Origin of the sequence: Pantoea sp. JGM49 (assembly GCF_018257655.1) — a bacterium.
GTDB lineage: Bacteria > Pseudomonadota > Gammaproteobacteria > Enterobacterales > Enterobacteriaceae > Pantoea > Pantoea communis.
The window spans coordinates 1-115343 of sequence record NZ_JAERJM010000011.1 but is presented as its reverse complement, the minus strand read 5'-3'; the positions used below and the strand labels follow the sequence as shown (position 1 = coordinate 115343).

Genomic DNA, 115343 nt, shown 5'->3' with positions numbered 1-115343 from the left:
CTGCTGCTGGCACCCGCCGGGACGCAAACCGTGGCGATTTTTATCTGGCGTCAGTTCGAGCAAGGTTCCGTGGGGCAAGGGATGGCGATGGCCACCGTGACACTGCTTGCCAGCCTCACCCTGATGCTGGGCGCCACAGCGCTAATGCAACGTCAGGGGAAATAACACACTGACGTTTCGCTTATTCCTAAATAAACAATCACTTACTTTCGTTCAACTACACTCTCCTGAGCCATTGATGACTCAGGAGAGTAAATGAACAACCTGCCCCAGGAAAAAATTGGCCAGAACATGCTGGTCAAAATGGCGATGCTGGTGATTATTCTGGCGGGCATCCGTGCTGCGTCAGAAATTCTGGTGCCCTTCCTGCTCGCCAGCTTTCTGGCGATTGTGCTGAATCCACTGGTCACCCTGCTGATGCGTCGAGGCGTGCCACGTGGTCTGGCCATCACTGCGGTGATCAGCGTGATATTTATCGTCATCCTGTTGTTGGTTGGCGTGATGGCCAGTTCGGCCAGTGACTTCAGCGACACCTATCCGCAAATCCGCAGCATGCTGGAACAAAAGCTCGGCGTGGTGCAGCACTTTGCCGCTCGCTTTCATATCAATGTCTCAACGGAAGCCTTAGCTGCCCGGCTCGACCCGAATGTGATGATGGATCTGGCCACCACGCTGCTGAAACAGTTTTCCGGTGCCATGACCAACGTGCTGCTGCTGATCCTCACCGTGGTGTTTATGCTGTTCGAAGTGCGCCATCTGCCCTACAAAATGCGCAACGCGATGATCAATCCGCAAATCCGCATTGCGGGGTTACACCGCGCATTCAAAGGCGTGACCCACTACCTGGCGCTAAAGACCCTGGTCAGCGTCATCACCGGGCTCGCGGTATGGCTGGTGCTGGAATTGATCGGCGTGAAATTCGCGCTGTTCTGGGGCGTGGTGGCGTTTATCCTCAACTTCGTGCCCAATATCGGCCCCATCATCGCCGGCATCCCGCCGTTTATTCAGGCTCTGGTGTTAAATGGCGTCTACGATGCGCTGTTCGTGGTCGCGCTGTTCAGTGCGATTCATATGGTGTTTGGCAATATGCTGGAGCCAAAGCTGATGGGGCGCGGATTGGGGCTCTCGACGCTGGTGGTGTTTCTGTCGCTGATATTCTGGGGCTGGCTGTTGGGGCCGGTGGGCATGCTGCTGTCAGTACCACTGACCAGCGTCACTAAGATATTGATGGAGACCACGCCGGGTGGCAGCCGACTGGCGATTATGTTAGGCAACGGCCGACCGGGATCGCGTCCACGTTAATAGCCAGGGGTTTGCACCGCTACAGCATGTGCACATCAGCGTCGCGGCGAGAGGCTTCGCGCAGGTTGATGTGCACATAAGTGTAACGGCGCGATTATTGCGCAGGATTGGCGATTATTGAGTAAAGACGCTGTTATCGGTAATCGCCTGCACATCGACTTTGTTCGGCAAAATCTTCAGCTCGCTAAACAGATTTGACACCTTCTGCACTTTCGCCACATCTTCTGCCGTTACACCCCGAACGCCGTGTGAAATGCGCGGCGTAATTTTCTGCGCATCTTCCGGCGAGAGACGTGTTAACTGGGCATAGACTGCGTTGTACTGCTGCGGGTGCTCCAGTGCCCATTCGCGGGCTTTGGCTAAACGATGGGTGAAATCGACAATCGCCGCCCGCTTAGCGGGATCGTCCAGCGAACTCTGCGTGGCAGTGACAAACGACAGTGCCGTGGTTAACCCTTTGCCATCGCGCAGCAGGCGTGCACCGTGCTGTTCAGCAATCCCCAGATAGGGATCAAACGTGGCCCAGGCGGCAATCTGCCCGGAATTAAACGCTGCACTGGCATCGGTTGGCAAAACAAACCGCACCGGCACCGTATCGCGTTTGACCTGCGCTTCTTCCAGCGCTTCATACAACAGATGCTGCGAAATGCTGCCGCGCGCCGATGACACCACCACTTCTTTTCCGGCCAGATCTTTTACGCTGTGGATTGGCGAATCCGCCGGAACGATCAATCCGTTCGAACCGGCATCGCCGACGTTGGTGGCGATGATCTTCAACGGTACGCCACCGGACGCCGCCATCAATACCGGCAAATCTCCGGCGTAGGAGGTATCGACCGCCCCCGCACGCTGTGCTTCAAACAGCGGTGCCGCCCCCTGGAAATTCGCCCAGCGATATTGATAGGGCGCATCTTTCATGACATCGGCGGCCTCAATCAGCGAACGCAAATTGCGCGCCTGATCGCCCAGCACCAGAGTGACTTTGCTCAAATCAGGTGCCGCCTGACTACTAAACGCCGCGCACAGCAACAGCGTCGAAACTACCAGTTTCAGCCATTTCATAAGGGATTCTCAGAGTGCGTTGCGGTTGAGCTGGCGGATGTAGGCATCCCAGTGCAGCTGATATTTGTGGTTACGGATGCTGTTGTCGAAGGCTTGCGCCGCTTTCTCGGATACCTCATCAGGCAGGATGATCAAATCCGCACCGCCCGACTGAGCCGCTAGTTGCGCCTGGCAAGCACGCTCCAGGTAGTAAAGGTTATAGAACGCTTCTTCAATACTGCCGCCGCAGGTCAGCAGGCCGTGATTGCGCAGGATTAGCGCATTAAGATCGCCGAGATCGGCCACAATGCGTTGCTGCTCATCAAGATCCAGCGCAATGCCTTCGTAATCGTGATAGCCAAGACGATGGTGGAAGCGCGTGCTGTGCTGCGAAATCATCAGCAACCCGTTGCGCTGCGCAGAGACACCAATGCCCGCCGCCGTATGCGTATGCAGCACGGCATGCGCATCCGGACGTGCACGGTGAATTGCGCTGTGAATCACAAATCCCGCGTGGTTAATCCCCAGCCCCGTCGGGTCATCAATGATGTTTCCGTCGATATCAATTTTCACCAGCGTCTCCGCCGAGATTTCATCGAAGGTTTGACCGAAAGCGTTAATCAGAAAATGGGGCTGATCGCCCGGCACACGCAGAGAAAAGTGGGTGTAGATATGGTCGGTCCAGCGCAGCCTGGCCGCCAGGTGATAGGCCTGCGCCAGCTTCACACGCGCCTGCCATTCGCCTTCGCTGATGCGTTGGCGCAGGGAAGCCACATCCAGGGTTTCAGTGCTCATTTTCGCTCCTCATTTCAGGTCAATATGCTTTCCCATCATCGTGGCACAGCGCTTTTCCCGCTGGGAAATGCCAATAACGGCAAAACATTGTCAATTAACGCAAAGCGACGCCGATATTTGACCTGAGTCAGCCCAGAGCAAAATCAAAAGGCTAATATGCACGGCCCCTGGAAGTGTTATGCTGCTGACGCCGCAGCTTAGCCCTCATCTGCTGCTTAAAATGACCGAGGAAAGTCAGGTGCCACCGCAAAGAAAAAATCGCGATTTTGGCTGGCTGTTAATTGTCTGTGCCGGGTTATTACCACTGGTACTGGGCATCCTTTGTACGGCCATTGAAGCGCGGCACACGGTGAGCCAGCAGCAGATCTCCACCGCTGACTCCTTACTCACTCAAGCCGAAAAAATGAGTGATAACGCCTGGGATATGATCACCCAGCTGCGTCAGTACCATTATCAGCCTTGTGCGAAGATCGAGGATCAACTGCAGCGCGCTGGCACCCTCAACGCCTATTTCCGTTCCGTCGGTCTGCTGAGTGGCGAGAACATCAGCTGCTCATCAGCGTTTGGTTTGGTGCATGGCACCCTGACCCAGATGATGATGCAACCACCGCCGATCACGGGTAAAGCCTGGTGGAGCCTCTCCATTCGTGGCACTTACGGCGTGCCCAATCGGCCCGCCGTGGTGTTTGTGCGTCAACTGCCAGATAGCACCGGCTTCTGGGCGGTGATTGATGGTCAGTATCTGATGGACTTTATGCACGCGATTGGCGAATCGCGTGGCTATCAGATGAGCATGCGCTTTAGCGGCGGTGCACCCATTACCAGCGGCCCGGCCGATATCGAACCCGAACTGTATCTGAAAAGTGAGCCTTATCAGGCCGAATCCGGCCGCTACCCCATTAGCGTGAATGTCACCGTGCCTGCCTCCGAGTTGCTGAAAGCCTGGCGTCAGGCGCTGTTTATCTTCCTGCCGATGGCGGCGATTTTTTCTATCCTGCTGATGGTATTGACCGCCAACTGGCTGCGCCGCCGCATTTCGTGGGCCGATGAAATCCGCCGCGCGATGCGAAGCCGTCAATTCTCGGTCCATTACCAGCCGGTTTACAGCACGGAAATCGAGCGCTGCAAAGGCGCGGAAGCCCTGTTGCGCTGGCAATTGCCGAATGGTGAGATGATCCGTCCGGATATCTTTATCAGCCACGCCGAATCTGAAGGGATCATTGTGCAGCTGACCCAGCATTTGCTGGATCTGATGGCGGAAGATATTCAGGGCTGGCAGGTTGAGCCCGGTTTCCATATTGGCCTGAACGTGGCGGCAGAACACTTGCAACATGCCGATTTCGTGCAGGACATTCAGCGCTTTGCCCGCCGCATTAAAGACAAGCAGATGGTGGTGACGCTGGAGCTCACTGAGCGCAGCCTGATTGATGACGGCGAACTGGTGGCGCGTAAACTCCGCTACCTGCAGTCACACGGCATGAAAGTGGCGATTGATGACTTTGGTACCGGCCACTGCTCACTCTCTTATCTGCTGACCTTCCCGCTGGATTACCTGAAAATCGATCGCGGCTTTATTAACGCCATTGAAGGTCTGGAGGTAGAAACGCCGGTGCTGGATGCCATCATAAATCTGTGCCACAAACTCAAGCTGGATGTGCTCGGTGAAGGTGTGGAGACCTCGTTGCAGTTCGACTACCTGAAGCAACGTGGCGTTGTCTACATTCAGGGCTACTATTATGCCCGTCCGATGGATAATGACCGGCTTCGCGCCTGGCTCAATGAGCAAGGGCGTCAGCCACTTCTCGTTGAGGAATCCCATGAGCCTGAATTGCGTCATTCTTGATGATTACCAAAACGTTGCCCTGTCGCTGGCCGATTGGGCATCGCTGCAACCAACCGTACACACCACCGCACTGACCCGGCATTTTGACAATGAAGATGAGCGGGTGCGCCATATCGAACACGCCGATATCCTCGTTGTTATGCGCGAGCGCACACCGCTCACGGCCGAACTGATTGGTCGCTTGCCTAACCTGAAACTGGTGGTCACCTCCGGCATGCGTAATGCCTCGATTGATCTGCACGCCTGTGCCGAGCGCTATATCGCCGTGTGCGGCACCGCCAGCAGCAGCGCTGCACCGATGGAGCTCACCTGGGGTTTGCTGATTGGGCTGGCACGCCACATCAGGTTAGAAAATCAGGCAATGCGCAATAACGGGCCGTGGCAGCAAACGCTGGGGCTCGGTTTGCAGGGCAAAACGTTGGGCTTAGTGGGGCTGGGTAAAATCGGTGGCGAGATGGCCAAAGTGGCGCAGGCCTTTGGGATGCGCGTATGCGCATGGAGTCAAAATCTCACCGACTCACGCGCGACCGAATGTGGCGCAGAACGGATGCCTTCGCTGCACGCCTTGATGCAAGCGAGCGATTTTGTGTCGGTGCACCTGGTGCTCAGCGAGCGCTCGCGCCACGTGATTGACCACGCTGCACTGGCGCAGATGAAGCCAGGCGCGCTGTTGATCAACACCTCACGCGCCGCACTTGTCGACCAGCAAGCGATGATTGCCGCGCTGCAATCCGGTCAATTGGCTGGCGCCGGAATCGATGTGTTCGAACAGGAACCGCTATCTGCTGACCACCCGTTGCGCCATCTGCCCAATATGCTGGCCACGCCGCACCTTGGCTATGTCGCCGACAGCAATTACCGCACCTACTTCACGCAGGCAGTGGAAGATATTCAGGGATGGATAAGCGGCGCACCACTGCGATCGCTACTCTGAGCGACGGCGTTTTTCGGCGATACGCAGCGCCACTTCCAGTGTGTCATCCGCCAGCGTGACTGGCGGGCGCTGGCCATTCAGGCGCTGGTTAATACGTTCTAAGGTCGGCGTCAGCTGTCCCACCAACTGCTGATACTCATCAAGCTGGGTAATGGGTTGATTACGCGCGATGCTGGTTTGCGTCAGGCGTTGCAGCTGCCGCAAACTCTCGGCCGCCTGGCTGGTGAGCAATCCCGCCTGCCGCCAGGTTTTCAGGCGTTTCAGCAGTTCATCAGGTTGTTGGGCCAGTAATGCCAATTGGGCATCGGCACGTTCACCGCAGTCGATCCAACCAATCGGTGCCACAGGATCGGTGAACGGTCGCCGTGCATCAGGCGCATAATTGATAAGATTCCTTTCTACACTGTCAATTTGCGACAGCCAGGGATTCTCAAACAATCGGGCGTTTTTTCTCGACATGAACACTCCACCTGAGCCAGGCGGCAGAGTATTACCGAATGATGACAGGCTGGCAAGCAAAGCTTACCGCTTCGATTAATGATAAGAATTTCTTATTTATTTGCGCAACAATCAGGTATAGCAATCAAGCCGCCACTTGTCAGAACAATGGATTAATCAATCAGCGATGCGCAGTTGATATCGCTGATAATCATCAAAATTTTCCCCGCGTTTTTTCAAAAAAAAAATAAATGACACCCTTTGCCACCCTTTTGAAGCATTCCTGGCTGAAACGCACGCATTACGCGGCCTGACGCGCGATAACCAGGATTTTATAAGCTGCGTTTTCCTTGTCATTCAGCCAGAGTTTTAGCCAAAAAATAGCCAGTTGCTGGCTGAAACATGACAAATATCACACAAAATCGGTATACTCTGTCGCGGGACGTAATCATTTCGCCCCTAATTATTACCGTTGCTACGCCGGATAAATCCCTCTTTCACGGCTATGCTTAAATCTTCTCAACGCCGTGGACTGGCCACAAAATGTAGTCTGCAGCGTTGAGGATTTTTCGAATTCCAATACAGGGTTACAACATGAAACTACGTAGGAAGCGTGTAAAACCTATCGGGCTGGATGACGTCACGATTATCGATGACGCCCGTTTACGTAAAGCCATTACCGCTGCGTCTCTGGGCAACGCGATGGAGTGGTTTGATTTCGGTGTTTATGGCTTTGTGGCGTATGCGCTGGGTAAGGTGTTCTTCCCGGATGCATCGCCTAGTGTGCAGATGATTGCTGCACTGGGTACCTTCTCGGTTCCCTTCCTGATTCGTCCATTAGGCGGTCTGTTCTTTGGTATGCTCGGCGACAAATACGGTCGTCAGAAAATCCTCTCTATCACCATTGTCATCATGTCGATCAGTACCTTCTGTATCGGCCTGATCCCCTCTTATGCCACCATCGGCATCTGGGCACCGATTCTGCTGCTGCTGGCGAAAATGGCGCAGGGCTTCTCGGTGGGCGGTGAATATACCGGTGCCTCGATCTTTGTCGCGGAATATTCGCCGGACCGTAAGCGTGGCTTTATGGGCAGCTGGCTCGACTTCGGCTCCATAGCCGGCTTCGTGCTGGGTGCGGGCGTCGTGGTGCTGATTTCCACCGTCATCGGTGAAGCGAAATTCCTGGAGTGGGGCTGGCGTCTGCCGTTCTTCCTCGCGCTACCGTTAGGGATCATCGGTCTGTATCTGCGTCACGCGCTGGAAGAGACACCGGCGTTCCAGCAGCACGTTGATAAGCTGGAACAAGGCGATCGTGAAGGTCTGCGTGACGGCCCGAAAGTATCCTTCAAAGAGATCGCCACCAAGCACTGGAAAAGTCTGCTGGCCTGTATCGGTCTGGTGATTGCCACCAACGTGACCTACTACATGTTGCTGACCTACATGCCGAGCTACCTGTCGCATAACCTGCACTACTCGGAAGATCACGGCGTGCTGATCATTATCGCCATCATGATGGGTATGCTGTTTGTGCAGCCGGTGATGGGCATGCTAAGTGACCGCTTTGGCCGTCGCCCGTTTATCATCATCGGCAGTATCGCGCTGTTCGCCTTCTCGATTCCGGCCTTTATGTTGATTAACAGCGGCGTGCTGGGGCTGATTTTTGCGGGTCTGCTGCTGCTGGCGGTGATCCTTAACGCCTTTACCGGCGTGATGGCTTCGTCGCTGCCGGCGATGTTCCCAACGCACATTCGTTACAGTGCGCTGGCCAGTGCCTTCAATATCTCGGTACTGATTGCCGGTTTAACCCCGACCTTCGCCGCGTGGTTGGTTGAAACAACCAACAATCTGTATATGCCGGCTTATTATCTGATGGTGGTCGCGGTGATTGGTTTGATCACGGGTATCTATATGAAAGAGACCGCCAACAAGCCGCTGCGCGGTGCCACACCGGCGGCGTCGGATATTGAAGAAGCGCGTGAAATCCTGCAGGAGCATCACGACAACATTGAGCAGAAAATCGAAGATATTGATGAAGAGATCGCTAAGCTCGAGGCGAAACGTAAAAACCTGGTGCAGCAGCACCCGGACATCAACGAGTAATCTTCCCCACTCCCGCCGCCCGGCGGGAGTTTTCGTTTCCGCACACAATCCTTCATCCCCGCTGGCGAAAAGGGGTAAACTGTTGTCACTTTTTTCACCAGCAAAAGTTGTACGAACATGTCTGAATTCAATCTTCTCCAACGTCCAAGAAGACTGCGCAAAAGCGCATCAATGCGTGAAATGTTCCAGGAATCCCACCTTCGTCTGAGCGATCTGGCCCTGCCAATCTTCGTTGAAGAAGGCGTGGACGATTACGTGCCGATTAACGCCATGCCGGGTGTGATGCGTATTCCTGAGAAACGTCTCGCCTATGAGATTGAGCGTATCGCCAAAGCCGGTATTCGCTCTGTGATGACCTTCGGTATCTCGCATCACACGGACGCAACCGGCAGCGATGCATGGAATGAGAATGGCCTGGTGGCGCGTATGTCGCGTATCTGCAAAGACACCGTGCCAGAAATGATCGTGATGTCCGATACCTGCTTCTGTGAATACACCAGCCACGGCCACTGTGGCGTGCTGTGCGATCACGGCGTGGATAACGACCAGACATTGATTAACCTCGGCAAACAAGCCGTGGTCGCCGCGCAAGCCGGTGCGGATTTTATCGCCCCTTCAGCGGCAATGGATGGCCAGGTGAAAGCCATTCGTCAGGCGCTGGATGCCGCAGGCTTCACCGATACGGCCATCATGTCTTACTCCACCAAGTTCGCTTCTTCATTCTACGGTCCGTTCCGGGAAGCAGCAGGAACGGCATTAAAAGGCGATCGTAAAACTTATCAGATGAATCCGATGAACCGCCGTGAAGCGATTCGCGAGTCCCTGATTGATGAAGCCGAAGGGGCTGATTCACTGATGGTAAAACCGGCGGGTGCTTACCTCGATATTCTGCGTGATATCCGCGAACGCACTACTCTGCCGCTGGCTGCGTACCAGGTGAGTGGTGAATACGCGATGATCAAATTCGCCGCGCAGGCGGGTGCCATCGACGAACGTAATGTGGTTCTGGAAAGCCTTGGTGCGATTAAACGTGCCGGTGCTGACCTGATTTTCAGCTATTTTGCCCTTGATCTTGCCGAGCAAAAAGTGCTCTGAAAATCGTTACGCTTAGCAATGGATATCGCAACCGTTGCTAAGCGCTTTATGCCGTTATGGCAGCAAAGCACCAGTCAAGTTGTACCCGAATAATTTAAAAGAAAGAGTAACGCGATGAAAGCACCTGCACTGCCTGCGGACGAGTCACGTCGTCTGGCCCAGTTACGTGCGCTCAACATTCTGCACACGCCTGCAGAAGAGCGTTTTGATCGTTTAACCCGCCTTGCTCGTCGTTTGTTCGGCGTGCCGGTTGCGCTGGTTAGCCTGCTGGAGGAGGACCACCAGTGGTTCAAATCTATCGCTGGCCAAAGCGCGGCGACCGCACCCCGTAATACGTCGTTCTGTGGCCACGCGGTCCTGCAAGACGATGTGATGGTGGTCGAAAACGCCCTTGAAGATGAGCGTTTCCACGATAATCCGTTAGTGAAAACCTCAGAGAATCCCGTGCGCTTTTACGCGGGTTGTCCGCTGCGTACGCCAGCGGGTGCCAAAGTGGGCACGCTCTGTATCGTCGACCACCATGCGCGCGAATTTAATGCGGATGACATGAATACGCTGCGCGATTTGGCCGCGATGGCCGAAGCAGAGTTGGTGGCGTTCCAGACAGCGACCTCGGATGAACTGACACAAATCACCAACCGTCGCGGATTTATGACGCTGGGACAGCTCGCGCTGAATGAGTGCGAAGTCAGGCAACTCCCGGCCAGTTTGACCTTCCTCGACCTCGACCGTTTCAAAGCTATCAATGATACGCTCGGCCACCGCGAGGGGGATCGTGCATTGATGGATTTTGCGGATGCGATGAAAGTGAGTTTCCGCCACGCTGATATCTTTGCCCGCCTGGGCGGTGATGAGTTTGTGGTGCTGTTTAACGGCTTGCAGCAGGCCGATGCCGAGGGCGTTTTGGCGCGCTTTGATCGTTTCCTGCAAAAGCAAACTCAGGATCTCGACCGCCGCTACGCACTGCACTTCTCATCAGGCATTGTGGAGTTTGATCCCGACCATCCGCTGTCGCTGGAACAGCTGCTGGAAGGCAGCGATGCGCGTATGTACGAAGCCAAAAACGGCAAAAAAAAGCAGGCACAGTAATGCCAGGGCGTGCATAAGCACGCCCATTTGCCACCGCATCTTACAATGGACGCGCCAGATCGCTAATCAGCGTCTGATTAAACTTCTGCGGCTCTTCCATCTGCGGCGCATGTCCCATACCTGGGAACTCAATTAAATGTGCCTCCGGAATTATCTTTGTCACCTGTTTGCCCAACACATTGTAATGACCTAACTGCGCTTTGATCGCAGCGGGAGCAATATCGCTGCCAATCGCGGTGGTATCGGCGGTTCCGATCATCAGCGTTGTCGGCACTTTCAGGTCTTTGAATTCGTAATAGACCGGCTGGGTGAAAATCATGTCGTAAATGAGCGCAGAGTTCCACGCCACCTTCTTGTGGCCTGGCCCGCTGTTGAGACCTGCCAGCATATCCACCCACTTGTCGTACTCCGGCTTCCACTGACCGCTGTAGTAAGTCGTCTGCTCATACTTTTTAATACCCGCCGCACTGAGCTTCAGTTCGCGCTGATACCACTGATCCACCGAGCGCCACGGTGCGCCTTTGGCTTTCCAATCCTCCAGTCCAATCGGGTTCACCAGCACCAGCTTCTGTGTCTGCTGTGGATACATCAGCGCATAGCGCGTCGCCAGCATGCCACCGGTTGAATGCCCGATAATCACCGCCTTAGCAACGCCAAGATGCGCTAACAGTTGATGGGTATTCAGCGCCAGTTGCTGGAAGCTGTATTGGTAATTGGCGGGTTTCGTCGAGCTGCAAAAGCCAATCTGGTCCGGCGCAATCACCCGATATCCCTGCTGGCTAAGCGCTTTGATGGTGTCTTCCCAGGTTGCACCACAAAAATTCTTACCGTGCAGTAATACCACCGTTTGACCATTAGCCTGCTGCGCGGGTTTGACATCCATGTACCCCATGCTCAGCGGTTGCTGCTGTGAGGAGAAATTAAAGTGTTCAAGTGGGTAGGGATACTGAAAACCTTCCAACTGCTCGCCATACACATTGGCCGCTAACGCGGAGGTGGTGGGTAGCGCAGCCATCGCCGTCAAAATCACGGCAAGTGACTGTTTCAGCGGGAAACGAAAAGCCATGCGCACTGCTCCTGAGCTATGAAAAAACCATCAGTCTGGCACGTTAATCGCCAGTGCGTATTGATGAGGTGTGCCAGCGCCACGTTTTCTCATACTGTTAAGCTCGGCAAAGTGATGGAAAATTTGAGTTAAAAATAACGGGCGTGATTACGCTAAATATTCAACATCGATTCAACAAAAGCGGCCTTAATTTCACTAAAAGCAAGACCAGCCTTGATGACAAATAATAAAAAAGCCAATTCCTTATAAAACTTTACGTTAATCGGATGAATGGAAAGATTAATTATTTTACACTGTGTCCAGTTAATGGAGGATCAAAAAGATGCCGCAAAAATACAACGAAGGGGTTATTGATTCGGTGACCAAATGGATTATGGGCAATCTGGATCAGCGCTTAAGCATTGATGATATCGCCGTGAAATCGGGTTATTCTAAATGGTATTTGCAGAAATTATTTGCCCGCTATCATAATGAAACGCTGGCACGGTATATCCGTAAAAAGAAACTGGCATGCTGTGTCAGCGAGCTGAAATACAGCAACGCACCGATCATCAGTCTGGCCGTAAAATACCATTTTGAAAGCCAGCAATCGTTCACTCGCTCCTTTAAGCAAGTGATGGGTTGCACCCCACTCTACTGCCGTAAGCGTCAGCTGGGGAGCGAAGCCGAGCAGCAATTGAAAGAGAGCACTGATCCATGCGTGATTTGCCGTAAGCATGGATTTAACAGCAGTGAGAAAATGGAAGAAGTGAGAACGCCAGCGCTGCGCTCAGGTCAATTTCCCTCACGTATTGATTGTGTGATGCGTTAATAATTCGCGTCACTATTTTTCTTTGCAGGATTTGCATAACAACGGATGGTTCGCCATCCGTTGTTAAGAATAGCCCTCATTGGCCACGCTGAAATATTCTTCTCATCAGATAGCCTGTCAAAATGATCCGGGAATAATTTTACCCGTCCTATTTTCAATGCATTCTTATCAATAGGTTGATTTACAAACCATTAATTCACACCCGACCACGAAATGTTTTCCGGTATTGTAACGGAGACGTATTCAAATTCTTTTTAAAATGTCGCCTTAACATTAATGGCGAAGAGAATCCGGCTTTTTCTGCGATCAGCTCAATCGGCTGGTCGGTTTTTTCCAAAAATCGCTGCGCCAATGCCAGACGCTGATTCACTAACCAATCACTGAAACAGCTGCCGGTGGTTTGGTTAAAACGGCGCGTAAAACTGCGACGACTCATCAACGCTCTCTCCGCCAACTGATCCAGCGTGAGGGCCTGCTGCAAATTTTCGGTGGCCCAACTGAGCGCCGACATAAATCGATCGTTGCCCGCCGAGTGATAGACCGGCTGCTCAATATATTGTGCCTGGCCGCCCTGCCGATGCGGCGGTACCACCAGCATGCGCGCCACACTGTTGGCCACATCCACTCCACACTGTTCACGCACCAGATGCAGGCAGCAATCGATACTCGCTGCAGTGCCCGCCGAGGTCACAATCTGCCCTTCGTCGATATACAACACGTCACGGTCAATCGTCACATCGGGGTAAAGCCGTTCAAAATCACTCATCCAACGCCAGTGTGTCGTGGCGCGCTGCTGATGCAGCAAGCCAGCGGCTCCGAGCACAAAGGCGCCAAGACACAAGCCAACAATCTGAGCCCCACGCTGGGCAGCCTGCTGTAACGCCTGCAACAACGCGGGCGGTGGCGCAACGGCAGGATCGCTCCAGCTGGGCACCACCACCATATCCGCTTCGGCCAGCATAGCCAGTTCATGCTCCGCGACAATCGAAAAACCGCTGTTGGTGCGAAGCGGACCGGCGTGGGTGGCACAGATCATTAATTGGTAGCAAGCTCGACCATCTTCGCGTTCCGCCTTCTCAAACACCGCACAGGGAACGGAAAGATGAAACGGGATGATGTCGTCAAACACCACAATACCGACCTTAATGGGCGCATCCAGGTGCGCCATTTTTGGCGCAAAGTGAACGTTATTTGTCATGCGCAGTACTCCTTCACTTTCGGCACAATCGCCATACTGCAGTGCATCGGAAGTCACCCTGACTTCCCAATCAAAGAGATGATTAGTGATGAAAACCCTTTTTGCTTCAGGCACCTTAGCATTAGCGATGGCAATTTCAGGCAGCGCTATTGCCGAAGAACACAAAGCTGAAAATGCACCGACCATTCGTACCATGAGCGGTGCCACCGCCACCCCCCAGCTGACGGCCAATCAAACCGCGGTCATCGTGATTGATATTCAGAACGAATACTTCGCTGGCGGCAAAATGCCCATTCCAGACGGTATGAAAGCACTGCAAAACAGCAAGCGCCTGGTTGAATTTGCACACAAGCATGGCATGCCGGTGTTCTTCGTGCGCCATGAAGGCGCGGCAGATGGCCCGCTGTTCGCCAAAGGCAGCCGCTTCGCTGAATTCCACAAGGATTTGCAGCCGGGCAAAAATGATCGTGTCATTACCAAAGCCACACCGAGTTCTTTCGTGGGAACCGATTTGAAACAACAACTCGACAGTCTGGGCATCAAGCAGTTAATTGTCACCGGTCTAATGACCCATATGTGCGTGTCGTCCACCGCACGTGATGCCGTACCGCTTGGCTACTCGGTCATTATCCCGGAAGATGCCACCGCCACGCGCGATCTGGCGACCTGGGATAACAAGGTAGTCGATCACAAGGTGCTGCAGCAGAGCGCATTGACAGGCGTTGCTGATGTGTTTGCCGAGATCAAAACCACCGACGCGGTATTAGCGCTGCCCGTGCATTAATCACTGCACTGCTTTACCCGGTAATAACTTTTCAGACATCACCTTGCGGCAGGACAGACTCTCCTGCCGCGCCTGCTGTTGCTGCTCCGCTGACAAATCCTGCCACACGCTTTGCAGATGTTCTGCCAGACCTGACTGGAAATGAATTTTCTGCAGCGCATAGTCCGAGTTGCTGCCTTCAATAATCTGTTGCATCGCCAGGGGTGAGTTGTCGCGCCCATCATGGGTCAAGGTGCAGAACATGGCGATGTAATAGCCTTTATCTTCATCGCTATAGTGCGGCATCAGCCACCAGACAGCCGCGCTGATGACGATAAGCACGGGCAGAAGGAATTTAAGTTTGAACATGGAATCATGGGCCTGTTGGAAAAAACGCGGCGATCTTAACAGATTCATCGGTTAACAGCCCTTAAACACCCACGGCAACGGTACGGCAAGTGAATGCGCCTGCGTATTCTCTGAAAGTAACGTTTTCAGAGTTTATTTATTGAGCAGCTCGGCGCTGTTTGTTAATTTTGAGCCACTTTTCGCGCCATTGCGCTTCATCGTGCCCGCTGTCACAGGGCCAGTTTTTCGCCCTAAAGCGGCAGAAGCTGGGATAGCGGCCGACAGGGTTACAGGAATGATCATGTCCAACCATAAACTTAAAATGCATTTGATTTCGCTGGCGTTGCTGGCGGAAAAAAAGCTGACCACACGCAAACGCCTTCCCGCCTATCAAGCCGCAGCCGAACAGGATATTAACCTGCAGGGTCGTGCTAATCCGCCTGCGCCCATTCCGCGTCAGGTTTGGATGTACTGGGAAAGTGAAAAGCTCCCGGCTGAAGTCCAGATTTTTGTCGATAAGATTGCCCGTGAAAACCCTGGCTATGCGTTGACGGTAATTAACAATCTCAATCTGCATGACTATTTACCAGACCTGAAGTTTGTCCACGCGGGGATGCGGGCTTCGCACAAAAGCGATGTGATTCGCCTGGAGCTGCTGCATCGTTATGGCGGAATCTGGATGGATGCCACCATTATCCTCAATCGCAGCCTCGATGAGCTGTTAGCGGTGAATGCGGATGAGCGTTATGACCTGGTGGCTTTTTATCGCGAGGAATCCACCCGCGATCGCGCTTATCCGGTTATGGAATCCTGGTTTCTCGCCGCGCCGAAAAACAATGCCTTTATCGGCCGCTGGCTGCACTGCTTCCGTCCGATTGTGGAGTTAGGCTCTGAAGCCTTCTTCCAGCAATTATTGGCGCTGCCGAACTACGACACAATTCTGCAGGGCATCAAGACGCCGGATTATCTGGTGGTGTATATCGCTCAGCAGCAGGCGCTGCGGGAAGAGAATCACTACAACTTCTACTTACGCAAAGCGGAAGCCGGTGCGTTATTGTATCAAACGCTGAGCGGCTGGCGTCCGGTGAAGCTGAGCCGCATGCTGATGGTGGACGCTTTACCGGAGGTGTTGCCACCGGTGTATAAGCTCACCAGCTTTGACCGCAAATATATCGCAACGCATCTGAAGTATGGCGTGGTCAACAGCGATAGCCTGCTGGGGCAAGTATTGCTGCACGACCAGCCGAAAAACCTGACACCTGCAGTGACGCCGTTACGCAGAGCCAGGCATTAGCGCTGCAACCTCAGCATAAAGCTGAACCTCGTACACTGGCGTCGCCTTTGATGGCGACGTGATAACTCACAGCGCCTGCGCACACGCCCAGGCTGAACTCCACGCCCACTGGAAGTTGTATCCGCCGAGCCAGCCGGTGACATCCACCACTTCACCAATAAAGTACAAACCGGGCACATCGCGCGCTTCCATGGTTTTGGAGGAGAGTTGCGTGGTATCGACGCCGCCCATCGTCACTTCGGCAGTGCGATAACCTTCGGTGCCATTCGGCTGCACGCGCCACTGATGCAACGTGATGACCAACTCGGCCTGCTGCTTGCTATTGAGCTGCTTCAGCGTCACATCCGGGATCTGCTTCAGCTCCTGCAACACTTCCACCAGACGCTTCGGCAGGATTTTCGCCAGGCTGTTTTTCAGGCTGAGATTCGGATGCGCCTCGCGCTGCACGTTGATGAATTCTTCCAGCGAGGTTTCCGGCGACAGGTTAATGGTGACAAACTCACCCGGCTGCCAGTAGCTGGAGATTTGCAATACCGCCGGACCCGACAAACCGCGATGGGTAAACAGCATCGCTTCTTTAAACAGCGTGCCATCCTGCGCGGTGATGGTGGTGGGCAATGACACACCCGATAAGGAATTCAGCTGCTCAAGCAGTGGCTTATGCAGCGTAAACGGCACCAAGGCTGCGCGCGTCGGGAACACTTTCAAACCAAACTGCTCGGCCACTTTATACCCGAATGGTGTCGCGCCCAGACCCGGCATCGATAAGCCACCGCTGGCGATCACCAATTTCTCAGCCTGCACCTCGGAGCCATTCAGTTGCAGCCTGTAGCCATTTTCATCACGCGTCACGCTCAGCACTTCACTGCGCAAGCGCAACGTAACCTGCCCGTCTTCGCACTCTTTTAACAGCAAATCCACGATCTGCTGCGCCGACTCATCGCAGAACAACTGGCCGAGGGTTTTCTCGTGATACGCAATCTTGTGGCGATTCACCAGATCGATGAAGTCCCACTGGGTGTAACGCGCCAATGCCGACTTACTGAAATGCGGGTTGTGCGAGAGATAGGCGGCCGGTTCGGTGTACATATTGGTGAAGTTACAGCGGCCACCACCGGACATCAGGATTTTACGTCCCGCCTTTTTGCCGTTATCCAGCAACAGCACCCGACGACCCAACTGCCCTGCCTGCGCCGCACAGAACATGCCGGCAGCGCCTGCACCTATTACGATAACGTCAAACTTGTCCACAGCGTCTAATCCACATAATTGAAAGGCGGTGATTGTAGAGATCTGCGGCATTTCGCGCCAGCGTCAAAAAAATGCCGTAAATGTGTCATATTGTAACTCGCTTATTTTTCAGTCTTTTTACCTTGTCTGATGGGGTTTGTGGCAATTTTAAGACAAAAAAGGACTATATTTTCCTTTCACATCATGCGGGTTGTCGCCGATAATGCGCCGCGTTCATGTCCTCCAAAAAATGGCGTAACGTTTATGCTACATCTGTTCGCTGGTCTTGACCTCAGTACCGGCCTGTTTTTGGTTATCGCTCTGCTGTTTGTATTGTTCTATGAGGCAATCAACGGTTTCCACGACACTGCTAACGCAGTCGCTACCGTCATCTATACCCGCGCGATGCGGGCGCAATTGGCGGTTGTGATGGCGGGTGTTTTCAACTTCTTAGGCGTTTTGCTGGGCGGCTTGAGCGTGGCTTATGCCATCGTGCATATGCTGCCAACTGATTTACTGCTGAATGTGGGTTCCGCGCACGGCCTGGCCATGGTGTTCTCCATGCTGCTGGCGGCGATTATCTGGAACTTAGGTACCTGGTATCTGGGTTTGCCTGCGTCCAGTTCTCACACCCTGATTGGCGCCATTATCGGTATTGGTCTCACCAATGCGCTGATGACCGGCACCTCGGTGGTTGATGCCCTCAACCTGCCGAAAGTCATTAATATCTTCCTGTCACTGATCCTGTCGCCGATTGTCGGCCTGGTGATTGCGGGCTCGCTGATTTTCATCCTGCGTCGTTACTGGAGCGGAACCCCTAAACGTTCGCGCATCCACATGACACCGGCTGACCGTGAAAAGATCGATGGCAAGAAGAAGCCACCGTTCTGGACGCGTATTGCCTTGATCGTTTCGGCGATTGGCGTGAGCTACTCCCACGGTGCGAACGATGGTCAGAAAGGCATTGGCCTGATTATGTTAGTGCTAATCGGTGTTGCGCCTGCGGGTTTCGTGGTCAACATGAATGCCTCAGGTTATGACATCACCCGTACTCGCGATGCGGTGAATCATCTGGAACAGTATTATCAGCAGCACAGCGATTCACTCACCCATATCGTCCAGATGGCGCCGCCTGCGGTGCCAACGCCGGAAGAGTCTGTGGGCGGGCCGCATGAGTTCCATTGCGACAGCAGTCGTGCGCTGCAGGCTATCAATCGTGCACAAGTGTTGCTGACCAATCTGAACAGCTATGACCAACTGACGGTGGATCAGCGCAGCCAGATGCGTCGCCTGTTGATGTGCGTCTCGGACACGGCCGATAAAGCCGCGAAACTGCCAGAGACCACCCCGGACGATAAGCGCTTCCTTAACAAGTTGAAGGGCGATTTGCTGGGCACCGTCGAGTACGCGCCGATCTGGATCATCATGGCGGTGGCGTTAGCACTGGGCATCGGCACCATGATTGGCTGGCGTCGTGTGGCAACCACCATCGGTGAGAAAATCGGTAAGAAAGGCATGACTTATGCGCAAGGCATGTCAGCGCAGGTCACTGCGGCAGTGTCGATTGGTATCGCGAGCTATACCGGAATGCCGGTTTCGACCACGCATATTCTGTCATCATCCGTTGCCGGTACCATGCTGGTGGATGGCGGTGGATTACAGAGCCGTACGATCAAAAACATCGCCATGGCGTGGGTGTTCACCCTGCCGGTCTGTATTGTGCTGTCAGGCTCGCTCTACTGGATCGCGCTGAAAATTATCTAAGCCTTTAACGGCAAACAAGAGGGCGACTGTTCAACACAGATCGCCCTTTTTTATTGCCGCTATTTAATGCCAGATCGCCAGGCCAACCAGACTCACCACCACCAAAAAACAGAGCCCGCTGGTCAGGACAAACTGCCTGCGTACGCGCTCGCAGCGGCGAATAAATTCGTCGTCGTGATGATCGCGATAGCGTTTATCCCAGATATAACGCACCAGCCGCACCTGCTTGCTCGGCTGACCATGAGACGTGAAGAAACCCGCCCCATCCACATATTGATACAGCAGCGGATCGCAACCGCGCAGCACAGCCAATAGCGAGCGTAAAGAAGAGAAGTAGCGCGCCATATTCACCAGACAAACCACACACAGAGCCCAAAAAAGCGCGATAGTGCTGATCATGTTCCCCTCCCAGCTGGAGCCGCAATGACGTCGAAGGCAGCGGGGAAATGCTGTAGACGCCCCACGGGAAATTAACCAGCCACAGATGAATCGAATTGCATTGTTGTTATGCGAACCCGAGCGCGTTACCCAGACGGCAGTGGCACTCATTTTCAGTGTAGGAGATCTGTTCAATTTTTTTCCAGCGATGATTTTCGTTCACCGCGAGTGAAAATTGCGATAGCGCTTGATCTTCCTCACAAGCGAGCCGTGGATTGCAGCATTTGTTAACAACTCTGGCTATACTCAGGTCATAACAACAGAACGCCTGCAGGGCATAAATTGTGGTTGGTGGCGCTTCATCGCTGTTTCGCGCAAAGGATTTCGCTCGCCGAGCGGCGGGAATTCAGGTAGCCCCAGAATCTTGAGAAGGAGTTTTATCATGGCTTATAAACACATCCTGATTGCAGTAGACCTTTCCCCGGAAAGCCAGTTGCTGGTTGATAAAGCCGTTTCACTGGCCCGCCCTTATGATGCAAAAATCTCGCTGATCCACGTTGATGTGAATTACTCAGACCTTTATACCGGGCTGATTGACGTCAATCTGGGCGACATGCAGAAACGCATTTCTGAGGAGACGCACACCGCGCTGAAAGAACTTTCTACCAACGCCGGTTATCCGATCAGTGAAACCCTGAGCGGCAGCGGCGATCTCGGCCAGGTGCTGGTGGATGCGATTAAGAAATACGATGTGGATTTAGTGGTCTGTGGCCACCATCAGGATTTCTGGAGCAAGCTGATGTCATCAGCGCGCCAGCTGATCAACACCGTGCATATCGATATGCTGATTGTGCCGCTGCGTGACGAAGAAGACGAATAAAAACAGGGCCAGTAATGGCCCTGTTTTTTTGGTAGCGGCGTAATACATCGCGCGTCTTTAAACCCCGCGCGATAAATCACGCCGCAACGCCATTATGCAGAATCATACCAATGGCGGATAAATATCAAAGCGATGGCTTTTGGTGACCACGGCCGATTGGGTTGCAACGCCCGCTAACGGCGGCGCGTAATCCGGGCGTTTCACCACAATGCGCTTCTTCGCCAGACGACGAGCGGGTTCCAGCAGCGCATCGGCATCCTCATCGGGCCCCACCAGCGACTGAAACACCCGCATCTCCTTCTTCACCATCGCGCTCTTTTGACGATGGGGATACATCGGATCGAGATACACCACATCTGGCGCGGGCGTGATATCACTCAACGCCTGCTGACTCACCACATGCAGCAGCGTCAGACGTTCGCGCAGCCAGCCGCCAATCTCCGCATCTTCATAGCCACGACGTAAGCCATCATCGAGCAGAGCCGCAACCACCGGATGGCGTTCCAGCATGCGCACCCGGCAACCCAGCGCCGCCAGCACAAAGGCATCGCGCCCCAATCCTGCCGTTGCGTCGATCACGTCCGGCAAATAGCCACCTTTGATGCCCACCGCTTTCGCCACCGCCTCGCCGCGCCCACCGCCAAACTTGCGGCGATGCGCCATAGCTCCGGTGACAAAATCCACAAAGATGCCACCCAGTTTAGGCTCATCCAGTTTGCGCAGCTCAAGGCGCTCCGGCGTCAGCACCAGGGCCATTACAGCCTGATCGTCATGCTGTAAACCCCAGCGCTGCGCCAGATGTAATAAGGCGCCGTCTCCGGCGCCTGATTCATCGATTAAACCGATTTTCACAAGCAGGCTTATCCCTGAATTCCGTAGTGTTCCAGCATCGCATCCAGCTGTGGTTCACGGCCACGGAAGCGTTTGAACAGCTCCATTGGCTCTTCGGAACCGCCGCGCGTCAGGATGTTGTCGAGGAACGACTGGCCGGTTTCACGGTTGAAGATGCCCTCTTCTTCGAAGCGCGAATAGGCATCCGCCGCCAGCACGTCGGCCCACAGATAGCTGTAGTAACCTGCGGCATAACCGCCGGCGAAGACGTGGCTAAACGCATGCGGGAAGCGGCCCCACTCCGGGCTTGGCACCACGGCAACCTGTTTCTTCACTTCACGCAGGGTTTCGAGGATTTGCGCACCTTTTTCCGGATTGAACTCGGTATGCATACGGAAATCGAACAGGCCGAACTCCAGCTGACGCAGGATAAACAGCGCCGCCTGATAGTTCTTCGCTGCCAGCATCTTATCCAGCAGGTCTTTCGGCAGCGGTTCGCCGGTCTCGTAGTGGCCGGAGATAAACGCCAGCGCGTCCGGCTCCCAGCACCAGTTTTCCATAAACTGGCTTGGCAGCTCGACCGCATCCCACGGCACACCGCTGATACCCGACACGCCCGGCGCTTCGATGCGCGTCAGCATGTGGTGCAGGCCGTGACCAAACTCGTGGAACAAGGTGGTGACTTCATCGTGGGTAAACAGCGCGGGCTTGCCCTGTACCGGACGGTTGAAGTTACAGGTGAGGTACGCCACCGGCTTCTGCAGGCTGCCATCGGCTTTACGCATCTGGCCGACGCAATCGTCCATCCACGCCCCGCCACGCTTGTGTTCACGCGCATACAGGTCAAGATAGAAACTGCCGCGCAGCTCGCCGCTTTCATCAAACAGGTCGAAGAAGCGCACATCTGGATGGTACACATCCACGTCTTTACGCTCTTTGGCGGTGATGCCGTAAATGCGTTTCACCACTTCAAACAGGCCGCTCACCGCACGCTCTTCCGGGAAGTACGGACGCAGTTGCTCATCGCTGATGGTGTAGAGATGCTGTTTCTGCTTCTCGCCGTAATAGGTGAGATCCCACGGATTCATCTCGTCAACGCCATACTCTTTTTTGGCGAAGGCGCGCAGCTGAGCTAACTCTTTCTCACCCTGCGGACGCGCACGTTTGGCGAGGTCGGTCAGGAAGTCGATCACCTGAGCCGGGTTCTCAGCCATCTTGGTCGCCAGTGATTTGTGCGCGAAGGAGTCAAAGCCCAGCAGCTGTGCCAGTTCGTGACGCAATGCCAGCTCTTCGGCCATGATCGGGCCGTTATCCCATTTACCGGCGTTGGGACCCTGCTCAGAAGCACGCGTTGAATAGGCGCGGTACATCTCTTCACGCAGCGCGGCGTTATCGCAATAGGTCATGACTGGCAGATAGCTTGGAATATCCAGCGTCAGCAGCCAGCCTTCTTGTTCTTTAGCTTCGGCCTGCGCTTTGGCCGCAGCCAGCGCGCTTTCTGGCATGCCCGCCAGATCGGCCTCATCGGTGATCAACTTGCTCCAGCCCATGGTGGCGTCGAGCACGTTGTTGCTGTAGGTCGAACCCAGCTCAGACAGGCGCGCGGCAATTTCGCCGTAGCGCTTCTGCTTCTCTTTATCGAGACCGATACCGGAGAGTTCGAAATCACGCAGTGCGTTATCCACCGCTTTCTTCTGTGCGATATCCAGCGCGGCATAGCTGTCGCCCTGTTTCAGATCGCGATAAGCCTGATACAGGCCTTCGTTCTGTCCCACCCAGGTGCTGTATTCTGACAGCAGCGGCAGCGTCTGCTCATAAGCTTCACGCAGTTCCGGGCTGTTCTTCACCGAATTCAGGTGGCTAACCGGCGAGAAAATACGGCTCAGACGGTCATCCACTTCTGCCAGTGGCTGCACTAAATTGTCCCAAGTGTAAGGTGCACCCTGTGCTACAACGCGTTCAACTTCAGCGCGGCAGTTGTTCAGCGCTTCAGTCACAGCGGGAACCACGTGCTCAGGTTTAATCGCGGAAAACGGCGGTAGCGTGTAAGGGGTGAGTAACGGATTGGTCATAAGCGCAGTCCTTTCTTCATGGAGTGGGGGTGGCGCGCAATGGCGCGACGCAATCTTTCTAACATGCGGTCAGTTAACGTGAAAATCAATGCTACTGAGAATGGACCCGTAAAGAAAAAAGCGCGAGCGCCGAAACGTCAGCAATTTTTACGCAGCGCGGCTATAATCGCGCCACACACGATGTTTTTATCTCCTTTGATCCAACCGCGGACCCCTCTTTTTTATGCTGAGTTATCGCCACAGTTTTCATGCCGGCAACCATGCCGACGTGCTCAAACATACCGTTGAAAGCCTGATCCTCACCGCCCTGATGGAGAAGGAAAAACCGTTTCTCTATCTGGATACCCACGCCGGTGCCGGACGTTACCAGCTGAGCGGAGAGCACGCCGAGCGTACCGGTGAATATCTGGAAGGCATTGCGCGCATCTGGCAGCAGCCGGACGCGCCAGAACTGCTGAAGCCTTATCTGACGGCCGTTCGCAACCTCAACCCGCATGGCACCTTGCGCTACTACCCAGGCTCGCCGCTGATCGCCCGCTATCTGCTGCGTGAAGAGGACAAGCTGGAGCTGACCGAACTGCACTCCAGCGACTATCCGCTGCTACGTTCCGAATTCAGCAAAGATGCCCGTGCACGCGTAGCGCGTGGCGACGGCTATCAGCAGTTAAAAGCCAAACTGCCTCCGCTAAGCCGTCGTGGTCTGATTCTGATCGATCCGCCGTACGAAATGAAAAGCGATTATCAGGATGTGGTGAAAAGCATTCAGGAAGGCTACAAACGCTTTGCTACCGGTGTGTATGCGCTGTGGTATCCGGTGGTGCTGCGCCAGCAAATCAAACACATGATTAAAGACCTGGAAGCCAGCAACATCCGCAACATCTTGCAGATCGAACTGGCTGTGCGTCCGGATAGCGATCAACGCGGCATGACTGCCTCCGGCATGATCGTGATTAACCCGCCGTGGAAGCTGAAAGCGCAGATGGAAGAGCTGCTGCCGTGGCTGCATCAGAAGCTGGTGCCGGCGGGTACCGGTCACTACAGCGTGACGCAGATCGTTCCAGAATAACGGGCTTATAGGGTGCGGTTTCTGAGCCGCCCCTTGCCGTTGCCCTTCTAAGGACACTTTTTATGTGGATCATTCTGGCTGGCGCACTCACTGTGCTGTCACCTGCCAAACGCCTTGCCGTACTTCTGCTGTTATTGGCGACGATAATGGGCCTGTTTCAGGATGTGCTGGACTGGCCTGCTCTCGCCATTTTAGGTGCCATCGCTTTGCTGGCGTGGGTGCGGGTGGAAAATCCCACCAACCGTGCCTTGCTGCTGATCAGCGAAGCGCTGCTGGTGCTGATCGCCGGTGGCCTGTTCCTGCATCTGCTGCCTGGCTTTAACAACCCGCGCCAGATCGAGGAGATGCAGGTTGGCCCCAACAGTGTGCCGTTCAGCTTCTACTACAACTTTGATAAAGCGCTGATTCCCTTTGTGCTGCTAGCTGCCTTGCCCACGCTGTTCCGTACGCAGAAGTTTCCTGCGCCGCACAAGGTTCTGTGGCTGCTGTTACTGGCGGCGATCCCGCTGCTGCTGTACGTCGCGGTGCTGCTGGGTGGACTGGCGATTGAGCCACACTGGCCGGACTGGCTCGGCAGCTTTATGCTGGCAAACCTGTTCTTTGTTTCGCTGGCCGAAGAAGCGTTCTTCCGTGGCTATGTGCAACAGCGCCTGCGCCAGAAAATCGGTGGCGTAGCGGCACTGTTGCTCACCGCACTGCTGTTTGGTCTGGCGCACTTCCCTGGCGGCATGATGCTGGTGGTCTTCGCCACTCTGGCCGGGTTAATTTACGGCCTGGCGTGGCACTGGAGCGGGCGTGTGTGGGTCGCCACCGGCGTCCATTTCCTGTTCAACATGATGCACCTGCTGTTCTTTACCTATCCGGCGTTACAGCACTAAATTTCGAACACCGCGAAATCCCGTGCCAGCTCGGTCGCTGCAAACACCGACTGGCACTCCGCCAGCAGTCTCTCTCGATCGCTCGACAAATAACGCGAACTGAAGTGCGTGGCGATCATGCGTTTTGCACCTGCCAGTTTTGCCACTTCGGCGGCCTGAATCGTCGTGGAGTGGCCGCGACCATTGGCTTTTTCGGCCATTGCAGCTTCCAGCGTGGTTTCATGCACCATCACATCCGCATCAGCCGCCAGCGCAAGCGCCACTTCGGTCGGGCCGGTATCACCGAATATCGCCACCACTTTGCCTCTGGTCGCCGGGCCGAGATACGCCGCGCCGTTAATTTCGCGCCCATCCTCCAACCGGATGCGTTTACCTTCTTTCAAATCCTGATACCAGGGCCCGCGCGGTACCCCTTCCGCTTTCAGGCGCGGCGCATCGAGGAAGCCCGGTTTATCATGCTGTTCAATACGATAGCCATAACACTCCACCACATGATTCATCGGATAGGCGATGACGCGGAACTCACCATCATCCAGCACTTCGCCCGCTTCAATTTCTATGATCTCAAGTGGGAAGCCGGTGTAAGAACCACTGAGACTGAGCGCCGTCTCGACAAACTGTTTGATGCCTTTTGGACCGTAAATCGTCATCGGCTCCAGCAGCCCGGCCATCGAACGGCTGGTGAGCAAGCCCGGAAGACCGAAGATGTGGTCACCGTGCAAGTGGGTAATAAAGATTTTTTCCAGCCTGCTCGGCTTGAGTGCGGAGCGCATAAACTGGTGCTGCGTCGCTTCACCGCAGTCGAACAGCCAGGTGTCGCCCCGTTTCGACAGCGTCAGTGCAATCGCCGTGACGTTACGTTGCAGGCTCGGCGCACCCGCGCCGGTGCCGAGAAAAGTCAGATGCATAATGTCTTCCATGTAAGCGGAACCTGGATTTAACCCTATCACAAACATAGGCTGAACCTTTGCGCCTCTTGCGCAAGCAGCGTTACACTCTATGCCAATTTTCTCCCAAAAGATGGACATTCCGCATGACCCGACATTTTGACTACCTCGCCATCGGCGGCGGCAGCGGCGGTATCGCCTCAATTAACCGTGCCGCGATGCATGGCCAGAAATGCGCGCTGATCGAAGCGAAAGAATTGGGCGGCACCTGTGTCAACGTTGGCTGCGTGCCGAAAAAAGTGATGTGGCATGCGGCGCAGATTGCCGAAGCTATTCACCTGTACGGCCCGGACTACGGTTTCGATACCACCGTGAACAATTTTGACTGGTCAGTGCTGGTGAAAAACCGCAGCGCCTATATCGATCGCATCCACACCTCGTATGACAACGTGCTGGGTAAAAACAACGTCGAAGTGATCAAGGGCTTCGCCCGCTTTATCGATGCCAACACCGTGGAAGTGAATGGCGAAACCATCACGGCCGATCACATCCTGATCGCCACAGGCGGTCGTCCAAGCCATCCAAAAGTGCCTGGCGGGGAATACGGTATCGACTCTGACGGTTTCTTTGAGCTTGATGCGCTGCCGAAGCGTGTCGCGGTGGTCGGCGCAGGGTATATCGCGGTAGAGCTGGCCGGTGTGGTCAACGCACTGGGTGCCGAAACCCATCTGTTTGTGCGCAAACACGCGCCGTTGCGCAGCTTCGATCCACTGATTATCGATACGCTGGTAGAAGTGATGCAGGCCGAAGGCCCAACGCTGCATACCGAGTCGATCCCGAAAGCGGTGATCAAGAACGCCGACGGCAGCCTGACGCTGCAGCTGGAAAATGGCCATGAGCAAACTGTCGATTGCCTGGTGTGGGCGATTGGTCGCGAGCCGGCGACCGACAATCTCAACCTCTCCGTGACCGGCGTGGCGCTGAACGAGAAAGGCTATATCAACGTTGATAAGTTCCAGAACACCAACGTGAAAGGCATCTATGCGGTGGGCGATAACACCGGCGCGGTGGAACTGACGCCTGTCGCGGTGGCCGCCGGTCGTCGTCTTTCGGAACGTCTGTTTAACAACAAACCGGACGAGCACCTGGATTACAGCAATGTGCCGACCGTGGTATTCAGCCATCCACCGATTGGCACCGTTGGTTTGACCGAACCGCAGGCGCGCGAGCAGTACGGCGACGACCAGGTGAAAGTGTATAAATCTTCCTTCACCGCGATGTACACCGCCGTCACCCAGCATCGCCAGCCGTGCCGCATGAAGCTGGTGTGTGTTGGCCCGGAAGAGAAGATTGTCGGCATTCACGGTATCGGTAACGGTATGGACGAGATGCTGCAAGGCTTCGCTGTGGCACTGAAGATGGGCGCTACCAAGAAAGATTTCGACAACACCGTGGCGATTCATCCGACGGCGGCGGAAGAGTTTGTCACCATGCGTTGATCAATGGGGCGGCATTTGCCGCCCTTTTTACTGCATCAGCAACACCGGCACTTCCACCACCGCCACGTCCTGCTCACCGCTCTCCATCAGGCGGAACACCGTTTCCATCATGCCTGCCACATCCTGTTTCACCATGCTGATGTCTTTACACAACAGCGCGACGAACGGGTCCCAGTCGAAACAGCCAATCGCCGGGTGTTTATCATCGGATAACAGATCCTCAGCACGCAGAAACTGCACCACCCCTTCCAGCGAAATGGTCGAATTCACAAACAGGCCAAATTGCCCCGTTACATACTGCTGAAAGTGATTTTTCAACGCCGTTTGCGCTTTTTCTGGCTCGTAGCCACACAGCAGCAGATTTTCCTCCGGCACAGAAATGCCTCGTTCCTGATGTGCCGCCAAAAAGCCGCGCAGGCGCTCTTTACTGTTATGATCGCTGGCACGCCCCCCGATAAAAATCAGCGGCTGCGGGCACTTCTCCAGCAGGCTAAGCGTCAGGCTCAATGCGCCATTGAAGTTATCCGAAATCACTGAAGGCGCCAGCGAACCGGGCAGATCAAGATTCAGCGAGGGAACGTCCGCGGCCTGACAAAGTGCAGTGATGCGATCTGGATCGGTGGCCCCGGTCACCACCATGTAATCCACCTGCCAGGAGAGCATGGTGCGCGCCGCTTCGAGTTCCAAATCAGGATCGCGCTGTGTGCAGGTAATGACCGGGAACAGGCCACGATCGCGCGCCATCTGCTCAAAACTTTCCACGATTGAGCCAAAATAGCGGTTGTCGTATTTAGGCACGATCATACCGATGGTTTTCGAGCGCGTGGTTCGCAGCATGCTGGCCTGTCGATTCAGCGCATAACCCTGCTCTTGCGCAATCCGGCTCACCTTCTCAGCAGTGCTGGCACTGATGCGCCGCTTCTTCCAGTTGCCGCTTAAAATCGCGCTCACCGCGCTTGCCGAAACTCCCGTGAGTTCCGCGAGGTCATAAATGGTGGTTTTCTTGTTTTTGCCGATCCCCGTCACAGAACCCATCCCTTTATTGCTCTTTTTGTTGCTGGTTAAAAGTCGGGGTGATAGTTGTGCTTCATCGATTGAGCACCACCTAAAACGCCATTGATAAAGGATTATAAGATGAACACGAACCTCTTCTCCATGCATAACCCACTCAACGGAAAAGTTGCCGCCATTACTGGCGCTGCCTCCGGTATCGGTCTGGAGTGCAGCAAAGTGCTGCTGCAGGCCGGGGCTAAAGTCGTCCTGATCGATCGCGATGGCGACAAGTTGCAGCAGCTGGTGGCGGAACTGGGTCCTCAGGCATTGCCATTGCAAATTGACCTGATGGACGGCAAACAGGTTGACGGGATTCTCGACGACATTCTCAAGCTGGCGGGCCGCCTCGATATTTTCCACGCCAACGCCGGTGCCTACATTGGCGGGCCAGTGGCGGAAGGCGATCCCGATATCTGGGATCGCGTACTGAAACTCAACACCAGCGCGGCCTTCCGCTGCGTTCGTTCGGTGCTGCCGCATCTGATCTCGCAGAAATCGGGTGACATCATTTTCACCAGTTCGATTGCGGGCGTGGTGCCCGTGGTTTGGGAACCGATCTACACCGCATCCAAATTTGCAGTGCAGGCTTTTGTGCATTCAACCCGTCGACAGGTGGCACAGCATGGTGTGCGCGTCGGTGCGGTGCTGCCGGGCCCGGTGGTCACTGCCCTGCTCGATGACTGGCCGCAGGAGAAACTGAAGGACGCGCTGGCCAATGGCAGCCTGATGCAGCCCATTGAAGTGGCGGAATCGGTGCTGTTTATGGTGACACGTTCGCCGGGTGTCACAGTGCGCGATATTGTTATCCTTCCCAACAGCGTTGACCTGTAACCAGACGAGGTGCAGCAGCATGAGTAACGAAAAATATCTGATTGGTGTCGATGTTGGTTCGGCCAGCGCTCGCGCGGGCGTGTTTGACCGCGCGGGAAATCTGTTAGGCCATGCAAAACAGTCCATCACCACCTTCCGTGCCCACGGTCATGTGGTTGAGCAATCCGCCAATGAGATTTGGCAGGCGGTCAGTCACTGCGTGCGCGAGGCAGTGGCCACTGCCGCTATCGATCCCGCTGCGGTGGCTGGCATTGGCTTCGATGCCACCTGCTCGCTGGTGGTGATCAATGAACAGGGGCAACCGTTGCCCGTCAGCCCAAACGGAGAGGCGGAACGCAATATTATTGTGTGGATGGATCACCGCGCCACGCAGCAGGCCGATGCCATTAACGCGACGAAACATCCGGTGCTCGACTACGTGGGCGGACGCATCTCACCGGAGATGGAGATGCCAAAACTGCTGTGGCTGAAAGCCCACAACCCGCAAACGTTCCAGAACGCCGCACACTTTTTCGATCTCACCGATTACCTCAGCTGGCGCGCGTCAGGTGATACGGCGCGCTCATCCTGCACCGTCACCTGTAAATGGAACTATCTTGCGCATGAGCAGCGCTGGGATGCCGACTACTTCAGTGCCATTGGCCTGCCGGAGTTTGCCGAGGAGAAGTTTGCGCGTATCGGACAGCAGATCGTCGAGCCAGGCACACCGTGCGGCACAGGTTTAACCGCGCAGGCCGCCGCCGACTTTGGCTTATCTGCTGGCACGCCCGTGGCCGCCGGGTTAATCGATGCCCATGCAGGCGGCGTCGGTACGCTGGGCGCAGATGGCAGCCCGGAGGATAAACTCGCCTATGTGTTTGGCACCTCGTCCTGCACCATGACGCCGATGCGTGAAGCCGCGTTTGTGCCAGGTGTGTGGGGTCCGTATTACTCGGCGATGGTGCCGGGTTTATGGTTGAGTGAAGGCGGACAAAGCGCGGCAGGCGCCGCCATCGACCGCCTGCTGGAGATGCATCCAGCGGCTGCAAGGGCACAGCAGGCTGCCGATGCCGCTGGCCTTTCACTGCCGGTGTACCTTGCGGAACAGGCTTTGCAGCAATCTCGCAGTGAATCAGCAACGGTGGATTTAGTCGAAGGTCTGCATATCGTGCCGGAATTTGCGGGTAATCGTGCACCTTTTGGCGACCCTTACGCGCGAGCGGTGATTTGCGGTCTGGGTATGGACAATGACGAAGCCAGCCTGATCGCACTGTATATCGCCGGCTTGTGCAGCCTCGGCTACGGCCTGCGCCAAATCATTGAGGCGCAAACCAGCAAGGGTATCGTCACGCGGTCGATTGTCATCAGCGGCGGTGCCGGGCAACACTCGCTGGTACGCCAGTTGCTGGCGGACAGCTGCCAGCTTCCTGTGCAATCCACCCACTGCCCTGAGCCGGTATTACTGGGTTCAGCGATTCTTGCCGCTGCCGCCAGTGGCGTATATTCCGACGTCACCTCGGCGATGGCCAACATGACCACCGATGAAAAGCGCTGGCATCCTGAGCCGTCGGTTTCGCCACTGCATCAGCACCGTTATGATGCATTTAAATTATTGCAGAGCACCGCGCGTAATATTCGTCAGATAAGCGAATAAACGTCGAATAATATTTCCGTGCGCCGCACAAACGTCGGCGCACGGTTATTTTGCCCTGCCATTTCCTGCAAGATAAAATTTAATTTCTTCACTACTCAAGTTTAGACCACCGGGATACTATTTATCCCTTAGCTAGCGCCCTTCGCGCTGGCATTTTTATGCGTTTTTTAAGGCAAGGGGAGCTGTATGCTTATCGGTATTAAGCCGTGGTTCGAGGTTCAGGCAACCGCATGAATATCATCAGCATTATCATGTCTGCGGGCAAATCCTCGGTGGATGTCGCGTTGTACACGCTTATTCCTATCATGGTGGTGATGTTATTCATCATGAAATATCTGGAAGTGAAAGGTGTGCTGGATTTTGTGGTACGTCATTCCACACCGTTATTAAAACCTTTAGGTATTACCGGACTGGCATTATTTGCCCTGATCCAGCTGAACTTTGTCAGTTTCGCCGCGCCGTTAGCGGCATTAGCGATTATGGAAAAACGTGGCACTTCCGATCGCCATATGGCGGCCACGCTGGCGATGCTGTTTGCCATGGGGCAAGCCAACGCTTTTTATCCGCTGATTCCTGCCGGGCTCAACTGGAGTGCCGCGATACTCATCTCCATCTGCGGCGGGGTGCTGGCGGCAGCCACCACTTATCATTTCTTTGGGCGCAAGCTCTCGGATGCAGCGCTGCTCAATGAAGATGAAGCCGTTGCGAATAATGAAAGCAAAATGGGACTGATCGCCATCATCAACAGCGCGGGTGCGGACGCGATTCGTCTGGCGCTGGGATCGCTGCCGATGCTGATTCTCTCACTGTCGGTGGTGGGGATTTTGAAAGAGTCCGGCGGGATTGAGATGCTTACCCGGCTGGTTTCTCCGCTGCTGGACAGATTCAACATCTCTGAAGTGTATATTCTGCCTGCACTGACCAAATGCCTGGCAGGCGGCACCGCCTACTACGGCGTGGTAGCCGGGCTGGTCGATAAAGGTTTATACAGTGCGCACAACATCAACGCCTCGGCGGGTTGGTTTATTCAGACCTTTGATTTACCGGGGATTGGTATCTTCCTTGGCCTGTCGAGTCGTTTCCCGCGTCTGTTCCGTTTCGCCGTGCCGGGCATCATCCTCGGCATTGCGCTGCGCGGTGTGGCACACGCTCTGATATTTTAATTAACCCTGGCGCTGAAAGACTTATTCAGCGCCTTGTTTAAATAACACTACAATTCCCGCGTGTTATTTTAAATTAACCCTATTCCTTTCATCGTTATTTTCATCAGTTGCATCACCTTTAATTATCGTACTATTATCACCAGCATGGTTTTGCACAAACCCATTAATCCCGATGAATTATCCGGTTAATTAATTCCTTAATTACATTGCAGGTAATATTCCTGTACGTCATCTATTGATACGCAGATAGGGTAGATCCATGAGCGGTAAGCAAATAACGTGGAATGGCGGGTTACAACCTGAAGCCATCGAGATTTTGTCCCAGGACGGCGGCATGATTGTGAGCCCAACGAAAGTCGGTTACATCATCATGACCTCCGATAAAGCCGGGTTAGAGCGTAAGTTTGAAGCCAAGCAGCGCAAGCGCAACAAGCCAGGCGTGGTACTGTGTGGCTCGCTGGAACAACTGCGTTCACTGGCTCAACTGACGCCGGAAATTGATCAGCTTTATCAGCAGCATTGGGATCAGGATATTTTGCTGGGTTGTATTTTACCGTGGCGCGAAGATGCGCTGGCGCGTATTCCGGCTGACGGTTCAAAAGAGCTGATGATGGATGGCCGCCAGACCAGTTGTTTCGTGATTAAATTTGGTCGCCCAGGCGAAAATATTGCGAAAGCGCTGTGGGAAGATCACGGGAAATTCTCCTTCGCCAGTTCTGCGAATCCATCAGGTCAGGGTAACCGTGGTTTGGTTGAAGGAATTGGCGAACGTATTGAATCGCGTGCCGATTTAATTATTGAAGCCAATGACTACGTGAAATCCATTCAGCCTAACGATGAAAATAAAGTGCGCTACGAACAAGGCGTAATGGTGTCGATGGTCGATAGCGAAGGTCGTCTGATTCCACAGCAAAACGGCGAGCGTAAAATCACCCCGTGTCCGGTATTGATTCGCAAAGGCCTTGATGTCGATAAAATCATGGCGTTGCTGTCGGATATCTTCCCGTCATGGGATTACCGCCACGGTGATTACTACTGATGTCACTAGCCTGTTTCCTGGTTTGGAAAACAGGCTAATTCGCGTTACCACTCCACGGTGATTTTGCCGAAGTGTCCCGCCGACTGCTGATGCTGGAAGGCCGCAGGCAGATCGTTCAGCGCACCGTAACTGTCACTGATCACCGGGCGAATACCCGTTTGCTCTAACGCGCGCACGAAATCCTGCTGCTGACGACGATGGCCGACAATCAACCCCTGAATACGCGCCTGCTTTGCCATCAATAGCGAGGTGGGTATCACGCCTTCGAACCCGGTCAGCACACCAATTAACGCGATATGACCGCCCACGCGCACCGCTTCAATCGACTGTGCCATGGTGCCCGGCCCGCCCAGTTCAATCACCACATCCGCGCCTTTGCCCTCAGTCAGCTGCTGAACCGCTTTGCCCCACTCCGGCGTGGTGCGATAGTTGATGCCCGCATCGGCCCCCAGCTCTTTGGCTCTGGCCAGCTTCTCATCCGATGAAGATGTGACAATCACTCGTGCGCCCATCGCTTTGGCAATTTGCAGCGCAGTAATCGACACGCCGCCGGTGCCCAACGTGACGATGGTATCGCCCGATTTAATCTGCGCATCGCCTACCAGTGCGCGCCATGCCGTCAGGCCTGATGTGGTAATCGTCGCGGCTTCGGCATGCCGCCAGCCGCGCGGTGCGAGGGTAAAGTGATGCGCAGGACGCACCACCACTTCGGCGGCAAAGCCGTCTGTTCCATCGCCGGGTGTCTGGGTGAAATTGCCGACCTGAGCAAACGGTAGCCCATCCTGCCACTGTGGGAAGAAACAGGACACCACATGGTCGCCGGGATTAAAGTCGGTGACGCCTGCACCGACCTCTTCGACCACGCCCGCACCGTCCGCCATCATAATGCGATCTTGCTCGGTGGGGATCGATCCGTTAGCCACCAGCAAATCGTGGAAGTTAAGTGAGGTGGCATGGATCGCCACGCGGATCTCTCCGGCGCCCGGTTTACCGGGATCGGGCAGATCCGCCAGCTGCAAGTGCTCTAAACCGCCGGGTTGTTTCAGGATCATCGCTTTCATAACCACTTTCTCCTTAGCAAAACGCTCAATACAAAGCATGCCGCTGCGAAACGTGCATGCCTTCTTTTGTGCGCTAAGTTTGGCAGCGATGCCGCTTCCCTGCCTGTTACTCCGTGCGGTTATGCGAAAAGCTTTTACACATCCGCACGATAGGCTATCTCTTTCTGCAAACGCAGCTCTGCCAGGCGTCGTTCCAGCGCGGCTTCGATATTGTCATACGCCGTGCTGCCCAGTGCCAGACGCAGCGGCATGGCGGGTTGATCCAGCGTGGCGATCATCGCGGTGACAGATTTCGCGGCATCGCCTTTGATCGCGAACTCGCCAGACATAATCGCGCGGCGCACTTCACCGGAGGCGGTGTCCCGATAAACATCCTGCGCCTCAGCAATATCCAGCCCGGCACCAAAGTGAGTGGCGGTTGGACCCGGCTCCACCAGCAGGAAATCGATGCCAAAGCTGGCAACTTCCTGGCGTACCGCTTCAACAAATCCTTCGATGCCCCACTTGCTGGCGTGATACAGGCTGAAGTTGGGATAAGCCACCTGCCCGCCTTCCGAGGAAACCTGCGCGATGCGCCCGCCGCCCTGCTGGCGCAGCAGCGGAATCACGGCGCGAATTAGCTGGATTGAGCCGGTGAGGTTGGTGGCGATCTGACGATCAATCTGCGTATCGCTCAGCTCTTCCGCCGCGCCAAACAGACCATAGGCGGCATTGCTGACCACCACATCGACGCGCTCAACGTTGGCAAATGCCTGCGCGATGGCTGGCGCAATGCTGGCGGTGTTCGCCAAATCCAGCATCATGACCTGTAACTGCCCACCGTATCGCGCTTGCAGATCCGCCATTGCCTCAGTGCGACGTACGCAGGCCAGCACGCGATCGCCACGTGCCAGTAAATCTTCACTCATCAAACGGCCCAGCCCACTGCTGGCACCGGTAATTAACCAGGTTTTCATTTTGTCGTCCTCCGGTTGAAAACCCGATGATAGATCGCTTTACTGGTGGTCATAATCTCCCTAATCGCGCATGACCTGGTGAGGAAATACCACCAATGAGAAGACCTTCCTGGCATGAACTTCAGGCCATCAAAACGTTGGGCGAGCAGCGCAGCTTCCGCCGTGCCGCTGAGATGCTCGGCCTGAAGCGCTCTTCACTCAGCCATCTGGTGAAAGCGCTGGAACAGAATCTGGGGGTACAGCTTTTTCAGCGCACGACCCGCAGCGTATCGCTCACTGATGCCGGGCAACAGTTAATCGATCGCCTCGCTCCACTACTGAATGAAATGGATGAAGTGCTACACGATGTCAGCGCCCGCCGCCAGCAGCACGCAGGCACCTTACGCATCAGTGCCAGCGATGCGGCTATTAGCATCCTGCTGGAAAAAGTGGTGCCGGGATTTTGCGCTGATTACCCGAACATTCAGCTCGATTTTGCCGCGCAGGGTGAACTGGTGGATATCACAGCCGCCGGGTTTGATGCCGGCATTCGGCTGATTGAAGATGTGCCGCAGGATATGGTGGCGATTGCGCTGGGCGGCCCGCTGAATTTTATCACCGTGGCTTCACCGGCCTATCTCGCCGCACACGCCCCCATCAAGCAGCCGCAGGATTTGTTGCAGCAGCAGTGCATTCGCCATCGTCTGCCGAGCGGGAAACGCTATCGCTGGGAGTATGAGAATGCGGGGAAACGCTATGAACTGGATGTACCGGGCACGATCACCTTAGATAATAACGCGCTAATGACCCGCGCGGCCATCAGCGGATTGGGCATTGCTTATGTACCGTCGCTTTACGCCGAAGCGGCGCTGCAATCCGGCCAGTTAGTGGAACTGCTCGCCGACTGGCGGGTGCAGTCGGCAGGTCTGGCCTTGTGGTTCCCGCCCAACCAGCATCAGTCGATGGCGCTGCGGCTGTTTATCGATGCTCTGAAAAACAGCCTGCCGCGCCAGTCGTAATTCAAGCCTGACGCTGTGGCGCTTTGTGCACCATGGTGTAAGCGTAATCCACGCCCATGCCGTATGCGCCGCTGTGCTCACGCACCAGATCCATCACCGCATCGTAGGTTTCTTTGCGTGACCAGTCGCGCTGGTATTCCAACAGCACTTGCTGCCAGGTCACCGGCACCGCACCGGCCTGCACCATGCGCTGAATGGAGCGTTCGTGGGCATCGACGCTGGTGCCGCCTGAAGTATCGGTCACCACGTACACTTCAAAGCCCTCTTTCAAGGCCATCAGGGCCGGGAAAGTCAGACACACTTCCGTCCAAAGCGCTGAAATAATCAATTTCTTACGGCCGGTTTTCTTCACCGCTTCAACGAATTTGGCATCTTCCCATGAGTTCATCGAAGTACGCTCAATCGGCTTCGATTCCGGATGCACTGCCAACAGTTCTGGCCAAATATAGCCGCTAAAACTTTCGGTTTCTACAGAGGTATAAATCACCGGCACGTCGAAAACTTTGCCCGCTTTTGCCAAAGCGACGGTGTTATTTTTGAGCTGCTGGCGATCAATATTGGCGACGCCGAAAGCCATCTGCGGCTGGTGGTCGATAAAGATCAGAGTTGAGTTCTGTGGGTCGAGCAGGTCGAGTTTAGACATGATGTATTCCTCTAAAGTGTTTTTAAATTTGTGTGTTGTGCTGCTGGAATGAACTTTAGAGAAAGGGGCCGCTAAGAGATAACGCAAAGAATTTTACAACTTGTTCAAACTGTTTTTAGAAGACTGATTTAAAAAGATAAATTAACACTCAACACAGCAATTTCAGCCTCAAATGCGCTGTTTTTCACATTGCTTCCGGTGTATCAGCAGGCGTAACCTGTGCCAACAAAATCATAAAAAAACACCATCGCAAAATGATCGTACGTCCTCGTCAACACTGGTTCATCAGGTTGTTTGACTGGCACGGCTCGGTGCTGGTTAGCATTGTGTTTCGCCTGTCGCTCAACCTGCTGATGTCGGTGATCGCCATTATCGGCTATCCGTGGTACTCCACTTTCGGCATTCACCTCACGACTGCACCGTTCAGCTTGATTGGCGTGTCGATTGCCATCTTTCTTGGCTTCCGCAATAACGCCAGCTATGCGCGTTTTATCGAAGCGCGCACGCTGTGGGGCAATATGCACATCACGCAACGCTCACTGCTGCGCCAGATAAAATGCATTCGCGGCATCAGTGAAGCGCAAGTGCAGGAGTTTGTAGGGCTGCAGCTGGCATTTAGCTGGGCAATGAAACATCGGCTGCGTAAAACCGATGCGCAGGCCGATCTGGCGCGCTTGCTGCCGGAGAAGTGGCACAGTGCCGTATTGAGCCATCCGATGCCGACCTCACAGACCTTGTTATGCATGGGCGAATGGCTGGCGCAGCGGCGCGATGAGGGTTTGGTGTCGGATATTGTCTGGCAGAGTATCGATGACAATCTCAATCATCTGTCGGCTTATCTGGGCGGCTGCGATCGCCTTGCCAGCACGCCGATTCCGTTTGCCTACAGCCTGATTCTGCATCGCACCGTGTACCTGTTCTGTACCCTGCTACCGTTTGCGCTGGTGGCGGATCTGCATCTGATGACGCCGTTGGTGTCGGTGTTTATCTCGTACACCTTCCTGTCGCTGGAGTCACTGGCGGAAGAGCTGGAAGATCCGTTCGGCACTGCGCCCAACCATCTGCCACTGGATGCGCTGTGCGTGAATATCGAACGTAATTTGAAGGCGATGAACAATGATTTCCCGTTGCCGGAACCGCGCCAGCCGGATGAGCATTTTAATCTGACGTAAAGCGTCCATTTGCCTGGCGCGCATAACAGCACAGCCGGACATATGGCTAACAGCTCAGACCGACCACATAGCTAACACTTATGTGGTCAGTCTCTTCGGATAATACGTTTTTCTATCCGATTAACTGTGCAGATCCAGCCAGCGCACATACGCCTGATCCCAGAGCGCAGCAGGCGTACCCGCTTTCCCCAGACCAAAGCCATGCCCACCGCTGCTGAGTTCAATCAACTCCACTGGCACCTGCATCCGACGGCAGGCATCGCGCATCATTTCAGTGTTATGGGGATTGGAGGTGTGATCATCTTCCGCCTGCGCCAGGAACGTCGGTGGATATTGTCGGGTGACATAATTCTGCACTGACCAGTTCGCTTCCTGAGTGGGTGTCGCGTGATCGCCTACCATCATCAGGTGCGTCTTGGTGTTCTGATATGGCGCTTCAAGGGTGATGACCGGATAGATCAGGCCAACGCTATCGGCCGTTGGACGGATCTGGTCAAGCGGGTCCTGCGCCGGATAGGTTTCGAAATCAGGACGTGCGGCCGCCATGCCAAGCAGATGTCCGCCAGCGGAGAAGCCGAGCAGATGCACTTTACTCTCCATAGAACGCACCAGACGAATGGCGCGCTGCGCATCCTGCAGCGGCGCGAGGTTGCCCGCCTGCCACTTTTCTCCCGGCAAGCGGTAACTCAGCACATACACGGTGTAACCGTTGGCATTTAACCAGCGCGCCACCGGCCAGGCTTCACGCCCCATGCCGATAAAACGATAGCCGCCGCCAGCCGCCACGATCACCGCTTCGCCGTTGGGATTTTCCGGACGGAAACGCTGAATCGCGGGAGATACAATGTTGGTCCAGGAGCCATTCATACTGACTTTCAATAGCCCAGACGGTCCGCCACCGCCTGGCGGATCGTCTGGCCACAATGGGATGATGTCATCGCGGGCAAACAGTTTGCCCGTGGTCATCGAAAGGACGGTTGCCCCGGTTGCCAACAAAAAGTGACGCCGTGTAAGTTTCATGCCCAGTAGCCAGTATTGAAATAAACATGTCAGCCTTGTGGGCTGCGTCTCGTTATGTGATACGTGTCAACTTTCAACGCTGGCGATTATGTACGCATTTTGTACAAAAGATCCATAGAAAAAGCGCCTATAAAGGCGCTTATTTTATAGTGAATCCGCCAAATTTTTCCGCTAAATGAAAGAGAACACTCGAGATCACGTAATTGGTTAGACGCTGAAATCCCCTAAATAATTCGAGCTGTAGCAAGGCGGCAAGTGCGTGAGTCCCCGGGAGCTTACTTCAGTAAGTGACCGGGGCGAACAAACGCAGCCAACGCCGCTACAGCTTGAAGTATGACGGGGATTTAATTCCCTAAATAATTCGAGCTGTAGCAAGGCGGCAAGGATGCGAGTCTCCAGGAGCTTACTGCAGTAAGTGACTGGGGCGAGCAGACGCAGCCAACGCCGCTACAGCTTGAAGTATGACGGGGATTTAATCCTGTTGCTGGAATTGGGTCATAACTGTTTGCTCGCACTGCTGCTGATTATGGCGCAGCTGCGTGCGTTCATCCTCGCCCAGTTCCATCCAGGCGCTGATCACTTCCTGCGCCGTTTCTTCATTGAATTCAGTCTTATCCATCGCCGAAGAAGACTGGCTGGCAGCCAGCTGAGACTTCATCTTCGCGGTATAGGTATCCAGATCGCTGGTCTTTTTTTCGCTGCTTACCAGATGGCACAGCTGGCTGGCATACACATTCTCTTCGCTGGTGTTATCACCGTCAGCGGCGATGGCACTGGCGGAGAGCGAGAGCCCAACGAGGGCGATTAATATGGCTTTCATAACAGACTCCAGTAATTTCCAGAAAATCACTTTTGATTATGTTGCGCACGTGCCGCCTGACGGGCGGCACGCCAGTTTAATAACGGCGTCACCGTGATGCCGTGCAGTACGATGCTGCACACCACTAACGTCAACGCCATATCCACCATTTGCTCTGCTTGTGGGCCACGCATGCCGTGCACCCAGGCGTAAGCAATGTAATTGATACTGCCGATGCCGCGAATCCCCAGCCAGCCAATGAGCAAACGGCGCATGAGCGGTATCTCACAGCGCCAGGTGGTGATCCATACCGCCAGCGGACGCACGACCACAAACAGCAGCAGCGCGAGGCCAATGCCAGTTAGATTCCAGTGATGCGCCAGCGTGATACCCAGTACTACCATCAGGCCGGCAGCCAGCAGGCGTTCGATGGTATCGCCAAACGACAACGCATCGCCGACTACCAACCCCATTGATTTGACCATACCGCTGCCACCGTGCGCCAGTCGTTGATTGGGATTGACGCGCGCCTCAGCGGGCAAGTATTGCTCCTCTTCTGACAACTCGTCTTGCGGATAGTGCTTTACCACACGCAGCTCAGCGCGACGTAGCCCAACACCCGCCGCAAAGGTGGCGAGGAAGCCGGATGCATCTACCGCTTGCGCCGCCGCATAACTAAGCGCGATGAGTGCCAGCGCGAGAAAATCATTAGGTGCAATATCCTGATGCGCGCTGCGCAACTGGGTCGCCAGTTGGCCAATCAAGCGACCGAGCAGATAGCCAATGGCTACCCCGCCGCCGATGGCCCACAGCCCATCTCTCAACGCCCATTCACTCAAATGGCTGATACTCAGCGTATCGGACTGCATCATGAGCAGCGCCAGCATCAACAGCGGCAGCGCCGATCCATCGTTCATGCCCGCTTCGCTGGAAAGCGCCACGCGTAATGCGTCATCATCGCGCGCATCGTTAACGGAAATCAGGCTGGCCAGCACCGGATCGGTCGGTGCCACAATGGCACCAAATGCCAGCGACAGCGCCCAGTCAAAACCGGTCATCCAGTGCACCAGCAGCGTCATGCCGCCTACGGTGAGAAGCATGGCAGGAAACGCCAGCCGCCCCCCCAGGCGCCAGGCATGGGCTGTGAGTGGCACGCGTAATTTAAGGCCTGTGATAAACAGCGAGGCTGCCATGGCGATTTCGGTGAGATGGGCGGCGAGTTCGGCGTGCCCGAGAATATCGAGTTGCAGCAGATTGAGCAGCCATGGGCCGCAGAGAATACCCGCGAACAGGTAAAGTCCAAATGCGGTCACTGGCCCACGGTGAATCCAACCGGAAGCCAGTGACATGAGAAGTAACAGACCACCGGTAGCGGCAGTCCAGGCCAGGAAGTTCATAACGCTCCGTTTTTAAATAACATTCTCCCTTAAGCCTGGCACAATATACTCAATCAGTTTTTCAGATGGCGGCTCGCCAGACGGATCATTAAAGCAAGCGCAGCGGCGAGTGTGGAGAGTGCTACCACACCGGTCCAGCCAAAGTGCGCCAGCGCCAGGCTTCCAAGTGCCGCACCGGTCGCCATGCCAATAAACACCACGGTAAACATCAACGCATTCAGTCGGCTACGCGCTTCTGGTGCCAGGCTGTAGACCAGCGTCTGATGCGCTACCAGTGTGGCCTGCACGCCCAAATCGAAGCCAATGGTGCTGATGATGATCAGGCCAATCTGAGCCGGAACCGGCAACAGTGGCAGCAGGAACATCAGCGCAAATGACACCATCACCAGCGTGGCACCATACTGGGTGACACGGGCAGGGCCGATGCGATCCGCCACGCTTCCCGCCAGCGGTGCCGCCAGGGCCCCAGCCGCACCCGCCAGACCAAACGCCCCTGCTACTGCACTTTCAAAATGGAAGCGCTCACTCAGCATCAGCGCCAGCGTTGACCAGAAGGCACTGAAACCCACCGACAGCAAGCCCTGTGCCAGTGCGGCACGACGTAGCGTCTGATGATGTTGCCACAGGTGCGCCAGCGACAGCAGCAGACGTGGATAGCTGACAGAGGTGCCCGGTTTGAAGCGCGGCAACACACGCCACAGCGCGAGGCTAATCAGCAGCACGGCCACCGCCGCCACCATGTACATGGTGCGCCAGCCCAGATACTCCGCCACCACGCCACTCACCACGCGTGACAACAGAATACCGACCAGCAAGCCGGTCATCACCGTGCCAACAGTTTTACCGCGACTGCGTTCTGGCGCGAGTGCCGCCGAAGCAGGCACGATGTCCTGTGCCACGGTCGCGGTTAAGCCGGTGACAAAGCTGGCGATCAGTAACGCGTTGATGCCGCCCGAGAAGCCACACAGCAACAGCGCGGCGACCAGCATCAGTCCTTTAATCAGGATAATGGTGCGGCGGTCATGGCGGTCACCGAGCGGTGCCAGCAGCAGAATACCGAGTGCATATCCCGCCTGGGTCAGCATCGGCACCATACCAACACTGCCGATACCGACGTTAAATTGTTTGCTGATGATATCCAGCATCGGCTGACTGTAGTAAATCGATGCCACGCTAAGCCCGGCACCTGCAGCAAGCGTGAACACCAGCGGCGCTGGCAGTTTTTCAGCTGGCAATGCAGTAGATTGCGAAATGGCTGACATAGTGAATTCCCCCGTGAAAGTGCGCTTATTAAAGCGCGTCACGGCCATACGCGGTAGACTCATCAAACACAGAACTGTTATGCACGGTGCGTATGAGCAATCCAACCAGTATTGACCGCATTGAACTGATGCAGACCTTTATACGTATTGTCGAAAGTGGATCGCTGTCAGCCGCCACTGCGCAGTTGGGCACGACACAACCCACCATCAGCCGCCGGTTGCAGGCACTGGAACAGCGGTTAGGACTGAAGCTGATTCTGCGCACCACCCATGCACTAAAACTCACCGATGACGGCGAACGTTGCTATGCGCAGGCGCGGCAGTTGCTGGCGACCTGGCACGCGCTGGAAGATGAACTAACAGGTTCCAGTGACGACCCGATTGGCACACTGCGCGTGCGTGCACCCCATGCATTTGGACAAGACCAGTTGATCGATCCGCTGGTGGATTACCTGCAGCGCTACCCGCGCTTGACGGTGGAGTGGATGCTCAATGATCGCACGCCGGACTTTATCAGTGAAAACGTCGACTGTGCGATTCAGGTGGGTGCAGTAAACGATCCCTCGCTGGTGGCGATTCTGCTGGCTGAAGTGCCGCGCTTTGTGGTGGCCGCACCTTCACTGCTGGCACAGCATGTGCCGATTGAGGATGTCAGCCAGCTCACCGAATTACCCTGGCTGGCACTGACCAGCTTTTACCGCAATGAGCTTGCACTACAGCGCTTGAGTGATGGGCAGCCGATGAATCTGCCGATTGCGCCTCGCCTCGCCAGCGACAGCTTATACGCCATTCGCAAAGCCGCGCTGGCGGGCATGGGTGCGGCGATTGTGTCGTCGTGGGTAGTACAGGAGGACTTAGCAAAAGGGGATTTGATTCAGCTGGTGCCCGAGTGGCAAGCGCCGCCGCTGCCGGTGTGGCTGACCTATCCGTGGGCCAGCTATTATCCCGCTCGTATGCGGCAGTTTTTTGCGATGATCAGAGAGGTGATGCCGAAACTGGCGGGCACACAGCCGGTGCGGTGAGGGGCCAGGGCGCCATAATGGCGCACCTGGCACACCAAATTACTTCTTCTCGACCTTCGACATATTATCCAGCCAGCCCATCACGAAGGCCGACAGCACAAAGGTCAGGTGGATAATCACGTACCACATCAGCTTGCTGTCATCGACATTGCGCGCGTCCATAAAGATGCGCAGCAGGTGGATCGATGAAATCGCTACAATCGAAGCCGCGACTTTGTTCTTCAGCGAGCCGGAATCCATCTTGCCCAACCAGCTCAGCTTCTCTTTGTTCTCATCAATATCCAGCTTAGAAACAAAGTTCTCATAGCCAGAGAGCATCACCATCACCAGCAATCCGCCGACCAGCGTCATGTCCACCAGCGACAGCAGCAGCAGAATCAGATCGTTCTCAGCAATGCTGAGTATGTTGGGCAACAGGTGAAAAATTTCCTGGAAAAATTTAACGGTCAGCGCCAGCAGCCCCAGCGAAAGTCCAATGTAAACCGGTGCCAGTAACCAGCGCGATGAATACATCAGGTTCTCGATAAAACGTTCCATAATTTCCCATTAATCAACAGACAAGTGGTCGATTATAACCGAACTTGTGTGAAGTTATTTCAGCGGTTCTTCAGAAATTTCAGGGGCCGCTGGCAGCGGCAGTGACAAGCGAAACTCTGCGCCCCCTTCCGGTCGGTTTTCCGCCCAAATACGCCCGCGATGGGATTCAATAATGGTTTTACTGATCGCCAGACCGAGCCCGACACCCGGCACCGCCGACTCCTTATCGCCGCGCGCAAATTTGTCGAAAATGCGCGTCATATTCTCTTCGGCGATCCCTGGGCCGTTGTCCCAGACGGCAATCTCCAGCCGCTCTTTGTCACGCCAGGCGCGAATGCCGTGCTGCGCGGCGTTGCCGGCATATTTGAGGCTGTTCTCGATCAGGTTGGTGAACACCCGCTCCAGCATCGCGCTATCGCCTTTGATCAGCACCAGTTCCGGCGGCAAATCGAGTGCAAAATCGTGTCCTTTCAATGAGGGGCCCATACTGCTCAGCGCCCCGCCAATCACTTCATCCAGCGCCACCCACTCCTCGCGCAGGTTGAGTCCACCAGACTGAATACGTGCCATATCCAGCATATTGCTCACCAGCCGAATGGTGCTTAACGTCTGTTCCCGAATCTGGTTCGCCTGGCCGACATATTTTGAGTTATCGCCGGCCAAATCCAGCATCAGCATTTCCGCCTGACCGAACAGCACCGTCAGCGGGGTTCGCAGGTCGTGTGAAAGTGCCGATAGCAGGGCATTACGCAGTTGCTCACGCTCTGCCGCCAAACGAGACGCCGCTTCACTCTGTGACAGCGCCATGCGTTCCAGCGCGTTGGCGATCAACACCGTGAAGGTTTCCACCAGACGCTGCTGTTCAGGGATCATCAGCTGGCGCAGGTTTTCCGGCTCCACCACCAACAGTCCACGGCAGTGATTGCCGCTCTTTAAGGGCAAAATCTGGTACGGCACCGCTGGCAAGGTATCGGTGCCTGCACCGGCGGGCTGTGCTTTGCTAAAGCTCCATTTGGCGATGCCGAGATCGGGCGGCGTACCAATACTGCTCTCACCCACCGCCTGTAACTCGCCCTGCTCATCCGGCAGCAGCAGCTGGCTGCGTGCCTGCAAGGTGACATCAATCACGCGCTGGCTGGTGGCGGCGATATCCTGCGGCGTGAGCGCGCTGCCGAGCGATTTTGCCATCTCATACAAATGCCGCGCACGCTGTTCACGATAGCGCGCGACTTTAGCCTGATAGCGCACGCCTGCTGTCAGGTTCCCGACGATCACCCCTACCGCCAGCATCACCGCGAAGGTCACCAGATACTGCAAATCCGATACCGCCACGGTGCCGGTCGGGGCGACAAAGAACAGGTCAAAAGCCAGGATGTTGATCACCGTGGCAAACACCGAGGGCCAGCGGCCAAAGCGCAGCGCGACTAACACCACGGCTAACAGATAAATCATCACGCCGTTGGCCGGATCGAACTCCACCAGTAGCCAGCGACCTACGATCGTCACCAGAATACACAGCGCAATCGCCATAAGGCAGCCGCGCAGATGCAGCCGCCACTTATCACTGTTGGCCTGTTTACCGCCCATCGGATGCGGCGCGTCGCGCACCGGTTCGTCCAGTGCCACCACCAGCAAATCGAGGTCTGGGCCAAGCTGGCCCAAACGCTGGGCAAAACTGTCGCGCCGCCAGCGCCGTTGCGGCTGACGACCGGTGACGATTTTGCCGAGATTATGCTCGCGCGCGTAACGCAGCACGGCGCGGGCTTCATCGGGATCGGACAGGGTGGCGGTTTCCGCACCCAGCTCTTGGGCCAGTTGCAGCGTGCGTAAAATGGCACGACGACGTGCTTCCGGCAGGCGATTCAGACGCGGCGTTTCTACGTATACTGCGTGCCACTCGCTGCCGAGACGCGCGGCTAAACGCGCGGCGGTGCGCACCAGTTTTTCACTGCCGGTGTCATCGCCGATGCACAATAAAATGGCGTCACGTGTGTGCCAGACTTTGTCGCGGCCTTGCTGGTCGCGCCAGGCACGCATCTGGTCGTCCACGCGGTCTGCGGTGCGGCGCAGTGCCAGTTCGCGCAGGGCAAACAGGTTGCCTTTGCGGAAGAAGTTTTCAATCGCGCGCTCGGCGCGATCGCCGACGTAGACTTTGCCCTCTTTCAGCCGCTGACGCAGATCGTCCGGCGGCAGATCCACCAGCATCACCTCATCGGCGCTATCGAAAAACGGATCGGGGACGGTTTCTCGCACCTGGATGCCGGTCACGCCACCAACCACATCGTTGAGGCTTTCCAGATGTTGCACGTTGACGGTGGTGATCACGTCGATGCCCGCTTCCAGTAGCTCTTCGATGTCCTGCCAGCGTTTGGGATGGCGCGAACCCTGCACATTGGTGTGTGCCAGTTCGTCCATCAGGATCACCGCCGGATGACGCGCCAGCGCCGCATCCAAATCGAATTCCGCGTGCCGCGAACGTCCGGTGGCGCGACGCGGCAATACCGCCAGGCCATTGAGCAGCGCAGCGGTTTCTTCACGTCCATGGGTTTCCACCACGCCCGCCAGCACATCGAGGCCTTGCGCACGTAAACGCTGCGCCTCCTGCAGCATGGCGAAGGTTTTCCCCACGCCCGCGCAGGCGCCAAAGTAGATTTTCAGCTTACCGCGATGGCTGTCGCTGTGATTCAGCAACAGCGCATCGGGATCGGGGCGGGTGATTTCATCGTTCATCAGTTATCCGTCGAGAAAAGCGCGATAAATCGCGCTATCAATCAATTATCCCTGCAGCGCATCCAGCGCCATATTCAGCCGCAACACGTTCACCGTCTCTTCACCGATAAACGGCAGCAGCGGACGCTCAGTGTTACGGGCAATCAGCGCTTCCACATCCTTCAGCGCCATATTGTGCGCTGCCGCCACACGCGGTGCCTGCCACAATGCGGCTTCCGGTGAAATATCCGGATCGAGCCCACTCGCCGATGCGGTCACCAGCTCAACCGGTACCGCAGTTGGAGCCTGTGGATTGGCGGTGCGCAGGGCAGCCACGCGCTCGTCCACCGCTTTATCCAGTGCCGGATTGCTCGCCGCCAGGTTGCTGCCGCTGGAAGCCAATGCGTTATAGGGCGCATCGCCGGTTGCCGATGGACGGCCCCAGAAATGGCCGGGCTGCGTAAATACCTGACCAATCAAATCGGAACCGCGCTCCGCGCCATCCTGCTCAATCAACGAACCGTTGGCCTGTGACGGAAACCACCACTGCGCTAAGCCGGTGGTCAGCAGCGGATAGACCGCGCCGGTTAACAGCGTCAGCAGTATTAACAATACAATAGCCGGACGTAACTGACTCATTTCTCTTCTCCTTAAACCAGGCCAAACAGCGTCAGCAGCAGGTCGATGGCTTTAATGCCAATAAACGGCACCACTAATCCGCCGACACCGTAAATCCACAGGTTGCGACGCAGCAGCGCGGCAGCACTCATTGGGCGATAACTCACACCTTTCAACGCCAGCGGGATCAGGAACACAATCACCAGCGCGTTGAAAATGACCGCCGACAAAATCGCTGAGTTCGGTGAGTGCAGATGCATCACGTTCAGCATATTGAGCTGCGGATAGGTGGCCGCAAACGCCGCCGGGATAATGGCAAAGTACTTCGCCACGTCGTTGGCGATACTGAAAGTGGTCAGCGAACCGCGCGTCATCAGCATCTGTTTACCAATGTGCACCACTTCCAGCAGTTTGGTCGGGTTGGAATCGAGATCGACCATGTTCCCGGCCTCTTTTGCCGCCTGAGTGCCCGAGTTCATCGCCACTGCCACGTCCGCTTGCGCCAGCGCGGGGGCGTCGTTGGTGCCGTCGCCGGTCATCGCCACTAAACGCCCTTCCGCCTGATACTGACGAATCAGCGCCAGCTTGGCTTCTGGTGTGGCTTCCGAGAGGAAATCATCCACGCCCGCTTCTGCCGCGATGGCCGCCGCCGTCAGCGGGTTATCGCCGGTAATCATCACCGTCTTAATGCCCATTTTGCGCAGCTCGGCAAAACGTTCTTTGATGCCGCCTTTGACGATATCTTTTAGCGCCACCACGCCCAGCACCTGTGCGCCTTCGGCCACCACCAGTGGTGTGCCACCCGCGCGCGCCACTTCTTCGACGCTGGCGTTCACTTCTGCCGGGAAACGGCCGTTGTTGGCTTCGATATGGCGGCGAACCGCGTCAACGGCCCCTTTACGAATCAGACGATCCTGCACGTTGACGCCGCTCATGCGCGTCTGTGCCGAGAACGGAATAAAACTCGCGCCCATGCTGCTGAGATCGCGTTCGCGCAGGTTAAATTTTTGCTTCGCCAGCACCACGATGCTGCGCCCTTCCGGGGTTTCATCCGCCAGCGAGGCCAGCTGCGCGGCGTCCGCTAACTGCTGCTCGGTGACGCCAGGTGCAGGCATAAACTGCGTCGCCTGGCGGTTACCCAGCGTGATGGTGCCGGTTTTATCCAGCATCAGCACATCGACGTCGCCCGCTGCTTCCACCGCACGACCGCTGGTGGCGATGACGTTTGCACCGAGCATGCGGCTCATCCCCGCCACGCCAATCGCCGACAGCAAGCCGCCGATAGTGGTCGGAATCAGACACACCAGCAGCGCCACCAGCACCGTTACGCTCACCGGCGTGCCGCCGTAGGCCGAGAACGGCCACAGGGTGGCCGTCGCCAGCAGGAACACGATGGTCAGCGACACCAGCAGAATAGTCAGCGCGATCTCGTTCGGCGTTTTGCGACGTTTGGCACCTTCGACCATGGCAATCATGCGATCAAGGAAGGTTTCGCCCGGATTGACGCTGCACTGGATCACCAGCCAGTCGGACAGAATGCGCGTACCGCCCGTTACCGACGAAAAATCGCCACCGGATTCACGGATCACCGGAGCCGATTCGCCGGTAATCGCACTCTCATCCACTGACGCGCCGCCTTCCAGCACTTCGCCGTCACACGGGATGATGTCACCCGCTTCCACCAGCACCATGTCGCCTTTACGCAAGGTGTCTGCCGCTACCGGCTGCCACTGCGCGCCATGACGTGGCTCAGCCAGCTTTTTCGCATCACTGGTTTTGCTGATGCCTTTCAGGCTGTTGGCCTGCGCCTTACTACGCCCTTCCGCCAGCGCTTCAGCGAAGTTGGCAAACAGTACCGTGAACCACAGCCAGATGGCGACACCGGCGGTGAACCCGGCGTTACCGCTCAGATGGCCTGTCAGCATGCCGATGGCCAGCAGCGAGGTCAGAACGCTGCCGAGCCACACCAGGAACATTACCGGGTTGCGAAACTGCACGCGCGGATCGAGTTTCTTCACCGCATCCAGCACCGCGGTTTTCGTCAGCGCTGCATCAAACAGCGCCAGTTGTTGACGACTCATGATTCCGTTATCCCTGAATTAATTGCAGATGTTCCGCCACCGGGCCGAGAGCCAGCGCGGGGATAAAGGTCAGTGCCCCCACCAGCAATACGGTGCCAATCAGCAGCGCGATAAACAGTGGACCGTGGGTCGGTAACGTACCGTTGCCCACCGGCTGGATTTTCTTCGCCGCCAGTGAGCCAGCGATCGCCATCACCGGAATGATGATGCCGAAGCGTCCCACCAACATGCAGAAGGCCAGCAACAGGTTCCAGAACGGGGTGTTGGCGCTCAAACCGGCAAAAGCACTGCCGTTGTTGTTAGATGCAGACGAAACGGCATACAGCACTTCGCTGAAGCCGTGGATGCCTGGATTCGCCATACCGGCGCGCCCTGCATCCGTCATCATTGCCAGTGCAGTGCCGAGCAGCACCAGGGTAGGCGTCACCAGAATCGCCAGTGCGGTCATTTTCATCTCCCACACGTCGATTTTTTTACCCATGTATTCAGGTGTGCGACCAATCATCAGACCGGCGATAAATACCCCGAGCAGCACGAACAGCAGCATGCCGTACAACCCGGCACCGACGCCGCCGAACACCACTTCACCCAGCTGCATCAGCCACATCGGCACCATGCCGCCCAGTGCAGTAAAGGAGTCATGCATGGCATTCACCGCACCGCACGAGGCTGCGGTGGTGATCACCGCAAACAGGCTGGAGTTGAGGATGCCAAAGCGCGTCTCTTTGCCTTCCATGTTGATGGCGCTGTCTGCACCGAGTGCCAGGAAGTGCGGATTACCGCGCAGCTCTGCCCACATCACGGTAACCACCGCCAGCACAAACATGATGGTCATCGCCCACAGCAGCATGTGGCCCTGACGGCGGTCGCCCAGATGCTGACCGAAGGTGAAGCACAGCGCCGCCGGGATCAGAAAGATACTCAGCATCTGCACGAAGTTGGTCAGCGCGGTCGGGTTTTCAAACGGATGGGCTGAGTTAACGTTAAAGAAGCCGCCGCCGTTGGTGCCGAGCATTTTGATCGCTTCCTGCGAAGCCACCGGACCGAGTGGCAGCGTTTGCTTCGCCCCTTCCAGCGTGGTGAGTGCGTGATAAGGCTCAAACGTCTGGATGCTGCCCTGATAAACAAAGAACAGCGCTATCAGCAGGCTGATCGGCAGCAGCACATACACCGTGATACGTGTCAGGTCGCGCCAGGCGTTGCCCAGCGTATCCAGTGAGCGATTGGCAAAACCACGGATCAGCGCAAAAGCCACTGCAATACCGGTCGCCGCCGACAGGAAGTTTTGCACCGTGAGGCCCGCCATCTGGCTAAAATAGCTCACCGTGCTTTCGCCCGCGTAAGCCTGCCAGTTGGTGTTGGTGACAAAGCTGACGGCGGTGTTGAGCGCCAGATCCCAGCTTAGATTAGGCAGGTGTTGCGGGTTGAGCGGCAGCGACCCCTGCGACATCAAAATCGCCAGCAATAATAAGAACCCCAGCGCGTTGAACAGCAGGATCGCCAGCAGATAGTGCGGCCAGCGCATCGCGCCACTCTCCACACCGGCCAGCCGCCACAGCGCCCGCTCGGTACGCGGCAACAGCGGCTTGTCGGCCACTAACACCGCAAGAAAACGCCCCAGCGGTTGTGCCAGCACCATTAGCACCAGCAGATAGACCGCAATCAGTAAAAACGCATTCGCAGCCATCAGAATGCCTCCGCATTAAGCAGGGCATAGATCAGGTAGCCCAACAAGATAAACACCAGCACGATGCCGGCAATCACGCCCACGCTCACAGCAACCTCCAGAGGATTAGGTAGTGCTGCTAGCATGCGCGGCGCGGCATAAAGAAGGGGTAAAAAGGCGGGAATCCGGCGTAAAGAAAGTATAAAAATGCTGTCGAATTAGGCGGTTTCCAGTGCCCAGATGCGATTGAGGTCGATGTTCTGCCACAGGCCACTGTCTTCGGCCCCCGTGATACTGTCGGTGCAGAACGAATCCCCGAGATCCAGCTCTTCCGGTTTCACTTCACGTTGCGCGTGTAAAGACCAGAACACATGCACTTTGGGTTTTAACAGCGATTTTTCACCGGCCTGCACCACCAGCGCCACGCGCCCGGATGCCAGTCTTACCAACGATCCCACCGGATAAATGCCGATGGTGCGCACGAAAGCATGCAGCAGCGTGTTGTCGAAGTGACCGCGCCAACTCAGCATATTGTGCATCGCTTCGGCGGGGGTCCAGCCTTTGCGATAGGGGCGATTTGAAGTCACGGCATCGTAGACATCACACACCGCAGCCATGCGTGAAAACAGCGAGATCTCTTCCGCTTTCTGGCCATGCGGATAACCACTGCCGTCAAATTTCTCATGATGATGTAGCGCGATATCCAGCAGGTCTTCACCCGCATCGGCTTCCATGAGCATCTGCGCACCGACAATCGGGTGCTGACGCATCACGGTAAACTCTTCTTCAGTGAGCTTGCCGGGTTTATTGAGGATCTCCAGCGGCACTGCCGATTTGCCGACATCATGCAGCAAACCGCCCATGCCCACGCGCCGCTGCTGGTGTTCATCGAGCCCCATTTTTTTGCCCAGCGAGATCATCAACCCGCACACCGCCATGGAGTGCAGATAGGTGTAATCGTCGTGATTTTTCAGCCGCGCCACGCTAAGCAGCGCAGTGGGTTCACGGGTAATCGATCCGGCTATTTCGTCCACCAGGTCCATCGTATAATTGAGGTCCAGCCCCTGACCCATACGCGCTTCGTTGAACATCGCCAGCACCTGCGGCTTGCCCTGATTGAAGATGGTTTGCGCCTGGTCCAGCTCTTTGAAAAATGGGGTTTGCGGAATGGCTTTCTTCGGCGCAGGCTTCGCAGGTGCCTGTACCGACTTATCAATATCGATCCAGATCTGCTGGATCCCTTCGTTGCGGATCATCGCGATCTGGCGTTTATCGGTGATCAGCATTTGGTTGCGAATGCGTTTGTCCTTGAGCCACCAAACCTCCAGTTTGTGGATGAACATTCCTTGCCGCAATTCGTCAACGGTAATCAGCTTTATCACGATATCTCTCCTTAATATCAGTGGATGGTAAGGAGAGGTATCGGCAGCTGAGCAAATAATCTTCAGGAGTGATTTGTGCGATCTGTGAAGGGGGAAGTGATTTGGATTAGCGCAATAAATTTGCACTGCTACGTTTGCCTGATGGCATTGGTGACGGCGCGATTTATCAAGCGACAGAATCTACACCACCCGCGTTAACACCGCTTCGCCCTGCGAAAACGCCAGCAGGTTTTCAAACACCAAATCTGCCATCGCCGCCATGGTTTCATGGGTGCTGCTGGCGAGATGCGGGGTGATCACCACATCATCACGCTGCAGTAACGCAGCAGGCACCGCCGGTTCATGCTCGAACACATCCAGACCGGCACCCGCAATCTCACCGGCTTCGAGCGCCGCAATCAACGCCTGCTCATCCACCACACTGCCGCGCGCAATGTTGATTAAAAAGCCCTTTGGCCCCAGCGCACGTAACACTTCAGCATTCACCAGATGATGTGTGGCGGCACCGCCGGGTAGGGTCAGCACCAAAAAATCCGCCTGCTTTGCCAGTGATAACAGCGAATCGTGGCGCGTGTAAGGCACATCCGGGCGTGAACGCGGGCTGTAAAAATGCACATCCATATCAAACGCCTGAGCGCGCTTGGCCAGCTCCTTACCAATCCCGCCCAGCCCGACAATCCCGCACACTTTACCGCCTACTTTGGTGGTCAACGGATAGCGCCCTTTCGCTTGCCAGTTACCGGCGCGCACATAACGATCCGATGCGCTGATGTGGCGCGCCACATCCAGCAGCAGCGCCATGCCGGTATCCGCCACGCAGCTGTTTAAAACGCCTGGCGTGTTGGTCACCACGATGCCACGCGCTTCGGCGGCAGCAATGTCTATCGCGTCATAGCCCACGCCGTTACTGCAAATCACCTTCAGATTGGGCAACTGCGCCAGTAGCTCAGCACTTGCTCCCATCAACGCATTGCCGCTGGTCACCAGCGCATCAATACTGGCACCGTGCTCTGCCAGCCACGCCGCCTGATCCTCCTGTTGCCACAAGCGCGAAGTGGTGAAGTGCGCATCCAGATTATCCTGCAGCCGCTGCGGCAACAGCGGCCCTTTTAGCAATACGTTAAACGGCTTTGATCCCATCTTGTTTCCCCTGATTTTCGAAGGATGTTGCAGACGAATCCTGCTCGTCACCGACGCGTTCAATCGGGCCCATCACCAGCAGGAACAGCAGCGCCGCGACGATGCAGTGCGCGCCAACGAACACCAATCCAATACTGTAGCTGCCGGTCAGACCGACGATGATGCCGAACAGCAGTGGCGTGATAAATCCGGCCATATTGCCGATGCCATTGAAGATCGCGCCCGCCAGACCTACTGCTTCTTTCGGTGCGGTATCGCTAACAATGGTCCAGGTACCCGCGCCAGCCGCCACGCCTTTGCCAAAGAAGGCAAACGACATAATGGCGATAATGCCGGCATTGGTCGGGATCACCGCCGCCAGAATCAGCGAGGCGGCCATCAGCATGCCGACGATATACGGCGTTTTACGCGCCCACGACAGGCTCCAGCCGTTAGCCAGCAACTTGTCAGAGATGTAACCGCCGCTGATGCCGCCCAGGAAGCCAAACAGCGCCGGGGCGATGGTGGCAAAGCCCGCTTCCATGATGTTCATGCCGCGTGCCTGCACCAGGTAAATCGGGAACCAGGTGATAAAGAAGTAGCTGAGCGCAATGATGCAGTATTGCCCGAGATAGGCGCACCACAGCATGCGATTGCTGAGCAAGGTTTTAAACATCGCTTTGCTCAAGGGTGGACGTGCTTTGAGCGTTTGTGCTGAATCGATATCCACCAGCGCACCGCCCTCCTCAATGTATTTCAGCTCTGCGGCTGACACATGCGGATGCTGTTTCGGGCTGCGCATATACCAACCCCACACAAACACCGCCAGCACGCCAATACCGCCCAGCACAAAGAATGGCCACTCCCAGCCAAAGCGCGATACCAGCCAGCCGGACAGCGGCGAGAAGATGGCAACGGCGAAGTACTGCGCCGAGGCAAACAGCGACGAAGCTCGACCGCGTTCGGCACCGGGGAACCACATGATCACCGCACGCGCGTTGGCCGGAAAACTCGGTGCTTCAATCAGTCCGAGGGCAAAACGCAGCGCAAACATCAGCGTCAGCGCCATGGTCATGCCGTTGGAAAACTCGCCAATAAAACCCATTAAAATGGTCGAAACCGACCACAGCGCCAGCGTCACGCCATAGACTTTTTTCGTACCGAAGCGGTCAAGGAAAATCCCGCCGGGGATCTGGCCGATCACATAGGCCCAACTGAATGCCGAGAGGATCAGCCCAAGCTGGATCGCTGATAAACCGAACTCCTCTTTGATCGCCGATCCGGAGATCGACAAGATCGAACGGTCGGCATAGGCCACCACGGATAGAAACAGGATCAGACAGAGGATCCAGATACGCACATGACTGTTCTCATTGCGGTTTTTGCTTAGTAACATGGCTGAACCCCTTGATGAAGGAGCGTCCTGCTCCGAAGCGATGATGTTCAGGAATACCGCTTAAATTTCACTGTTCAGCAACTATAGAGAGCCAGATATGGAGTGGTCATTGTGCGGATGGAGGAATCCGCGCGGCTTTTTTCCGCTGGTTTTGGCATCTGCCACAAAGCAGGGTGCGGCGCTGCACAGAACCTTAAAGAAGCCGATGCTTTTGCACCGGAATGTGCGCCAGCTCTGAGAAAAACCTTCGCAACATCACTATGAGCCTGCAAAGCATCATGTATCGGCTCGCCATAAAAAGCCGCAAAGCATCATGCACCGGCTCGTCATAGGAGGCCGCCTGCATCCTGCACCCGCGAGCAAAATGTGCGCTTAGCTGCAAAATCCATACATGTTGATTGTCAGGGTCCTTACCGCCTCGTAGTCTGAAAATGATTTCATTGAGCCATTTTCACTCTCATTGAAACATTCATTCTAATAACAAGCTTACCCTGGAGTCCGCAATGAAAACCCTCAAGGCGATACTGTTGCTTGGCCTGCTGTCCAGCTCTGCCTCGGCGTTGGCAGAAAAGATCGGCGTATCAATGGCGTATTTCGATCAGAACTTTTTAACCATTATTCGCCAGTCGATTGATAAAGAGGCCAAAGCGCGCGGGCTCGATGTGCAATTTGAAGATGCGCGCGGCGACGTTGGCCGTCAGACCGATCAGGTGCAGAGCTTTATCGGGGCGGGCGTCGACGCCATCATCGTCGATCCGGTGGATTCCGCCAGTACACCGCAGCTGACCAAACTGGCGCAGCAGGCGAAAATCCCGCTGGTATATGTTAACCGCACACCAGGCGACAAATCGCTGCCGTCCGGCGTGGTGTTTGTCGGTTCAGACGAGCGCGAATCGGGTACCTTGCAAATGGAAGCGCTGGCGAAAATGGCCAACTACAAAGGCAATGTGGCAATCATGATCGGCAATCTGACCGACGCAGGCGCACTGCAACGCACCAAAGATGTCGAGCAGGTGGTGGCGAAATATCCGGGCATGAAAGTGGTGCAGAAGCAGCCAGCGAACTATGCACGTAACGAAGGCATGGATTTGATGCTCAACTGGATTGGCAACGGCGAAGCGATTGATATCGTTGCCGCTAACAACGATGAAATGGCAATCGGTGCCGCGATGGCGCTGGCAAAGAGCAACAAGAAAATTCTGGTGGGCGGTATTGATGCCACGCCGGATGGCCTGAAAGCCATGGCGCAGGACAAAATGCAGGTCACCGTGTTCCAGGATGCGATTGGTCAGGGCAAAGCCTCGGTGGATGTAGCGCAGAAGCTGATGAAAGGCGAGAAAGTGGATTCACACGTGTGGATCCCGTTTGAACTGGTGACCAAAGAGAATATGCAGAAGTACGTGGAGAAGAGTCAGTAATTAAGGCCAATACCGCGCGATAAACCGCGCCGTCCTGCGACGGCGCAATGTATTGCGCAATCCACGATTACTCCCGCAGTTTCGCCATGACCACGATGTCGTGATACTCCCCCTCACGCAGGCAGGCTTTACGCTTCACGCCCTCTTGCTCAAAGCCGAGGCGCTGGTACAACCGTATCGCACGCGCGTTGTCATGAAACGCTTCCAGCTCAATACGCACCACACCGAGCCAGTTAAAGGCATAGTCGATGGCGTTGCGAATCAGTTTCTCACCGATACCCCGCCCGCCAAACGCTGGATCGACGCTGATACCAAAACTGATGCTGTGACGCGTACGCGGGCGCTGTTCGACAAACAGCGTCAGCTCGCCCACCATCTGCCCATCAATTTCGGCCACGAAACCGATATAGCCCGCCGCGTCCATGTTTTCGAATTTTTTCTGCCAGGTTTGCACGCTGGGAAACGGCAGCTGCGTGGTCCAGCGATACACGTCGGGGTGGCTGTAAAGGCGTTGATAAGCGGCCGCATCGGCCGGTTCGCGACCGCGAATGATCAGATCCATGTCGGTAATCCCTTTCACTTGCACTAAGCTGTTAACTCTCACCAAACGGAAGAGTGACTTTATGTTGTATCGTCGTTTTGAACGTTTTATCAATATTTTCCAGGATGCACCAACCGATTCTCCCCCTTCCAGCGTCTGGCCGTTTTACCTCTATTATCTGCGTCAGGTGTGGCCGAGCTTTGTCGCCCTGCTGATTGTGGGATTAGCGCAGGCGCTGATTGAAGTGGCGCTGTTCAGCTATCTCAGCCGCATCATCGATCTGGTCAATCACTCGACGCCCGCCACGCTGTTCACCGACAACTGGCAGGTGCTGCTATGGATGGGGTTTGTCGCGCTGATTCTGCGGCCGGTGATTATCGCGCTGCACGATATGCTGGTGCATCAGAGTATCAACCCGAGCATGACCAGCATGATCCGCTGGCAGCATCACAACTACGTGCTGCGCCAGAGCCTGAACTTCTTCCAGAACGATTTCGCCGGACGTATCGCCCAGCGCATCATGCAGACCGGCAACTCCCTGCGCGATTCCGCGGTGCAGCTGGTGGATGCCATCTGGCATGTGGTGATTTACGCGGTGACTTCGCTGGTGCTGTTTGCCGAGGCCGACTGGCGCCTGATGATTCCACTGATTATCTGGATTGTGGCGTATAGCGTCTCTCTGAGCTTCTTTGTGCCGCGCGTGAAGCAACGTTCGGTGGTCTCTTCCGAGGCGCGATCCAAACTGATGGGCACCATCGTCGATGGCTATACCAATATCGCCACCATCAAACTGTTCGCACATAACGATCTGGAGAAACGCTACGCGCGCGAAGCGATTCAGGAGCAGACCGACAAAACCCAGCACGCCAGCCGCATGGTCACCACCATGGATATCACACTATCGACGCTGAATGGTCTGCTGATTGTCAGCACTTCTGGCCTGGCATTGTGGCTGTGGAGCCAGTCGCTGATCAGCGTCGGTGCGATTGCGTTGGCCACCGGTCTGGTGATCCGCTTAGTGAACATGTCCGGCTGGATCATGTGGGTGGTGAACGGCATCTTTGAAAATATCGGCATGGTGCAGGATGGATTGAACACCATCGCGCAGCCGCTCAGCGTACAGGATGAGCCGCAGGCGAAAAACCTGCAGGTAACGCAGGGTCAGATCCGCTTTGAAGATGTGCGCTTTGATTACGGCGGCAGCCGCCAGGTGATCAATCGCCTCAACCTGAATATCAAACCGGGTGAAAAAATCGGCCTGATTGGGCCATCCGGTGCCGGTAAATCGACAATGGTGAACCTGCTGTTGCGGCTTTATGACATCAACGGCGGGCGCATCCTGATTGACGATCACAACATCGCCGAAGTCACGCAGGAGAGCCTGCGCGGCCAGATCGGCATGATCACTCAAGACACGTCGCTGCTGCACCGTTCGATTCGAGAAAACTTGCTGTACGGACGCCCAAACGCCACCGAAGACGAACTGCAGGCGGCGATTATCCGCGCCCGCGCCGATCAGTTCATTCCGCTGCTGTCCGATCCACAGGGCCGTACCGGGCTGGATGCGCATGTGGGTGAGCGCGGAGTGAAACTGTCCGGCGGTCAGCGTCAACGTATCGCCATCGCCCGCGTGCTGCTGAAAGATGCGCCGATTCTGATCATGGATGAGGCCACTTCCGCCCTCGATTCCGAAGTCGAAGCGGCGATTCAGGAAAGCCTGGAAACGCTGATGCAGGGCAAAACGGTGATTGCCATCGCGCACCGTCTCTCGACTATCGCCAAAATGGATCGACTGGTGGTGCTGGATAAAGGTGAGATTGTTGAGATGGGCAACCACCGCGAACTGCTGGCGCACAACGGGCTTTACGCGCGCCTGTGGCAGCATCAGACCGGTGGCTTTGTCGGCGAAGATTAATCGCCGCGTCGATATGGCAGGGCTTCGCGCGCTTCAATGGCATAGGCGCGGATCCCTGCCCGCTCCTGCACTAAATACTCGTCTACGGCTTCGCGCAATCCCGGATGACACAGGTAGTGCCATGAGTGGGTGATCTGCGGTTCGAAGCCGCGCACCAGTTTGTGCTCGCCTTGCGCTCCCGCATCAAAACGCTGTAATCCCTCGGCAATCGCAAAATCCATGCCCTGATAGAAGCAGGTTTCAAAGTGCAGGCGATCGAACTCCGCCAGGCAGCCCCAGTAACGCCCGTACAGCGAGTTGCCATCCACCAGATAGAACGCCATGGCGGCCGGATGGCCCTGTAGCGTGGCGATCACCACGCGAATCGATCGCGGCATGCGTTCGGCCAGCAGGCTGAAGAATTGCCGCGTGAGATAAGGACGCTGCCCGCGCACCGCATAGGTGTTGGCGTAGCAGGTGTAGACGAAATCCCACTGATCTTCGCTGAGTTCGTCACCGCGATACCAGTTGAACTCAAAGCCGCTGCTCGCCACCTGTTCGCGCTCTTTACGCAGTTGTTTGCGTTTGCGTGACATCAGCGTGTCGAGGAAATCCTGAAAATCGCGGTAGCCTTTGTTGTGCCAGTGATACTGGATGCCGAGACGCGCCAGCCAATCGGGCTGCTGCTCCATCACATCGTTGGCAAACGGCGTGGTGAAATTGATATGTGCGCCGCTCAGGCCGTTTTGCAGCAGTTCATCGGGCAACGCTGCGAGCAGCTGGCTGATGGCGGCTTGCTCGCCCAATAAACGCGCACCCGTAACCGGGCTGAACGGAATCGCCCCCAGCCACTTTGGATAGTATGGAATGCCGGCGCGGTGACAGGCATCAGCCCATGCGTGATCAAAGACGTATTCACCTTGCGAATTGCGTTTGCGATAGCCCGGCAGCGCGGCGCTCAGCACGCCCTTTTCACGCCACAGCAAGTGATCCGCCTGCCAGCCGTTTTCCGGCCGCACACTGCCACTCTCTTCCAGCGTGAGCAGAAAGGCATGGCGTAAAAACGGTTGATCGTCAGGTAACAGCGCATCCCATTCGAGGGCGGAAATCTCCGCCAGCGACGACAGGTGAAGCAAAGACATGCATGGCTCCCGGCCAGCTCAAGGCGAACAGCTAGTTCAACAGGTTTTGTCGCAGGGGAAAAGAGGGGGCGCACTGAATGTGCATCGACCATCTATTGGCATGAATCACGCCGGAGGGGTTTGGATTGGAAAGGACGCTTCCACCGCTTAAGGAAGCGACTCTGTTAGCCGATGAGTTTCAGGTCGTTTTTACGATGTTGCTTCTGGTCGTCATAATAATTTTCGTGTGTACCGAGGCTCAGAAGATAGATTTCCAGTCTCTGATCGACCCAGCTGTAACCCAACAGATATTGCTGCTTGCTCAGGTAAAACTTGTGCACCCAGAGATAGCTCAGGTCGCCCTTTTTGCGTTCACCGATCTCTGGGATAGCAATAATGCGGTCAATCTCTTGATCAACACCCTCCTGATCCTGTTCCGTCAGGCGGTTAAAAGCCTTGTCAAAACGGCGGGTCTGATAAATCTCAACTTCCTGTCCGGTCTTTTCTGCGCACATATTTTTTGACCTTGCCGTTATCCATTTCTGCTTTAGCCAGTAAGATTTCGTTGATGAAGGAGAACGTCAGATCGGGGTTATCCTCTGCGATGCGACCAATCTTCGCCCAATGCTCAATCTGCTTAGGCACGCTGCGGCTCATGGCTTCTGCATGTGTTTTCACATCTTCAACAAAATCATCGTCTAAGCGGACGCTGGTTGCCATATTTAAACCTCTTATTGTCGTCACCCGATACGTTGTTGTGAGGGTGGTTCCATTGATACGTCATTGCCAGACGTACAACAGAGGTGATTGTGCGACATATTGTCGCATTTGGCAATCAGTGATAGCAGCACGATTTACCGTGCCTCGATAACGAATGTGTATACTCACCTTTTTCGCTGTTCAGGAACCGCCATGGATCGTCTCGATTGTGACCGCATGTTTGTCGCGGTGCTGGAAGTAGGCAGCTTTGCCGGGGCGGCCGAGCGACTGGGCACCAGCAGCGGGCAGGCCTCCAAGCTGGTTTCCCGGCTGGAGCAGGAACTCGGCGTGCAGTTGTTCAAGCGCAGCACGCGTGCACTCTCAGCCACTGAAGTGGGTCGCGCCTATTACGAACGCGTGAAAACCCTGCTGGATGCTTTCGACACGCTGGATGCCACGGTACGCGAAAATGCCACCACGCCGACGGGGCGCTTAAAAATCAGTGCGCCCGGCACCTTTGGTACGGCGGTGCTCGCCAGCGTATTGGTCGCATTTGCGCGTCACTATCCGTTGATTGAACTGGACGTTAACTTCTCCGATCGTGCAGTGAACATCGTTGATGAAGGCTTCGATATGGCGATTCGCATTGGTAAACTAGATGACAGTAGCCTGATTGCACGTCGTTTGGGCGATGTGCCGATTCGCGTAGCGGCTTCGCCGGGCTATCTGCTGCAACAAGGCACACCGCAGCACTGGCGCGACCTGGCTGCGCATCAATGTATCAGTGACACCAACTTCCGCGATCCCTGGCACTGGCCGTTTGTGACGCCGTGCGGCGACAGCGTAAGCATGCCGATTCGCGGCCGCCTGTGTTTCTCCAATACCGAAGCCTGTTTACAGGCAGCCATCGCCGGATTGGGTATCGCACGTTTACCGGGTTTTATTGCCGCACATGCGCTACAACGCGGCGAAATCGTCTCGCTGCTGGATAACTTCGCCACGCCGCCGATGGGCCTGTTTGCCCTCTATCCCCCCGCTCGCCATCTGGCGCAGAAAACCCGCTTACTGATTGATTTCATCGCCGATCATTTCCAGCAGCATCCTCCCGGCTGATTCCTTCCAATTTGGAAGCAATGAAAGCCATTTTGCCCGGATTATCACCCAACCAGCAGCGCGGTATGCTCACTCCATCACCAGAGAGGAGTCGAGCATATGTTGGTTAACGGTAAGTGGAGCGCAGAGTGGCACCCGGTTCAAGCCACCGATAAACAGGGCGGATTTGTCCGTCAGACGTCCAGTTTTCGCCACTGGATCACCGCAGATGGCTCCAGCGAATTTGCCGCCGAGCCGGATCGCTATCATCTGTATGTGGCACTGATCTGCCCATGGGCATCACGCACACTGGTAGCACGCAGCCTGAAAGGACTGGAGAAAGTGATCAGCGTCTCGGTGGTCGAGCCGCAGCTGGGTGTGCAGGGCTGGCACTTCGGTGACTATCCGGGTGCTGATCGTGACTGGCTTAACAAAGCCGAGTACATCCACGAACTCTATACCCGCGCCGATGCTGACTTTACAGGCCGCGCCACGGTGCCGGTACTGTGGGATAAAAAGACGCAGACCATCGTGAACAACGAATCTGCTGACATCCTGCGTATGCTGAACAGCGGGTTTGGCGATCTGGCAGACAACAGCCTCGATCTGTATCCAGAAGATCTGCGCGCTGAGATCGACGCGATCAACGCATCGATCTATCCACGTCTCAACAACGGCGTGTATCGTACCGGCTTTGCCACCACGCAGGTGAGCTATCAGCAAGCGTTTAATGATGTGTTCAGCCAGTTAGACGAACTGGAACTGCGTCTGAAAGATGGCCGTACTTTCCTGCTGGGCGAGCGCCTGACCGAAGCCGATATTCGGGTGTTCGTGACGCTGGTGCGTTTTGACGTTGCTTATCATGGTCTGTTCAAATGTAACCTGCGCCGCCTGCGCGACTATCCGCTGCTCGATCGCTATCTGAAGAGTATGCTGGCGGTTTCGGGTGTGCGTCAGACAGTGAACATCGACCATATCAAGCAGGGCTACTATTCGATTAAGGCACTGAACCCGAACGGGATTGTGCCAGTAGGCCCGGATATGGCGGATTACGGACTTTAAGGAGCAGGATGATGGCAAAAGCGTTGGTGATTTTTTTACATGGTGTGGGCAGTAATGGCGACGATCTGGCAGGACTCGGCCAGCATTGGGCCAGCCTGCTGCCGGATGTGGCTTTTGCCTCGCCGAATGCGCCCTATCCGTTTGAACATGCAATGGGCTATCAGTGGTTTAGCCTGACGGGCATTACCCCAGAAAATCGTCCGGCGCGGGTGCGTGAAGCCCGCGCAGCGTTCGATGAGACTCTGCAACAGTTGATGGCGCAACACGGCATGGCGGACGCGTGGGATAAAGTGATTCTGGTAGGCTTTTCTCAGGGCTCGATCATGGCGCTGGATGCACTGGCACAGGGCCGTCATCCGCTGGCGGGCGTGGTGGCGTTTTCCGGACGATTGTCGTTTGACGGTGCATTAACCCCGGCTTCGCACACGCCTGCGTTGCTGATTCACGGCAAAGCGGATGGTGTGATTCCGTATAGCGAGAGTGAGTCAGCAGCACAGCGCCTGCAAGCGGCAGGCGTGACGGTGGAAGCGCGCTTTGAAGCCGCCACCGGTCATACCATTTCTTCACAGGGTGCGATGCAAGCGGCCGCCTTTATCGCCCAGTGCTTGCAGGATTAAGGCCAGTAGCGATTTAACGCGTTCCAGGCTTGTTGCGCAGCCACTTCGGGTGGCTGCGCTTTTAATCCATCGTTAAACACTTCAATGCCGACCGGGCCACGATAGCTGGCGCTTTTCAGCTTATCGACAAAGCGTTCCACTTCGATAATGCCGTCGCCGGGCAACAACCGCTGATGGCGCGCATAATCACTTAGCGCGCCCTTCTCTTGCGGCGGCATCTCCGCCATATCGCACAGTTGCACTTCATAGATACGATCGGCAGGAATGCCATCCAGCTGTGAGGCGTCCCCACCCAAGGCACAAATGTGGAACAGATCGACCACCAGTCCAATATTCGGTTGGTCCAGGCGCTGCAATCGTTCCCATGCCAGCGGCAGCGTATTATCAACGCTGCACCACGCCATGGGTTCGTACATGATGCGCATGTTATAGCGCGCGGCTTCTGAGGCCATCCAACGCAGATCTTCATCGATGCGCTCCGCCACGCAATCTTCACGCGTGGTGGCCGGTGCCTGAATGGTGTTGCAACCGATTGACTGCGCAATCCGGATAAACTGCCGCAGCTCTTCACGCTTTTGCAGACGTTCACGATCTGGCGCACCGGTAAAATCACGCAGCACCTGCAAATTGGTAAAGCCAAGATTTAACTGTTGAGCCAGCTGCGCTGTGGCTGCCTCAACATCATCCCGCCAGATTTCGACCTGATCGAAACCGGCGGCACGGGCCGCGCGCAGTTTCTGTTCAGGTTCACCGTTTAACAACACCAGGTTAAGGAATTTGGGGTTACTTCGCATCAACGGGCTCCCTAATCGTCCGGATAAATCGGTGACAGGTTCTGCTTGTCACGCAAACAGAACACCGACCAGTATCTACCTCTTAGGCGTTATTTCAAGCCCGTGATGCGCAGGGCTTTTATCCCAGCAGATTCACCACTGCAAAGCCGGCGAAGGTCATCAGCAGTGAACCAATCACATGCACCATCACGCTCGACATCGCCCAGAGGTATTTACCGGTTTGCAGCAAGCCGACAATTTCCGCTGAAAAGGTAGAGAAGGTGGTTAAACCGCCGCATAAGCCGGTGACAATCAGCAGTTTCCAGAAAGGGTCAATATGCGGATTGCGGACAAAAAAAGCCAACGCTGCACCGATGATAAAACCACCGACCAGATTCACCATTAAAGTGCCCGGTGGCAGATTGGGAAACAGCGCGTTGAACCGCAGAGAAATAAGCCAGCGCAGTGAACAGCCCACGGCACCACCGAGCATCACAGCCAGTAACGACTTCAACATACTTTTGGAGCTCCTGAAATGAGTGACGCGCAGGGCCGCGGCAGGACAGAAAAACACCTGACACACCGCCGTCTCCCGCGCAGGGATACGAGTGTTGTCAGGCGTCATCAGCCGTCTGTTTCCAGAACGGCGGTTGGGGAAGGTGGCACGCCATCACCTTAGCGGCATGATAATACGCTGGCGTCGCGGGGGTGACAATATCGGTCAACGATTGGCTTACCTTTGCACACGATTATGTTTTAACGTGGAGAACAACATAAGAGAGGAGATCCCGATGCGTACCCTGATTTTTGATACTGATATTGGCGTGGATGATGCCTTTGCGCTGGCGTATGCGGCGCGGACGCAGCGGTTGCTGGGGATTACCACGGTGTTTGGCAATGTGGCGGTCGGGCAAGCGGTGAAAAATGCCCGGCTGTTCTGCGAGAAGATGGAGATTGAGGCACCAGTCTATCGCGGTTGCTCCCGTCCGTTAGCATTAGCCCCTTCTGCGCCCGCCACGCTGCACGGCCTGGATGGATTAGGGGATGCATTCGAGAACTCACACAGTGAAGCAGCACCCAGCGCGGTGCAGTTTATTATTGATAGCGTGCGCGCACAGCCCCATGCCATCACCATCGTGGCGATTGGGCCGCTGACCAATATCGCCAGCGCCATCAATCAGGCGCCGGATATCATTCCGCTGGTGAAAGAATTGGTGATCATGGGCGGCGCATTTGGCACCGACGGCCATTCCGGCAACGTCTCGCCGTTTGCCGAGTTCAATATCTGGAAAGATCCGCATGCTGCCGATCAGGTGCTGGCCTCGGCGCTGCCGGTGGTGATATTACCGCTGGATGTGACGCACAAGGTGCTGATGACGGGTGATGAAGTGCGGCAGTTAAATCAGCCTGTACTCAGCGCGATATGCCGTCCGTATCTGGCGTACAGTCTGCAAAAGGAAGGGTTTGATGGCATGGCGCTGCATGACACGCTCACGCTCTCCTGGCTGGCTTTGCCACAGGCGTTTACCGTGACCGAAGCACCAGTGCGCGTGATAACGGAGGGCATCAGCCGTGGTCAGACAGTGAGACGCCTCAGCGCCCTCGCCTCACGTGAAGACCCGTTTGCTGGCTTACGCCCACAGCGCTTGTGCCTCGGCGTGGATGCCGAAGCAGTGCGGGAACACTTTTTTGCCGCACTGCGGGCATGAGATGGGTGGTCGCTATCAATGGCGTAATGCTTGCCAGTTAAGCGCCGGGTGATCACGCAGTCTGTTAAAAGGACACAATGGTTGAGGCCAGAGCGCGCCTCTTCCCCTGAACAGCCCCAGCACGCTCTTCAGCTTCAGTGCGTGCTGTTAAAAACGGCACGATGGCTGAGGCCAGAGCGCCTCTGCTGCTGCAAGGGCTATCCGCAGCGCTGAGGCTTTTACGTTGGGCCTGGAGCCAGGCGCAGGGAGGCGACTGGCAGTTCGGGTTGGCCAGGACGGCCTTACCTGAACTGAACCCCTTAACCCGAACGGTCCGCAGGCACGACGTGGAAGCCGAAGGCACCGCGTCAGCGGCGCGAGGACGGCCCGGCAGCAGCAGAGGTGCTCTGGCTCGCATACGCGCGCAGTGAGACGCGAGTACGGCCCGGCAGCAGCATAGGCGCTCAGGCCCGCATTCGCGCGCAGCAATGCGCACCGACTACCTCGCGAAATGAATCACGCCCTTAATCAACTCACGATTGTTGATCACCTCTGACTCAAAGGTCTCCGCCAAAGTAGAAAAGTCATAATGACGATTCAGCATGATATCGGCACGTAGCTGCCCACTCGCCATCAATTCGCCGACTTTTGCGAAATCTTCGTGCGTCGCATTGCGACTGCCCATCAACGTTGTTTCACGTTTGTGGAACTCAATGTCTGGAATCACCAAATCACCTTTGTGCAGGCCGACAAACACAATGGTGCCGCCATGACGAATCAGCTTCACCGCACCGTTCATCGCCGCCGGGTTGCCGGTCGCATCAATCACCTTCGCAGCCAGACGCCCACCAAACTCTGCACGTAGCGTGATTTCGAAATCTTCTGCCATCGGGTTGAGGGTCGCGAGCCCCAGCTTTTCTGCGACATGCGCACGTCGCGGTTCGCTGGTATCGGCCACCACTACCTGCGCGCCCGCGGCCGCCGCAATCGCGGCTACACCTAAACCAATCGGTCCGGCACCGACCACCAGCACCTGCTCATCCGCTGCCACCGCCGCACGACGTACCGCATGCGCACTGATCGCAAAAGGCTCGATCAGTGCCGCCGCTTCCGGCGCCACATCATCAACCGCTAACAGGTTGCTGGCGGGTACGCTGAGGAACTCGCAGAAGCCACCATCCTGATGTACGCCAATTACCGAAATATTCTCGCAGCAGTTAGTTTTACCACTCAGACAGGCATCGCACTGCTGGCAGGAAACATAGGGAATCAGCGCCACGCGCTGCCCTACTTTGAAATCCGTTACTCGACAGCCCAGCTCCACCACTTCGCCACACAGCTCGTGGCCCAGAACGCGTGGATAGCTAAAGAACGGCTGATTGCCCGCCCAGGCATGAATATCGGTGCCGCAAATCCCGGCGGCAATCGGTTTAATCACAACCTCCTGGTCGGCCGGAGTCGGTTTCTTACGCTGCTGCCACACCATATTGCGCGGCTCGGCAACCACCAGGGTTTTCATTGTTGTCATGGGCTTCTCCTGTGCTGATGTCGCAGTTTTGGCGAAAATCAGCCACCCGCGCCGTTTGCACATGCTGAAGTGTGAGGCAGCGCCCTTTTTTTGGGCTTTGTGTGGTTTTTAATAAATAAAAAACCGGAGAAGCGCATGAGCCGAAGCCTGAATTTACGCCAGAACGTGATCAATCAAATGCTGGAAGGCATCGCTAAACGCCACATCCGCTCTCCGCTGCCACCGCAAGCCGCGCTGGCGGAAATGTTCAATATCAGCCGCACCACCGTGCGCCATACCCTGCAGCATCTACATGAGCGCGGCGTACTGGATAAAGTTGAAGAAACTTACGTTATTGTGCGCGATCCCAGCGAAGAGGATGGTTTTAGCGCGTTAACGCCGCCGATCGATCAACAAGCGCGTTTGTTTGAACAGGCGTTTTTTAATCTGATTAACCAGCGACAGCTGATGCCCGGCGACAGTTTTAGTGAGTTGCAGTTGGCACAACAGGTCAAGGCCAGTCCGGTAGTGGTGCGCGAGTTCTTGCTGCGGTTTATGCGTTACGACCTGCTGGAACCGGTAAAGCGGGGTCACTGGCGCATGAAAAAAATTGATCAGCCCTACGCCGAAAACCTGTTCGAACTGCGTGAAATGCTGGAAACACATGCACTTACCCGCTTCCTTAACCTGCCTTCCAGTGATGAACGCTGGATTCAGGCACGTGATCTGCTGGACCGTCACCGTGCCATGCGTGACACCATCGCCAGCAACTACCGCCACTTTGCCGCGCTGGATAAAGAGATGCATACGCTGATTCTGTCAGCGGCGAACAATCCGTTCTTCAATCAGTCACTGGAGATCATCTCGGTAATTTTTCATTCGCATTATCAATGGGATGAAACGGATTTAAAGCAACGTAATATCGTGGCATTGGAGGAGCATATGGCGATTCTGACCGCGCTAATCAGCCGCCGGGATGTTGAAGCCCTGTGCGCGTTACATAACCATCTCGGTACAGCTAAATCGTCGATGATTCGCTGTATTCGTCAGTACAATTAAAAACCGATTAAAAACCACAATTCTTAAGCGCCCGCACGAATCTGAAACATCCTCGCAACATCCCGACCGGTTTACTTCTAGTCTCCAAAGCAATCTGTTGTGGCAGCACCGTTTCGCTGCCGCAGGACCCCAATCCTCGATAACGATAAGACCCCATACCTGGGAGGTTGCAATGGAAAATACATCTGCACGTGGCCGTGACGCCGCGCCAACATCCGCCGTCGATGGACAAGACTTTGTCCCGGCACGCGGCGATGTGGTGCGCTCACCGCGCATTAAGAAGATTCAGGTTACCGCCATGTTGTTGCTGCTGTTTGCGGCCATCATCAACTATCTCGATCGTAGCTCGCTGTCAGTGGCCAATATGACCATTCGTGGAGAACTGGGTTTATCCGCCACCGAAATTGGTGTGCTGCTGTCGGCGTTCTCGCTGGCCTACGGCCTGGCACAGTTGCCTTGTGGTGCGCTGCTGGATCGCAAAGGTCCGCGCATCATGCTAGCGCTCGGCATGTTTGTCTGGTCACTGTTCCAGGCCGCTGCCGGTCTGGTGCATAACTTCACGCAGTTTGTGCTGGTGCGTATCGGATTGGGAATTGGTGAAGCGCCGATGAACCCGTGCGGCGTTAAGGTGATCAACGACTGGTTCAACATCAAAGATCGCGGCATGCCGATGGGGATTTTTAACGCCGCGTCGATGATTGGCCTGTCGATTGCGCCACCGATTCTGGCAGCGATGATGCTGGTAATGGGCTGGCGCGGCATGTTCGTGACCATCGGTGTGCTGGGTATGTTCCTCGCCATTGGCTGGTATGTGATGTACCGCAACCGCGACAACAGCAAATTGAGCGGTGAAGAGATTCACTATCTGCAAGCGGGCAGCGTGGCATCACGCAAAGAGCCGCTGAGCTTTGCCGAGTGGCGCGGTTTGTTCAAGCAGCGCACCATGTGGGGCATGATGATTGGCTTCAGCGGCATCAACTATACCGCGTGGCTCTACATTGCCTGGCTGCCGGGTTATCTGCAATCGACCTATCATCTGGATCTGAAAAGCACCGGGTTGCTGGCGGCGATTCCATTCCTGTTTGGCGCCGCGGGCATGTTGCTGAACGGCTATGTGGTAGATGCCTTGGTGCGTCGTGGAATGGATGCAGTGAAAGTGCGTAAGGTATCGATTGTCAGCGGCATGCTGCTGTCTGCAGCCTTCACCACTTTCGTCACCCGTGCAACAGACACCGCCAGTGCAGTGACGCTGATTGGCATGGCGCTGTTCTGCATTCACTTTGCCGGGACATCTTGCTGGGGCTTGATTCACGCTAACGTTACCGCACGTATGACGGCATCGGTGGGCAGCATCCAGAACTTCGCCAGCTTTGTGTTTGCCTCGTTTGCGCCGGTGATCACCGGTTGGGTGCTGGATACCACCAAGTCATTCAGCCTCGCGCTGATGATTTGTGCAGGCGTCACCGTGGTGGGTGCGCTGGCTTATCTGCTGCTGGTGCGTAAACCGATTACGGATGGGGTGTAAGTCGTCAATTGCGCGATAAACCGCATCGCTAGGGCAGGGTGCATATCTTTGTAGCGCGATGAATCGCGCCGCTACGGCAGAGCTCATGTTTTTTGTAGCGGCGCAATTTATTGCGCAATCAGTTCGTAGCCAGTTCGCCGTCATTTACAGGCTAAAAAACCGCGTTTCACACTGCCGCGCGATCTCCCACAGCTTATTGCGAATCACCTGTTTCAACTGCAAGGTCGATTGCGATTGTGGCTGGTCGCGGCGGCTGATCAGCATCACTTCAAACGGCAGCGGTTGTGCCACCGGCAGCAGTTTTAGCTGGTCGGCATAGCGGCAGGCGGTAAACAGATCCACTACGCCCACACCGCCGCCTGCCAGCACCATATCAGCAATCACCGAATAGGTTTTGATCGACAGCGACACCGCCGGGTCCAGCCCTTTGTCACGCAAAGCGCGATGCAGCACGCGCCCAAGTGGGTCTTGGTTCTGCATCATCAACAGGTTGTTGGCACACAACCACTCCAGCGTGGCGGGTTCGTTATGAGTGTGATGCTGCGGCAGTAGCGCCACCATCGACGATTGAAACAGCGGTTCCGCCAGCAGATCGGCATCGACCTGCTGACCAAACACCAGCGCGAAATCGAGCTGGTTATCCATGATCATCTGGCACAGCGTGCTGAAGTGCTCGGTCACTAACTCCACACTCACCGACGCAGCCTGCTGTCGCCAGTTAACCAGTGCGGGCGCTAATACCATCTGACCAAAAGCGTGTGCAGCTCCCACACGCACCGTTTGCCCCTCGCCGCGCCGCAACTGCTCGGTAAGTTGGGTGATGGAGTGTAAACGCTGGTAGAGATCTTCCACTTCGGGCAGTAAACGCCGACCTTCTGCGGTGACCACCATCCCCTGCGCACGCCGTTCAAACAGGGCAAATCCCAACTGCTGCTCGGCGTGCGTTAAGACGCGGCTGACATTTGGCTGCGACACATTGAGCAATCGCGCCGCCGCACTGATGCTGCCGGTCTGCACTATCGCCTGAAAAACCTCAATGTGTCGCAATCGCATAATTACTCGCCCCAGGTCGCTTCAAGCACGCGCAGCCAGTTGCCGTGGCAAATTTTTTCCAGCAGTTCGCGCGAATAACCACGCGCCGCCAGCGCGTTCACCACCAGTGGGAAACCGGCCACATCTTTCATGTCGCCTGGCATGGTGGCACCATCCAGATCCGAGCCAAAGCCGACGCCATCTTCACCGACTTTTTCCAGCAGGTATTCCACATGCTGCACGATGGCATCCACGGTGGTCGGCGCATGACGATCGCCATCTTCACGCAGGAACGGCACGGCGAAGTTCACGCCGACAAAGCCGTGGGTTTCTTTAATGGCCGCCAGCTGGCGATCGGTAAGGTTGCGCGACTGCGCACTGATGACATGGGCATTGGAGTGGCTGGCCACCAGCGGCGCATCGCTGATCTCTGCGGTATGCCAGAAGCCCTTCTCATCCATGTGCGACAGGTCAACCATGATCCGGCGTTGATTACAGTCGCGCACCAGTTGCTTGCCCGCCGCCGTTAAGCCGTTGCCGACATCCGGCGATGACGGATACAGGAACGGCACGCCCTCACCAAATTGATTCGGACGACTCCACAGTGGCCCCAGCGTACGAAGACCGCTGGCATACAGGATATCCAGTAGCTCGCCGTTGGTATCCAGCGCTTCCGCCCCTTCCACGTGCATCACCACCGCCAGCACGTCCCTGGCCATACAGTCGCGAATATCGCGCACGCTGCGGCAAATTTTCACTTGCCCCTCTGAGGCCTGTTCGATGCGCAGCAGCAACGCCAGCATCGAAAAAGTGGCATCACGCGCAGCGCCAATAATTTCCTGAGGAAAATCTGAGAGGTCTGGCGCACTTCTTGCAATCAGAGGGTGAGACGGCACCCAGGTGGCAAATATCCCACCTACCATATTTCCTTGACGGATACGCGGCAGGTCCATCTGACCGCGTCCAGTACCCTGCAGGAAGGCCTGCACCGCGTTGGGTTGATGGTGTTGCCAGAGTTTATTGAGCACATCGTTGTGACCGTCAAAGACCGGAATATTGAAGATGTCAGACATGTTGTATCGATTCCATGTTCGGGAGAAAGCGCAAGTTCTGCCTGCTGGCGGGGCAAATTGCACCAAAAAGAGGCAAGGCTTCACGCATGAAACAAATGACTTAATCCCATTATTAATCCTCTCGCACAGCGGGAAAGTCAAGACAAAAAACAGCAAAATAACTAAATTTAATTTTAATAATCAATAACTTGGAGTTGTCATGGTAACCAGAAGACGTTTTCTCGCAGGATGCGCCGCCGTCCCTGCTTTTTCCTATCTGAGTCTCAACACCGCCTTCGCTGATACGCCACCGAGTATGTTCGTGATGGCGATGCAGCTGGACAACATTACCAGCCTCGATCCCCATGAAAGCTTTGAAGCCACCGGCGGCCAGATTTGCGGCAACATGTATCAGCGCCTGGTCACGCCGGACCCGCAGAAAGCCGATAAAGTGATTGGCCAGTTGGCGAAGAGCTGGGATGTGAGCAGCGATAACAGCACCTATACCTTCCACCTCGACCCGGCAGCGAAATTCGCCGATGGCACAGCGCTCACCGCAGAAGATGTCGCCTATTCGATTGAACGTATCGTCAAGCTGGATAAAAGCCCGGCCTTTATCATTAACCAGTTTGGCTTCACTAAAGACAATGTGACGCAGATGGTCACGGCGAAAGGTGCGCATACCGTGGAGATGAAACTCGGTGCACCCGCAGCGGAAACCTTCCTGCTGTATTGCCTCTCCGCCACCGTTGGCAGCATCGTGTCGAAGAAGGCCTGTGAAGCCAATCAGCAGAACAACGATTTCGGTAATGCATGGCTGAAACAGCACAGCGCCGGTTCGGGTGCCTTCACTCTGCGCACCTGGAAAGCCAGTGAAACGGTGATCCTGGAACTGAGCCCGCTGTATGCCGACAAGAGCAAAATTAAGCGCGTAATCCTGAAGCACATCACCGACCCGGCCGCTCAGGCGCTGATGGTGAAGAAAGGCGACGTGGATGCGGCCTACGATCTCACCACCGAGCAGTTGTTGCAGGTGAAGAACGACAGCAACGTGTCGCTGGTGAATCAGTCGCTGTCAGCCATCATGCTGATGTCCTGCAACACCAATAATGAATACCTGAAAAAGCCGCAGGTGTGGCAAGCCCTGAAGTGGGCGCTGGATTACGACAGCATCCAGAAGAACATTCTGTCGATGAGCTTTATTACCCATCAAAGCTTCCTGCCGAGCGGCTTCCCGGCAGCGCTGGACGACACCCCGTTCCATAAAGACGTGGCGAAAGCCAAATCGCTGCTGGCAGAAGCGGGTTATCCCGATGGATTTGAGATCACCCTCGACCACTACTCAATGCAGCCGTATCCCGATATCGCTCAGGCGATCCAGACCCAGTTGGGTGCGATTGGCATCAAAGTGTCATTGATTGCCGCCGAAAACCGCCAGGTGTTGACCAAGATGCGTGCGCGTCAGCATCAGCTGGCGCTGACCGTGTGGGGCGCGGACTATTTCGATCCAAACTCCAACACTGAAGCCTTCTGTGTGAATACCGACAACAGCGAAAATGCCCGTAGCCGCACGCTGGCCTGGCGCTGCAGCTGGTCAGATGAAGAGTTCAACAAACTGACTGAGCAGGCACTGCACGAGCCGGATCCGGCGAAGCGTATTGCCCTCTATCAGCAGATTCAGCAGTTGGGCCGTGAGAAAAGTCCGTTCATCTTCATGATGCAGAAGACCAAGAATGTCGCCTGTGGCAAAAACATCTCAGATGTGCACATGACGGTACTGGAGCAGTGGCCATACGATCAGGTGAAAAAAGCCTGATGCCTTTACTGAAGAAAATCGTCAGCACCCTGGGAAGCCTGGTGCTGACGCTGTTTGGTCTTTCTGTACTGACCTTCTTTATCGGCCGGGTGATGCCTACCGATCCGGTGCTGGCGGCGGTGGGCGATAACGCACCGCAGTCCGTGGTGGATCGCGTGCGCCTGGAAATGGGGCTGGATCAGCCCCTCTACATTCAGTTCGGCCACTACCTCAATCAACTGCTGCACGGCGATCTCGGGAAATCGGTTCTCACCTCAAACCCGGTGACCACCGATATTGCGCGCTTCTTCCCGGCGACCATGGAACTGGCGACTGCCGCGATTATTATCGCCGCGCTGGTCGGTATTCCGCTGGGTGTCTGGGCCGCCGTGCGCCAAAGCACCTGGGTCGATCAGACCATTCGCGTGGTGTGCCTCGCTGGACACTCACTACCGGTGTTTGTGCTGGCGCTGCTGAGCCTGCTGGTGTTCTACGCCGTGCTCGGCATTGCGCCGGGTCCAGGACGGCAGGACATCATCTGGCAGGATATGGTGCCGCAGGTCACCGGCTTTCTTACCATCGACTCATTGCTCGCCGGTGAAATGGATGCCTTCTGGGATGCGCTGGCACACATGGCGCAGCCGGTCTTGATCCTTGCCTACTTCAGCATGGCCTACATCACACGTATGACGCGCACCTTTATGCTCAATGCCTTGAGCGGTGAATTTGTGATCACTGCGCGTGCGAAAGGGCTGTCATCGCGCCGGGTGATCTGGCGGCATGCCTTTCCGACCGTGGCGGTGCAACTGGTGACGGTGCTGGCGCTGACCTACGCCGGATTGCTGGAGGGCGCGGTCGTCACCGAAAACGTCTTCTCCTGGCCCGGCCTCGGCCAGTATCTCACCACCTCGCTGATGAACGCCGACATGAACCCGGTGGTCGGCGCCACGCTGCTGGTCGGCACCGTGTATGTGCTGCTCAATCTGCTGGCTGACCTTCTCTATCGACTTTGGGACCCACGCGTAAAATGATCTTCTTCTCTCGTGACTGGCTGCTGGACGATACGCCAGCCAATCGCCGTCAGGCGGTGTGGGGCCGACGCTATCGCTTGTGGCTCAGCCTGCGCAGCAACCCGCTGGCGATGGCCGGATTAGCAGTTATCGCCGTCATGCTGTTGCTGGCGCTATTTGCCCCGTGGCTGACGCCGTTTGATCCAGGCGCACAGCATCTGGAAAACCGTCTGGCGGCTCCTTCTGTCGCACACTGGCTCGGCACTGATGAACTCGGCCGCGATGTCTGGACGCGCATTATCTATGGCGGACGCACCACGCTTGGCATGGTGATCGCCGTGGTGCTGCTCACCGCCCCGCTCGGCCTGCTGATTGGCTGTATCGCGGGCTATGCCGGTGGCATTGTGGATAAGACGCTGATGCGTATCACCGACATCTTCCTCGCCTTCCCGCGTTTGATTCTGGCGCTGGCGTTTGTGGCCGCGCTGAAACCCGGCGTGGAGAGCGCTATTCTGGCAATTGCCTTAACCGCCTGGCCGCCGTACGCGCGTCTGGCGCGTGCCGAAACCATGCAGTTCCGCCACAGCGATTTTATCGCCGCCAGCCGACTTACTGGCGCGTCACCGCTGCGCATCATCCTGCGCCACATCATGCCGCTGTGCGTGCCGAGCCTGATTGTGCGCGTCACGCTGGATATGAGTTCCATCATCATCACCGCCGCCAGCCTTGGCTTCCTGGGGATGGGCGCGCAACCGCCTTCACCTGAATGGGGCACCATGATTGCCACCGCGCGCCGCTTCCTGTTCAGCGAATGGTGGGTGCCGCTGATGCCGTGTATCGCCATTTTCCTGACCTCACTGGCATTTAACTTTCTCGGCGACGGTCTGCGCGACGTGCTGGATCCTAAGGAGCGCTAAATGCTGGTGGAAATTGAAAACCTGCGCATTGCCTTCCGCAGTCGCACAGAGATCTTTGAAGCGGTACGCGGCGTCAGTTTTAGCGTGGGCCGCGAGAAGTTTGCCATTGTTGGCGAGAGCGGATCGGGCAAGTCGCTGACCGCACGCTGTTTGATGCAATTACTTCCGGGCAATGCGGAGGTGACCGCCGACGTATTGCGTTTTGACGGTATCGATCTGCGCGGCGCCAGTGAAAAAGTGCTGCGTCAGATTCGCGGCAAACGCGTGGGCTTCATCCTGCAGGACCCAAAATATTCACTCAATCCAGTGATGACCATTGGCCAGCAGATCGCAGAAGCCTGGCGCGAGCATAAAGGCGGCAGCCGTAAAGCGGCAATGCTGGCAGCGATTGATCTGCTGGAGCAGGTGAAAATTCGTGATGCTGCCGCGGTGGCGAAGCGCTATCCGCATGAGGTTTCCGGCGGGATGGGCCAGCGCGTGATGATTGCCATGATGCTGGCACCGGATCCGGAACTGCTGATCGCCGATGAGCCCACCAGCGCGCTGGATGCCACGGTACAGGCAGAGATCCTCAAGCTGATTGACGATCTGGTTTCCGCGCGCGGCATGGGGTTGATTCTGATCAGCCACGATCTGCCTTTGGTGTCGCACTTTTGCGATCGCGTGGCGGTGATGTACGCCGGGCGCATTGTCGAATTGCTGGACGCCGGGCAGTTACAGCAGGCTCAGCATCCGTATACGCGCGGCTTACTGGCCTGTTTGCCGTCGTTAAAACATCCGCGCGAGCGCTTACCGGTATTACAGCGCGATGCGGCGTGGCGGGAATAGCGCAATGCCCATCAACACGGTTATACCCCCATGCCCGCTTTACGCCCGCAGGATGCGTATGGATGCGTACCGTTCAACGAACGCACAGAATTTACAGGCAGCTTCATGATTGAAATTGATAACCTGCGCATCGCCTTTGGTGCGCATCAGGTAGTGAAAGGCGTCAGCTTCGCGGTCGCCAACGGCGAAAGCTTTGGCATGGTCGGCGAAAGTGGTTCGGGCAAATCCACCATTCTGCGCGCCCTCGCCGGACTCAATGCCGATTGGCAAGGCAGCATGAAATTTGGCGGCATGGAACTGGGCGCCAAACGCAGCCGCGCGTTCTATCGCCAGGTGCAGATGGTGTTTCAGGATCCGTTTGGTTCGCTGCATCCGCGTCAAACCATCGACCGCATCCTGCATGAGCCGTTGCTGGTGCATCAGCTCGATCGCGCGGAACAGCGCATCAGCCAGGCGCTGAGCGAGGTCGGCTTACCGGCCGCTGTGCGTTTCCGTTATCCGCATCAGCTTTCGGGCGGTCAGCGTCAGCGCGTGGCGATTGCCCGCGCGTTGATTGCCGAGCCAGAAGTGCTGCTGCTGGATGAGCCCACGTCGGCGCTGGATGTGTCGGTGCAGGCGGAAATCCTGAATTTACTCAGCGATCTACGCACTGAGCGCAAACTCACCTACATTATGGTGACGCATAACCTCGCGGTGGTGACGCATCTGTGCCAGCGCATTGGGGTGATGCAGCACGGTGAGATGGTGGAGCAGCTGAGCGCGGAGGATTTACGCGCGCGGCGCATCCAGCATCCGCATACCGCTCAACTGTTTGATCTCAGCATGACGCTGGAGGAACCGGCATGACCGCGAACGGGCAACAGTCTGCTGATATCGCACCACTTTTCGCTCTCAGCATGACGCTGGAGGAACCAGTATGACCGCGAACTGGCAACAGGCCGCCAAGGTGGCGCAGCAGATAACACAAGGCTGGCAGCAGCCCGGCGCACCGGGTGGTGCGATAGTCCTGTTTGATGCCCATCATATTCACTCGACACACTGCGCCGGTCTGGCCGATCTGGCGCAACAGACCCCCTTCAGCGCCGACAGCGTGGTGCGTTTTGCCTCGATAACCAAGCATCTGTTTGCCGCGCTGGTCACCGGGCCTGGCCGTCGCTACCTGCAACTCAACGATAAGCTGGTGCAGCATCTGCCGCAGCTAACAGGCGCCAACGGCCAGATCACTGTCGGCCAGGCGCTGGACATGAGCAGCGGCTTGCCCGATGTGCGTGAAACCCTGTCGCTGCTCGGCTTGTCGGTGTACAACGCCACCAGCGCTGCTGATCTGCTGGATTTTGTCGCACAGGAAGGCGATCTCAGTTATCCGCCCGGCAGCGAGATTTCATACACCAACACCGGCTACCGCCTGGTGGAAGAGGCGCTGAAAGCCAAAGGTCTGCTGTTCAACGATCTGCTGCAGCAATATATCTGCGAGCCGCTGGATATCAGTTTGGTCGCGCCGGAAACCTGGTTCGATATCGTGCCGGGACTGGTGCCGGGTTACTGGCAAAACGGCGCGCAGTGGCAGCTCTCCAGCGCTGGATTGCATCTTTCCGCCTCGGGCAGTGTAACCGGCAGCGTCAATCATCTGACGCGCTGGCTGCAAAGTCTGCTGGCGGACAGCGGACCCGGCGCGGGGGTGCTGCAACGCCTGAGCGCGCCACGCTATCTCAATGACGGCCGTACCAGCGGCTACGGGCTGGGTATCACCAGTTCCACGCTGGGCAGCCAGACGCTGTTCGGTCACGGCGGTTCGCATGCGGGTTATAAAAGCTATTTCCTGCTGCATCCGGAGCTGAAGCTGGGCGTAGCGATTGTTGCCAACCGTGAAGATGTGGCGACCTCAGAAAGTGCACTGCGGGTGATGGCGGCGCTGCTGGATCGCTCGCTGCCGGAGAAAGGGCATGATTTGACGCCGGGCTTATACGTGGCAGAAAACGCCGCCGACTGGCTGGAGATTCAGGGTGTGACCGCGACCTGGCTGGGTGCCGGTGAAACGCTGTGGCGCGCCGATCCGCACGGAGATGCGGTGTCGCTTTCCAGCACTTTCCCGATCAAGCTACGCCATGATGGTAAAGCGATTGTCGGTGAGATTGGTCATGCGCCGCGCCGTTTTGTGTCGGTAGAGGCGGACAGCGCCAGCCTTGAGCATCTGCAAGGCCGCTGGTTTGCACATACCTGGCGCAGTGAAATGGTGATTGAGGGCGATCGCCTGATTATGGGCATCGGTCCGGCAGCGATTCATGCCAGTTTGCAATCGCTGGGCGGCGATCGCGTGCTCGCCACCGCGCAGGATGGCCCCTGGGAGAAACGTTTTGTGATCGCGCGTGAAGGTGACAAAGTGCGGCTGGTGCTCAATCGCAGCCGCGTGGTGAGATTTACGCGCTAAGCGGTCGTCGTCTGGTCAATTCAACACACATCAGTCAAAGCTGCCATTTTTATAAATGGCAGCCTTTTTTCTTTAAACCACTGTGTGGCGCAGACGACCAATTTTTTCGATCTCGACTTCAATCACATCGCCGGGGAACATAAACAGCGGTGGCGTGCGTTTTTTACCGACGCCGCCTGGTGAACCGGTGATGATCACATCGCCTGCTGACAGCGGGCTGAATGCCGAAATGTATTCGATGATTTTCGCCACCGGATGCACCATGCTGGCGGTGGTGTCGTTCTGCACTTCACGCTGATTCAGCCAGGTTTTGATCGCCAACTGCTGCGGATCGGGGATCTCATCTGAGGTGGTCATCCACGGACCAAAACCGCCAGTCTGCTGCCAGTTTTTTCCGGCGGTAAACCAGGTGAACTGCATGTCACGTACGGTGGCATCCATAAAGCAGCTGTAACCCGCAACGTGTTGCAGCGCATCGGCCGCTTTAACCTGATAGGCAGGCTGACCGATAATCACCGCCAGTTCACCTTCGTAATCAAATTCCTGGGTGGTGGCCGGTTTTAACAGCGGCTGCTCATGCCCCGCCAGGGAATCCGCGAAACGGACGAACAGCGTCGGCGCTTCGATAGTCTCGGCAAACTCTTTACGCTTGTCCGCGTAGTTCATGCCGACACAGAACACTTTCCCAGGATTTTCCACTACCGGAAGGAAACGAATGGCGCTGAATGGTTGATCTACTGGTTGAGAACGAAAGGCTTCCAGGTCGCTGACCGCGCCGCGTTGTAACAAAGATTTCAGGTCCGGGCATGCCGCGCCGAGGCGTGAACCGACGTCAATCACGCCCTCTTCCCGCACGATTCCGTAACTTTTTCTTTCCTGGTCAATAAGATAAAAACTGCAGAGCTGCATGACTGCCTCGTTGTTATATATAAATTGCGCGCAGGTTACCAAAAGCCAGCAGGAAATGCGGTACGACCTGCCAATAATGTGCCTAAGCGTTGATACGTGATTGCTAATCTATTGATTGCCATCCATGGCAACCCTGCGAGCATCCGTCAGGTACGCAGTCCTGGCAACCCTACGCGCATCTGTAGGGTGCGCACCAACATTACGACTGCGTACTCGCCAGATAGGAGAATGCACTCAGCAGGCTGATCAATGTGCCCATCTGCTCGGCGCGATAACCCACGGTCACCGCATCAATGCGCGTTACACCGGGAATCAGACTGAACAAATCCGCGAGCACCGGTTTGCTGGCTTGTAACTGCATCTCATAAGGTGCGGTCAAACGCGTGGTACTGACCTGGCGCGCACGCTGTACCGCCGCAGTAGCGGCGGCACGAATGGCGTTTTGTGCGGCTTGCGGGCTAATGGACTCCGCGCAGGTGTGGGAAATCGCGCGTTTCACACAGACGTAATCCACTGACGGATAGTGTTCGGCGATCCAGCCTTGTAGTTGATCGTCCCCGCTCACCAGCCACAGCGGTGTACCCTGTTCGGCGGCGGCGGCAGCGTAGATATCGCTTTCACCCATCACTTTACCGTTGATATGGATGCGCCAAAACGCACGGCCGTTGATGGTGTGCGCCAGCACGCCGGGCTCGCCCGCCGCGCTGTGATAGCCGATAAAGAACAGGCCATCGAAGCGCTGCTGCTCAATGCCCTCCACCATCGACAAGCCACGCGGCTTGCCTTGCACCATGCGCGCACGCGGATCGATGTTTTCCGCGCGCAGGTTGGTCATTTGCGCATGGCTGTCGGCCACCACCACTTCGGTGGCTCCGCCAGCGAAAGCACCGTCGATGGCGGCATTCACTTCCTGTTCCATCAGCCCGCGTGCCAGCTGGTGTTCCGCATGGCCGGGTGAGCACTGTTCCGGACGCATCACGCCCGCGATACCTTCAATGTCAGCAGAGATGAATATTTTCATAAGTCAGGCAAATTCCATGCGGGTTGGAACACGGTCGCCATAAATGGCGACACTACGGGGAACAGTGCGTCAAAGGCCGCTTTCAGGCTGACCACAGGCGCTGCTGTAAGAGGCGCCAAAAATGGCGACATTACGGTTAACTTAACGTCAGAGGCGGCATTCAAGCTGAACACAGGCGCTGCTGAAAGAGGCGCCATAAATGGCGGCCCTACGGTTTGGCCAATTCATCCAGCACCTGCGTCAGTGACGGACGATGATGGCCGCGAAAACCAGTGACCGCTTCGGCACTTAATAGCGCATCCAGCACCGCGTGTTCAGTGGCATCAGCGGCGGCGGCAAGCAGCGGTTCCAGTGCCGCATCTTCCGGCGGGTTTGGCTGCGTTTGCGTGGAGAAGGCCACGGCAATATCGCCTGATCCATGTCCCCAATAACTGCCTAAACGGCCTAATCCGGCACCGGCGCGTTTAGCGATACGCTTAAGCTGGCGCGCATCCAGCGGCGCATCGGTGGCCATAATGATGATGATGGAGCCGGCATCGCGCTGCGGTGCCAATTCTGGCATCAGCGGTCCAATCATGTCACCCATGCGCACACCATCCAGCGTGAACGCATTCAGTGCCCCAAAATTAGCCAGCACCAGCACGCCCAACGTCGCGTTCAATGAAGGAATTGAACGCGATGCGCTGCCAATCCCGCCTTTCAAACTGAAGCAGCTCATGCCACGTCCGGCACCGACGCTGCCACGGGCGAAATCGGCCTGCGCCGAATCGAGCGCGTCCTGCACCATGGCTTCGGTCACCGCCAGCGCCTGAATGTCATTCAGCCAGCCGTCGTTGCACTCCAGCGCCAGCGGATTGACGGTAGGCAAACTGCGACCCAACTCCGGGTTACGGCTGATGGCGTCACGCACCAGTGTGGTAAACAGCGTGCCGACTGCCAGCGTGTTGCTGAGCAAGATCGGCGTTTGCAGCACGCCCAACTCTTCGATTTGCACCAACCCGACGGGCTTGGCAAAGCCATTAAAGACCGCCGCGCCGCAGGGTAACGGCTTGAGAAACAGGTTATCGCCTGGCGGCACAATCGCCGTCACACCGGTTTGTCTCTCACCGTCTGCCAGCGTGTGATGGCCGACGCGCACGCCGGGCACATCGCTGATGCGGTTGGTGGCGCCGCAAGCACTGCGTGGTTGCCCGAGCTGGCGTTCAGTGCGCCAGCGTTGCAGCAGTAGATCACGCTGCAGTTGTTGAAAATCCATGTTTAGCTCTTCAGTTTGGGATCGAGCGTATCGCGCAGCGCATCACCCAGCAGGTTAAACGCCAGCACAGTAATGAAAATTGCCAGGCCGGGGAACACGCTGACGTGCCATAAACCGCCCATCATCATGCTGCGGCTCATCGCCAGGATATTTCCCCACTCCGGCACATCCGGTTCCGGGCCCAGGCCAATAAAGCTGAGGCCCGCTGCCGTTAGAATACTGGTGCCGATACGCATGGTGAAATAGACAATCACATTGGAGAGCGTGCCGGGCAGAATGTGGCGCAGCAGGATCACGCGATCGGGCGCACCGGCGCAGCGCACCGCTTCGACATACGCAGCCTGTTTGAGCGACAGCGTCGAGGCGCGCACGATGCGGGCAAAGACCGGCACGCTGAACACCGCCACGGCGATAATCACGTTATTCAGTCCCGGACCGAGAATCGCCACCACCGCAATCGCCAGCAGCATGCCGGGAAAGGCAAACAGCACGTCGGAACCGCGCATGATCAGCATGTCAATCCAGCGACCGTAATAGCCCGCCAGCAAGCCGAGCAGCACGCCCACCACCATGCCCAGCGTCACCGACAGTACGCCGACGTAAAGCGAGATGCGTGCGCCAAAGATGATGCGGCTCAACAGGTCGCGTCCCAGATCATCAGTACCCATCCAGTGTGCCGCTGAGGGCGGTGATGATAAGGCCATCCAGTCCGGTGCCATCGGGTCCCATGGTGCCAGCCAGGGCGCGAAGATCGCCACAATCACCAGCAGCAGTACAAAGCCGCCGGAGACCAGCGCCAGCGGATTACGCACAAAGGCGTGCAGGAAATCGCGCCACGGCGAGCGGATGGTTTGTGGTGTTGCGGCAGAGAGAGATTCTGTACTCATCACGACTCCTGTCGCAGGCGAATGGCTGGATTGACCACGGCATACAGCAGATCCACCAGCAGGTTAATCACAATAAATTCAAACACGAACAGCATCACCAGCGCCTGAATCACCGGCTGATCTTGTGCTTTGATCGACTCGATCAACAGCCAGCCCAAACCGGGCCAGTTGAAGACGCTCTCCACCACGATCGATCCGCCGAGCAGAAAACCGAACTGCAAGCCGAGCATGGTGATCACCGGGATCAGGGCATTACGCATTACGTGCTTCCACGTCACCAGCCGATTGCGCAGCCCTTTGGCTTTGGCGGTGCGCACATAATCTTCCTGCGCCACTTCGAGGAAGGCGGAACGAGTGAAGCGCGCCATCACGGCGGCCACCGAGGAACCCAAAGTGATAGCAGGCAGGATAATGTCGCTGGCCTTGTTGAACCCGCTCACCGAGAACAGGCCAAAGGGCATTGCAACGAACTGGATCAGCAACAGACCCAACCAAAAAGTGGGCATTGAGATGCCGCCGACGGCGACGCTCATCAATGTCCAGTCCTGCCATTTACCGCGTTTCAGTGCGGCCAGTACACCGAGAAACAGGCCGAGGATTACCGACCAGGCAAAGCCCGCCAGCGCCAGCCACAGGGTTGGCATAAAGCCTTGTTTGATCACTTGCAGCACCGGCTGTTGCGTGCGGTAAGTGACGCCGAGATCGCCACGTAGCAGCCCACCGATCCAGTTAACGTATTGCTGCGGCAGCGGATCGTTGAGTCCGAGATGCTGGCGCGCGGCTTCGACCGCTTCGATCGGGGCGTCTGGACCGGCGTAAATGCGCGCCGGATCGCCGGGTAGCAGCTTAATAAAGCCGAACACCAGCAGCGAGACCACCAGCAGGACAGGGATCATCTCCAGCAGCCGACGAATAATGTATGCGAACATGCGCTTCCTTTAAATTGGGGACGCCCTCTCCCGTTTGCAGGAGAGGGTTAGGGTGAGGGATTAACGCCCTGCCTTACTTAAATGCCGCCTGGGTGTAGAGGAAGTTGCCATCTGCCAGCATCGATACGCCGGTCAGGTTGCTGCGCTTGCCCACCAGGTTATCTGGCGTGCCGAGGAAGGCGACGGGCGCATCTTTCCACAGCATTTTCTGGGCTTCCGCATAGGCTTCACCGCGCTTAGCCGGATCGGCGGTGGCTAACCCACCAGCAATGGCTTTATCCACATCCGGATTGCTGAAGTACGAAACGTTATACGAGGTCGGTACCCAGGATTCGGTGGCATACAGCGGGCGCAGCGCCCAGTCCGCATCACCGGTCGAGGTTGACCAGCCGCCGTAATAGAGGTCGAATTCGGCTGCTTTAGGATCCTTCACGCCCCACAGTTTGGCGTTGCGCGTACCGGAATCCATTGGCGTCACCGTGGCGCGAATGCCCACCGTTGCCAGCTGGGCTTTCAGCACCTGCGCCGCGCGCACGCTGGCGGTGGTGTTGGTGGTCCACAGTTTCAAATCCAGACCGTTCGGATAGCCGGCAGCTTTCAACAAGGCTTTGGCTTCATCCGGGGCGTAGTGATAATTCGGTTCGCTCTGCTTCTGATAGAACTGCACCCCTTCCGGCATCGCGGACGAAGCGGGTTTACCCATGCCAGCAAACGCCACTTTCAGCCACAGATTGCGGTCGATGGCGTAGTTGATCGCCTGACGCACGCGCACATCCGCCAATGGTTTGTGGTGAGTGTTGATCGCCATGTAGTAGAGATAAATACTCGGATCGCGCTGGATCGCTAATTTGCTGTCGCTCTGCACAGTCGCGATCAGATCCGACGGCAGCGGCCAGATCGCATCCACCTGTCCTGATTTCAGTGCGGCAACGCGGGTGGCATCTTCCGGACTTGGCGAGAAGGTCACTTTATCCACCTTCGGCCAGCCTTTCTGCCAGTAGCCATCATACTTCACCAGCGAAACGGCCTTGCCCGGCTGCCAGTCAACAAACTTGAACGGACCGGTGCCGACCGGATGCAGGCGCAGCTGTGCTTCTTCCGGGTACTGTTTGAGGATCGCCGGGCTCCACATCACCGCTGACGGGTGTGCCAGGGTGTTGATGAAAGCACCAAAGGATTGGTTGAGGTCAATTTTCACCTGATCCGTCGCCAGCACCGTGACGTTGGCAATCATCTTATACAGGCTGTTGCGCTTCAGGCCTTTGGTCTGATCGGCGAGGCGATCGAGGTTGGCCTTGACCGCTTCAGCATCAAACGGCGTACCGTCCTGGAAAGTGACACCTTTGCGCAGCGTCAGGGTAAATTCGGTGGCGTTGTCATTATTGGTATAACCGGTCGCCAGCCAGGGTTGCAGTTTCATCTGCGCATCGAACTGGAACAGGCGTTCAAAGATACCGCTCTGCACCGAATAGCTGACGTTATCCGAGGTATCGTGAGGATCGAGACCGGTGATATCGGCATACATCGAAATGCGCAGATCCTGCGCCTGCGCGGCGGCGGCCAGCGCGAGGGTCAAGCCAAAAGCCAGTGACGAACGGCGAAAAAGGGTTTTCATGAAATCTCCTGGTATTGAGCGTTAGCGCGATGCAATGTCGTCAGCGACCCAGTGTTGCGGTGCAACCTGGCGATAACGGGGTTTGGTGACCGTTTCGCCCAACTTGCGCAGCGGCGAAGGAATTTCGCTATCTTCGAAAGTACGGGTCTGACGGTTCTGTGGATCGGCCACCGGCACCGAGGCCAGCAGACGTTGGGTATACGGATGTTGCGGTTGGTTGAACACCGACTGACGCGGGCCAAGCTCGACAATCTGGCCGAGATACATCACCGCCACGCGGTTAGCGATACGCTCCACCACCGCCATGTCATGCGAGATGAAAATCCACGCGACACCAGTCTGCTTTTGCAGGTCCATCATCAGGTTCACCACCTGCGCCTGGATCGAGACATCCAGTGCCGAGACGGCCTCATCGGCGATGATGACTTTCGGTTTCAAGGCCATGGCGCGGGCAATCGCAATACGCTGGCGCTGGCCGCCGGAAAACTCATGGGGATAACGCGTGGCATGTTCGGGCAACAGACCAACGCTTTTCAGCAAGGCTTCAACCTGCGGCGTGGCTTCTTCCAGCGATTTCACCAGACCGTGCAGCAGCAGCGGCTCGGCAATGGTGAAGCCCACGGTCAGACGCGGGTTTAAAGAGGCGTAGGGATCCTGAAATACCATCTGGATTTTGCGGCGCAGCGGTTGAAACTCCGCCTCTTTCAGATTAGCGATTTCATTGCCCTGGAAATGAATGCTGTCAGCCTGACTCTTGATCAGGCGCATCAGCGCGCGGCCGGTAGTAGATTTGCCGCAGCCGCTCTCACCCACAATCGCCAGGGTTTCACCCGGCCACAGGCTGAAGTCGATCTGCTCCACCGCATGTACTTGATGGGTCAGGGCTGAAAAGATGCCACTGCGAATCGGGTAATAGACTTTTAAACCGCGCACATCCAGCAATGGCGTTTCGTCATAACGGGCGGTGCGCTGCTCACCGCTATCGGCGGGCTGAGTGGCACCCAACAGTGGGAAGCGCTGCGGCCAGCGTTGCTCGCGCATGTCACCCAGTTTCGGCACGGCAGCAAGCAGCGCTTTGGTGTAAGGATGCTGTGGCGCGTTGAAGATGTCCGCGACCGTCCCCTGTTCCACGACTTCGCCGCGCAGCATCACCACCACGCGGTCGGCAATTTCCGCCACCACGCCCATGTCATGGGTGATAAACAGCACTGCCATCTGCTTCTCGCGTTGCAGGTCGCGCAGGATGTGCAGAATGCGCGCCTGCACGGTGACGTCCAGCGCGGTAGTGGGTTCATCGGCAATCAGCAGCTGTGGATCGCACGCCAGCGCCTGCGCAATCATCACGCGCTGGCGCATGCCGCCTGACAGCGAGTGCGGGTAGCTTTTCATCACGCGATCGACATCGGCGATGCGCACCTGGCGCAGCAGTGCCCGCGCACGCGCATCCGCAGCGGCTTTGTCGCACATCTGATGGTCACGCAGTGCTTCCGTCAACTGATCGCCCACCCGCAGTACCGGGTTGAGCGAGGTCATCGGCTCCTGAAAAATCATCGCCATTTCGCGCCCGCGCAAGGTGCGGCGTTGGGTTTCATCCAGCGTTTCCAGCGTGTGGGCTTTACCCTGACGATCGCGGAACTGCATGCTGCCGCGATCGATACGGCCTGAAGCGGCCAGCAGGCCCATCACCGCCAGCGAAGTGACCGATTTGCCCGAGCCGCTTTCACCGACCACGGCGACGACTTCACCGGGATAAATGGCAAAACTGATGCCTTTCAGTGCCTGATTTACGCCGCTGCGGCCGCGAAACGAGACGCTAAGATCCTGTATCGCGAGTACCGGCGCGGGACCGGCAACGCTGGCGGCGTTGGGGGTAAGTAAAGTGTCCGTCATCGTTGCCTCTTGCGGTTACAGCCAGATTCGGCCTTGAGCGTAGGAAAGGAAGGGTGAGCTATCGGCGGCCAGCCAGATGGGGCCATCAAGATCCACGTGTTCTGCAGCAATCGCCACCGGCAGCGCAGCTTCCATTGCGAGTGAGGAGCCCAGCATGCAGCCGACCATCAGACGCATATCCAGCTTTTGCGCTTCTTCGACCATCGCTAAGGCTTCAGTCAGGCCGCCGCACTTATCCAGCTTGATGTTGATCATCTCGTAGCGATTACGCAGCTCGGCGATGTCTTCACGCGCGTGGCAACTCTCATCGGCGCACACCGGGATCGGGTGGTTAAACCGTTGCAGATCCTGGTCTTGTCCGGCAGGCAGCGGCTGTTCAACCATGGCGATGTTGTACGCTTGCAGCGCGATAAGCAGGCTTTGCAGATCGACGCCCGACCAGGCTTCGTTGGCGTCAATGATCAAGGTGGCACGTGGCGCAGCCTTTCTGATGGCCGCCACTTTCTCTAAAATCTCGTCACGATTCAGTTTGATTTTCAGCAGGATGGCACCACGCGATACGGCATCAGCCGCCGCAGCTGCCATGTTTTCGATGGAGTCGAGGCTTAAGGTCTCCGCCGTGATCACCGAAGGCGGTGCAGTGCGTACGCACTGCTGCCACAGTGTCTGCTTCGCCAGCGCGGCATCAAGGCGCCACAGCGCACAGTCCAGCGCATTACGCGCTGAACCGGCAGATAAACGGCTTTGCAGATCGATTCGGCTTAAGCCCGCTTCGACATCCTTACGCATCACTTCCAGCTGCGCCTCGACGCTATCTGGTGTTTCATCGTAACGCGGTGTCGGCGTGCACTCGCCACGACCAATAAAGCCGTTCTGCTCCAGCGTGACGCGAATGACAGTGACGGCGGTACGCGTGCCACGCGAAATAGCGAAAGGACGCGCCAGCGGCAGCTCCAGCACTTCAATCTGCATGCGCCGCATCTTAGCCACGCTCCTGCAGCAGGGCGGCGATATCCGCGATACCAAAACGCACCGGATCGGTGGCCGGCACGCCGAATTCGGCGCTAACGTCCGCACAATAGGCGCGAGCTTCTTCTTCGCTGTAGTTGGAGGTGTTGATGGCAAAACCGGCCAGTTGCACATTATCGCTGGTGACATCGGCCGCGCGCAGGTTGGCCTCCACGCAATCTTTCAAACTCACCATCGGCTGATGCGGTAAATGACGCATGTGCGGACGGCCCATTTCGTGACACATCACCAGCCAGTGCGGCTGCGCACCGTGAATCAGACCCATGCTGACGCCCGCATAAGAAGGATGGAACAGCGAGCCCTGACCTTCAACGATATCCCAGTGGTCGGCATCATTGGCGGGTGACAGGGCTTCTACAGCACCGGCGATGAAATCGGCAATCACCGCATCAATCGCGATGCCTTCACCAGCAACCAGAATGCCGGTTTGTCCGGTGGCGCGGAAATCCGCCTTCATGCCGCGTTCACGCATTGCCGCTTCCAGCGCCAGCGAGGTGTACATCTTGCCGACTGAGCAGTCCGTACCGACAGTAAGTACACGCTTACCTGTACGCTTTTTACCGCTGCCAACATTCAGTTTTGGACGCATATGGCGCAGGTCAAACAGCTCAACGCCAAACTCCTGGGCTAACGCCACCAACTCTGGCTCATCTACCAGGCGATGGTGCAAGCCGCTCGCCACGTTCATGCCCGCTTTGATCGCGCCTTTAACGGTATCAAGCCAGTGCTCCGGCAGATAACCACCGGCATTGGCGGTGCCCAGTACCAGCGTTTTCGCGCCACGTTCTTTTGCCGTGGCGATATCGAGTACGTCCAGACCTAAGCTGACAGTACAGCCCGGCAGTTTAATTTCGCCGACGCACTGCTCAGGGCGCCAAACGTGAATGCCGCGCGCCGTTTTAGCGGCCAGTGGATCGGTGACATCGCCAAGGAACAATAAATAGGGTTGAGGGATCAGCATGATGTTTCTCGTTTCAGACGGGTTAGAGGGTCTGAATCGACTATTCCATGCGGGTTAAGAGGTGACGAATGCTTGTTTGGTAGCGGGGTATAACATCAGGCTATAGCCAGATCCAAAACTGATGGTTAAGGGTACTAAGCCATTGATAGAGAGAAAATTCGAGTCGATATTGAGCGGGGGAGATAAGAAAATCATTGATAACCACAGGTCGATCCCTGACCGCGATTATCGAGGGTATAAGTGCGATTAATGCAGTGCGCCTGGTGGGACGTGCTTGAAAGTCTCAACATATGCACGAAACACGTAGCGGAAAAAACGTTTCATTGGATACCTGGCTCAAAAATTGTTGAAGAAATACGCGAAAAGTATAACTAACGCGCGTTTTTCACGCAATTATATTTGAGCCAGATCACAAAATGAGGGGTTTGGCAGATGCCTGAATTAGCCGAAGAGGTTGAGATGTTGATTAAGGATGGTGCAGCCGATGCTGATCAGTACCAGTCCACCCAGCACTTCCGCCCATTTACCCATCACCGGACCGATAAAGCGACCCACCATCACGCCAGTCGTGGCCATGATGGTGGTAGCGGCACCAATGGTCAGCGCGGTAAGCACAATATTCACCTGCAGGAATGCCAGGCCGACGCCCACCGCCAGCGCATCAAGACTGGTGGCCACCGCGGTCAATGCCAAGACCATAAAGCCATGACGCTGTGGTGCTTCGCAGGGTTCATCCGCCGTCTGACGGAAACCTTCCATCATCATGCGGCCGCCAAGAACGGTTAACAGGGCAAAGGCCACCCAGTGATCCCATGCCATGATGTAGCGACTGGCCGCCAGGCCAATCGCCCAGCCAATCAGCGGCGTCAGCATTTCAATCACACCAAAGATCAGGCCGGTGCGCAGCGCTTCTTTGAAGTTCGGGCGATGCAGCGACGCGCCTTTGCCCAGTGCTGCGGCGAAAGCGTCCATCGACATACCAAAGGCCAGAATCAGAGTTGCGATAAATGTCATGGGTTTTCAATCAATGCCGCGAAAAATGCCTTCAAGCGAGCGATTTTCCGCATCTATTGTTCAGTAATGAAAAAGTGCGCGCAGTCTAGCACGCAAAATCACCAAAAAAAAGACAGTAAAATCATGGATTTAAGTATAGCAAAGGCTATAACTCTTAACTTGCGCTATTTATGACGCTAAGTGGATGGAATAGAAGAATTTTCTTAGGGTGACCCGGCACAGGGATTGCACGCCAGCACGCTTTTATGCGCTAATGCCCGCGCTAATTGATAGGAAACCTGCGATGAAAAACCCGTTTGAAACGCTGATTATCCCTGGCGGAATCCTGCTGCTGGGCTTTCTCTCCGCGCTGCTGTTGCCCGCGCCGCAATTCGGCCTGGAATTATCCAGACGGATTCAGGAGATGCTGCATTTGCAGGACCTGAATCAGCTCTACACTATCGTGTTTTGCCTGTGGTTCCTGCTGCTGGGCGCGATTGAATTTTTTGTCATCCGCTTTGCATGGCGTCGCCTCGCTAAGCAGTGATCCCCACCGCCGCGTAATGCTTTTTTCCTCTGACCACTGTCTGACGCGGCGAAAAATTAACACTCACAGAAATGTAACATTAGTTTTACACGATCTGGCGAAATATCACGCAACATAAAAACCGCATAAAAAATCAATCCACTACAAATTGTTATTAATCATACATTTAAAGTGTGATGCCGCTCACTCTCCGAACATTACCCTGTGCATTCCTCTCACAATATCGCAACAACTGCATTACCATAACCCTCTGATTAAGGGATAAAAATCCCTTATGACAGCGGGGTCGAGCTGATTAATTCTTATGCTGAATCATTTCGGCCTTTAAAAAATAAACAAACGTTTAATTCCGATACGAGAATGTTATATTCAAATGCATATGCATAACGTGCAGTTAACCGTTATCGTCCCCTGACTTAAACCTGAGTCTTAACCTTTGAGAAATAGCGCGACGCGCTCGAAAGAAGCGTGGCTGTTTCGCCTGCGAACCTGTTGAACTTCAGGTCAACAGAGAGAGGAGATGTCGCCTCATGAGTACTACTGCGGTAAACCTGGCGCTCGCCGCCGCTGGTATGGATAGCGCAAACCTTCAGGAACGAAAGGATGTCGACGTACTGCTGATCGGCGCAGGCGTGATGAGTGCCACCCTTGGCGCATGGCTGCAGGATCTGGAGCCGGACTGGTCGATTGAGATGGTGGAACGCCTCGACGATGTCGCGGTGGAATCCTCCAATGGCTGGAATAATGCCGGGACCGGTCACGCTGCGTTGGCCGAGCTGAACTATACGCCGCAGAAGGCGGATGGCAGCATCGACATTGCAAAAGCGGTGGCGATCAACGAATCGTTCCAGATTTCTCGTCAGTTCTGGGCGTACCACGTTCAGAAAGGCAACCTGCGCAATCCAAAAAGCTTTATCCACAGTACGCCGCACATGAGCTTCGTCTGGGGCGACGATAACGTTGAGTTCCTGCGCAAACGTTTCCAGGCGCTGCAAAAAAGCACCCTGTTCCGTGGCATGAACTATTCAGAAGATCGCGACCAGATCACCCAGTGGATTCCGCTGGTGATGAATGGCCGTGACAGCAAACAGAAAGTGGCGGCCACCTGGACCGAAATGGGCACCGACGTCAACTTCGGTGAAGTGACGCGTCAACTGATTGCCTCTTTACAGAAGAAAGCCAATTTCCGCCTGCGTCTGCGTCAGGAAGTGCGTGATATCAAGCGCCTGAGCGATGGCCGCTGGCAAGTGACGCTACACAATCTGGCCAGCGGTGAAAATCGCCTGCTGACCACGCGCCAGCTGTTTATCGGTGCGGGCGGTGCGGCGTTGCCACTGCTGCAAAAATCCGGCATCCCGGAAGTGAAAGGCTACGCCGGTTTCCCGGTGGGCGGTTCCTTCCTCGTGACCGAGAATCCAGAAGTGGTGCAGCAGCACATGGCGAAAGTGTACGGTAAAGCCAGCGTGGGCGCGCCGCCGATGTCAGTACCGCACGTGGATACGCGTGTGCTGGATGGTAAGCAGGTACTGCTGTTTGGCCCATTCGCCACCTTCTCGACCAAATTCCTGAAACAGGGCTCGCTGCTGGATATGTTCGGCGCGATGAACGGCAGCAACCTGTTGCCGATGATGCAGGTCGGCCTGAAGAGTTTTGACCTGGTGAAATATCTGGTCGATCAGGTGCTGCAAAGCGATGACGATCGAATGGAAGCGCTGCGTGCTTATGTGCCGCAGGCGAAACAGGAAGACTGGCGTTTAGTCACTGCTGGCCAGCGCGTGCAGATCATCAAGAACGATGAGAAAGAGGGCGGCGTACTGCGTTTAGGCACGGAAGTCGTGACCTCTGAAGATGGTTCGATTTCAGCCCTGCTCGGCGCTTCGCCGGGGGCATCTACTGCAGCGCCGATTATGCTGGAGCTGATGGCGAAAGCCTTCCCTGAGCAGATGCGTTCACCAGAGTGGCAGACCAAAATTCGCGCGGTGATCCCAACCTGGGGCCGTAAGATGAACGGTGACGTAGCGCTGACCGAGAAGATTCTGGCGGAAACCAGCCGCGTACTGCAACTCGATTACGCACCGATCGTTACGCCAGACGCGGCGAACGACGAAGCCCGCGAGACGGCGCACGTGGTGGGGAAGTAACCAGGCAATCCTGATTGCCGTGAATAATGATAAGGCCGCGCAAGCGGCCTTTTTTATGGCTAAATGCGAGAAATGTCCCAAATTGGGATATAAGTTTGCTATAGTCCCAAGGCGGGACTAAGATGCGCTACATGAGAATCATATCGGTACGGACACTCAGGGAGTTCATGACGGCGAACCCCGACTCAGCTCAGCCGTTGAGAGCCTGGATTGATGAAGCGCAAAAGACCAATTGGTTAAATCCAGCAGACATCAAGGATCAATACCGCAGCGCCAGCATTTTGAAAGGCAGTCGCGTGGTATTTAACATTAAGGGAAATGATTATCGACTGGTTGCGGCCATCGCTTACCCGCAGAAGCTGATTTTTATAAAATTTATCGGCACACACCGGGAATACGATGCCATTGACGCAAACACAGTGGAGCAACGTAAATGACACTGACCATTAAACCCATTCGCAACGAACTTGATTACGAAGCGGCCCTGGAGGCCATCTCTCCGCTCTTTGATGATGTGCCTGAGCTGGGCACGCCAGAAAGCGATTATATGATTGTGATGAGCATGCTGATCGAAGCGTGGGAGAAAGAGCACTACCCTATTGAAGCTGCCGATCCGATTGAGGCGATTAAATTTCGTATGGAACAACAGGGATTGACTGCCAAAGATCTGGAGCCTGCCATAGGCCGACGTAATCGCGTTTATGAAGTGTTAAACGGCAAACGCTCTTTGTCTCTGGAGATGATTCGCAATCTGCACAAGCAGTTTGGCATTCCTTTAGAGAGCCTGGTGGGTCTCTAAAATTGCAGGGGGGCCAATGATAGCGCCCCATTTGCTTCTATTGCATGCTTGGTTTTAGCTCAGCAGTACCGCGTCGTACAGCATCCAGGCCGTGGTGGCCACCAGCGACAGTGCCATCAAACTGTTAAACGCCTGACGTTTCCACGCCACTTGCAGATGACTGCGCAGACGATCCCCCATCGCGGCCCAGATCAGGATGCAAGGTAAGTTCAATGCGGCAAATCCCAGCAATACTGTGATGACGCCGTTGCTGTTGGCGTACATCAGCGCCACGTTAGTCACCATCAGCCAGGCTTTGGGATTCACCGCCTGAAAACAGATGCCGCCCACCAGCGTCATCGGACGCGGACGCTCACGCGCTTCTGGTGCTGCAGCACGAAAAATTTTCCATGACAGCCAGAGTAAGTAACTGCATCCCACCATCGTGAGTGGTAAACGAATGGATGCCATCCAGTGCAGCAACACATCCAACGCCATACTTGCCAACAGCATCTGTATCGCACAGCCCACCAGAATGCCAAACAGCATCGGCAAGGTGCGCTTGAAACCAAAATTGACGCCCGATGTGGCGAGCAGCAGGTTGTTCGGGCCGGGGGTGATCGACATCACCGTGACGTAGCTGAAGAATGAAGGGTCGAGCATGATGCGCTTCCTGATGGTTCAAAGTTAACATCATGCTAATGCGTATCGGGCGATGGAAACAGAGACACAAAACTACTATTGTAATGGATACAGTTAATATTAATTTAGATTGTACCCATCGCACGCGGAGGCTTTTGTGTCCCTTCCCCTTTCATCCGGTCAAACGCTGTATCAGCAGCTGGCAGATAGCTTTGCCGAGTCGATTCATCAGGGCACGCTGAAACCGGGAAAACGGCTGCCCGCCATCCGCCGCGTGGCACAATCGCATCAGGTTAGTGTCAATACGGTGCTTAATGCCTGGCAAATCCTTGAAGATCGCGGCCTGATTGAAGCGCGTCCGCAATCGGGCTATTACGTGCGTGGCGTGATGCCAGCCGTGACGCGTCCGGTCAAACCGCTGCCCGCGAAAATCAACGACCCGAGCACGCAGAAGCTGGAACTGATTGAGCAGGTGTTTGCCGCGCAGAATAATGCCGATTACACCAATATCTCTTTGGCCTGTCCGCAGGATGGCACCTTTTATCCGGCAGCGCGCTTAGGCCGAATTACCTCGGGCATTTTACGGCACAATCCCGACATCGTCGGGCGCTATGCGCTCCCGCCGGGTAGTGAGCGCTTACGGGAGGAGATTGCACGTCGCAGTCTGCACACCGGTATCAATCTGACCGCGCAAGAGATCACCCTCACCCACGGCTGCATGGAAGCGTTACAGCTGGCGCTGCGGGCGGTGACCAAGCCTGGCGACTGCATTGGGCTGGAATCTCCCACTTACTTCTTCCTGTTCCCCCTGCTGGCCTCTCTGGGCCTGAAGGCGCTGGAGATTCCCACCGATCCTCAGCAAGGGTTGTCGCTGGATGCGCTGGAGATGTTGTTACAGGAGAAGCGCATTCAGGCACTGATTGCCATGCCCGGCGCGCAGAATCCTCTTGGCTATGTGATGCCACTGGAAAATAAGAAGCGGCTGGCAAAGTTAGTGAATACTTACCATATTCCAATGCTGGAAGATGGGCTGTATGACGAGCTGCAGTTTGACTGGCCACTCTCGCCGCCGGTGAAAGCCTTTGATAGCGAGGGCTGGGTGATTTACTGCACCAGCTTTACCAAAACCGTGGCGCCGGATTTCCGCGTGGGCTGGACCGCGGCCGGTCGTTTCCATCAGACCATCGCCCGTTTGAAAGCTGTCTCATCGATGTCTGAATCGCGGTTGTTGTGTGAAACCCTCGCCGAATTCCTCGCCAGTGGCGGATACGATCATCATCTGCGCTCGCTGCGCCGCCGCTATGCCGCCAATCTCGATGCGGCGCGCGGCATCATGGCGCGCCATTTTCCGCAGGGGACACGCGCCACCCTGCCCAAAGGAGGTTTTGTGTTTTGGGTGGAGTTGCCAGGGAAAGTGGATACCGTGGAGATGTTCCATCGGTTATTACAGGAGCAGATTTGCGTGACGCCGGGAGCGCTCTATTCGCTGAGCGACCGTTATAAACATGCACTGCGCCTCTCCTGCTGTTATCCGTTTGATGAGCGTTATACGTGGGCACTAAAACGCACCGGCGCGCTAGCCTGCGAAATCACAGGCCTGGCACCGGGACAGGATCAGGGTTTGCCGTTGCGGCCCCAGGTGGTGTAGCCCTCACGCTCGGTCAGACGCTCGTAATAGAGTTGTACGGAGGGAAATTCAGGGTGCTCCAGCGGGGTTTCAAACCAGCGATTGACTGCAAGCCCCACAGGAATGTCTGCCAGCGAGAAATTGCGTCCTGCGACGTAGCGCCCGGTTTTTTGCAGATGCTGGTCAAGAATATTCATGGTGTGCGTCCAGCCTTTAATCGCGGCGGCCAGCAAACGCGGATCCTGATGGGCGGGCGAGTTGCGCACCAGTGACATAAACGCATAGCGCCAGGAAGTATTGAGTTCGGTGGCTTGCCAGTCCATCCACTGATCCACCGGTGCACGCCCTCGTGGGTTTTCAGGATAGAGCCAGTCGCCGCCATTGCTGTTGGCGAGATAGCGCAGAATGGCGTTGGATTCCCACATCACGAAGTCATCTTCGATGATGACCGGCACCATGGCATTAGGGTTGAGCGCCATGAATTCCGCCGAGTGCAGCGATTGCGGGTCTTCACCCCAGGGTTCGAGCTCATACGTGAGATCCAGTTCTGAACACAACCACAGAACTTTGCGCACGTTGATTGAAGAAGTACGACCAAGAACTTTTAACATAGCGGACTCCGATTCCAGAATTCTTAACCTATTCATAGTCCTGTTGGCTGCCATTAGCAATCTGCAGGATGTAAATCAGGATGTCAGAGTGCCTCAACCAGCAAGGAGTGAAAATGAAAGTCGCGTTTAAGCAGGTGGATGTGTTTACCTCATCAGCGTTCAAAGGTAATCCGCTGGCAGTGATTATGGATGCAGAGGGATTAAGTGACGCCCAGCTGGCTGCTATTGCCCGCTGGACCAATTTGTCGGAAACCACCTTTGTCCTGCCAACACAGGATACCGCAGCCGATTACCGGGTGCGCATTTTTACCACCGAAGGGGAATTGCCGTTTGCCGGGCATCCGACGTTGGGCACAGCTCACGCCTTGCTGGAAGCGGGCTGGCAAGTGAAAACGCCGGGCAAGATTGTGCAAGAGTGCGGCGTCGGCCTGGTGGATGTGCGCATTAGCGAGGATGGCGCGCTGGCCTTCGCGGCCCCCAACGTCACGCTGACGCCATTTGATGACGCGTTGATGAGCAGCGCATTGAACAGCGAGGCCTTTGACACCAACCAGACGCCGACCATTGTCGATATGGGCATTCGCTGGCTGCTGATTCCGATGAACAGCGCACAGGCGGTGCTGGATGTGCAGGCCAGCGCGGCGGATCTGCTGCGCTTGCAAAAGCATGCCGACGTCAATGGGACTGCGCTGTTTGGCCCGCTGCCAGAGGATTGCGGCGAGCAATTCGAAGTGCGCGCGCTGCTGGTTGAGAACGGCAGCCTGACCGAAGATCCGGTAACCGGCAGCGCCAACGCCTGTCTGGCACGTTACTTTGCGGCGCAGGGGAAAACTGAGGATTATCGCGCACGTCAGGGCAGCGCCATTCAGCGTGAAGGACGGATTCAGGTGAGTTTTAGTGGTGAGAGCATCTGGATTGGCGGCCAGACGGTGACCGTGATTGACGGGACGATTGAGATCTAAAATACGCGCAATAAATTGCGCCGCTACGGCCATCTGCACGGTTGCGTAGCGGCGCGATTTATCGCGCATTATTACAGCGTGCTTAATCGTGCATTCTTACAACGCCTGCCCACCTGAAGCTTCAATACGCTGCGCGGTGATCCAGCCGGTTTCTTCGCTCAGGATGGCGCTGATGGCGTCACCAATATCATCTGGCTGGCCAACGCGGCCCAGCGATGTCACCGACGCAATGTGATCGTTGAGATCTTTGGTATCGCGCACGCGTCCACCGCCGAAATCAGTTTCAATCGCACCCGGCGCCAGAATATTGACGCGAATACGACGCTCGCCCAGCTCTTTGGCCTGATAGCGCGTCAGCACTTCCATCGCCCCTTTCACCGAGGCATAGGTGCCTGAACCCGGCAGCGTCATGCGTGTTAATCCGCTGGAGATGTTCAGGATGCGACCACCATCGATAATCAGCGGCAGCAGCTTCTGCGTCAGGAAGTAAGGCCCTTTGAAGTGCACGTTGATCAGCGCATCAAACTCCTCTTCGGTGGTTTCCGCAAACAACTTGTAGTGACCGTGACCGGCATTGTTCACTAAATAATCAAAGTTGTCGCGTTGCCAGGTTTTTTGCAGTGTCTCTTTCACCTGCGCCACGAAGCTGTCGAAGGTGCTGCTGTCGCCGACATCCAGCTGTAACGCCACCGCACGTGCGCCCAATGCTTCAATCTCTTTCACCACGGCCTGCGCTTCTTCCGCGTGACCACGATAGGTAAAAAGGATATCCACGCCTTTGGCCGCCAGTTTCAGCGCACCATTCTTGCCCAAACCGCGGTTACCGCCGGTAATCAATGCAATTTTATGACTCATGTTTCGCTCCAGATGGAAAATTGAACACGGGATAAGGATATTCGCTATAAATTGATCTATAAACGCAGAGGAATACGCAGCACTGTTTCACTAACAACAACAATCGGTGAACACATGGATAAAATTCACGCAATGCAGGTTTTTGTGCGGGTGGCAGAAATGGGCAGTTTTACCCGTGCGGCTGAAAGTCTTGGACTACCAAAAGGCAGCGTATCGCGCCAGCTTCAGGCGCTGGAAAATCAAATGGGCACGCGTCTGCTGCATCGCACCACGCGGCGTGTTCATCTCACCCAGGATGGGCTGGTCTACTACGATCGTTGTCTTGATCTGTTGTCGATGCTCGACGATATGGACAGCCTGTTCCAGCACGATCCCGGCACGCTAAGCGGCAAGCTGCGTGTCGATATGTCCGTCGCCATGGCCACCGGATTTATCCTGCCGCGTCTGCCAGAATTTCTGCAGCATTATCCCGGCATCGAAATTGAGCTTAGCAGCAGCGATCGCCAGGTGGATGTGATTCGTGAAGGTTTTGACTGCGTGATCCGCGTGGGTGAGCTGAAAGATTCGGGTTTGATTGCGCGAAAAATCGGATCACATGCCTTGATTAACTGCGCCAGTCCCGACTACCTTTCCCGCTTCGGCATGCCGGTGCGCCTCGAAGATCTTGCACAGCACGCGATGGTGCATTACACCCAGCAGCTGGGGCAGCCCTCTTTGGGGTTTGAATATTTTGATGGTAAGCAGTGCCACTATGTTCAGACCGGCGGCGTGGTGACGGTGAACAGCACCGAAACTTATCGTGCCGCCTGCATCGCGGGATTAGGCATTATTCAGGTGCCCGCGATTGGTGTGCAGCCACTGCTGGAATCAGGCCAGTTAGTGGAAGTGCTGCATCACTTCCCCGCCAAGCCGATGCCGATTTCGTTGCTTTACCCACATCGCCGCAACGTAGCACGTCGCGTGCGGGTGTTTATGGAGTGGCTGAGTCAGGTGTTGCAGGAGTATGTGACATAAAGGGCTATAATTTTAATTTCGCAGTGAACAGGATGATTATCGTCTATGACAGACAAACCTAACCAAGAACCCACGGCTGAAAAGAAGCCGCTGATAGATATCAAGACCGGTAACAAAACCGTGGATGGCTCAATCCAGAACGTGTCGCGCTTTGCGGCCTGGTTCCAGGCCATTCCGGCGGTGGCGCATTTTATGCGCGCGCTGGATCGGTTTAACGATCGCCTCGGCAGCCAGTTTGGCGCAGCGATCACTTACTTCTCCTTCCTATCTCTGATACCGATTTTGATGGTCTCCTTTGCGGCAGTCGGTTTTGTGCTGGCGTCGAATCAGGATTTACTCACCGAGTTGATCAACAAAATCGTTAACAACATCAGCGATCCTACGCTGGCCACTACGCTAAAGAACACCGTGAACACCGCGATTCAGCAGCGCGCGACGGTCGGGTTAACCGGTTTGCTGCTGGCGCTCTACTCTGGCATTAACTGGATGGGCAATTTGCGCGAGGCGGTGCGCGCGCAATCGCGTGATGTTTGGGAGCGTAAGCCGGACGATCAAGAGAAGTTATGGAAGAAATATGCGCGTGATTTGGTGTCGTTGCTGGGTCTGATGCTGGCGCTGGTGATTACCCTGTCGCTGACCTCCATTGCCGGTGCCGCGCAGAATGCCATCGTCAACGCGTTGGGATTGGAGGATATCGAGTGGCTGCGCCCGGCAATGACCATCATTGCGCTGTCGATTTCCATCTTTGCTAACTATCTGTTGTTCCTGTGGATTTTCTGGATTCTGCCGCGCCATAAGCCGCGCAAAAAAGCACTATTTCGCGGCACGCTGCTGGCGGCGATTGGTTTTGAAGTGATTAAGTTTGTGATGACGCTGACGCTGCCAAAGCTGGCCACTTCGCCCTCTGGGGCAGCCTTTGGTTCAGTGCTGGGATTAATGGCGTTCTTTTACTTCTTTGCCCGTCTGACACTGTTCTGCGCCGCGTGGATAGCCACCGCAAAATACAAGGATGATAAAGAGATGCCGCAGCCGCATCAGGGCAATTAACATCGCAAAATTGTTACATTTGCCGCAACAGCTAAAAATGTTTCCTGCTGGCTATTATTCCAGCAAAAACCAGCAGGAAACGCTAAAGGGTCACTTTAATTTGGCCCTTTTGCAGAGATTCCCGCCAAAAAAGTGACACTTCCCGTTCCCATCACCCGCCGATTGCCGCAACTCAGAAATTATCCACTTTTTCGCCGAAAATGCCTGTTCTGGCGCGGGTTTTCATCATTGAATGCCGCAAAACAGGTGCGTAAGATTCTCTGTCTACATTTACAATTAAGAAACAGTCATGCAAGCCTCCATCACAGAAACACTCGACAAAAAACACGACGACACGCCCGTAAACTCACGCGGCAAAGTGGTCGTGGCATCGCTTGTCGGCACCGCGATCGAATTCTTCGATTTCTATATTTATGCCACTGCGGCCGTCATCGTCTTTCCGCATATTTTCTTCCCGCAGGGTGATGCCACCGTGGCAACGCTACAGTCGCTGGCTACGTTTGCTATCGCCTTCGTCGCGCGCCCGATTGGTTCTGCGCTGTTCGGTCACTTTGGCGACCGTGTAGGCCGTAAAGCCACCCTGGTGGCATCGCTGCTAACCATGGGCGTCTCTACCGTATTGATCGGTCTGCTGCCTGGATACCAAACCATTGGCGTTGCTGCTCCGCTGCTGCTGGCGCTGGCGCGCTTTGGTCAGGGCCTGGGTCTTGGTGGTGAATGGGGCGGCGCCGCTCTATTGGCAACCGAAAATGCGCCAGCGAAAAAACGTGCGCTCTATGGTTCATTCCCGCAGCTTGGCGCGCCAATTGGCTTCTTCTTCGCCAACGGTACTTTCCTGTTGCTCTCCTGGCTGCTGACCGATGAGCAGTTCATGAACTGGGGCTGGCGTGTGCCGTTTATCCTTTCAGCCGTACTGGTACTGATTGGCCTTTATGTGCGCGTTTCGCTGCATGAAAGCCCGGTGTTTGCCAAAGTGCAGAAAGAGAACAAGCAGGTCAAAATGCCGATCGGCACGCTGCTGAGCAAGCATCTGACCGCTACGATTCTTGGCACCTTCATCATGCTGGCGACCTATACGCTGTTCTACATCATGACCGTTTACTCGATGAGTTACGGCACTGCACCGGCGCCAGCGGGCTTAGGCTTTTCCCGTAATAGCTTCCTGTGGATGCTGATGGTGGCGGTGATTGGCTTTGGTGTGATGGTACCGATTGCGGGCCTGCTGGCAGACCGCTATGGCCGTCGTCGCACCATGATCACCATTACTTTGTTGATCATTGCCTTCGCACTGATGTTCCCGATGCTGCTGGGTTCAGGCTCACAGATTCTGGTGATGGGCTTCCTGCTGCTGGGCCTGAGCATTATGGGTCTCACCTTTGGGCCGATGGGTGCGCTGCTGCCAGAGCTGTTTCCGACCGAAGTCCGTTATACCGGCGCGTCGTTCTCCTATAACCTGTCGTCAATTCTCGGTGCCTCGGTTGCGCCTTATATTGCAACATGGTTGAACGCTAACTACGGTTTGCAGGCGGTCGGTTTTTATCTGGCTTCCATGGCCGTGCTGACGCTGATTGCGCTGATTGCCTGTAAAGAGACGCGCCATCAGACGCTGTACGAAGCGGTGTGATGGTTGCAGATTGATATGATGAACCCGGCTCAGGCCGGGTTTTTTATTGGGTCGGAATTGAGATACGGGCGAATGACATGAGGGCACCGCGTTAGCGGCGCGAGGACGCCAGACCCTAAGCGGCCCCGGACTGCGTGATCGCCATGCGTTACGGCTCAATGGTGTTTTGTCGTGTCTGAGTGTGAGAAACCTATCTGATCAGGCATAAAAAAACCCCGGCAAGCCGGGGTTCTTCTTGTGCTGAAAACGGTGTCGTGCGGGGATTAGCCAGCAACCGCGATGCGTTTCATATCGGTCATGTAGCCACGCAGTTTGCGGCCAACCGCTTCGATTGGGTGCTGACGAACGGCTTCGTTAACGTCACGCAGCTGTGCGTTATCAACCTGAGTGCCTTCAATCGCTTTGCCCAGATCGCCTGGCTGCAGCGTGGTCATGAACTCTTTCAGCAGCGGTACTGCCGCGAAGGAGAACAGGTAGTTACCGTATTCTGCGGTATCAGAGATAACCACGTTCATTTCATACAGACGCTTACGTGCGATGGTGTTCGCGATCAGCGGCAGCTCGTGCAGTGATTCGTAGTAAGCAGACTCTTCAATGATGCCTGCATCGATCATGGTTTCGAAGGCCAGCTCAACGCCCGCTTTCACCATGGCAACCATCACAACGCCTTTGTCGTAGTACTCTTGCTCGTCGATTTTACCTTCGAACTGTGGTGCGTTCTCGAATGCAGTTGCACCGGTCTCTTCACGCCAGGTCAGCAGGTTTTTGTCGTCGTTCGCCCAGTCAGCCATCATGCCGGAAGAGAATTCGCCAGAGATGATGTCATCCATGTGCTTCTGGAACAGCGGAGCCATGATGGTTTTCAGCTGCTCAGACAGTGCGTAAGCACGGATTTTCGCCGGGTTAGACAGGCGATCCATCATCAGGGTGATGCCACCGAATTTCAGTGATTCGGTGATGGTTTCCCAGCCGAACTGAATCAGTTTTTCGGTATAAGCCGCGTCGTGACCTTCAGCCACCAGCTTATCGAAGCACAGGAGAGAACCGGCCTGCAGCATACCGCACAGGATAGTCTGCTCGCCCATCAGGTCAGATTTCACTTCAGCAACGAAGGAAGATTCCAGCACGCCAGCACGGTCGCCGCCGGTTGCAGCAGCCCAGGCTTTAGCGATTGCCAGGCCTTCGCCTTTTGGATCGTTTTCTGGGTGAACCGCGATCAGGGTTGGCACACCGAAACCACGCTTGTACTCTTCACGCACTTCGGTGCCTGGGCACTTCGGTGCTACCATCACCACGGTGATGTCTTTACGGATGGTTTCACCAGATTCAACGATGTTGAAACCGTGTGAGTAGCCCAGCGCTGCGCCATCTTTCATCAGAGGCTGTACCGCTTTAACTACCGCTGAGTGCTGCTTGTCTGGCGTCAGGTTAACCACCAGATCGGCCTGTGGGATCAGCTCTTCGTAAGTACCCACTTTGAAACCGTTATCGGTCGCTTTGCGGAAAGAAGCACGCTTCTCAGCAATCGCTTCAGCACGCAGTGCATAAGCGATATCCAGACCGGAATCACGCATGTTCAGGCCCTGGTTCAGACCCTGAGCGCCACAGCCAACGATAACGACTTTCTTGCCTTTCAGGAAGCTAGCGCCATCCGCGAATTCATCGCGTGACATGAAACGACATTTGCCTAACTGCGCTAACTGGTTGCGCAGATTCAATGTGTTGAAGTAGTTAGCCATGGGTACTCCGGTTAGATGTTGTGTTTGCTTTTGTTCGGTAACAGCACCGTATTCAGTGCCGCGAATGACCCCATCATATGACAGGAAATCCATTGCTTAAATTGATATATTAGCAAGGTCACATTGCAGAATTTGCAACAACACGTTGAGGTGAAACGCGCATGGATTTACGAGACCTGAAGCTCTTTCTTCATCTGGCCGAAAGCTGTCACTTTGGTCGCACCGCGCGTGCTATGCACGTCAGTCCCTCCACGCTCTCTCGCCAGATTCAGCGCCTTGAGGAAGATGTCGGTCACGCGCTGTTCCTGCGTGATAACCGCATCGTGACGCTCACTGAAGCCGGCGAGCGCCTTAAGCAATTTGCTCAGCAAACCTTGTTGCAATATCAACAGCTGCGCCACGTAATGGATCTGAACGGCCCTTCACTGAGCGGCGAGCTGCGCATTTTTTGCTCGGTGACCGCCGCTTACAGCCATTTGCCGCCGATTCTCGACCGCTTCCGCGCCGAACATCCGCAGGTGGAAATCAAACTCACCACCGGCGATGCCGCCGACGCAATTGAGATGGTGCAATCTGGCGAGGCAGATTTGGCCATTGCCGGACGTCCGGAATCGCTGCCCGCCAGCATCGACTTCACACCGCTCGCCATTCTTCCGCTGGTGCTGATCGCGCCCGCGCTGCCGTGTGCGGTACGCAGCCAGGCCACACAGGCGCAACCTGATTGGTCGCAGATTCCGTTTATCGTGCCGGAACAAGGCCCGGTGCGGCGCGGCATTGATTTGTGGTTCCGTCGCCATCGCATTTCCAATCCACAAATTTACGCCACGGTTTCTGGCCATGAGGCGATTGTATCAATGGTAGCGCTGGGATGTGGCATCGCGCTGCTGCCGGATGTGGTGCTGGAGAACAGCCCGGAGCCGGTGCGTAATCGCGTGCTGACGCTTGAGAATGTGGAGTCGGTCGCGCCGCTGGAACTGGGCGTGTGCGTACAAAAAAAGCGGCTCGGGGAGCCGCTTATCAGTGCTTTCTGGAACCTGCTGTAGTTACTGCCCGGCGAGGAAGAAACGGAACGCCGGGTTGTTCGCTTCATCGTGCCATTCGTAGCCCAGCGCCGTGAGATGGGTTTCGAAATCCGGCTCTTGATCGTTGGCTTCGAAGGCCACCAGCACGCGACCAAAATCGGTACCGTGGCTGCGATAGTGGAACAACGAGATATTCCAGTGTGCGCCGAGCGTCTGCAGGAACTTCAGCAGCGCGCCCGGTGCTTCCGGGAACTCAAAGCTAAACAGGCGCTCGCGCAGCGGTTTCGATGGACGACCGCCGACCATGTAGCGCACGTGCAGCTTCGCCATCTCATCATCTGACAGATCCACCACCTGGTAGCCACCTTCGCTGAGCTGGCTGATGATCTCACTGCGCTCTTCCAGACCGCGCGTTAAGCGCACCCCGACGAAGATGCAGGCGTTATCGGCATCCGCATAGCGATAGTTGAACTCGGTGATCGAACGGCCACCCAGCGTCTGACAGAAACGCAGGAAACTGCCCTGCTGTTCCGGAATGGTGACCGCCAGCAACGCTTCGCGCTGTTCACCAATTTCACACCGTTCCGACACATAGCGCAGGCCGTGGAAGTTGACGTTGGCGCCCGACAAGACGTGCGCGAGGCGCTCGCCTTTGATGTCGTGCTGCTGGATGTACTTCTTCATGCCCGCCAGCGCCAGCGCACCCGAAGGTTCCGCCACCGCACGCACATCTTCGAACAGATCTTTCACCGCCGCGCAGATGGCATCACTGTCCACGGTGATGATGTCGTCGAGATACTCTTTGCACAGACGGAAGGTTTCGCTGCCGATGCGCTTCACCGCCACACCTTCAGCAAACAAACCGACGCGCGCCAGATCAACCGGCTCGCCCGCATCCAGTGCCGCTTTCAGGCAGGCTGAGTCTTCCGACTCCACCGCGATCACTTTGATCTGCGGCATCAGCTGTTTGATCAGCACCGCCACACCCGCCGCCAGACCGCCACCGCCGACCGGTACAAATACGCGATCGATATGCGCATCTTGTTGCAGCAGTTCCATGGCCAGCGTGCCCTGCCCGGCAATTACTGCCGGGTGGTCAAACGGTGGCACAAAGGTGTAACCCTGCTGCTCGGCCAGCTCAATGGCTTTGGCTTTTGCCTCGTCGAAGTTAGCACCAAACAGATAAACCTCACCGCCAAATGCGCGCACTGCATCAACCTTGATGTCCGCCGTGGCCACCGGCATCACAATCAGTGATTTGATGCCAAGCCGACTCCCCGAAAGTGCCACACCCTGTGCGTGGTTACCGGCCGAAGCCGTAATCACGCCGCGTGCTTTTTGCTCTTCGGTCAGTCCGGCAATCATCGCATATGCCCCACGCAGCTTGAAGCTGTGCACTGCCTGGCGATCTTCACGCTTCACCAGAATGGTGTTGCCGAGACGCGATGAAATTTTTTCCATTTTCTGCAGCGGCGTCACCTGCGCAATTTCGTACACAGGCGCACGCAGCACTGCGCGCAAATACTCCGCGCCGTTAGGCGACGCGGGTAGCGGTTGAGACTCAGCCATCAGTTGTTAGCCTCCCAGCTTGGACTTATCGCGTACCGCGCCTTTATCAGCGCTGGTCGCGAGTGATGCATAAGCACGCAGCGCGAAGGAGACGGCACGTTCGCGGTTGTGCGGGGTGTAGGCCGCTTCGCCACGCGCCAACTCTTTTTCACGACGAGCGTGGATTTCGTTGTCTGGCAGATCCAGATGGATACGACGGTTCGGGATATCCAGCTCAATCATGTCGCCATCCTGGATCAGCGCAATGGTACCGCCACTCGCCGCTTCAGGTGAGATGTGACCGACAGAGAGACCGGAAGAACCGCCGGAGAAACGACCATCGGTGATCAACGCACAAGCTTTACCCAAGCCCATGGATTTCAGATAGGTGGTTGGATAGAGCATTTCCTGCATGCCCGGACCGCCTTTCGGTCCTTCGTAGCGGATCACCACGCAATCGCCCGCCACAACTTTGCCGCCGAGGATCGCATCTACCGCGTCATCCTGGCTTTCATAAACTTTGGCTGGACCTTTGAAGGTCAGCAGCTCAGCATCAACGCTGGCGGTTTTGACGATACAACCATCTTCTGAGATGTTGCCGTACAGCACGGCCAGACCGCCATCCTGAGAGAAGGCGTGCTCACGAGTACGGATACAACCCTCTTTACGGTCATCATCGAGTGTGTCCCAACGACAGTCTTGTGAGAAGGCTTGGGTGGTACGGATGCCGGCTGGGCCCGCGCGGAACATTTTCTTCACCGCTTCGTCTTGGGTCAGCATGATGTCGTACTGATCCAGGGTCTCACGCATGCTCTGCTGCAGAACGTTGCGCGCACTGGTATCAATCAGCCCGGCACGATCCAGCTCGCCCAGAATCGCGACAACGCCACCAGCACGGTGCACATCTTCCATGTGATATTTCGGCGTACTCGGTGCCACTTTGCACAGGTGCGGTACTTTGCGCGACAGGCGGTCGATATCTGACATGTTGAATTCGATTTCGCCTTCCTGCGCCGCTGCCAGCAGGTGCAGAACGGTGTTGGTGGAACCGCCCATGGCGATATCCAGCGTCATCGCATTCTCAAATGCCGCTTTGGTGGCGATGTTGCGTGGCAGTACGCGCTCATCATCCTGCTCGTAATACTTTTTGGTCAGGCTAACGATGCGCTTACCGGCGTTGAGGAACAGCTCTTTACGGTCGGCGTGGGTCGCCAACAGTGAACCGTTGCCTGGCTGTGCCAGACCCAGCGCTTCGGCCAGACAGTTCATCGAGTTCGCAGTGAACATCCCTGAACAAGAACCGCAGGTTGGGCACGCAGAGCGTTCGATTTTATCGCTGTCTTCATCGCTGACGTTCGGGTTAGCACCCTGAATCATCGCATCAACCAGGTCCAGCTTGATGATTTTGTCAGACAGTTTGGTCTTACCGGCTTCCATCGGACCGCCGGACACAAAGATCACCGGGATGTTGAGGCGCAGTGACGCCATCAGCATGCCGGGGGTGATTTTGTCGCAGTTAGAGATACACACCATGGCATCGGCGCAGTGCGCGTTCACCATGTACTCCACGGAATCGGCGATCAGCTCGCGCGAAGGCAGTGAATACAGCATGCCGCCATGACCCATGGCGATACCGTCATCCACCGCGATGGTGTTGAACTCTTTGGCGACACCACCGGCGGCTTCGATTTGCTCAGCCACCAGCTTGCCCATATCGCGCAAGTGCACGTGGCCCGGCACGAATTGGGTGAATGAGTTAACCACGGCGATAATCGGTTTACCGAAATCGGCGTCGGTCATTCCTGTGGCGCGCCACAGGGCGCGTGCACCCGCCATGTTACGACCATGGGTGGTGGTGGCAGAACGGTACTTAGGCATGCTCTATTTACTCCAGTCTGAAATATGACGCGGGCGCAGCTGCACCCGCGTAACTGTCTTGTTATGGATTAACTTGATCCAACCAGCCGTACTTGTCTTCGGTTTCGCCAGTGAACAGGCCGAAGAATGCGCTCTGAATTTTGGTGGTCACTGGACCGCGTTTGCCCGCACCGACCTGAATGCCGTCAACGCTACGTACCGGGGTGATTTCTGCCGCAGTACCCGACATGAACACTTCATCAGCCAGATACAGAGATTCACGCGACAGCGTTTGCTCACGCACTTCGATACCCAGGTCGATCGCCAGCTTGATGATGGCGTCACGGGTGATACCTGGCAGGGCTGAAGAAGTGAACGGCGGCGTGAACAGAATGCCATCTTTCACTTCGAACAAGTTTTCGCCAGCACCTTCTGAAATATAGCCGTTGGTGTCGAGAGCGATACCTTCCTGATAACCGTGGCGACGCGCTTCGCTGCCGACCAACAGTGAGGAGAGGTAGTTACCACCGGCTTTAGCCGCGGTTGGCAGAGTATTCGGTGCAACACGGTTCCATGAAGACACCATCGCATCGATACCGTTTTCCAGTGCTTCAGCACCCAGGTAAGCACCCCATGGGAAAGCAGCGATGATCACGTCGGTGGTGTAGCCATCTGGTGGGTTCACACCCAGGCCTACGTCGCCAACAAACGCCAATGGACGAATGTAAGCGCTTTTCAGTTTGTTCACGCGAATCACTTCGCGGCACGCTTCCATCAGCTCATCAACAGAGGCGGCGATAGGAAAACGATAGATTTTGGCGGAGTCGTGCAGACGCTGCATGTGTTCACGGTGACGGAACACCACTGGGCCTTTGTGTGAGTCGTAGCAACGTACGCCTTCAAACACTGAAGTACCGTAGTGCAGTGCGTGAGACATGACGCTGACCTTGGCATCTTCCCACTTAACCATCTCCCCGTTAAACCAAATAAAGTCTGCTTTCTTCGTACTCATTGTTATTTCCTTTGGCGACTAAGCGCGGATTTGTTGTGATGTCTGTTGCTGGATCTCGACACAAGCGACATCCATAAGTTTGCTTAACTGCGAAGACAGTAAATCGACCGAACGCTGACTGGCAACGGTCATCTCGATATTAATGTTCTCAGCGTTGATCGCAGATGCCATGTTCATCGAGCACACCTGGAAGCCACGGTGGCGGACAACACGCAAAATGCGCTCCAATATTTCAGGGCGGAAGCGGGCTTCGATAGACAATTGATGCTGGTTCATGCGGTTTTCTCCATCATGTTTGCGTTGCTGGCACCCGGCGGTACCAATGGCCAGACGTTTTCATGCTCATCAATCGAAACATGCAGGAAGTAAGGACCTTCACTGTTCAGCAGAGCATCTATCGCGGCGTCGACCTGATCTTTACGGCTAATGTGCTGGCCTGGGATATCAAAGGCGCTGGCCAGCGTAAGGAAATCGGGGTTATCGGTGAGGATGGTTTCACTGTAGCGGCCATCAAAGAACAGCTGCTGCCACTGGCGCACCATGCCTAAACGTTGGTTATCCAGCAGCAGGATTTTCACCGGCAGCTTACCGCGCTTGATGGTGCCCAACTCCTGAATGTTCATCATGATTGAGCCATCGCCTGACACGCAGATCACGGTGTCTTGCGGGCGGGCAACCTGAGCGCCGATGGCGGCTGGCAGACCGAAGCCCATGGTGCCGAGGCCGCTGGAGGTGATGAAGTTCTCTGGCTGAGTGAAGCTCATGTGCTGCGCAGCCCACATCTGATGCTGGCCCACATCGGTGGTCACCACCGCGCTGTCCGTTTTACGATCGGAGAGTTGTTTCAGCAGCAGCGGCGCATAAATCGCCTCACCTGGATGATCGTAGCGCCAGTCAAACTCGGCTTTCATCGCTTTTACTTCGGTGCGCCAGCCCTCAATCTGCATCGGCATACTCAACGCGGGCAGCACCTGGTTCAAATCACCTTGCAACGAAACGTGCGCACGACGCAATTTGTTCAACTCGGCCGGATCGATATCGATATGAATGACGTTCGCATGCGGGGCGAAGGTGTCTAACTTGCCGGTGACGCGGTCGTCGAAACGCGCGCCAACGGCAATCAGTAAATCGCACGATTGCACGGCAAGGTTGGCAGCTTTGGTGCCGTGCATACCCAACATGCCAAGATAGAGATCGCTGCTGGCGTCTGCACTTCCCAGACCTTTCAACGTGGACACCGTTGGGATACCGGTTGCTTCAGCCATGGCACGTAATGCAGGCACCGCTTGTGCCATGCCAACACCGCCGCCGATATACAGCATTGGCTTATGCGACTGCGCCATTAATGCGCGGGCTTCAGCGATATGCTCTGGCGAATGACTGATCGCCTCTTCAACCGGCAGCAAATGCGGTGTTAAATCGGCACTAGCAATTTGGATGTCTTTCGGGATATCCACCAGAACCGGACCGGGACGGCCAGACTGGGCGATGGCAAAGGCTTCGGCCATCACGGAAGGCAAATCTTCGAGGGATTCAACCAGGAAACTGTGCTTAGTGCAGGCTAATGACAGGCCGAGAACGTCGATTTCCTGGAAGGCATCGGTGCCGATGAACGCAGATGAAACCTGACCGGTGATCGCGACAACTGGGATGGAATCCATAAACGCATCTGCTAAACCGGTGATCAGGTTAGTGGCGCCGGGACCGGAAGTGGCGATACACACGCCAGTTTTACCGGTGGCACGGGCATAACCAATTGCCGCCATCACTGCACCTTGCTCATGACGACACAGTAGGTGTTCCACGCCGCCATCGTAGAGCGCATCGTACACTGGCATGATTGCGCCGCCAGGATAGCCAAACACTGTGTCGACACTTTGCGCGCGTAAAGCCTGAACTACCCACTGTGCACCTGTCATCGTTATTCTCCTGTATTCCTGGTGGAACAACAGAATTTTATGCTACTGCTCATAATCTGTTCCTCGCTGATTCGCTGATATTTAGCCAGGTCGAAAAAAAACCCCCGGACCTTTCGGTGCGGGGGTTTTTGGAATTCCGGGCTTGATTTTTAAGCCTTTCTTTCTCCAAGCGATGCCCCGCACGGTGGGATAATAATCACCACCACGCTAATCACGACTAGGCTAATCACTTGTAGAAGGGCTTTCATGTGTTGTCTGTTTTTTCGATTGTTCGAAGTAATACCTACAGAGTTACCATAGTTATCTACGCGTTGACAATTATTTTCATAATGTTTTTTATGACGTAAGCAATCGGCTCGGGTTATCGCCTTGTAAGTTAAAGGTTATTTTTAGATGTGAATATTTTTCATTACTTACGCGGCGTAATCGCCCTTTTAGTTTTGCGATATTGTTCTCAATTGCTGCGAACGTCCCGTAAAAATCTGCGATTCGCTGGAATCAGGCACTGATATTTTTTAATCGCACTCGTATTCTGAATTTGACCCCCGCATGATGAAGACAACAAGGAGTGGTTATGTCTTTATCAAAGGTTTTAACACGCGCGGCGCTCGGTGTGCAGGCACCATTGGTAACGGTCGAAGTACACATCAGTAAGGGCTTGCCCGCTTTAACGCTGGTTGGCCTGCCCGAAACCACGGTAAAAGAGGCCCGCGAACGGGTGCGCAGTGCCATTATCAATAGCGGATTCACCTTCCCGGCGAAACGCGTCACCATCAATTTGGCTCCTGCCGATCTGCCAAAAGAAGGTGGGCGCTACGACCTTCCCATCGCCATTGCGATTCTCGCGGCCTCAGAGCAGCTTCCTGACGCGAAACTGGCGCACTATGAGTTCCTGGGGGAGTTAGCACTGAACGGCGCGCTCTGTGGCGTTCAGGCCTCTATTCCAGCAGCGATGGCTGCTTTGCAAGCCGGCAGGCAGATGGTGTTAGCTGAAGAGAATCAACAGGATGTCGGATTGATCCAACAAGGGGAAACGCTCGTCGGTAAACATCTGCTCGAGATCTGCGCTTTCCTGCATAACCAGTCGACACTCACCGTTGCGTATTCTCAACCTGAGGCGCTGCAACAGGAAAGCCAGGACCTCAGCGAAATCATCGGTCAGGAACAAGGACGCCGCGCCCTGGAGATCACTGCCGCTGGCGGGCATAACCTGTTACTGCTTGGACCGCCCGGCACAGGGAAAACCATGCTGGCGACCCGCCTGCCCGGCATTATGCCGCCCTTAGACGATCAGGAAGCGCTGGAGTGCGCAGCGATTAATAGCCTGGTCAGCAGCCGAAATCTCCATCATCAGTGGCGCAGAAGGCCATTCAGAGCACCTCATCACAGCGCTTCGTTGTATGCATTAGTGGGAGGAGGAGCAATCCCCCGGCCTGGTGAGATCTCTCTGGCGCACAATGGCGTCCTGTTTCTGGATGAACTCCCGGAGTTTGACCGCAAGGTACTGGATGCATTACGCGAGCCCATTGAATCCGGCGAGATTGCGATTTCCCGTACACGCGCCAAAGTCACTTATCCTGCGCGCTTTCAGTTAATTGGCGCCATGAACCCCAGCCCTACCGGGCATTATCAAGGCAGTCATAATCGATGCACGCCGCAACAGGTGCTGCGCTATTTGAGCCGGCTCTCAGGTCCGTTTCTTGATCGCTTTGATCTGTCTCTGGAAATCCCGTTGCTACCCAGTGGAACCTTAAGTCAAAAACAGGAGGTCAGTGAGAGCAGCGAGACGGTACTTAAACGCGTCCTTGCTGCTCGTCAGAGGCAAATTGAGCGAGCAGGCAAAATAAACGCGCATTTATCTAATCCGGAGATTGCCCAGTGCTGTGTACTGAGACAGGACGATGCTATATGGCTGGAAGCTGTATTGAATTCGCTGGGTCTTTCTGTGCGCGCGTGGCAACGCATTTTGAAAGTCGCCAGGACGATTGCCGATTTGGCAGGGGAGGAGACGATTTCACGACAGCATTTGCAGGAGGCGGTGGGTTATCGCAGCATTGACCGATTGCTCATCTATCTGCACAACAGTCTGGAATAAAAAACGGGGCTTTAGAAGCCCCGCTATTTTTTAATCATCGCTATCGCTAAAGTCTTCCACAGTGTCCATCTGCGGCTTACCGCCAGACAATGTGTGGAAACGCTTAGGACGCTTAATACGTGCGGTATATTTCGACCAGACACGTTCAGCTTCCGTTTGCGGCTCACGCAGCCCACGACATACTTCTAAAAACGAACGCTCTTCTTCAGTCGCTGGTTCACGCTTGGCGAGGTCCAGTTCATTGAAGGCGTAACCGTGGCGTTCCAGAAGCTGAGCTTCTTTAATGGTGAAATCACCATGACGTGAAAAACCACGAGGATAATGTTTGTTATCAAAGAAACGATTTGTTGTTGCGAAGCTATCCGCCATTTTACACGCTCCCGACTCTCTTATGGCCGTGCTATTTATGGCGCGGAGTATTAGATAGGCTTGACAGAGTGTAAAACAAAACATTTAAATCAGTACGACAAACATTTTTTGGGAGAATGCTGTGGATACGGAATTACTGAAAACTTTCCTCGAAGTGAGCAGAACACGCCATTTCGGGCGTGCTGCTGAAGCGCTTTACCTCACGCAATCTGCCGTTAGTTTTCGCATTCGTCAGCTGGAAAATCAGTTGGGAGTCAACCTTTTCACCCGTCATCGAAATAATATTCGGCTGACTTCTGCGGGTGAGCGTTTATTACCCTATGCAGAGAGCCTGATGAGTACCTGGCTGATGGCTAAAAAGGAAGTTTCACATACACAACAGCATCATGAGCTATCGATAGGTGCCAGCGCGTCGTTGTGGGAAGCTTATCTAACCCCTTGGTTAAAAACGCTTTATGAGAATCGTGAAAGTCTTCACCTTGAAGCACGTATCGCACAACGGCATTTGCTGGTAAAGCAATTACATGAGCGTCAGTTGGACCTTTTAATCACCACCGAAGCGCCCAAAATGGATGAATTAACCAGCCAACAGATTGGTCATATTTCACTCGCGCTCTTCCGCGCACGTAAGACTGAGAAACGTGAAAAATATGATTACATTAAACTGGAATGGGGTGCGGATTTTCATCAACATGAAAGTTATTTATCCAGTGATGATGTGCCAGTATTGACCACAACTTCAGCGCATGTGACACGTGAATTACTCCACACTACCGGCGCCTGCGCATTTTTACCGGATTCATGGCACAGCATTTATAGTGATTTGATGGTTATTCCAGATACACCCGTTGCCGTTCGTCCACTCTATGCGGTGTGGCTGCAGAATAGCGATCAACAAGCACATATTCGTCAGCTGCTTAAATTTCCAGTATTGACGCAATAAAGCAGAAATTGAGAGGGGTTTGAGTGTCGCGCAGTGAAACTCAAACCCTTTTCACTGACGAATTTATGAGGTAAATGCCAAATTTTGGACAAAAAAAATCCTTTGCCGAAGCAAAGGATTGTTTTCTGGCAGGGGCGGAGGGACTCGAACCCCCAACACCCGGTTTTGGAGACCGGTGCTCTACCAATTGAACTACGCCCCTAAAAGGGTGGCGGAACGGACGGGGCTCGAACCCGCGACCCCCTGCGTGACAGGCAGGTATTCTAACCAACTGAACTACCGCTC

The 115343-nt window shown here is 55.8% G+C and carries 106 protein-coding genes, 1 tRNA gene and 1 riboswitch (1 of these 108 running past the window's edge); of the genes, 48 read left to right on the top strand and 59 right to left on the bottom strand.

Annotation, left to right across the window (positions count from 1 at the left end; genetic code table 11):
- Positions 1-165, top strand: the 3' portion of a protein-coding gene (locus JK231_RS18565) for an iron ABC transporter permease (RefSeq protein WP_211729221.1). The gene continues 1488 nt to the left of window position 1, outside the view; 165 of the gene's 1653 nt are visible here — the last part of the coding sequence; its start codon lies off the left edge, out of view; it ends in the stop codon at positions 163-165.
- 90 nt (positions 166-255) lie between these two features.
- Entirely contained in the window at positions 256-1302 is a 1047-nt protein-coding gene (locus JK231_RS18560) for an AI-2E family transporter (protein WP_097119391.1), read from the top strand.
- A gap of 114 nt (positions 1303-1416) precedes the next feature.
- On the opposite strand, the gene JK231_RS18555 is transcribed toward JK231_RS18560, so the two are convergent.
- Together JK231_RS18555 and JK231_RS18550 are read right to left on the bottom strand one after the other, a co-directional pair.
- A complete protein-coding gene (locus tag JK231_RS18555; protein ID WP_211729220.1) occupies positions 1417-2364 on the bottom strand; it encodes an ABC transporter substrate-binding protein in 948 nt (315 codons plus the stop codon).
- A 9-nt stretch (positions 2365-2373) separates the two neighbouring features.
- Complete coding sequence (locus tag JK231_RS18550; RefSeq protein ID WP_097119393.1) at positions 2374-3138, bottom strand: class II aldolase/adducin family protein; 765 nt, start codon at positions 3136-3138, stop codon at positions 2374-2376.
- A 238-nt stretch (positions 3139-3376) separates the two neighbouring features.
- Here JK231_RS18550 and JK231_RS18545 point away from each other — a divergent pair, with 238 nt between their 5' ends.
- Positions 3377-4981 carry a cyclic diguanylate phosphodiesterase gene (locus JK231_RS18545; protein ID WP_211729251.1) on the top strand — a complete coding sequence of 535 codons (1605 nt, stop codon included), beginning with the start codon at positions 3377-3379 and terminating at the stop codon, positions 4979-4981.
- Positions 4956-5915 carry a D-2-hydroxyacid dehydrogenase family protein gene (locus tag JK231_RS18540; protein WP_211729219.1) on the top strand — a complete coding sequence of 320 codons (960 nt, stop codon included), beginning with the start codon at positions 4956-4958 and terminating at the stop codon, positions 5913-5915. Before JK231_RS18545 ends, JK231_RS18540 begins: the two co-directional genes overlap by 26 nt.
- Here JK231_RS18540 and JK231_RS18535 read toward each other — a convergent pair.
- Positions 5907-6374 carry a hypothetical protein gene (locus JK231_RS18535; protein ID WP_211729218.1) on the bottom strand — a complete coding sequence of 156 codons (468 nt, stop codon included), beginning with the start codon at positions 6372-6374 and terminating at the stop codon, positions 5907-5909. The two genes, JK231_RS18540 and JK231_RS18535, sit on opposite strands and share 9 nt — an antisense overlap.
- A 573-nt stretch (positions 6375-6947) precedes the next feature.
- Between JK231_RS18535 and proP the strand changes: the two genes are divergently transcribed.
- The 3 genes from proP (at position 6948) to JK231_RS18520 (ending at position 10637) form a co-directional block, all read left to right on the top strand.
- Entirely contained in the window at positions 6948-8453 is a 1506-nt protein-coding gene (gene proP / locus JK231_RS18530) for a glycine betaine/L-proline transporter ProP (protein ID WP_034819744.1), read from the top strand.
- A 117-nt stretch (positions 8454-8570) separates the two neighbouring features.
- Positions 8571-9548, top strand: coding sequence for a porphobilinogen synthase (gene hemB, locus JK231_RS18525; protein WP_034819746.1), 978 nt, complete (start codon positions 8571-8573; stop codon positions 9546-9548).
- A 114-nt stretch (positions 9549-9662) separates the two neighbouring features.
- Positions 9663-10637: a sensor domain-containing diguanylate cyclase gene (locus JK231_RS18520; RefSeq protein ID WP_034819748.1), complete on the top strand. Its 975-nt coding sequence runs from the start codon at positions 9663-9665 to the stop codon at positions 10635-10637.
- 40 nt (positions 10638-10677) lie between these two features.
- Here the strand turns inward: JK231_RS18520 and JK231_RS18515 are convergent, their stop codons facing one another.
- The gene (locus JK231_RS18515) at positions 10678-11703 is read right to left on the bottom strand and encodes an alpha/beta hydrolase (protein WP_211729217.1); all 1026 of its coding nucleotides are present in this window, start codon (positions 11701-11703) and stop codon (positions 10678-10680) included.
- Between the two features lie 322 nt (positions 11704-12025).
- Between JK231_RS18515 and JK231_RS18510 the strand changes: the two genes are divergently transcribed.
- Positions 12026-12514, top strand: a complete 489-nt coding sequence (locus JK231_RS18510) for a helix-turn-helix domain-containing protein (protein WP_211729216.1) — start codon at positions 12026-12028, stop codon at positions 12512-12514.
- Positions 12515-12710: 196 nt separating this feature from the next.
- Here the strand turns inward: JK231_RS18510 and JK231_RS18505 are convergent, their stop codons facing one another.
- On the bottom strand, positions 12711-13712 hold the full coding sequence (locus JK231_RS18505; RefSeq protein ID WP_166935218.1) for a helix-turn-helix domain-containing protein: 1002 nt from the start codon (positions 13710-13712) through the stop codon (positions 12711-12713).
- An 88-nt stretch (positions 13713-13800) separates the two neighbouring features.
- On the opposite strand from JK231_RS18505, the gene JK231_RS18500 reads away from it, so the two are divergent.
- Entirely contained in the window at positions 13801-14496 is a 696-nt protein-coding gene (locus JK231_RS18500) for a cysteine hydrolase family protein (protein ID WP_160833795.1), read from the top strand.
- Here the strand turns inward: JK231_RS18500 and JK231_RS18495 are convergent, their stop codons facing one another.
- Positions 14497-14844 carry a hypothetical protein gene (locus JK231_RS18495; protein WP_034820073.1) on the bottom strand — a complete coding sequence of 116 codons (348 nt, stop codon included), beginning with the start codon at positions 14842-14844 and terminating at the stop codon, positions 14497-14499.
- A 280-nt stretch (positions 14845-15124) separates the two neighbouring features.
- Here JK231_RS18495 and JK231_RS18490 point away from each other — a divergent pair, with 280 nt between their 5' ends.
- Positions 15125-16117: a capsular polysaccharide synthesis protein gene (locus JK231_RS18490; protein ID WP_211729215.1), complete on the top strand. Its 993-nt coding sequence runs from the start codon at positions 15125-15127 to the stop codon at positions 16115-16117.
- A 66-nt stretch (positions 16118-16183) separates the two neighbouring features.
- On the opposite strand, the gene JK231_RS18485 is transcribed toward JK231_RS18490, so the two are convergent.
- The gene (locus JK231_RS18485) at positions 16184-17368 is read right to left on the bottom strand and encodes an NAD(P)/FAD-dependent oxidoreductase (protein WP_097119468.1); all 1185 of its coding nucleotides are present in this window, start codon (positions 17366-17368) and stop codon (positions 16184-16186) included.
- A gap of 243 nt (positions 17369-17611) precedes the next feature.
- Here JK231_RS18485 and pitA point away from each other — a divergent pair, with 243 nt between their 5' ends.
- The gene (gene pitA, locus JK231_RS18480) at positions 17612-19111 is read left to right on the top strand and encodes an inorganic phosphate transporter PitA (protein ID WP_097119400.1); all 1500 of its coding nucleotides are present in this window, start codon (positions 17612-17614) and stop codon (positions 19109-19111) included.
- 63 nt (positions 19112-19174) lie between these two features.
- On the opposite strand, the gene uspB is transcribed toward pitA, so the two are convergent.
- The gene (gene uspB / locus JK231_RS18475; RefSeq protein WP_034819764.1) at positions 19175-19510 is read right to left on the bottom strand and encodes a universal stress protein UspB; all 336 of its coding nucleotides are present in this window, start codon (positions 19508-19510) and stop codon (positions 19175-19177) included.
- A 421-nt stretch (positions 19511-19931) separates the two neighbouring features.
- Here uspB and uspA point away from each other — a divergent pair, with 421 nt between their 5' ends.
- On the top strand, positions 19932-20369 hold the full coding sequence (gene uspA / locus JK231_RS18470) for a universal stress protein UspA (RefSeq protein WP_034819767.1): 438 nt from the start codon (positions 19932-19934) through the stop codon (positions 20367-20369).
- A gap of 102 nt (positions 20370-20471) precedes the next feature.
- Here uspA and rsmJ read toward each other — a convergent pair whose 3' ends face one another.
- On the bottom strand, positions 20472-21221 hold the full coding sequence (gene rsmJ / locus JK231_RS18465; RefSeq protein ID WP_058960645.1) for a 16S rRNA (guanine(1516)-N(2))-methyltransferase RsmJ: 750 nt from the start codon (positions 21219-21221) through the stop codon (positions 20472-20474).
- An 8-nt stretch (positions 21222-21229) separates the two neighbouring features.
- Positions 21230-23272: an oligopeptidase A gene (gene prlC / locus JK231_RS18460; protein WP_097119401.1), complete on the bottom strand. Its 2043-nt coding sequence runs from the start codon at positions 23270-23272 to the stop codon at positions 21230-21232.
- A 223-nt stretch (positions 23273-23495) separates the two neighbouring features.
- Here prlC and JK231_RS18455 point away from each other — a divergent pair, with 223 nt between their 5' ends.
- Complete coding sequence (locus tag JK231_RS18455) at positions 23496-24338, top strand: 23S rRNA (adenine(2030)-N(6))-methyltransferase RlmJ (RefSeq protein WP_211729214.1); 843 nt, start codon at positions 23496-23498, stop codon at positions 24336-24338.
- A 62-nt stretch (positions 24339-24400) separates the two neighbouring features.
- Positions 24401-25216, top strand: a complete 816-nt coding sequence (locus tag JK231_RS18450; RefSeq protein WP_211729213.1) for a CPBP family intramembrane glutamic endopeptidase — start codon at positions 24401-24403, stop codon at positions 25214-25216.
- On the opposite strand, the gene rnz is transcribed toward JK231_RS18450, so the two are convergent.
- On the bottom strand, positions 25213-26124 hold the full coding sequence (rnz, locus tag JK231_RS18445) for a ribonuclease Z (RefSeq protein WP_211729212.1): 912 nt from the start codon (positions 26122-26124) through the stop codon (positions 25213-25215). The genes JK231_RS18450 and rnz overlap by 4 nt on opposite strands.
- Positions 26125-26249: 125 nt before the next feature.
- Between rnz and gorA the strand changes: the two genes are divergently transcribed.
- A complete protein-coding gene (gorA, locus tag JK231_RS18440) occupies positions 26250-27602 on the top strand; it encodes a glutathione-disulfide reductase (RefSeq protein ID WP_211729211.1) in 1353 nt (450 codons plus the stop codon).
- 27 nt (positions 27603-27629) lie between these two features.
- Here the strand turns inward: gorA and JK231_RS18435 are convergent, their stop codons facing one another.
- Positions 27630-28628, bottom strand: a complete 999-nt coding sequence (locus tag JK231_RS18435; RefSeq protein ID WP_211729250.1) for a LacI family DNA-binding transcriptional regulator — start codon at positions 28626-28628, stop codon at positions 27630-27632.
- Between the two features lie 108 nt (positions 28629-28736).
- On the opposite strand from JK231_RS18435, the gene JK231_RS18430 reads away from it, so the two are divergent.
- The 4 genes from JK231_RS18430 (at position 28737) to JK231_RS18415 (ending at position 33321) form a co-directional block, all read left to right on the top strand.
- Complete coding sequence (locus tag JK231_RS18430; protein WP_211729210.1) at positions 28737-29486, top strand: SDR family oxidoreductase; 750 nt, start codon at positions 28737-28739, stop codon at positions 29484-29486.
- A 19-nt stretch (positions 29487-29505) separates the two neighbouring features.
- Positions 29506-31119, top strand: a complete 1614-nt coding sequence (locus tag JK231_RS18425; RefSeq protein WP_211729209.1) for an FGGY-family carbohydrate kinase — start codon at positions 29506-29508, stop codon at positions 31117-31119.
- Between the two features lie 230 nt (positions 31120-31349).
- Positions 31350-32282: a nucleoside recognition family protein gene (locus JK231_RS18420; protein ID WP_211729208.1), complete on the top strand. Its 933-nt coding sequence runs from the start codon at positions 31350-31352 to the stop codon at positions 32280-32282.
- A gap of 259 nt (positions 32283-32541) precedes the next feature.
- Positions 32542-33321 (top strand): Sua5/YciO/YrdC/YwlC family protein, encoded by a 780-nt coding sequence (locus JK231_RS18415; RefSeq protein WP_182059279.1) that lies wholly within the window; start codon positions 32542-32544, stop codon positions 33319-33321.
- A 44-nt stretch (positions 33322-33365) separates the two neighbouring features.
- Here JK231_RS18415 and JK231_RS18410 read toward each other — a convergent pair whose 3' ends face one another.
- Together JK231_RS18410 and JK231_RS18405 are read right to left on the bottom strand one after the other, a co-directional pair.
- A complete protein-coding gene (locus JK231_RS18410) occupies positions 33366-34382 on the bottom strand; it encodes an NAD(P)-dependent alcohol dehydrogenase (RefSeq protein WP_097119408.1) in 1017 nt (338 codons plus the stop codon).
- Positions 34383-34516: 134 nt separating this feature from the next.
- Positions 34517-35338, bottom strand: a complete 822-nt coding sequence (locus JK231_RS18405) for an SDR family oxidoreductase (RefSeq protein ID WP_211729207.1) — start codon at positions 35336-35338, stop codon at positions 34517-34519.
- Positions 35339-35433: 95 nt separating this feature from the next.
- Between JK231_RS18405 and JK231_RS18400 the strand changes: the two genes are divergently transcribed.
- Positions 35434-36336 carry a LysR family transcriptional regulator gene (locus tag JK231_RS18400; protein ID WP_097119410.1) on the top strand — a complete coding sequence of 301 codons (903 nt, stop codon included), beginning with the start codon at positions 35434-35436 and terminating at the stop codon, positions 36334-36336.
- Position 36337: 1 nt separating this feature from the next.
- Here JK231_RS18400 and JK231_RS18395 read toward each other — a convergent pair whose 3' ends face one another.
- Complete coding sequence (locus JK231_RS18395; protein ID WP_034819796.1) at positions 36338-36979, bottom strand: hydrolase; 642 nt, start codon at positions 36977-36979, stop codon at positions 36338-36340.
- Between the two features lie 254 nt (positions 36980-37233).
- Here JK231_RS18395 and JK231_RS18390 point away from each other — a divergent pair, with 254 nt between their 5' ends.
- Entirely contained in the window at positions 37234-38151 is a 918-nt protein-coding gene (locus JK231_RS18390) for a bestrophin family ion channel (RefSeq protein WP_097119412.1), read from the top strand.
- A 120-nt stretch (positions 38152-38271) separates the two neighbouring features.
- On the opposite strand, the gene JK231_RS18385 is transcribed toward JK231_RS18390, so the two are convergent.
- The 4 genes from JK231_RS18385 to JK231_RS18370 all read right to left on the bottom strand — a co-directional run bounded on the left by JK231_RS18385 (position 38272) and on the right by JK231_RS18370 (position 42629).
- Positions 38272-39117, bottom strand: a complete 846-nt coding sequence (locus tag JK231_RS18385; RefSeq protein WP_034819812.1) for an alpha/beta hydrolase — start codon at positions 39115-39117, stop codon at positions 38272-38274.
- 526 nt (positions 39118-39643) lie between these two features.
- Complete coding sequence (locus JK231_RS18380; protein ID WP_211729206.1) at positions 39644-39991, bottom strand: hypothetical protein; 348 nt, start codon at positions 39989-39991, stop codon at positions 39644-39646.
- Positions 39992-40017: 26 nt separating this feature from the next.
- A complete protein-coding gene (locus JK231_RS18375; protein WP_211729205.1) occupies positions 40018-41367 on the bottom strand; it encodes a cation:proton antiporter in 1350 nt (449 codons plus the stop codon).
- Positions 41368-41420: 53 nt separating this feature from the next.
- The gene (locus JK231_RS18370; protein WP_211729204.1) at positions 41421-42629 is read right to left on the bottom strand and encodes an MFS transporter; all 1209 of its coding nucleotides are present in this window, start codon (positions 42627-42629) and stop codon (positions 41421-41423) included.
- A gap of 92 nt (positions 42630-42721) precedes the next feature.
- On the opposite strand from JK231_RS18370, the gene JK231_RS18365 reads away from it, so the two are divergent.
- Positions 42722-43651 carry a LysR family transcriptional regulator gene (locus JK231_RS18365; RefSeq protein WP_211729203.1) on the top strand — a complete coding sequence of 310 codons (930 nt, stop codon included), beginning with the start codon at positions 42722-42724 and terminating at the stop codon, positions 43649-43651.
- 39 nt (positions 43652-43690) lie between these two features.
- Here the strand turns inward: JK231_RS18365 and JK231_RS18360 are convergent, their stop codons facing one another.
- The 9 genes from JK231_RS18360 to JK231_RS18320 all read right to left on the bottom strand — a co-directional run bounded on the left by JK231_RS18360 (position 43691) and on the right by JK231_RS18320 (position 55159).
- The gene (locus JK231_RS18360; RefSeq protein WP_034819827.1) at positions 43691-44188 is read right to left on the bottom strand and encodes a TIGR00645 family protein; all 498 of its coding nucleotides are present in this window, start codon (positions 44186-44188) and stop codon (positions 43691-43693) included.
- A 54-nt stretch (positions 44189-44242) separates the two neighbouring features.
- The gene (gene kdpD, locus JK231_RS18355) at positions 44243-46918 is read right to left on the bottom strand and encodes a two-component system sensor histidine kinase KdpD (protein WP_211729202.1); all 2676 of its coding nucleotides are present in this window, start codon (positions 46916-46918) and stop codon (positions 44243-44245) included.
- Between the two features lie 45 nt (positions 46919-46963).
- Positions 46964-47536: a potassium-transporting ATPase subunit KdpC gene (kdpC, locus tag JK231_RS18350; RefSeq protein ID WP_211729201.1), complete on the bottom strand. Its 573-nt coding sequence runs from the start codon at positions 47534-47536 to the stop codon at positions 46964-46966.
- 11 nt (positions 47537-47547) lie between these two features.
- On the bottom strand, positions 47548-49596 hold the full coding sequence (gene kdpB / locus JK231_RS18345) for a potassium-transporting ATPase subunit KdpB (protein ID WP_211729200.1): 2049 nt from the start codon (positions 49594-49596) through the stop codon (positions 47548-47550).
- Positions 49597-49603: 7 nt separating this feature from the next.
- Positions 49604-51283: a potassium-transporting ATPase subunit KdpA gene (kdpA, locus tag JK231_RS18340; protein WP_160833773.1), complete on the bottom strand. Its 1680-nt coding sequence runs from the start codon at positions 51281-51283 to the stop codon at positions 49604-49606.
- The gene (kdpF, locus tag JK231_RS18335) at positions 51283-51372 is read right to left on the bottom strand and encodes a K(+)-transporting ATPase subunit F (RefSeq protein ID WP_100701897.1); all 90 of its coding nucleotides are present in this window, start codon (positions 51370-51372) and stop codon (positions 51283-51285) included. Before kdpF ends, kdpA begins: the two co-directional genes overlap by 1 nt.
- A 108-nt stretch (positions 51373-51480) precedes the next feature.
- Positions 51481-52644 carry an HD-GYP domain-containing protein gene (locus tag JK231_RS18330; protein WP_211729199.1) on the bottom strand — a complete coding sequence of 388 codons (1164 nt, stop codon included), beginning with the start codon at positions 52642-52644 and terminating at the stop codon, positions 51481-51483.
- A gap of 180 nt (positions 52645-52824) precedes the next feature.
- Positions 52825-53784, bottom strand: coding sequence for a 2-hydroxyacid dehydrogenase (locus tag JK231_RS18325; RefSeq protein ID WP_211729198.1), 960 nt, complete (start codon positions 53782-53784; stop codon positions 52825-52827).
- Positions 53765-55159 carry an MFS transporter gene (locus JK231_RS18320; protein WP_211729197.1) on the bottom strand — a complete coding sequence of 465 codons (1395 nt, stop codon included), beginning with the start codon at positions 55157-55159 and terminating at the stop codon, positions 53765-53767. Before JK231_RS18320 ends, JK231_RS18325 begins: the two co-directional genes overlap by 20 nt.
- Before the next feature lie 503 nt (positions 55160-55662).
- Here JK231_RS18320 and JK231_RS18315 point away from each other — a divergent pair.
- On the top strand, positions 55663-56577 hold the full coding sequence (locus tag JK231_RS18315) for a sugar ABC transporter substrate-binding protein (protein WP_097119426.1): 915 nt from the start codon (positions 55663-55665) through the stop codon (positions 56575-56577).
- Positions 56578-56644: 67 nt separating this feature from the next.
- On the opposite strand, the gene JK231_RS18310 is transcribed toward JK231_RS18315, so the two are convergent.
- Positions 56645-57139, bottom strand: coding sequence for a GNAT family N-acetyltransferase (locus JK231_RS18310; protein ID WP_097119427.1), 495 nt, complete (start codon positions 57137-57139; stop codon positions 56645-56647).
- A gap of 61 nt (positions 57140-57200) precedes the next feature.
- Between JK231_RS18310 and JK231_RS18305 the strand changes: the two genes are divergently transcribed.
- Complete coding sequence (locus JK231_RS18305) at positions 57201-59033, top strand: ABC transporter ATP-binding protein (protein ID WP_211729196.1); 1833 nt, start codon at positions 57201-57203, stop codon at positions 59031-59033.
- On the opposite strand, the gene JK231_RS18300 is transcribed toward JK231_RS18305, so the two are convergent.
- The 3 genes from JK231_RS18300 to JK231_RS18290 form a co-directional block, all read right to left on the bottom strand.
- The gene (locus JK231_RS18300) at positions 59030-60154 is read right to left on the bottom strand and encodes a GNAT family N-acetyltransferase (RefSeq protein ID WP_211729195.1); all 1125 of its coding nucleotides are present in this window, start codon (positions 60152-60154) and stop codon (positions 59030-59032) included. The two genes, JK231_RS18305 and JK231_RS18300, sit on opposite strands and share 4 nt — an antisense overlap.
- A gap of 164 nt (positions 60155-60318) precedes the next feature.
- Positions 60319-60648: a type II toxin-antitoxin system RelE/ParE family toxin gene (locus tag JK231_RS18295; protein WP_097119430.1), complete on the bottom strand. Its 330-nt coding sequence runs from the start codon at positions 60646-60648 to the stop codon at positions 60319-60321.
- On the bottom strand, positions 60617-60853 hold the full coding sequence (locus JK231_RS18290) for a ParD-like family protein (RefSeq protein WP_034819879.1): 237 nt from the start codon (positions 60851-60853) through the stop codon (positions 60617-60619). The genes JK231_RS18295 and JK231_RS18290 overlap by 32 nt, the downstream gene beginning before the upstream one ends.
- Before the next feature lie 192 nt (positions 60854-61045).
- Here JK231_RS18290 and JK231_RS18285 point away from each other — a divergent pair, with 192 nt between their 5' ends.
- The 3 genes from JK231_RS18285 (at position 61046) to JK231_RS18275 (ending at position 63603) form a co-directional block, all read left to right on the top strand.
- Positions 61046-61945 carry a LysR family transcriptional regulator gene (locus JK231_RS18285; RefSeq protein ID WP_211729194.1) on the top strand — a complete coding sequence of 300 codons (900 nt, stop codon included), beginning with the start codon at positions 61046-61048 and terminating at the stop codon, positions 61943-61945.
- A gap of 99 nt (positions 61946-62044) precedes the next feature.
- Positions 62045-62986 carry a glutathione S-transferase family protein gene (locus tag JK231_RS18280; RefSeq protein WP_211729193.1) on the top strand — a complete coding sequence of 314 codons (942 nt, stop codon included), beginning with the start codon at positions 62045-62047 and terminating at the stop codon, positions 62984-62986.
- An 11-nt stretch (positions 62987-62997) separates the two neighbouring features.
- The gene (locus tag JK231_RS18275; protein WP_034819904.1) at positions 62998-63603 is read left to right on the top strand and encodes a prolyl oligopeptidase family serine peptidase; all 606 of its coding nucleotides are present in this window, start codon (positions 62998-63000) and stop codon (positions 63601-63603) included.
- Here the strand turns inward: JK231_RS18275 and JK231_RS18270 are convergent.
- Positions 63600-64397 (bottom strand): sugar phosphate isomerase/epimerase family protein, encoded by a 798-nt coding sequence (locus tag JK231_RS18270; RefSeq protein ID WP_211729192.1) that lies wholly within the window; start codon positions 64395-64397, stop codon positions 63600-63602. The two genes, JK231_RS18275 and JK231_RS18270, sit on opposite strands and share 4 nt — an antisense overlap.
- Positions 64398-64515: 118 nt before the next feature.
- Positions 64516-64893 (bottom strand): fluoride efflux transporter CrcB, encoded by a 378-nt coding sequence (crcB, locus tag JK231_RS18265; RefSeq protein ID WP_034819910.1) that lies wholly within the window; start codon positions 64891-64893, stop codon positions 64516-64518.
- Positions 64894-64984: 91 nt separating this feature from the next.
- Positions 64985-65060, bottom strand: a riboswitch (Fluoride riboswitch).
- A gap of 107 nt (positions 65061-65167) precedes the next feature.
- Between crcB and JK231_RS18260 the strand changes: the two genes are divergently transcribed.
- A complete protein-coding gene (locus JK231_RS18260; RefSeq protein WP_211729191.1) occupies positions 65168-66085 on the top strand; it encodes a nucleoside hydrolase in 918 nt (305 codons plus the stop codon).
- Positions 66086-66563: 478 nt separating this feature from the next.
- Here the strand turns inward: JK231_RS18260 and JK231_RS18255 are convergent, their stop codons facing one another.
- A complete protein-coding gene (locus JK231_RS18255; RefSeq protein WP_097119435.1) occupies positions 66564-67592 on the bottom strand; it encodes a zinc-binding alcohol dehydrogenase family protein in 1029 nt (342 codons plus the stop codon).
- Positions 67593-67727: 135 nt separating this feature from the next.
- Between JK231_RS18255 and JK231_RS18250 the strand changes: the two genes are divergently transcribed.
- Together JK231_RS18250 and JK231_RS18245 are read left to right on the top strand one after the other, a co-directional pair.
- On the top strand, positions 67728-68630 hold the full coding sequence (locus JK231_RS18250; RefSeq protein ID WP_211729190.1) for a GntR family transcriptional regulator: 903 nt from the start codon (positions 67728-67730) through the stop codon (positions 68628-68630).
- Positions 68631-68802: 172 nt separating this feature from the next.
- Complete coding sequence (locus JK231_RS18245; RefSeq protein WP_211729189.1) at positions 68803-70155, top strand: MFS transporter; 1353 nt, start codon at positions 68803-68805, stop codon at positions 70153-70155.
- Positions 70156-70299: 144 nt separating this feature from the next.
- Here the strand turns inward: JK231_RS18245 and JK231_RS18240 are convergent, their stop codons facing one another.
- Positions 70300-71208 (bottom strand): LysR family transcriptional regulator, encoded by a 909-nt coding sequence (locus tag JK231_RS18240; protein ID WP_211729188.1) that lies wholly within the window; start codon positions 71206-71208, stop codon positions 70300-70302.
- Between the two features lie 2 nt (positions 71209-71210).
- Entirely contained in the window at positions 71211-72260 is a 1050-nt protein-coding gene (locus JK231_RS18235) for a dipeptidase (protein ID WP_211729187.1), read from the bottom strand.
- A 199-nt stretch (positions 72261-72459) separates the two neighbouring features.
- Between JK231_RS18235 and JK231_RS18230 the strand changes: the two genes are divergently transcribed.
- From JK231_RS18230 to JK231_RS18205, 6 genes are all read left to right on the top strand, one after another.
- Positions 72460-74055 carry an ABC transporter substrate-binding protein gene (locus JK231_RS18230; protein ID WP_211729186.1) on the top strand — a complete coding sequence of 532 codons (1596 nt, stop codon included), beginning with the start codon at positions 72460-72462 and terminating at the stop codon, positions 74053-74055.
- A complete protein-coding gene (locus JK231_RS18225; RefSeq protein WP_211729185.1) occupies positions 74055-75065 on the top strand; it encodes an ABC transporter permease in 1011 nt (336 codons plus the stop codon). The genes JK231_RS18230 and JK231_RS18225 overlap by 1 nt, the downstream gene beginning before the upstream one ends.
- Positions 75062-75961: an ABC transporter permease gene (locus JK231_RS18220; RefSeq protein WP_058960683.1), complete on the top strand. Its 900-nt coding sequence runs from the start codon at positions 75062-75064 to the stop codon at positions 75959-75961. Before JK231_RS18225 ends, JK231_RS18220 begins: the two co-directional genes overlap by 4 nt.
- Positions 75962-76789 carry an ABC transporter ATP-binding protein gene (locus JK231_RS18215; protein ID WP_097119442.1) on the top strand — a complete coding sequence of 276 codons (828 nt, stop codon included), beginning with the start codon at positions 75962-75964 and terminating at the stop codon, positions 76787-76789. It begins immediately after the preceding gene.
- 105 nt (positions 76790-76894) lie between these two features.
- A complete protein-coding gene (locus tag JK231_RS18210) occupies positions 76895-77635 on the top strand; it encodes an ABC transporter ATP-binding protein (RefSeq protein ID WP_097119471.1) in 741 nt (246 codons plus the stop codon).
- Positions 77636-77705: 70 nt separating this feature from the next.
- Positions 77706-79217 (top strand): serine hydrolase domain-containing protein, encoded by a 1512-nt coding sequence (locus tag JK231_RS18205; RefSeq protein ID WP_211729184.1) that lies wholly within the window; start codon positions 77706-77708, stop codon positions 79215-79217.
- Positions 79218-79289: 72 nt separating this feature from the next.
- On the opposite strand, the gene JK231_RS18200 is transcribed toward JK231_RS18205, so the two are convergent.
- The 10 genes from JK231_RS18200 to mntP all read right to left on the bottom strand — a co-directional run bounded on the left by JK231_RS18200 (position 79290) and on the right by mntP (position 90727).
- Positions 79290-80126 (bottom strand): fumarylacetoacetate hydrolase family protein, encoded by an 837-nt coding sequence (locus tag JK231_RS18200; RefSeq protein WP_211729183.1) that lies wholly within the window; start codon positions 80124-80126, stop codon positions 79290-79292.
- Between the two features lie 199 nt (positions 80127-80325).
- A complete protein-coding gene (locus JK231_RS18195) occupies positions 80326-81147 on the bottom strand; it encodes a M55 family metallopeptidase (RefSeq protein WP_211729182.1) in 822 nt (273 codons plus the stop codon).
- A 208-nt stretch (positions 81148-81355) separates the two neighbouring features.
- Positions 81356-82402, bottom strand: coding sequence for a P1 family peptidase (locus JK231_RS18190; RefSeq protein WP_211729181.1), 1047 nt, complete (start codon positions 82400-82402; stop codon positions 81356-81358).
- Positions 82403-82404: 2 nt separating this feature from the next.
- Positions 82405-83289 (bottom strand): ABC transporter permease subunit, encoded by an 885-nt coding sequence (locus JK231_RS18185; RefSeq protein WP_097119447.1) that lies wholly within the window; start codon positions 83287-83289, stop codon positions 82405-82407.
- Complete coding sequence (locus JK231_RS18180; RefSeq protein ID WP_045814153.1) at positions 83289-84218, bottom strand: ABC transporter permease subunit; 930 nt, start codon at positions 84216-84218, stop codon at positions 83289-83291. The genes JK231_RS18185 and JK231_RS18180 overlap by 1 nt, the downstream gene beginning before the upstream one ends.
- A 73-nt stretch (positions 84219-84291) precedes the next feature.
- Complete coding sequence (locus tag JK231_RS18175; protein ID WP_211729180.1) at positions 84292-85833, bottom strand: glutathione ABC transporter substrate-binding protein; 1542 nt, start codon at positions 85831-85833, stop codon at positions 84292-84294.
- A 21-nt stretch (positions 85834-85854) separates the two neighbouring features.
- Complete coding sequence (locus JK231_RS18170; protein ID WP_211729179.1) at positions 85855-87723, bottom strand: ABC transporter ATP-binding protein; 1869 nt, start codon at positions 87721-87723, stop codon at positions 85855-85857.
- Between the two features lie 15 nt (positions 87724-87738).
- Positions 87739-88704: an N-acetyl-D-Glu racemase DgcA gene (gene dgcA / locus JK231_RS18165; protein WP_211729178.1), complete on the bottom strand. Its 966-nt coding sequence runs from the start codon at positions 88702-88704 to the stop codon at positions 87739-87741.
- A gap of 1 nt (position 88705) precedes the next feature.
- Positions 88706-89713 (bottom strand): N-acetyltransferase DgcN, encoded by a 1008-nt coding sequence (dgcN, locus tag JK231_RS18160; RefSeq protein WP_160833750.1) that lies wholly within the window; start codon positions 89711-89713, stop codon positions 88706-88708.
- Positions 89714-90154: 441 nt separating this feature from the next.
- A complete protein-coding gene (gene mntP, locus JK231_RS18155) occupies positions 90155-90727 on the bottom strand; it encodes a manganese efflux pump MntP (RefSeq protein WP_058960691.1) in 573 nt (190 codons plus the stop codon).
- Positions 90728-91010: 283 nt separating this feature from the next.
- Here mntP and JK231_RS18150 point away from each other — a divergent pair, with 283 nt between their 5' ends.
- From JK231_RS18150 to JK231_RS18135, 4 genes are all read left to right on the top strand, one after another.
- Positions 91011-91253, top strand: a complete 243-nt coding sequence (locus JK231_RS18150; protein ID WP_034819984.1) for a DUF1158 domain-containing protein — start codon at positions 91011-91013, stop codon at positions 91251-91253.
- Between the two features lie 530 nt (positions 91254-91783).
- Positions 91784-93394, top strand: a complete 1611-nt coding sequence (mqo, locus tag JK231_RS18145) for a malate dehydrogenase (quinone) (protein WP_097119452.1) — start codon at positions 91784-91786, stop codon at positions 93392-93394.
- 131 nt (positions 93395-93525) lie between these two features.
- Complete coding sequence (locus tag JK231_RS18140) at positions 93526-93831, top strand: type II toxin-antitoxin system HigB family toxin (protein WP_034820085.1); 306 nt, start codon at positions 93526-93528, stop codon at positions 93829-93831.
- Positions 93828-94193: a helix-turn-helix domain-containing protein gene (locus JK231_RS18135; protein ID WP_080748118.1), complete on the top strand. Its 366-nt coding sequence runs from the start codon at positions 93828-93830 to the stop codon at positions 94191-94193. The genes JK231_RS18140 and JK231_RS18135 overlap by 4 nt, the downstream gene beginning before the upstream one ends.
- A 54-nt stretch (positions 94194-94247) precedes the next feature.
- On the opposite strand, the gene JK231_RS18130 is transcribed toward JK231_RS18135, so the two are convergent.
- Entirely contained in the window at positions 94248-94835 is a 588-nt protein-coding gene (locus JK231_RS18130; RefSeq protein WP_097119453.1) for a LysE family translocator, read from the bottom strand.
- 136 nt (positions 94836-94971) lie between these two features.
- Between JK231_RS18130 and JK231_RS18125 the strand changes: the two genes are divergently transcribed.
- Positions 94972-96462: a PLP-dependent aminotransferase family protein gene (locus JK231_RS18125; RefSeq protein ID WP_097119454.1), complete on the top strand. Its 1491-nt coding sequence runs from the start codon at positions 94972-94974 to the stop codon at positions 96460-96462.
- On the opposite strand, the gene JK231_RS18120 is transcribed toward JK231_RS18125, so the two are convergent.
- The gene (locus JK231_RS18120; protein ID WP_211729177.1) at positions 96429-97052 is read right to left on the bottom strand and encodes a glutathione S-transferase; all 624 of its coding nucleotides are present in this window, start codon (positions 97050-97052) and stop codon (positions 96429-96431) included. The two genes, JK231_RS18125 and JK231_RS18120, sit on opposite strands and share 34 nt — an antisense overlap.
- 113 nt (positions 97053-97165) lie before the next feature.
- Here JK231_RS18120 and JK231_RS18115 point away from each other — a divergent pair, with 113 nt between their 5' ends.
- On the top strand, positions 97166-98014 hold the full coding sequence (locus JK231_RS18115; protein WP_097119455.1) for a PhzF family phenazine biosynthesis protein: 849 nt from the start codon (positions 97166-97168) through the stop codon (positions 98012-98014).
- Between the two features lie 96 nt (positions 98015-98110).
- Here the strand turns inward: JK231_RS18115 and JK231_RS18110 are convergent, their stop codons facing one another.
- Entirely contained in the window at positions 98111-98869 is a 759-nt protein-coding gene (locus tag JK231_RS18110) for an SDR family oxidoreductase (protein ID WP_211729176.1), read from the bottom strand.
- 114 nt (positions 98870-98983) lie between these two features.
- Between JK231_RS18110 and JK231_RS18105 the strand changes: the two genes are divergently transcribed.
- The 3 genes from JK231_RS18105 to JK231_RS18095 all read left to right on the top strand — a co-directional run bounded on the left by JK231_RS18105 (position 98984) and on the right by JK231_RS18095 (position 102554).
- On the top strand, positions 98984-99883 hold the full coding sequence (locus JK231_RS18105) for a LysR family transcriptional regulator (RefSeq protein ID WP_034820092.1): 900 nt from the start codon (positions 98984-98986) through the stop codon (positions 99881-99883).
- A 45-nt stretch (positions 99884-99928) separates the two neighbouring features.
- The gene (gene yhjD / locus JK231_RS18100; RefSeq protein ID WP_211729175.1) at positions 99929-100930 is read left to right on the top strand and encodes an inner membrane protein YhjD; all 1002 of its coding nucleotides are present in this window, start codon (positions 99929-99931) and stop codon (positions 100928-100930) included.
- 289 nt (positions 100931-101219) lie between these two features.
- Complete coding sequence (locus JK231_RS18095; RefSeq protein WP_034820002.1) at positions 101220-102554, top strand: MFS transporter; 1335 nt, start codon at positions 101220-101222, stop codon at positions 102552-102554.
- Between the two features lie 263 nt (positions 102555-102817).
- Here JK231_RS18095 and ilvC read toward each other — a convergent pair whose 3' ends face one another.
- Positions 102818-104293 carry a ketol-acid reductoisomerase gene (gene ilvC, locus JK231_RS18090; protein WP_097119457.1) on the bottom strand — a complete coding sequence of 492 codons (1476 nt, stop codon included), beginning with the start codon at positions 104291-104293 and terminating at the stop codon, positions 102818-102820.
- A gap of 161 nt (positions 104294-104454) precedes the next feature.
- On the opposite strand from ilvC, the gene ilvY reads away from it, so the two are divergent.
- Entirely contained in the window at positions 104455-105336 is an 882-nt protein-coding gene (gene ilvY, locus JK231_RS18085; RefSeq protein WP_211729174.1) for an HTH-type transcriptional activator IlvY, read from the top strand.
- On the opposite strand, the gene ilvA is transcribed toward ilvY, so the two are convergent.
- From ilvA to ilvL, 6 genes are all read right to left on the bottom strand, one after another.
- Entirely contained in the window at positions 105337-106884 is a 1548-nt protein-coding gene (gene ilvA, locus JK231_RS18080) for a threonine ammonia-lyase, biosynthetic (RefSeq protein WP_097119459.1), read from the bottom strand.
- Between the two features lie 6 nt (positions 106885-106890).
- Positions 106891-108741: a dihydroxy-acid dehydratase gene (gene ilvD / locus JK231_RS18075; protein WP_097119460.1), complete on the bottom strand. Its 1851-nt coding sequence runs from the start codon at positions 108739-108741 to the stop codon at positions 106891-106893.
- Positions 108742-108802: 61 nt separating this feature from the next.
- Positions 108803-109732, bottom strand: a complete 930-nt coding sequence (locus JK231_RS18070; protein WP_034820022.1) for a branched-chain amino acid transaminase — start codon at positions 109730-109732, stop codon at positions 108803-108805.
- An 18-nt stretch (positions 109733-109750) separates the two neighbouring features.
- Entirely contained in the window at positions 109751-110008 is a 258-nt protein-coding gene (ilvM, locus tag JK231_RS18065) for an acetolactate synthase 2 small subunit (RefSeq protein ID WP_034820026.1), read from the bottom strand.
- Positions 110005-111651: an acetolactate synthase 2 catalytic subunit gene (gene ilvG / locus JK231_RS18060; RefSeq protein ID WP_211729173.1), complete on the bottom strand. Its 1647-nt coding sequence runs from the start codon at positions 111649-111651 to the stop codon at positions 110005-110007. Before ilvG ends, ilvM begins: the two co-directional genes overlap by 4 nt.
- 149 nt (positions 111652-111800) lie before the next feature.
- Positions 111801-111899 carry an ilv operon leader peptide gene (ilvL, locus tag JK231_RS18055; protein ID WP_071531048.1) on the bottom strand — a complete coding sequence of 33 codons (99 nt, stop codon included), beginning with the start codon at positions 111897-111899 and terminating at the stop codon, positions 111801-111803.
- 326 nt (positions 111900-112225) lie between these two features.
- Here ilvL and JK231_RS18050 point away from each other — a divergent pair, with 326 nt between their 5' ends.
- Positions 112226-113746, top strand: a complete 1521-nt coding sequence (locus JK231_RS18050; protein WP_211729172.1) for a YifB family Mg chelatase-like AAA ATPase — start codon at positions 112226-112228, stop codon at positions 113744-113746.
- A gap of 30 nt (positions 113747-113776) precedes the next feature.
- On the opposite strand, the gene JK231_RS18045 is transcribed toward JK231_RS18050, so the two are convergent.
- Positions 113777-114115, bottom strand: coding sequence for a DUF413 domain-containing protein (locus JK231_RS18045; protein WP_034820034.1), 339 nt, complete (start codon positions 114113-114115; stop codon positions 113777-113779).
- Positions 114116-114236: 121 nt separating this feature from the next.
- Between JK231_RS18045 and hdfR the strand changes: the two genes are divergently transcribed.
- Positions 114237-115058, top strand: coding sequence for an HTH-type transcriptional regulator HdfR (gene hdfR / locus JK231_RS18040; RefSeq protein ID WP_034820037.1), 822 nt, complete (start codon positions 114237-114239; stop codon positions 115056-115058).
- A 126-nt stretch (positions 115059-115184) separates the two neighbouring features.
- Here the strand turns inward: hdfR and JK231_RS18035 are convergent.
- A tRNA-Trp gene (locus JK231_RS18035) sits at positions 115185-115260 on the bottom strand.
- Positions 115261-115343 lie beyond the last annotated feature (83 nt).

Bases quoted from the DNA above. Each gene is read 5' to 3' on its own strand.
- JK231_RS18120 (WP_211729177.1), bottom strand. From the start codon at position 97,052: ATGTTAAAAGTTCTTGGTCGTACTTCTTCAATCAACGTGCGCAAAGTT.
- JK231_RS18220 (WP_058960683.1), top strand. From the start codon at position 75,062: ATGATCTTCTTCTCTCGTGACTGGCTGCTGGACGATACGCCAGCCAAT.
- JK231_RS18300 (WP_211729195.1), bottom strand. From the start codon at position 60,154: ATGTCTTTGCTTCACCTGTCGTCGCTGGCGGAGATTTCCGCCCTCGAA.
- JK231_RS18505 (WP_166935218.1), bottom strand. From the start codon at position 13,712: ATGACAAATAACGTTCACTTTGCGCCAAAAATGGCGCACCTGGATGCG.
- JK231_RS18095 (WP_034820002.1), top strand. From the start codon at position 101,220: ATGCAAGCCTCCATCACAGAAACACTCGACAAAAAACACGACGACACG.
- JK231_RS18235 (WP_211729187.1), bottom strand. From the start codon at position 72,260: ATGTCTGACATCTTCAATATTCCGGTCTTTGACGGTCACAACGATGTG.
- JK231_RS18550 (WP_097119393.1), bottom strand. From the start codon at position 3,138: ATGAGCACTGAAACCCTGGATGTGGCTTCCCTGCGCCAACGCATCAGC.
- dgcN (WP_160833750.1), bottom strand. From the start codon at position 89,713: ATGCTGATCCCTCAACCCTATTTATTGTTCCTTGGCGATGTCACCGAT.
- ilvC (WP_097119457.1), bottom strand. From the start codon at position 104,293: ATGGCTAACTACTTCAACACATTGAATCTGCGCAACCAGTTAGCGCAG.
- JK231_RS18365 (WP_211729203.1), top strand. From the start codon at position 42,722: ATGAGCAATCCAACCAGTATTGACCGCATTGAACTGATGCAGACCTTT.
- ilvL (WP_071531048.1), bottom strand. From the start codon at position 111,899: ATGAAAGCCCTTCTACAAGTGATTAGCCTAGTCGTGATTAGCGTGGTG.
- dgcA (WP_211729178.1), bottom strand. From the start codon at position 88,704: ATGCGGCGCATGCAGATTGAAGTGCTGGAGCTGCCGCTGGCGCGTCCT.
- JK231_RS18195 (WP_211729182.1), bottom strand. From the start codon at position 81,147: ATGAAAATATTCATCTCTGCTGACATTGAAGGTATCGCGGGCGTGATG.
- JK231_RS18515 (WP_211729217.1), bottom strand. From the start codon at position 11,703: ATGGCTTTTCGTTTCCCGCTGAAACAGTCACTTGCCGTGATTTTGACG.
- JK231_RS18295 (WP_097119430.1), bottom strand. From the start codon at position 60,648: ATGTGCGCAGAAAAGACCGGACAGGAAGTTGAGATTTATCAGACCCGC.
- JK231_RS18535 (WP_211729218.1), bottom strand. From the start codon at position 6,374: ATGTCGAGAAAAAACGCCCGATTGTTTGAGAATCCCTGGCTGTCGCAA.
- mntP (WP_058960691.1), bottom strand. From the start codon at position 90,727: ATGACATTTATCGCAACTCTGATTCTGGCCTTTGGTATGTCGATGGAC.
- proP (WP_034819744.1), top strand. From the start codon at position 6,948: ATGAAACTACGTAGGAAGCGTGTAAAACCTATCGGGCTGGATGACGTC.
- kdpD (WP_211729202.1), bottom strand. From the start codon at position 46,918: ATGAACGATGAAATCACCCGCCCCGATCCCGATGCGCTGTTGCTGAAT.
- JK231_RS18325 (WP_211729198.1), bottom strand. From the start codon at position 53,784: ATGGGATCAAAGCCGTTTAACGTATTGCTAAAAGGGCCGCTGTTGCCG.
- kdpA (WP_160833773.1), bottom strand. From the start codon at position 51,283: ATGGCTGCGAATGCGTTTTTACTGATTGCGGTCTATCTGCTGGTGCTA.
- JK231_RS18370 (WP_211729204.1), bottom strand. From the start codon at position 42,629: ATGTCAGCCATTTCGCAATCTACTGCATTGCCAGCTGAAAAACTGCCA.
- JK231_RS18190 (WP_211729181.1), bottom strand. From the start codon at position 82,402: ATGGATTTTCAACAACTGCAGCGTGATCTACTGCTGCAACGCTGGCGC.
- JK231_RS18375 (WP_211729205.1), bottom strand. From the start codon at position 41,367: ATGAACTTCCTGGCCTGGACTGCCGCTACCGGTGGTCTGTTACTTCTC.
- mqo (WP_097119452.1), top strand. From the start codon at position 91,784: ATGAGTACTACTGCGGTAAACCTGGCGCTCGCCGCCGCTGGTATGGAT.
- JK231_RS18415 (WP_182059279.1), top strand. From the start codon at position 32,542: ATGAGCGGTAAGCAAATAACGTGGAATGGCGGGTTACAACCTGAAGCC.
- JK231_RS18390 (WP_097119412.1), top strand. From the start codon at position 37,234: ATGATCGTACGTCCTCGTCAACACTGGTTCATCAGGTTGTTTGACTGG.
- gorA (WP_211729211.1), top strand. From the start codon at position 26,250: ATGACCCGACATTTTGACTACCTCGCCATCGGCGGCGGCAGCGGCGGT.
- JK231_RS18150 (WP_034819984.1), top strand. From the start codon at position 91,011: ATGAAAAACCCGTTTGAAACGCTGATTATCCCTGGCGGAATCCTGCTG.
- JK231_RS18425 (WP_211729209.1), top strand. From the start codon at position 29,506: ATGAGTAACGAAAAATATCTGATTGGTGTCGATGTTGGTTCGGCCAGC.
- ilvY (WP_211729174.1), top strand. From the start codon at position 104,455: ATGGATTTACGAGACCTGAAGCTCTTTCTTCATCTGGCCGAAAGCTGT.
- JK231_RS18045 (WP_034820034.1), bottom strand. From the start codon at position 114,115: ATGGCGGATAGCTTCGCAACAACAAATCGTTTCTTTGATAACAAACAT.
- JK231_RS18175 (WP_211729180.1), bottom strand. From the start codon at position 85,833: ATGAAAACCCTTTTTCGCCGTTCGTCACTGGCTTTTGGCTTGACCCTC.
- JK231_RS18405 (WP_211729207.1), bottom strand. From the start codon at position 35,338: ATGAAAACCTGGTTAATTACCGGTGCCAGCAGTGGGCTGGGCCGTTTG.
- ilvD (WP_097119460.1), bottom strand. From the start codon at position 108,741: ATGCCTAAGTACCGTTCTGCCACCACCACCCATGGTCGTAACATGGCG.
- prlC (WP_097119401.1), bottom strand. From the start codon at position 23,272: ATGACCAATCCGTTACTCACCCCTTACACGCTACCGCCGTTTTCCGCG.
- JK231_RS18200 (WP_211729183.1), bottom strand. From the start codon at position 80,126: ATGCAGCTCTGCAGTTTTTATCTTATTGACCAGGAAAGAAAAAGTTAC.
- JK231_RS18050 (WP_211729172.1), top strand. From the start codon at position 112,226: ATGTCTTTATCAAAGGTTTTAACACGCGCGGCGCTCGGTGTGCAGGCA.
- JK231_RS18215 (WP_097119442.1), top strand. From the start codon at position 75,962: ATGCTGGTGGAAATTGAAAACCTGCGCATTGCCTTCCGCAGTCGCACA.
- JK231_RS18230 (WP_211729186.1), top strand. From the start codon at position 72,460: ATGGTAACCAGAAGACGTTTTCTCGCAGGATGCGCCGCCGTCCCTGCT.
- JK231_RS18225 (WP_211729185.1), top strand. From the start codon at position 74,055: ATGCCTTTACTGAAGAAAATCGTCAGCACCCTGGGAAGCCTGGTGCTG.
- rnz (WP_211729212.1), bottom strand. From the start codon at position 26,124: ATGCATCTGACTTTTCTCGGCACCGGCGCGGGTGCGCCGAGCCTGCAA.
- JK231_RS18070 (WP_034820022.1), bottom strand. From the start codon at position 109,732: ATGAGTACGAAGAAAGCAGACTTTATTTGGTTTAACGGGGAGATGGTT.
- JK231_RS18510 (WP_211729216.1), top strand. From the start codon at position 12,026: ATGCCGCAAAAATACAACGAAGGGGTTATTGATTCGGTGACCAAATGG.
- JK231_RS18500 (WP_160833795.1), top strand. From the start codon at position 13,801: ATGAAAACCCTTTTTGCTTCAGGCACCTTAGCATTAGCGATGGCAATT.
- ilvA (WP_097119459.1), bottom strand. From the start codon at position 106,884: ATGGCTGAGTCTCAACCGCTACCCGCGTCGCCTAACGGCGCGGAGTAT.
- JK231_RS18495 (WP_034820073.1), bottom strand. From the start codon at position 14,844: ATGTTCAAACTTAAATTCCTTCTGCCCGTGCTTATCGTCATCAGCGCG.
- uspB (WP_034819764.1), bottom strand. From the start codon at position 19,510: ATGATCAGCACTATCGCGCTTTTTTGGGCTCTGTGTGTGGTTTGTCTG.
- JK231_RS18385 (WP_034819812.1), bottom strand. From the start codon at position 39,117: ATGACCACGGGCAAACTGTTTGCCCGCGATGACATCATCCCATTGTGG.
- JK231_RS18180 (WP_045814153.1), bottom strand. From the start codon at position 84,218: ATGTTCGCATACATTATTCGTCGGCTGCTGGAGATGATCCCTGTCCTG.
- JK231_RS18455 (WP_211729214.1), top strand. From the start codon at position 23,496: ATGCTGAGTTATCGCCACAGTTTTCATGCCGGCAACCATGCCGACGTG.
- JK231_RS18540 (WP_211729219.1), top strand. From the start codon at position 4,956: ATGAGCCTGAATTGCGTCATTCTTGATGATTACCAAAACGTTGCCCTG.
- JK231_RS18400 (WP_097119410.1), top strand. From the start codon at position 35,434: ATGAGAAGACCTTCCTGGCATGAACTTCAGGCCATCAAAACGTTGGGC.
- kdpC (WP_211729201.1), bottom strand. From the start codon at position 47,536: ATGAGTCAGTTACGTCCGGCTATTGTATTGTTAATACTGCTGACGCTG.
- JK231_RS18110 (WP_211729176.1), bottom strand. From the start codon at position 98,869: ATGAGTCATAAAATTGCATTGATTACCGGCGGTAACCGCGGTTTGGGC.
- JK231_RS18260 (WP_211729191.1), top strand. From the start codon at position 65,168: ATGCGTACCCTGATTTTTGATACTGATATTGGCGTGGATGATGCCTTT.
- JK231_RS18280 (WP_211729193.1), top strand. From the start codon at position 62,045: ATGTTGGTTAACGGTAAGTGGAGCGCAGAGTGGCACCCGGTTCAAGCC.
- uspA (WP_034819767.1), top strand. From the start codon at position 19,932: ATGGCTTATAAACACATCCTGATTGCAGTAGACCTTTCCCCGGAAAGC.
- JK231_RS18410 (WP_097119408.1), bottom strand. From the start codon at position 34,382: ATGAAAGCGATGATCCTGAAACAACCCGGCGGTTTAGAGCACTTGCAG.
- JK231_RS18420 (WP_211729208.1), top strand. From the start codon at position 31,350: ATGAATATCATCAGCATTATCATGTCTGCGGGCAAATCCTCGGTGGAT.
- JK231_RS18245 (WP_211729189.1), top strand. From the start codon at position 68,803: ATGGAAAATACATCTGCACGTGGCCGTGACGCCGCGCCAACATCCGCC.
- crcB (WP_034819910.1), bottom strand. From the start codon at position 64,893: ATGTTGAAGTCGTTACTGGCTGTGATGCTCGGTGGTGCCGTGGGCTGT.
- hemB (WP_034819746.1), top strand. From the start codon at position 8,571: ATGTCTGAATTCAATCTTCTCCAACGTCCAAGAAGACTGCGCAAAAGC.
- JK231_RS18560 (WP_097119391.1), top strand. From the start codon at position 256: ATGAACAACCTGCCCCAGGAAAAAATTGGCCAGAACATGCTGGTCAAA.
- JK231_RS18305 (WP_211729196.1), top strand. From the start codon at position 57,201: ATGTTGTATCGTCGTTTTGAACGTTTTATCAATATTTTCCAGGATGCA.
- JK231_RS18135 (WP_080748118.1), top strand. From the start codon at position 93,828: ATGACACTGACCATTAAACCCATTCGCAACGAACTTGATTACGAAGCG.
- JK231_RS18250 (WP_211729190.1), top strand. From the start codon at position 67,728: ATGAGCCGAAGCCTGAATTTACGCCAGAACGTGATCAATCAAATGCTG.
- JK231_RS18285 (WP_211729194.1), top strand. From the start codon at position 61,046: ATGGATCGTCTCGATTGTGACCGCATGTTTGTCGCGGTGCTGGAAGTA.
- JK231_RS18360 (WP_034819827.1), bottom strand. From the start codon at position 44,188: ATGGAACGTTTTATCGAGAACCTGATGTATTCATCGCGCTGGTTACTG.
- JK231_RS18395 (WP_034819796.1), bottom strand. From the start codon at position 36,979: ATGTCTAAACTCGACCTGCTCGACCCACAGAACTCAACTCTGATCTTT.
- JK231_RS18555 (WP_211729220.1), bottom strand. From the start codon at position 2,364: ATGAAATGGCTGAAACTGGTAGTTTCGACGCTGTTGCTGTGCGCGGCG.
- JK231_RS18380 (WP_211729206.1), bottom strand. From the start codon at position 39,991: ATGAAAGCCATATTAATCGCCCTCGTTGGGCTCTCGCTCTCCGCCAGT.
- JK231_RS18490 (WP_211729215.1), top strand. From the start codon at position 15,125: ATGTCCAACCATAAACTTAAAATGCATTTGATTTCGCTGGCGTTGCTG.
- JK231_RS18170 (WP_211729179.1), bottom strand. From the start codon at position 87,723: ATGACGGACACTTTACTTACCCCCAACGCCGCCAGCGTTGCCGGTCCC.
- JK231_RS18130 (WP_097119453.1), bottom strand. From the start codon at position 94,835: ATGCTCGACCCTTCATTCTTCAGCTACGTCACGGTGATGTCGATCACC.
- JK231_RS18520 (WP_034819748.1), top strand. From the start codon at position 9,663: ATGAAAGCACCTGCACTGCCTGCGGACGAGTCACGTCGTCTGGCCCAG.
- JK231_RS18275 (WP_034819904.1), top strand. From the start codon at position 62,998: ATGGCAAAAGCGTTGGTGATTTTTTTACATGGTGTGGGCAGTAATGGC.
- JK231_RS18310 (WP_097119427.1), bottom strand. From the start codon at position 57,139: ATGGATCTGATCATTCGCGGTCGCGAACCGGCCGATGCGGCCGCTTAT.
- JK231_RS18105 (WP_034820092.1), top strand. From the start codon at position 98,984: ATGGATAAAATTCACGCAATGCAGGTTTTTGTGCGGGTGGCAGAAATG.
- ilvM (WP_034820026.1), bottom strand. From the start codon at position 110,008: ATGAACCAGCATCAATTGTCTATCGAAGCCCGCTTCCGCCCTGAAATA.
- JK231_RS18430 (WP_211729210.1), top strand. From the start codon at position 28,737: ATGAACACGAACCTCTTCTCCATGCATAACCCACTCAACGGAAAAGTT.
- JK231_RS18115 (WP_097119455.1), top strand. From the start codon at position 97,166: ATGAAAGTCGCGTTTAAGCAGGTGGATGTGTTTACCTCATCAGCGTTC.
- kdpB (WP_211729200.1), bottom strand. From the start codon at position 49,596: ATGAGTCGTCAACAACTGGCGCTGTTTGATGCAGCGCTGACGAAAACC.
- JK231_RS18140 (WP_034820085.1), top strand. From the start codon at position 93,526: ATGAGAATCATATCGGTACGGACACTCAGGGAGTTCATGACGGCGAAC.
- JK231_RS18270 (WP_211729192.1), bottom strand. From the start codon at position 64,397: ATGCGAAGTAACCCCAAATTCCTTAACCTGGTGTTGTTAAACGGTGAA.
- ilvG (WP_211729173.1), bottom strand. From the start codon at position 111,651: ATGACAGGTGCACAGTGGGTAGTTCAGGCTTTACGCGCGCAAAGTGTC.
- JK231_RS18205 (WP_211729184.1), top strand. From the start codon at position 77,706: ATGACCGCGAACTGGCAACAGGCCGCCAAGGTGGCGCAGCAGATAACA.
- JK231_RS18320 (WP_211729197.1), bottom strand. From the start codon at position 55,159: ATGTTACTAAGCAAAAACCGCAATGAGAACAGTCATGTGCGTATCTGG.
- pitA (WP_097119400.1), top strand. From the start codon at position 17,612: ATGCTACATCTGTTCGCTGGTCTTGACCTCAGTACCGGCCTGTTTTTG.
- JK231_RS18255 (WP_097119435.1), bottom strand. From the start codon at position 67,592: ATGACAACAATGAAAACCCTGGTGGTTGCCGAGCCGCGCAATATGGTG.
- JK231_RS18240 (WP_211729188.1), bottom strand. From the start codon at position 71,208: ATGCGATTGCGACACATTGAGGTTTTTCAGGCGATAGTGCAGACCGGC.
- JK231_RS18450 (WP_211729213.1), top strand. From the start codon at position 24,401: ATGTGGATCATTCTGGCTGGCGCACTCACTGTGCTGTCACCTGCCAAA.
- JK231_RS18185 (WP_097119447.1), bottom strand. From the start codon at position 83,289: ATGAGTACAGAATCTCTCTCTGCCGCAACACCACAAACCATCCGCTCG.
- JK231_RS18315 (WP_097119426.1), top strand. From the start codon at position 55,663: ATGAAAACCCTCAAGGCGATACTGTTGCTTGGCCTGCTGTCCAGCTCT.
- yhjD (WP_211729175.1), top strand. From the start codon at position 99,929: ATGACAGACAAACCTAACCAAGAACCCACGGCTGAAAAGAAGCCGCTG.
- JK231_RS18290 (WP_034819879.1), bottom strand. From the start codon at position 60,853: ATGGCAACCAGCGTCCGCTTAGACGATGATTTTGTTGAAGATGTGAAA.
- JK231_RS18210 (WP_097119471.1), top strand. From the start codon at position 76,895: ATGATTGAAATTGATAACCTGCGCATCGCCTTTGGTGCGCATCAGGTA.